We start from the raw sequence: 115343 nt of genomic DNA on the forward strand, positions 1-115343 counted from the left end.
CAAGCGGCCCGTTGACGGGGCGGCGGTCCGCCCGTGTCCGCGCACCCGTAGCGGAACGGGATCACCCGGGACGGCCCGGTCCCTCCGGCGCGCCGAGCCGGTTGATGTCACGGCTGTCCAGCACGGTGGGGCCCGTCCCGCCGAGGCCCACCACGGCGATCATGGCCCGGCCGAGTGCGTCGGTCGTCGTCGTATGGCCGGGCGCCAGCCTGTGCAGCACCGGATAGAGCCAGGAGCTCGCGCGGTACATCCACCGGTACCATGCCGTCCTCGACACGGCGCCGTGCATGGGACGGATGTAGCCCGGCCGGAACATGTAGGCGTGGAAGTCCATCGCCAGCAGCTCGTTCTCCGTGCGGCCCTTGACGCGGGCCCAGAACGACCGTCCCGCCTCCGTACTGTCGGTGCCCTCGCCCGACACGTAGGTGAACGTCACGGACGGTCCTGCCGCCGCCACCACGCGGGCCGCGGCCAGGGTGACATCGTGCGTGACACTGACGTACTCCTCCTCGGACAGCCCGGCCGCGCTGACGCCCAGGCAGAAGAAGCAGGCGTCGAGCCCGGTGAACTCGCCCTGGAGCGAGGCGAAGTCGGTGAAGTCCTGGTGCACGATCTGGCGCACCTCGGGGTCACTCAGGCCGAGCGGGGCACGCACGACGAGGACCACCTCCGTGACCCGCTCGTCCCGCAGGCACGCGTGCACGACGCCCTGCCCCACCATGCCGGACGCTCCGAAGACGACGACCTTCACGTGCTGTTCCCTCTTCCGTGGGCGCGGACGCGCCGTGAACCGGTGCGGAGCGCCACGCTACCCGCCGCACCCGGCGACCACGCTCACCCGCGGTGCGGTGCGGCGTTCCCGCTCGGTGGCGTCGGTGGCGTCGGTGGCGTCGGTGGCTGCGGTGGCTGCGGGGCGTTCGCGGCCGGTGACGACGAGCGGGCCCGTGCCGCCCGCGAGCGTCCCGCGGCCGGGGCGGGCCCGCCCGCGGTCAGCCCTTCAGCGGACCGCCGTTGATGGCGATGCGCTGCCCGTAGCGGGTGAACGGGTAGTAGTCGTACGTCGCGTGGTGCTGGACGCAGCGGTTGTCCCAGAACACCAGGGTGTTCGGCGCCCAGCGGACCCGGCAGCTCAGCACGGGACGGCGCGCCGTCACCGCGAACAGCAGGTCGAGCACGGCGCGGCTCTCCTCCTGGGACAGCTGCGGAATCCGGGTCGTGTAGGCGGGGTTGACGTACAGCAGCTTGCGGTCGGTCTCCGGATGGCGCACCACCAGGGGGTGTTCACTCTTCGGTGCCACATACCCCTCGGGCGGGGTCTGGCCCTGGAAAGCGGCGAGTCCGTCGTGGACGGCCGTCATCCCGTCCAGCATCGCGCGCAGCGCGGGCGACAGCATCTCGTACGCCAGATGCATATTGGCGAAGAGCGTGTCACCGCCGCTCCCGGGCTCCGGAACCCGGGTGAGGTAGAGCATCGAGCCGAGGGACGGCTCGGCGTCGGCGGAGCCGTCGGTGTGCCAGCCGTTGCCCGCGACGTTGGCGTCCTCCGGGTTGGTGCTGATCTCCAGGACATGCGGATCCCCCTCCGGCGGCGGGGGGTTGACGGGCCGCAGCTCGCCGAAGTGCCCCGCGAGGCGGCTGTGGTCGTCCTGGGTGATGTGCTGGTCGCGCAGTACCAGCACATGGTGGTCGAGGAACGCGGCCTTCAGTTCGCGCAGTTGCTCGTCGGTCAGCTCGCGTGAGAGGTCGAGGCCGGTGACTTCGGCGCCGATGATCGGGGTCAGCGGGTCGACACTCAGAGTGCGGTACTCCCGCGGGGGCCTGGTGGTGATGGCCTCGACCGCGTCGAGTTCGTAACTCTCCATGTGTTCCTCCGGTGCGTTCTGCGGGTGAGGGGGTGGGGGGGGTGAGGGGCGAGCTGGTCAGGGATGAGGGAGCGGGAGGGGCAGGGGCAGGGGACAGCGTGCCTGGGACCAGAGGCGGGGCCGCGCGCCGTGGTGACCACAGTCTCTCCTCGCTCCGGCCCGCTGGTGCGGCGGTGCGGCGGCGTTCACGTGGCGTCGCCTCCGGTTCGGGACAGGGACGCGTCGAGCGCCGCCGCGACGGTCCGGGCGTGTTCGCCGCGCACGATGCCGTAGTGCGTGGTGTCCAGCACCGTGCACGTCGCGGACTCGGGCAGGTAGGGGTGCCACAGCGCCTCCTGCCCCGAGGCGGGCGGCGGAGACGGAAGTCCCTCAACGGGCCGCCCCGCCAGCCACAGCCGGGTGGGCGTGGCCGCCAGCGGCCGTACCCGGTGCTGCGCCATGCTCCGGAGATTGGCGCGGCAGCAGTGCGCGAGGCGTTCCGCGTAGGCGCGTGCCCCCTCGCCGCCCCGCGACGGCCCTTCCGCCCCGTTCCCGCCGCCCTGGGACAGTTCGGCGGCGAAGACCGTCTCCAACTCGCCGTCGTCGTAGTGCAGGTGGAGCGGCCCCGACTCCGGTGGCGGCGGATCGAGGAGGTCCAGGCCCGCGAAGGAATCGTCCTCCGCCTCCGCTCGGCACGCCATCTCCAGGGCGACCCAGGCCCCGAACGACCAGCCCGCGAGGCGGAGGTGTGCCGCGTCGCCGGGGAACCGCGCCCGCAGCGCGGCCCGGTAGTGCGACGCGCGGTCGGCGAGGGTCCACTCCGGCGCCGCCGGGTCGCCCAGTGCCGGATCGGCGATCAGGCACACCGTGGCGTGGGGACCGAGAGCCGACACGAGCGAGCGGTAGGCCTGGATGTCGCCTCCGACGGGGTGCACGAGGCACAGCACGTCAGGGCCGGTTCCCCGCTGCCATGTCTCGATCGCGACGTGGGCGGTGCGGGCCCGGCCCGCCGGGGCGGCGGCCGCTCGGGGGTTCGGGGTCCTCCCGGCCCCGGCCGGTGCCACCACCGCGGGAGCCGTTCCGACCGCGGGCCCGGAACCCGTCGCCGCGAGGGGAGGCGTTCCCGAAGTGGTCGGGGTGCCGGGTGCCTCCACGGGTGCGGGGCCCGTTCCCGTCTCCGGCGCCGAACCTGGTGCCGTCCCTGTCCCTGTCCCGGGCGCCGCATGCGCTGCCGTCACCGATGCGGACCGTGTCCCGCTCTCCGGTGCCGCCGCGAGCGTGGCCGCGTGTGCGGTGCCCCCGTCCGGGCCGCCGCCCGCCGGTGCCCGCTCGCGCAGTTTGGCCAGGATCTCGGCGAGGGACACCTGATGACTGAGCCAGGACAGTTCCAGCTCGATGTCGAAGTGGCGTTTCACCTCACTGATGAGGTCGAGCATGGTGAGCGAGTCGGCCCCGAGGTCGTAGAGGGCCGCGTCGGGGTCGATCGCGTCCAGGCCGAGCAGGTCGCGCAGCCAGGCGTCCAGGAGCGCGGGGGCCGAGTCCCCCGAAGGGCCCTGTGCGGCGTCCGGCGGGCCGTCCGGCGGGGGAGCGGCCACCATCGGTGCCGGGAGCGGCGAGCCGTCCCCGTCGGCCGGGCGTACACGCCCTTCCTGCGGCGCGGCGCCCTCGTAGAACACCCGCGACGCCTCCAGGCCGGTCGTGGACACCAGCAGGTGCGGCAGTTGCAGGGCGTACGTCCGGTCCAGGACGCGCAGGCCCTCCGCCACGTCGAGCCCCCGGGCGAGATGAGCCCGGTGCCGCGCGTCCGCGCCCGGTACGCGCAGGGCCATGCCCGTCTCGCGCCAGACGTCCCAGTCGACGGTGAACCGGGCGGTGGTGTCGTCCGCGCCGCCCCGGTGGTGCGCGAAGGCGTCGAGCAGGCCGGCCGAGGCCGCGTAGTCGAACTGCCCGACACCGCCCAGCAGGGCCGACATCGACGAGCAGTAGAGCGCGGTGGCCGGCGCGAACCGGGCGATGATCCGCTCCACGAGGAGCGCCCCCGCCAGCCGGGCGGCCGTCCCGGCGCGGGCCGCGTCGGCGTCCCGCCGGGCGAGCAGCGCGCCGTCCGGTACGCCCGCGGCGTGCACGACCCCGGCGAGGGATTGCGTCCGGCGGGCGATGGCCGCCAGCACACTTTCGATGCCGCCGCTGTCGTCGGCGCCGCCCGGCGCGCCTGAGCCGCTGATCGCGCCCGCGCCCCCGCTCCCGCCGGGTTCTGCGGCGCGGAGGTCGGCCTCGACGAGGACGACCCGGTCGGCCCACCGCCGCAGGGCGTCGGGCAGGTGGGGCCGGCGCGCGAGCAGCAGGACCCGGCCCGTACCCCGCTCCAGCAGCCACTGGGCGACCGCCGTGCCGATCCCGCCCGTGCCGCCGAGGATCAGGTGGTCACCGCCGGCCGGGAGGGCCGGAGTCCCGGCCGGCCCCGCGTCGACCGGTACGGTGGCCGGGCGCCACCAGAAGCCCTGACGCAGTGCCAGCTGGGCGGGGATTCCCGTGTTCCGCGCGGTGCCGTGCGCGCCCGGTACGCGTCCGGCGTGCGCGACGAGTTCCGCGAGCCCGCCGGCGCAGGCCCCGAGGTCGTCCGTCGGCAGGTCCACCCAGTGGCCGCGCGGGAAGCCCTCTTGTTCCGCCACCGTGGCCGCGCCCGCGAGGAGCCCCAGTTCCGGCCGCGTGACGGTCCCGTCGACGGGACGGGCCCCGTACGACAGCCACCACGGGCGTACCGGCGGTGTCCCGGGCCGGCCGGTGACGGCCTGGAGGAGGGCGGCCGGCGCGTCCAGGCAGGCGCGCCGCGCGTGCTCCAGCGTGCCGGGACCCGGCACTCCGCTCACGGCGAGCGGCAGGGCGTGCAGCCAGTCGATGCCCGCGTGGCCGCTGTCCGCGACCGCGTCGATCAGCAGCCGCAGCGACGCCGGATCCACCGGGTCCACCTGGTACGCGCCGTCGCCGCGCCGCTCGAACCCCGGGCCGGCCGTGGCGTGCACGACGTGCGCGTGGCGGTCGGCGAAGGGCCGCAGCGCGCCGGGCGGCACCTCGCCGTCCGTCACGACGACGAGCGCGCGCGGGGACCGCGCCGCCTCGCCCGGGCCCGGGCGAGGCCGCGCACCTGTGGCCGCGCGGTGCGACCGTACCCACTGGGGCTGGTGCAGCCAGTCGGCCTCCGCGAGGCGCGGGGGGCCGTCCGTCGCCCCGGCCGGTGGGGCGAGGGGGGTTCCGGCAGGGGCGGGGAGCGCAGGACCGGCGGCGAGGCTGGTTCGCGGGTGCGTCGGCGGCTCGCTGCTCCCGGTCCGTGCGGCGGCCGGACCCAACGCCGGGCCCGTCCGGGCCCCGGACGCGGGAAGCCGGGCGAAGACGTGGTCGCGCGGATCGAACGCGGGCGGCGGGAAGTCCCAGGGCGCCGGGGCGGGTTCACCCGTCCCGGCGATCGGCCGCCCGGCCGTCCAGGCGTCCGCGAGGTCCCGGGCATCGAGCCCGGCGGGTGCCAGGGGCGGCAGGTCAGGGCCGGGTGTCGTCCGCACGGCACCCGTACCGCCGTCCTCGCCCACGGCCCTCAGCCAGGCGACGGCCGCCGCCGCGTCGGCGCAGGGCGCGGCGGCCCGCCAGCGCAGGGCCGGGCGGCCCTCGCGCAGATGCCGTACGGTCTGCGCGAACGTGTCGGGTCGGGCCGCCAGATGGTCGGCGATCCGCCGCGCGTCGCGGCGCAGGGCGGCCTCGCTGCTGCTCGACAGCACCAGGCACCGCTCGGGCGAGGCGGCCGCGTTCGGCGTTCTCGCGGCGGACTCCGCCTCCCGCGTCGTCGCACTGCCGTCCTCCAGCACCACATGGGCGTTGGTTCCGCCGATGCCGAAGCTGCTGACGGACGCCACCCGGTCGCGCCCGGCGGGCCACGGCTCCGCCCGCGTCGGGATGTGGAACGGCGCGAGATCGTCGCCGAAAGCCGGGTTGGGGGCGTGGAAGTCGACGGTCGGCGGGATCTCGCCGTGGTGCAGGGCGAGCGACGCCCGGACGAGGCCGACCACGCCGGCCGCCGCGCCCAGGTGGCCGATCTGGCTCTTGACCGACGAGAGCGCACACGTGCCCGGTTCGGTCGCGCCGAGCGCCTGCCGCAGCGCCGCCACCTCGATCGGGTCGCCGAGCCGGGTGCCGGTGCCGTGCGCCTCCACGTACCCGATGTCCGCGCCGGTCCTGCCGCTCCTGCGCAGCGCGTCCCGGATCACCGTGCGCTGGCCGGTGAGGGAGGGGGCGCTGTAACTCATCTTGTCCGAACCGTCGTTGTTGACTGCCGAGCCGGTGAGGACGGCGTAGACCGTGTCGCCGTCACGCCGTGCCGTGCTGAGCGGCTTCAGCACGACCACCCCGGCACCGCTGCCGCCGACCGTGCCGGCGGCGTCGTCGCTGAAGGGCCGGCAGTGCCCGTCGGGGGAGAAGATGTGCTGCGGCCGGTAGCGGTAGCCGTCGGTGAGTTCGGTGTCGACGAGGACGCCGCCCGCGAGCATCACCTCGGCGTCGCCCTGGCGCAGCATGCCCGCGGCCACGTGCACCGCCACGAGCGAACTGGAGCACGCGGACTGCGTGGTGAGCGCGGGGCCCGTCAGTCCGAGATGGAAGGCCGCCTTCGTCGCGAGGAAGTCCTTCTCGTGGTGGAGCGCCATCTGGAAGCCGTCCGGCAACTGCGACGGGTCGCCGTCGCGCAGCATCGCCTGGAAGTACGTGTTCTCCCCGGCCCCGGCGACGAGGCCGACCCGGACCCGGGACGTGTCACCGATACCCGCGTGCGCGAGGGCCTCGACGCAGCTCATCAGGAGCTGGCGCTGCTGGGGATCCATCAGCCTGGCCTCCTGCGGGCTGATGCCGAAATGGCCCGGGTCGAAGGCGAGCGGACCGTCCAACTGGCTCCGCGCGCCCACGAGTCCCGCCGCCGCCTCGAAGTGCGTGATCCCGCGCCCACCACCCGCGGTCATACGCCAGAAGGACGCCAGGTCCGGTGCGCCGGGCAGCCGTACCGCCATGCCGACGACGGCGACCGGCTCGCCGGACGGGGTACGCGAGCCCGTTACGTGCCCACGACCGGGGAGCGGGGCGGTGTCCGCTGCGGCGACCGGTTGCCCGGCGGCCCCACCGGGGGCCTCGTCCCCGGCTCCGGCTGTCCCCGTGTTCCCCTCGCCCGGGCTACCGCCCGCGGCCGCCCCGGCGTCGAGGAAGCGTGCGAGGGCCGCCACCGTGACGTGTTCGAACAGGTCCGTGACGCTGAAGCCGAATCCCAGCCGGGTCGTGCAGTGCAGATGGAACCGCATCAGGTCGAGGCTCGACGCGCCCGCCGCGAAGAACGTGCTGCCGGACTCCACGGTGCGCCCGGTCACCTCCCGGAACGCCTCCGCGAGCCGGGCTTCGAGGGGAGCCGATCCGACGGGCCCGGACGCGCGCGGCCTCGCGGATCGCGGGCCGACGGGCTCCGCGTCGAGGGGGCGCCCGGTGCCGCCGGACCGCACCGGCGGACCGGTCCGACCGCCCGGCCCGGCACCGGGGTCGTGCGGCAGATCCTCGCCGGGCGCCGTGAGCGCGGCTTTCCGGTCCAGTTTCCCGCTCGGCGTGCGGGGCAGCACGGTGAGGAGCCGGAACCGGTCCAGGCGGACGAACGGCGGGAGCAGCGAGGCCAGATGGGCGCTGAGGCCCTCATGGGTGACATCCCCCCGCCCGGCGTGGCACTGCACGCAGCCGACCAGCGCCCCGCCGTCGCGCACCACGACGGCCGAGACGACGTCCGGGTGGCGCAGGAGTGCCGCCTCGACCTGGCCCAGTTCCAGCCGGTGACCACTGAACTTGATCTGCTGGTCGTCGCGGCCCGCGAAGTGCAGCAGCCCCGCCGTGTCGAACCGCGCCCGGTCGCCGCTGCGGTAGAACAGCCCGAGACCCGGCAGCTCCACGAACCGTCGTTCGTTGAGTCCCTGATCCCCCAGGTAGCAGCGGGAGACCATGGACCCGCCGATGAGGAGGTCGCCGGTGCAGCCGGCGGGGACCGGCTCGTCGCCCTCGTCGACCACGCGCAGCAGCGCGCCCGACACCGCGCTGCCCACGGCGGGACGTTCGGGCCAGTGCGCCGGATCGCCGTCCAGCCGGAGCGCGCTGACGACATGGGTCTCGGTCGGCCCGTAGTGGTTGTGCAGGTGTGCCCCGGGCATGCCGGCGAACCACCGCCGGATCGCGTCGGTGCACACGAGTTGCTCGCCCGCCGTGACCACGTCGCGCAGCCGCGACGGGTACAGACCCAGGTGGACGGCGTGCTCCGCCAGCAACTGCAGTGCCACGTAGGGCAGATGCAGGCGCTGCGCCCCCGTCGACTCCAACCGGCGCAGCAGTGCGGGGGGATCGTGCCGCAGATCCTGGTCGACGAGGTGCAGCAGGCCGCCGCCGCAGAGCGTGCCGAAGATCTCCTGGAAGGACACGTCGAAGGACAGCATCGAGAACTGCTGTGTGACGGCGGGCCCCGGCAGAGCGCCCGGTCCCTCCTGCCAGTGCAGCAGGTCGCACAGGGTGCGGTCGGCGACCTGCACGCCCTTGGGCGCGCCGGTGGACCCCGAGGTGAAGAGTGTGTACAGCGGCCTGGCGCCGCCGTCGCCCGGTGCGGGCAGCCGCACGGAGTCCGGGTGCGGTGTGTTCCCGGCCGGCCGGACGACCGGATGGCGCGGGGGCCCGCCCGGCGGGGCGACGGCGTCGAAGGCCGCGCCGCCGTCCGCCGCCAGCAGCACGCACAGCGGCTCGGCCTGTTCGAGCACCTGCCGCAGCAGGGCCGTCGGATAGGCCGGATCGAGAGGTACGGCGGTGATCCCGAGGCGGGCCAGTGCCAGCAGGGCCACGACGTGTTCGACCGACGGCTCGAAGTACAGCGCGACGCGGCACGCACCGGGGTCGTCGGGGCCGGGCAGCGGGAACGCGCCGAGCAGTTCACCGGCCAGCGCCCGTGCGTGACGGTCGAGTTCGCCGTACGAGAGGACCCGGTCGCCCGACGCGAGAGCGGGCGCGTCGGGCCGCAGCGCCACCTGGCGCGCGAAGCCCTCGGCGACCGTACGGTAGGGCCCGGGACGTACCGGTGCGCCGGTGCCGTGGTCGGGCAGCGATCTGCGGTACGGCCCGACGAGCCGCGCGGGGGTGGTCGTGCCGTCCTGGGCGAGGAGGTCGATCCCGCTCACGAACAGGGTGGCCAGGGCCTGCGCCTCGGCCGGGGTGAAGTGGTCCTCCGCGTACTCCCACAGGCAGTCGAAGCCGTCCCCGTGCTCGACGAGCGACAGGGTCAGGGGGCACTTCACCCCGGCCGGGGGCCGCCACACGGGTCGGGCCGAACACTCCCGCAGGTCGAGCGCGCCGAAGTCGGTGTTCTCCAGCACGAAGAGGAAGTCGAACGGTGCCGTGCCGGCAGCCGTGCCGGCGAACCCGTCCGCGGCCAGGACATCGGCGAGGACGACGTCCTGCCGCTCCAGCACCGCCCTGGCTCCCTCGGCGAGCCGGGCGACCTGGGCACGCAGCCCCTCGCGCGGCGCCACCGCCAGCGGCAGGAGCACGGTGTTGGCGAACATGCCGACACTGTGCTCGCATGCGGATATCGGGCGCCCCGCCGTCGGGGACGCCACCCTCAGCCGGGTCCTCCCGGTCACTCCGTACGCACTCCACGCGAAGACACCGAGCAGCAACTCAAATCGCGTGAGGTTCAGTTCGGCGCAGAGGCGGTCCACGGTGGCGCGTCGCGCGACGTCGAGACCGCTCCGCAGCAGCCGCCCCCCGCCGGTGGAGGAGCGGGCGGACCGCAGGGGTTCCGCGACGCCGGCCCGGTCCCCGACGGCGTCGTCGGCCGCGTCGGCTTCGTAGTACCGCAGCAGTCCTTCGAGTTGTTCACGGTAGGCGGGCCCGCCACGCCAACGGGTCTGCCAGTCCGCGTGGTCGAGCGGTGTGTATCGCGGCCCGGCGGCGGATGGCCGGTCGCGGCCGCAGGGCCCGTCGAGCTCCGCCGCGTAGTCGGCCGACAGATGCTCGAACAGCACACCGAGGGACCAGCCGTCCACGGCGATGTGGTGGAGGTGGAGCAGCAGCACGCCGCCGTCGCCCGGGCTCGCGGAGCCGTCGGAGCCGTCGGAGCCGTCGGGGATGGCAGAGTCGTCGGAACCGCCGGAGCCGTGGGACGGCAGCCAGCACGCGCGCAGCATCCGGGGCACGGCCAGGTCGAAGGGTTCGGCGAAGAACCGGTCCGCGAACGCGAGGGCGTCCGCCTCCGCACGAGGCGGCCGGGAACCCGGGTCGTACCACGGGTCGTACGGCGCCCCGACGACCTGACGCAGCCCTTCCTGCCCGGCCTCGAAGCCGGTACGCAGCGCCACATGGCGCTCCACGAGCCGGGTGAGTGCCCGGCGCAAGGCGTCCGGGTCGAGGCGGCCGTCGATCCGGAACGCCTGCCCCGCGTGGTAGGCGGGGGAGCCGGGGTCGCGCCGGTGCAGCAGCCACAGCCGCTGCTGCTCACTGGTGGCGGGAGCCGAATCGGCCCCGGCCGGTCCGGCCGGCACGGGGTACGGCGAGTGGTCCGTGCCGTCCCCTTCCGCGCCGGCCGCGTCGAGAGCCGCGGCGATCCCGGCGAAGTCCGACCGCAGGACGAACGACGCCGACAGGTCCCTGTTCCATCGCCTGCGCGCCTCGAACCGCAGGCGCAGCGCCCCCAGCGAGTCCCCGCCGACGGCGGTCCAGCGGTCGCCCGGCCGCAGGTCCCGCGGACCGAGCAGACCGCCGGCCAGCTCCAGCACCTCGCGGCAGCGCTCCGTCACCGGGACCCCCTCGTCCACGGGGGCCCGCCACGGCGCACCGCCGAGGGACAGGAGGGCTTTCTCATCCACCTTGCCGTTCGCGGTGCGCGGCAGGTCCCCGACCCGGTGGATGTGGTGGGGCCGCATGTAGCCGGGCAGTCGCGCCGCCAGATGCCGGTCGAAGTCCTCGAACGACAGGCCGTCGTCGGCCACCACGTACGCGAGCAGTTCCCTGGGACCTCCCCGCCCCGGGACCCGGGTGCACACGTGCGCCTGCCGCACCCAGGGGTGGGCGCGTATCTGCCGTTCCACCTCGCCGGGCTCGATGCGAAATCCCCTGACCTTCACCTGCCGGTCGGCCCGCCCGACGTAGGTGACGAGCCCGGCGCTGTCCGCGCGCACCAGGTCGCCGGTGCGGTAATGCCGGACAGGCGCACCGTCGGACCCCGGCAGGGTCACGAAGCGACTGCGTGTCTCTTCCGGCAGGTTGCGGTACCCGGCGGCGAGTCCCGCACCCGACAGGAGGAGCTCCGCCACCTCGCCGGGCGGCGCGGCCCGGGTGCCCCCGGGGACCGCGAACGCCACCCCGGTGCCCGGCAGCGGCCGCCCGATGGGGACGGAATCCCCGGGGAAGCCGCGGGGGATCGTGTGGGAGAGCGCGAAAGTGGTCGACTCGGTGGGCCCGTACACGTTGTGCAGACGAGTGGCGGATGACGCGTTGTGCTTGTACCAGCGCTGTATGGCGGGCGAGTTGAGGGCTTCGCCGCCGACCAGCACGTCCCGGGCTCCGGCGAAGCAGCCGGGCACGGTGTCGGCGACGGCGTGGAAGAGGGCGGACGTGACGAACGCGATGTCCACTCCCTCCCGCAGCAACGCGGCGTCGAGCCGGTGCGGATCCTGGACCTCGTCGTCGCGGAGCACGACACAGGAGCCACCGGTGAGCAGCGGTGTCCACACCTCGAAACTGAGCGCGTCGAAAGCCGGGTTGGACATGCAGGCGAAGCGTGTGCCGGGCCGGAGGTCAAGGTAGCCGGGCGCGGCGAGGCGCAGGACACCCGCGTCGCGCACCTCGACACCCTTGGGCAGACCGGTCGTTCCCGAGGTGTAGAAGAGAAAGGACACGGGTTCCGCGACGGCGGACATCCCCTCGCGGCCCTCGCCGGCGACCTGCTCGTGATCCGTCCCCTCGCCTTCCCCACCCACCGCTTCGGCCAAGCGGACGCCGGTGGAAGCCAGGAGATCGTCCACCGCCAGCGGCAGCACCTCGCCGGGCAGGTCCGGGGGCGGTGTGCCGTCGTGGACGACGGCGACCGCACCCGAGTCCGCGAGGATGTGGCCGCGGCGGTGCGGTGGGCTCAGCCGGTCGAGGGGCACGACACACGCCCCCGCCCGCAGGACACCGAGCATGGCGCACACCAGGCGCCACGAACGGGGAAGCGCGAGGGCCACGGCCTGGCCGCGCCGCACACCCCGCGCGCGCAGGGCGGCGGCGACGGTGGCCGCCGCCGCGTCGAGCGCGGCGTGGTCGAGCCGGTGCTCACCGTCGATCACCGCGTCGGCGTGCGGGGTACGCAGGGACTGCGCGTGGACGGCGCCCGCGAGGAGCCCCATCGGCGCGACCGGCACGGGAAGGCCCCCGCCGAGGGGGCCGCCGCTGCCGCCTCCCCGTGCGGCGGCCTTTCCGGTGCCGTCCCCGGCACCGCCGTCCCTGTCCGTGCCTGTGGCACGCGTCCTGGATGTGTCGGGTCGCATCATGCCTCCGTGGTGTGCGGCCCGGTCACGGCGGGCGTGTTGCGCGGTGGGGCGGCCATGCGCGCCAGTTCGTCCTCGATCAGCCGTGCCACGTGCGGCACTTCGTCGCTCTCCAGCAGATCCCAGTGACCGCAAGACACCGGCTCGACCAGCAGGCCGCCCCCCGCGCGGCGGCGCCAGAAGTCGCGGGCTGCCGCGGCGTCGTCGTCCGCGCCGTCCGCGGCCTGGACGAACACGAGGCGCGCCGGGGACGGCGGCACCGCGTAGTCGCGTGCCGTCATCCGGTTGTGGTTGTAGATGCGGAAGTACCGGTCGACCTGGTCGTCCTCGATGCCGGGGTACATCCCGTTGAAGCGCACCAGTTTGTCGCGGAACTCGGCCGCGTCGACCGGGGTGATGGACCGCAGCACCTCGGTGTCGTCCGTCGCGAACGTGTCGAGGAGGACGACGGTGAGCCGCTCGTGTCCCGCGTCCGCGAGCAGGCGTCCCATCTCGTGGGCGACGAGGCCGCCGTACGACAACCCGCACAGCACCAGGGACTCGCCCGGCTCGGGTGCGACGAGCCGCAGATAGGCCTCGGCCATCGCCCGCACACTCGGCAGCGCCTCCTCGCCCGCCTCTATGCCGGGCGACTGGATGCCGCTGACGCCGATGTGTCCCGGCAGCGCGCTCGCCAGTGACAGGTAGCAGAAGGCCGTTCCGCCCGCCGGGTGCACACACACCACCCGCTGCCGTCCGTCACCCGCGCGGAACTCGACCAGACTCCCGGACCGCGCGCCGGCCGAGCCCCGGCGCACATGTGCCGCGAACGCCTCCAGAGTGGGATGGCGCAGCACGTCCTGGACGGGCAGCCGCACCCCGAACTCCTCCCGCACGGCGTGCGTCATCTTGATGGCGGAGAGGGACGTGCCGCCGATGTCGAAGAAGTTGTCGCACACGCCGATGGACGGGTGCAGCAGGACCCGGCTCCATATCCGGTGCAGCGCCATCTCGGTGTGGTCGCGCGGACTGGCGGTGTTGACCTGCCCGGACGGTGCGGCCGGCGCGAGGGCGAGGAGGGCCGCCCGGTCCAGCTTGCCGCTGCGGTTGACCGGCAGCCGCTCCAGCTCCACGAAGACGGCCGGGATCATGTGGTCCGGGAGCAGTGGGGCCAGCGCCGCCCGCCAGCCGCCTGGCGGCGCCGCGCGGTCGCGCAGCCCGAGCCCGGCGATCAGTCGTGCTTCACCGGTCGCGTCGCGGTCCGGCAGGACGGCCGCCTCGCGTACACCGGGGAGCCGCAGGAGCGCCGCCTCGATCTCGGCGGGTTCGATGCGGAAGCCGCGCAGCTTGACCTGGTCGTCGGCGCGGCCCGCGTACACCGCGTTGCCGTCCGGCAGCCAGCGGGCCAGGTCACCGGTGCGGTAGACCCGTTCGCCGGCCCGGAAGGGGTCGGGCAGGAAGCGCTCGGCGGTCAGGTCGGCGCGGTGCAGGTAGCCCCGGGCGAGGGACGCCCCGCCGAGGAATACCTCGCCCACCACGCCCGGTGGCACCGGCCGCAGCCGCTCGTCGAGGAGGTAGAGCCGGGTGCCGGGCAGCGGCCTGCCGATCGGGGCGGGTCGCTCCAGCGGTTTCGGGTCGGTGTGGGCGGTGGAGTACAGCGTCGCCTCGGTCGGACCGTAGCCGAAGCAGATCCGCAGTCCCGGCAGGTGCCGGCACATCCGGGCCAGAGCGGCTTCGGACAGCGGCTCAACGCCGGTCAGCAGGCGCCGCAGGGACAGACCCGCGAGCCTGGGCCCGGGTGCCTCGTCGATCCAGCGGACGTACGCGGGCGGCAGGAACGCCTGGACGACGCGGTGTTCCCGCAGCCAGGCCATCAGCTCCTCGGGGTCCGTGCGAACCGCGTCGGGTACGAGGTGCAGGGTGGCGCCGGTGGTCAGCGGCATCAGGATCTCGTGGACGGACGCGTCGAACCCGGTGCTGGACCACGCGGAGGCGGCCTGCCCGGGGAACGTGCCGAACCGCTCGCACCAGGTGAGCAGCAGGTTCATGACACTTCCGTGGGTGACCGCGACCCCCTTCGGCCGGCCCGTCGAGCCCGAGGTGTAGATGACGTACGCCAGATCCGCCGGCGTCACCACGGCGCCGGGCGCACCGTCCTCGGGGGCACCGGCCCCGGCGCCCCCCTCCGCCTCGGCGTCGGCGAACCGTGTCCACCCCGCCGGCGGCACCGGCGCGTCGCTGAGGACGAGCGCGGGCGCGGCGTCCTCGACCATCGCCCCCAGGCGCTCCAGCGGCTGCCCCGGATCCAGCGGCAAGTACGCCGCGCCCGCCTTCAGCACACCGAGCACGCCCACGACCAACTCGACGCTGCGGCCCGTGTGCAGGGCGACCACCTGGCCGCGCCGCACCCCGCGGCGGATCAGCGCGTGCGCCAGCCGGCCGGCCCGCCGATCCAGCGTCGCGTAGTCGAGGGACACCGAGCCGCACACCAGCGCGGGCGCGGCGGGCCGTTCCCGTACCTGCGCCTCGAAAGCCGTGACGGGGCCGCCCGCCCAGGCGGCGGGGACCTCCGGTGGCGGGCCGCCGTCGCTCCACCGGTCCAGCAGGCGGCGCTCCTCCTCGGGCTCCAGCAGGGACGACGCTGAGGGGTCCTGCTCGGGATCCTCCACCAGCCGTGAAAGGAGCCGCACGAGGAACGAGACGAACCGCTCCACCGTCGAGCGGTCGAACAAGGCGGTCGCGTAGTCCAGTTCACCGGTGATCCGGCCGTCCACCTCGGCGAGCCCGAGCGCCAGGTCGAACTTGGCGGGCGCGTAAGGCATCGGGAGCGGCGTCACCTCGACGCCCGGCAGCCGGAGCATCCCCTCCAGCGGGGGCATCCAGGCGAACAGCGTCTGGAACAGCGGAGTGTGTCCGGCGCTGCGCGGCGGGTTGACCGCCTCGACCACCCGCGAGAACGGCAGGGCGACATGCGCGAGCCCCTCCCGCAGCGTCCGGCGCACCTCGCGCAGCAGCTCGGCCCCGGTGCGGGAGGCGGACACATCGACGCGCAGGGCGAGGGTGTTGACGAAGAACCCCATGACGTTCTCGGCCGCAAGACCCCGGCGGTTCGCCGTCGGCAGGCCGACAACGATGTCGGTCTCGCCGCTCAGGCGCGCCAGCAGGACGTACCAACCCGTCATGAGCACCGTGTACAGGGAGACCTCGTACCGGGCGGCCAACTCCTTGAGAGCGAGGGTGAGATCCTCGCCGATCCCGACCGGTACCCGTCCGCCGTCGAAGACCTGGACGGGCGGCCTGGGCCGGTCGGACGGCAGCTCCAGCAACGGCGGAGCGCCGGTCAACCGCCGCTTCCAGTAGTCCTCGTGCGCGGCGGGCCCCGCCTCGCCGCTCCGGTCCAGCCAGGCGCGCTGCTCGCGCGCGTAGTCGGTGTACTTGCGCTCCGGCGCCGGGAGTTCGCTGTCCGCGCCGCGCAGCAGGGACTCATGCAGGACGCCGAGATCGGAGAGCATGACGTTCTGGGACCAGCCGTCGAAGACGATGTGATGGGCCGTCAGTATCAGTACGTGTTCCTCGGCCGCCTGCGTCAGCAGGCGTCCCCTGATGAGGGGGCCGGCCGCGAGGTCGAACGGCAGCCCGCACTCCTCGCGCAGTACCGCGTCGATCCGCGCCCGGGTGTCCGCGAGCCCGCCAAGATCCTCCCGGCTCAGCCGGAACCCCGCCCCCGGCGGATCCACCACCTGCTCCGCCGTCCCGTCCGGTGTCGCGACTAGCCGGGTGCGCAGGATCTCGTGCCGGTCCATCAGCGCGTCGAACGCCCCGGCCAGCACCGCAGGATCCAGCGGCCCGGACAGCCGGAACCCCATCTGCTCGTTGTACGCGACGCCTGCGCCGTCGGTCTGCGCCAGCGCCCACAGTCGCTCCTGCCCGGCGGACAGCGGTGCGCGGGTCCGGTCGTCAGCTGCCCGGGGGCCGGTGGCCGAGGCTTCGTGCGGCCTCGGGACGGTCGTGTCGTGGGGGGTGTGCGGTACGGACAAGATCAGCCCTTTCCCCTGCTCTGCGCAATTCCGGGAAGAATGATCAGAATCCACCGGCGCGTTCCGTTACGCGGTGGACAGCCGTGGGCTCGGCTGGAGCGCTGCCGCAACGGCAGATCCACGCGCACGTCTCGACGTGCTCGTTCGCGTCCAGGGGCCGTCGGAACGGCATCTGACAATGAATCGGGTGGTGGCCCCTACGGAGGGTGTCGTCGATTCCGTTTCTGCATAGGCAACTTGAGGAACAAGGATCACTTCCGTTCACTTCTGTGTCAATGGCAGGCCTTCCCGGGGGAAGGCGCCCGGGGGGCGGTGGGGGTGCGTTCGCGAAACGTCCGCGGAGGCGCCCGGCGAGCGGGCACGACCGGAAGGTGATCTCCGCGCCGACAGTCCCCGCCACGGCTCCCGCGGCGCGGCCCGGCGCGCCTGTCCGCCTGACGTCATCGCCGGGGCCCGGCGCCGCAGCACGGCGGGTCGAGGGACCGGCCGGGGGCGGGGCCCGACCACGTGCCCGGGCCACGACCACCGGCACCCGGGCGCCGGCGCCGGCGTCAATGTCAGTGCCGGCTGGCATGCTGCGAGACATGTACGAGCCGATGCCGAGACCGATACCGCGCCGCGTGTACGGGGCGGATCACGACGACCCCGACCCCGGTCCCCGCCGAGGTCGTTCCTACCGCGAACTGGTCGGCGGGCCGCTGGACGGCCTGCTGCTGGACGTGACGGACTGGAGCGGGGACGCGCTCGCCGAGGGAGCGGCACTGCCCACGGAGATCGGGGCGTACGGTGCCGGCGGACGGGCCCTGTACCGGCCGCGTCCGGGCGAGCCCGGGAAGTGGGACTGGACCGGCGACGCCCCCTGACCGCGGTGCCGGGAGCCGGACGAGGGCGATCGGGGACCTGCCGCAACGGGTCTGCGGACCGCTGGACGGGATCGCGTATGCGAACGGGGACCCGTCCCTGCCGTCGATCGCGCACCCGACCCGGGCGGGGCGCGGCGCGGCGCGGGACACCGGAGTGCGGCGACGGTGGGAGGCGGGTCGGCGTGCGTTCACCGACACGGGACGCCGCCGAGGCGTCGCCGGGTGGGCAAGCGGCTGCCTGAGCAGCGCCGGCGCCGGGGGCCGCGGATCCTGGTCCGCGGCCCCCGCGCCGAGCGGTGACGTCCTCTGGGTGTGGCGCGAGCGCACGCCGAAGGACGTTCCCGACCGGCGGCCCGGCGGCCCGGCGGCCCGGCGGCCCGGCGGCCCGGTGGCCCGGCGGCCCGGTGAGCTGGTGAGTCGGGGAGCCGTGACTCAGCGGTCCAGCCGCTCAGCCGCTCGCCGAGATCGGCAGCTCAGCCGTTCAAAGGCACCGTGCGGGCGACCGCCGTGGCGTCCAGGTCACCGTTGTCGACCCACTGGTCGAACTTCAGCGTCTTGTGTGTGGTCGACGCCGGCGGCGTGACCTCCAGGTATGTGGCGTGCGTGGCGCCGGAGGTGCCGGTGTTCGCGTGGGACCAGGCTATGACGGCCTGCGCGCTCTGGCCGGACTCCAGATCCACGACCTTCTTGCCGGGGTTCTTCGCGTACCACGTGCTTCCCCAGGTCACCTTGGAGGCGAGCACCTTGTGCTGCGCGTTCTCCAGGCCGAGGCCGGGGTAGCCCAGCAGTGCGCAGGTGCCGCTGCCGGTGTTCTTGAACTGGACCACGGAGCCCTCGTGCATCATGCCCCCGGCCAGGGAGGTGTGCAGGGACACCTGGAGGGCGGAGACCGAGCACGTCGGGACCTTCGCCGTGTGTGCCGTGGCGGGTGCTGCTTGTGCGACCCCCACCGCCGCCGTACCCGCCAGCGCAACGGCCGCCAGTGCCACGGTCACTGTCCTGCCCTTGCCCCACCGCTGGTTGTTCGTCATGTCGTTCACCTTTCCGTTGAAGCCGTACACGCAGTCCGATGCGGGGCTCGGCGGAAAAGTTCACACGTTCGGAGTCTTTCTTTTCGCGAACCTCGGGGCGTGACATGCCCGTACGTTCCGGATGCGCGTCACGCGGGGGCCGTGGCGTCAGGCGTAGCTGCGGTGGGCTTCCACCTGACGGTGTGAGGTGGTGGTGCGGGTGGGGCGGTACCTGGCGGGGAGAGCGGGTGGTCCCTCCGCGCCCCGCGCGTGGCGCGGAGGGACCTGGAGCGTGTCGATCAGCTGTGGTTCCAGGCGACGCTGAAGTTCTCGCTGCCCGAGAGGGACGACGTGGTCGCCTTGCGGGTACTGCCCGAAGCCATGTTCATCTGGTCGGGGCTGAACGAGCCGATCGGCTGGCCGTTGGCCGTCGCCCCGGTGAAGGAGGCGGTGCCGAAGTTGGACAGCGGCAGCACTCCGGTGGAGCTGGAGGGCGCCTCGGCGATGATCTCGGCGGACGCGAGTGACGCGGTGGTCGACTTCTTGGACGTGGTGTGCGTCCAGCCGCGCGTGGTGTCCGTCAGCTTCAGGGTGAAGGTGCCGCTCCCGTCGGTGCTCACGGTCGAGGTGAAGTGGTCGCCGGGACGTACCGTGTCCGCGTAGTTGACGGGGTACGCCGGGTACATCTCGTACCAGGAGGAGTAGACCGGGGAGCCGCCCGAGCAGTCCGCCTCGGTGCCGGTCTGCTCGACGGACTGGCTGCCGTCGCCGTCGATCCCGATCCAGAACGACGAGTACGTCGTCTTGCTTGTGCAGGACACGGTGGGCTGCACCCAGCTCGCGGAGACACTGGTGAATCTCGATCCGGTCGCGCTGTAGCCGGCCCAGTTCGTGCTGTCGCTGTGACGTATGCCGGACGCTGGGCCGACGACGCGGTGGTCCTGGACCGGCACGTTGCGCACGGAGGGAGCGGGCGCGGCGAACGCCTGCGGCAGCGAGAGGGCCGAGGCGGCGAGAACGGTTGCCGCGACTGCGGAGAGAGCGGCGACGGTGCGCTTGCTTGTCGACATGTTGCCCCTTCTTCGTGGGGTGTGAGGGCAACGCGCGTCGGACCCCCGGTGCCGGCCGCCGACTCTATGCGCGTTGACATGGTTGACGATGCGCAGTCAATCGCCCGAATGTCGTGCCCGGGTCAAACGAAGGGCAAAGCTCCGGCCAATCAAGGCGAAGGGTTCGCCATGAACGGCCGTCAAATGACCAGTAACAGAGGCAAATCACAGGAGAGAGTGCCGTCACCTCGCATAAACGCCCCAGGGGGAACACACCGTCACCCGCGGAGCGGTCAGGGGAGAGGTGACGGCCCGTCCGCGACCCCGTTGAGGTCACCGCGAAGCCGGGCGAAGCGGGCATGGCACGGCAGGGACCCCCAGCCGCGCCCCACGGCGACCGGAGCACCCGCGGGAGCGCGGTCCCGGAGCCCCGCGGGAGCGCGAATCGGCGTGTCCGCCCTCGCGGCCGGGGCGACCTGAGCGCCGGCAACCGTCGTCGCCGCGGATCAGGCGCTGGACGGACGCTGGGCTGGCAACCGTCGTCGCCCGCGGATCGGGCGCTGGACGGACGCTGGGCTGGCAACCGTCGTCGCCCGCGGATCAGGCGCTGGACGGACGCTGGGCTGGCAACCGTCGTCGCCCGCGGATCGGGCGCCGGACGGACGCTGGGCACCGACGGTGGGCACCGACGAACCGCAGGCGTCAAGACCCGTGAGATCTCTGGCCCGTGGGATCCGTGACGTGCGCGAGGCGTCCGGCCGTACGGGTTCGCTCAGGCATCCGCCCCCCGAGGCCGAGCCCTTCGAGGGATGTGGTGGAGGCGGCGCTCCTCGCTCGGGGCGCGCCCCTTTCCGCTCGCCGCTGTGCCGGTGAACCGCCCGTGGATCAGGCTCTGCCCGCCGTACGTACCCTGCCGGCGCTGCCCGGCGTCGTCGGCCCGGCTGCGGCGTCCGGGTCCCGCCCCTGGACCGTCCCGCCCTCTCCGGGCCGCGCGCTCGCCGCCTCGCGGCTCATCAGCAGCAGCCGGGCGCGCTTCTCGGGCAGGAAGACGTCCGGCAGGTCCACCTCGGGCAGGACCACCTCGGGGCCCGGCTCGAACCCGCTGCGCACGAGGCGCGCCACAGCCTTGTCGTTCTCGATGTCCGGTTCCGTGACGATCCGGTGGTGCGCCGGATCGGCCAGGACGAAGTCGACGAACACGGAGATCAGCGCCGCGCTGAAGCCGCGCTCGGCGCGGCCCTCGGGCGGCGGGCCGATCAGCAGATGGATGCCCACGTCGCCCGGTTCGGCCTCGTAGCACGCGGAGACCCGGTCCGCGGCGGGCTCGTAGGTCTGCAGGAGCGCCACCGGGATCCCGTCGCGATGGACGAGATGGGCGTGGTGGGTCGTCAGGGTCGCCATGTGGGCGTAGATGTCACGGACGCCGTCGCGGGTCGTGCCGCGCATGCCCCAGAACCGTGCGCGCTCCTGGTCGACCCAGGAGTGGAGGAGGCCCGCGTCCCGCTCGGGGTCGACGGGCGCGACGCGGACGGTGCCGAATCCGGCGACCTCGCGCTCGTAAGGGCCACGCGGTCCTGCCGCAAACGTGAGGGGCACGGGTGGAGCGGGCGGGGTCACGCTGCTCTCCTTCGTCAGCAGGGCCCAGTCGGTGGTGACGGGGACGAGGTCGCCGCGCAGCCACAACGGCAGCTGGTCGCGGTGGTGTGCGCTGCCCGGCACGCCAGAGGTGCCGAACGGCACGATCCAGCGGCTGTCGTCGCGCCGGTGCAGATCCCAGACGTAACGGGCGGCCGGGCCGCGTGCGCTGAGGTCGGTGAGGCCGGGGACGCTGGAGGTGGACAGGACGCAGTCGTGGTCGCCCCCGAGCCCCGGCAGGTCCTTGTCTGTCACGTCCGGCAGCGCCTGCCAGCAGACGAGCCGGTGGGTGTCGCCCCAGAGCGGCTCCGAGGGTGTCTCCGCACCGTCAGCCGCTGCCGCCGAGCCGCCGATGTCCGACGGCGTGCCGGTGTGTCCGCCCGTGCCGCCGCTTGCGGCCACGGCCTCCAGCGCCTCGGCGACCAGCGCGGAACGGTCCCGCGGCGGCAGGAGATCGCTGGTCAGCAGCGACTCCAGGGCGTACGCGACGCGCGGCACGAGCTCCAGCCAGGGGGCGAACGGCTCGGGATACGTGGGGATGCCGGCCAGCGGCGCGAGGCGGGGGTGCGCGGCGACCCGCCGTACGACGTCCGCTCGCACCCGGGCGTAGGCGGCCGCTTTGCTGCTCCCGGCGTCCATTCTGCCGCCCCAGTCGAGGAGTTGGCCGCGCAGCGCGCTCGCCCCCTCGGAGAGCGCACGCGTCCCCGGCTCTGCCGCGTCGGGGTCCCTCGCGGTGGAGAGCGCGGCGACGGCGGTCAGCAGGGGAGCGGCCGAGGCCAGGAGTGTGTCGGTGTGGATCGCCGCCATGTGCTCCACCGCCCAACCGCCGGCCGGTGTGTCCCGGAGCAGTTCACGGATCCGGCGGTCCCGGTGCGGTGCGGCGAACTCGATCCCCAACGGGGTCGCGATTCCCCGTGCGTTGGCCATGACGGCCGGACCGGTGACCGTTGCCCGTGGAGTCGGCTCCAGAGCGTCCCGCCACGCGTGGCGCGCGTCGTGGGCGACCACCACGCCGAGCCGCGCCGCCCGGTCGCGTACGGGGACGGCGCCCGCCACCCGGTGCAGGAGCCCGCCCGTCGTGTCCGCGGCCTGGACGACGTTGACGGGCTCGACCCAGTCGTCCAGCGCCCGGTCGACGTCGGCGACGCACCGGGCGCGCAGCAGGGCGGGCAGCGCGCGGAAACCGAGGTCCGCGCGGACGCGCGGCAGATGACGCAGGCTCACAGCTGTCGACTCCACCGGCCCGTCCGGGTGCGCGCGGGCGGGCCCGTCGGAGTGCGCGACGCCCGGTCCCTCCGGACGCGCGAAGGCGCGTCCATCCGGAGAGGCGAGGTCCGGTCCGTCCGGGCTGTCCGGTCCGCTCGGTCGGTTCGCTCCCTGAGGTCGGTCCGGTCCCTCGGGTCCGTCCGGCCCGCCGCGACGATTGTCCGCAGGCGCGTCCAGGATCACCGGACCGCGCTCCGTCTCCACCACGTCGACCTCCACCGGCGCGGCTCCGGCCACCTCGATCACCTCGGTGTGGCAGTGCGCCGGGGTCCAGCCGTCGGGTCCGAGGGCCTGGACACCCGTGGGGCCGCCGTGTCGCAGGCGCTCGCGGTACAGGTCCTGGTAGTCCGCCATCGAGTTGGTGATCGACCAGGCGACGGAGCCGGTGTGAGCGAAGTGCGCGATCCCCGGCACGCCCGGCACGGCGAGGCCCACCACGTCGTACTCGGGGCAGGCGAGCCGCACCTGCTGGTAGACACCGGGTGCCTCGATGAACCGGTGCGGGTCGCCGGCGAGCAGGGCGGAGCCCGTCGCCGTACGGTCGCCCGGCACCAGCCAGCCGTTGCTGCCGGCCGTTCCGGGCCCGTCCGTCGCGAACAGCGTGACGGCGTCCTCGCCCAGCCGCCCGGCGGCCTCGGTGCGCCAGAGCTTGGCGGGAAAGCCGGCGAACAGGATGTGGGCGGACAGCCAGATCCCGAGGGGCGTCCAGGGGTGCCAGCGCCCCGGCTCCAGTGCGACCGAGGCGAACTCCGGTGTGGCGCGGGCGCCTTCCGCCAGCCCGGCGTTGACGCCCGCCGCGTAGGCGCTGACCCACGCGGCCGTGTCCTGATCGAGTGCGGCGAAGCACCGGCGTGCGGTTTCGGCCAGCCGCGCACGCCGAACGAAACGGTCCCACGCGACGGCGGACGGTCCGAGGAACGAGGCGGACGTCCCCTCCACGCGATGCCGCTCGACCTCCAGTTGCCAGGCCCGGTCGCGAGCGGTCACCAGCCCCTGGCCGTGCGCGAGCGACTCGTGGCTCTCCGCCCGGACATGGGGCACACCCCAGGTGTCGCGCCAGAACTCGGTCTCCATGTCCCCCGCCTCGATAGTATTAGGTTAGCCTAACCTTAATCTTTCGGGCTTTCGGCGGGAGGGTGTTTGCCCGGGGACGCGGCCGGGAGGGAGCGCCGGCGACGCTCACGCGGGGCAGGGACTCCACCCGCCCCCGTGGGGGAGCGCGGCGCGGGAGCCCGTGCGCAGGGAGCCGCGGTGGCCCCGGCTCAGCACGCGGGGCGGTGGCGCAGGGCGACGAGCGCCTGGTCGTCGTGGACCCGGCCCCGGGTGTACTGCGTGACGTCCCGCAGCAGCAGGTCCAGGAGCGCGCCCGGTGAGGGAGCCCCGCCGGTGGAGTGATGCTGACGGCCCCACAGGTGTTCGAGCCGGGAGCCGGGATCGTAGAAGACGCCCTCCCGGTCGCGCGCCTCGGTACAGCCGTCCGTGAGGAGTACCAGCGTCGATCCGGGCGGGAAGTCGAAGACGTCGACGGGGGCGTCCCATCGTCCGAGGCTCATCATGCCCAGCGGGGGAGCCTCCTGCGAGGGGTCGAGGGCCGTTGCGCGGCCGTCCACGCTCAGCAGCACCGGGGCGGGGTGGCCACGGTTCAGGATCCGCACCTGGGCGAGGTCCTGGCTGAACTCGGCGATCAACGCGGTGGTGAAGCCCTCCGACTCCTCCTGCCCGTGGCGGCGCAGACCTTCCCGCAGCAGCGCCTCGTCCAGTGACTGCGCGAGAGAGGCCAGATCACCGGCCTGGTCCGCGGCGAAGCGGAAGGCGCCGATGTCGACGCTGACGGCCGAGACCGCGTCCAGGCCCTTGCCCCGTACGTCCCCGATCATCGCGCGCACGCCGTGCGGCGTCCGCTGGACGACGTAGAGGTCTCCGCCGATGAGCGCCTCCCGGTCGGCGGGTGTGTAGCGGGCGGCGATGTGCAGGGCCCCCAGGTGTTCGGGCGGTGTGGGCAGGACCGCCTTCTGGGCGACGGCCGCGGTGTGGCGCGCGGCGCGGGTGGTGCTGTTCTGGTCGCTCCGCGAGCGGTTCAGCATGACGGCCAGGGCGGTCACGGCGGCGAGCGAGAACTGGTTGGAGAGTCCACGCTGCCAGCCGAGCGTTCCCTCGATGTCGGCCAGCGCGGCATGCACGCCCATGGCCACCACCCCGACCGCGGTGATCGCCCACGGCCCCAGCGTGGTCACCGCGGCGACCGGTGCCACGGCGAGCAGTGACGCCGAGGCCACCGGCGTGAACATGTCCGCCAGGACCGCCACCACGATGACGATGCCCGGGATCGCCGCCCCTGCCCATTGACGTGCTCTGGTTCTCACCTGCCTCACTCTGCCTTCCCCGGTATGGCCCTCGCGGGTAGGCGGCGGGTGTTTCGCGCAGACGGCGAGGGCGCGCGGGTCGCGCATGTGGCGTCGGCGGACCTCGTTCCGGGGGGCGTACGGCACTGCGTCTGGCCGCCGCTCGAAGTCCGCTTCCCATGTGTGCCATCGTCCCGCGCCGTTGAAAGCGGCACGGCCCGTCCGGAGTGCCCCGCCGGCACGGTCGTGGCGGGCCGCCTTGGTGGACACCCTTCGGACCTTCTGACGGGCTCGGGAGGGCGTCGAACGCATGCGTGCCGCCCCGGGACCATGGGACACGGACACGGACACGGACACGGACACGGACACGGACGCGGATACGTGCACGGACACGGATACGGACACGTACACGGCCACGGACACGGATGCGGATGCGGATGGGGTGCGAGGGGCCTGCGTACGGAAAACAGGTGCGCGGCCGAACGCGCCTTCCCTCTCCTCGCAGACCGGGCGGCATTCTCGTGCTCGCCCTAGCTCACCGGCGCGGCGGTATCAGCTTGCGTGCCGTTCCTGGGACGCTGGGCGGTCGCGGCGAGGGCGTGCAGATCCTTGAAGGCCTGGAGGAGCTGCGCGTCCAAGCTCTGTGAGGGGTCGTCGATCCATGCCTGGGCCGCGTGGTGGAAGGCGGCCCAGCCGGTCTGCGCGGCCAGACCGGCCAGCCGGCCGGGGACGCCGCGCTGACGCAGCGCCTCCGCTACGGCTTCGGTGAGCGCCGCGGCCTTGGCCAGGTCGCGCTCCCGGAGCGCCGGCGTCGTGGCGATGATGGCCAGTCGCGGCTCGGAGAACGGGCGGTTGTCCTCAAGGATGTGGGCGGCCTTGCGGAAGGCGCGCAGCAGAACGGCGAGTGGCTGCAGGCCGTCGGGGGCGTGGGCGACCTCCCGCGTCAGCGCGGCGCGCAGGTCCGCTTCGCCGCCGAACAGCACCTCACGCTTGTCCGGGAAATGCCGGAAGAACGTGCGCTCGTTGACACCTGCCCGGGCGGCGATCTCCGCCGTGGTGGTCTGGTCGAACCCGCGCTCCCGGTACAGCTCCAGGGCCGCCTGCTGAAGGCGGCGGCGCGCTTCTGTTCCGCTTCGTGGCACCCCTCGAAGATATCGCACGGGCCAGTGACTGACCTTTCTTAGCGCCAGTTGCTGGCGCTTCTTGACGCCAGTGACTGGCGCTACGTACTGTCGATGGCAGGCCCCGCCCGCCTCTGCGGCCCTGTCAGGACGCACAGGTGACGCGTCGCCGGGCCGCGCCCGTCCCGTCGGGCCGTCCCGCCTCACCCGCACCGGACCCGCAGCGGCCCGGGTGTACCGACCGCAGAGAGAGTGCTTCATGCAGATCTTCGTCACTGGTGGTTCCGGCCAGACCGGGCCCGCCGTTGTCACCGAACTCGTCGCGGCGGGGCACCGGGTCACCGCTCTGGCGCGCTCGGATGCCGCCGCCGCGCGGCTGGAGTCGCTGGGCGCCATCCCGCACCACGGCACCCTGGACGACCACGACAGCCTGCGCCGGGGCGCCGAAGCCGCCGATGGGGTCCTGCACATGGCCTACGGCGGCGACTTCTCCGACCTCGACGACATGATGAGGCGGGACCGGACCGCGATCGAGGCCCTCGGCCGGCCGTTGGAGCACTCGGGCAAGCCCCTCGTCGTCACCTCGGGCACGCTGGTCATGCCCGAGGGCCGGGAGACCGACGAGGAGGACGAGCCCGACGCGGACGGTATCGCCGCCTTCCGTATCGCGGGCGAGCGAGCCTGCCTGGACCTCGCCGGCCGGGGAGTGCGCGCGAGTGTGGTCCGCCTCGCCCCTACCGTCCACGGCCCGAAGGACCACGGCTTCATCCCCATGCTCGTGGCCACCGCGCGAAGGACCGGCGTCTCGGCCTACGTCGGGGACGGTGCCAACCGGTGGCCCGCGGTGCACCGGCTCGACGCCGCGGGCCTCTTCCGCCTGGCATGGGAGAAGGCTCCTGCGGGCAGCGTGCTGCACGGAGTGGCCGAGAGCGGCGTCACCATGAAGAGCATCGCGCGGACGATCGCCCGGGGCCTTGACCTGCCGACGGTCTCACTGACCCCCGATCAGGCCGCGGGGCACTACGTCAGCCCGTTCATGGCCAGGGTCTACGCCTTCGACGCGCCCGTATCCAGCGCCCGCACACGGGAACTGCTCGGCTGGTCGCCCACCCGTCCGACCCTGCTCGATGACCTGGAGCACGGCGATTACCTGGCCACGCCCGCCTCCTGACCTCCCGCTCCGATGCGGACCCCGCGTCGTCGCTGTCCCGGGTGCGCAACGGTGGGGGCGCCGCGTGGGGCGCCGCCACCGGACGGCATCTCGCGCCGACGGCCACCCGCCGCGCGATCTCCGGACCACCCGGCCACCCCCTGCGAACCGCCCGCGTGGCCGCTCCGGGCAGGGTCCGAACGGCGAGCGCCGCGCGCTGCCGGGCCCCCGGCTCCGCGGGCACGGCCCCCTCTTGCTCCTGCCTTGCTCCTGGGTGTCGGGAAGGCGACGGGCCGGGACACGCGTTGTTCATGCGGCATTGACACCCTGTGCGGGCCGTCACCATCATGTGCGCGTCATCCTTGATCGGGCACGCGGCGAAAGGCGTTCAGCGCACACCATCGCGCGGGCCCGGTCGCTGCCTGGGCCGCCCCACCGGACCGTCAGGAGAACCACCCGTGCCGAACGTCGACCGCCGAAGGTTCCTTCAGCTCGCGGGCGGTACCGCCGCCGCGTCCATGCTCACCGGCGGTATCGCGAGGGCGGCCGGGATCCCGGCCGCCGCCGGAACCGGGACGCTGCAGGACGTCGAGCATGTCGTCGTCCTGATGCAGGAGAACCGTTCCTTCGACCACTACTTCGGCGCCCTGCGAGGAGTCCGCGGCTTCGGCGACCCCCGCCCGGCCACTCTCCCCAGCGGCAGCACCGTGTTCCACCAGGCGGACAACTCCGGGCGGGAAACGCTGCCCTTCCGGCCGAACGCCGACAACCTGGGCCTGCAGTTCATCCAGGACCTCGACCACAGCTGGTCCGGCACCCACCAGGCCTGGAACGGCGGCAACTACGACCGCTGGATTCCGGCCAAGACCACCACCACGATGGCGTACCTCACGCGCGAGGACATCCCCTTCCACTACGCCCTCGCCGACGCGTTCACCATCTGCGACGCGTACCACTGCTCGATGCTCAGCTCCACCGACCCCAACCGCTACTACATGTACACCGGCTACGCGGGCAACGACGGCAAGGGCCGCGGCCCGGTGCTGGGCAACGAGGAGGCGGGCTACGGCTGGACCACCTTCCCGGAGATCCTGGAGAAGGCGGGCGTCTCCTGGAAGGTCTACCAGGACACCGGCACCGGTCTGGACGCCGCCGGCGGCTGGGGCTGGACCAGCGACGCCTTCATCGGCAACTACGGCGACAACTCGCTCCTCTACTTCGACCAGTACCGCGACGCCCAGCCCGGCGACCCGCTGTACGACAAGGCCCGCACCGGCACCGACGCCGGCAGCGGCGACGGCTACTTCGACCGGCTCAAGGCCGACGTGGTGGCGGGGAAGCTGCCCCAGGTGTCCTGGATCGCCGCCCCCGAGGCATTCTGCGAGCACCCCAACTGGCCTGCCAACTACGGAGCCTGGTACGTCTCCCAGGTACTGGACGCGCTCACCGCCGACCCCGACGTGTGGAGCCGTACCGCCGTCTTCCTCACCTACGACGAGAACGACGGCTTCTTCGACCACGTGGTGCCGCCGTTCCCGCCGGCCTCCGCCGCCCGCGGCCTGTCCACCGCCGACGTCACCCAGGACCTCTACACCGGCGGCCTGTCCGGGTACGCCGCCGGGCCGTACGGACTCGGGCCGCGCGTGCCGATGCTGGTCCTCTCGCCCTGGAGCACCGGCGGCTGGGTCTGCTCCCAGACCTTCGACCACACCTCCATCGTGCAGTTCATCGAGAAGCGGTTCGGCGTGCACAACCCGAACGTCTCGCCCTGGCGCCGCGCGGTCTGCGGCGATCTCACCACGGCCTTCGACTTCACCCGCAGCGTCTCCGCCGCGCCCGCGCTCCCCGGCACCGGCGGCTACGCACCGCCGGACCACAACAACCCCGGTGACTACGTCCCGACCCCGCCGGCCACCGGCGCCGTGCCCCGGCAGGAGCGCGGCCTGCGCAACGCCCGCGCCCTGCCGTACGACCTGGCCGCCGACACCAAGCCGGTCAGCGGGCGGATGCAGTTCACCTTCGGCAACCCCGGCGCGGCGGGCGCGGCCTTCCTCGTCACCTCAGCGGTGCGCTCGGACGGCCCGTGGCCCTACACGGTCGAGGCGGGCAAAACCCTCACCGACACCTGGGCGCTGCCCGCCGCCTCCTCCCGCTACGACTTCTCGGTCCAGGGCCCGAACGGCTTCCTGCGGCGGATGGCCGGCACGGCGGGCTCGGTCGGCCCCGAGGTGAGCGCCCGGCATGCCGCGTCCACCGGGCAGGTCACCCTGGTGTTCAGTAATCCCGGCACCGGCTCGGTCACCTTCACCGCCACCGACGCCTACGCGCCCACCAAGCACTACACGTACACCGTCAAGGCGGGCGGTTCGCAGAGTGTCCCGGGCTGGGGCGTGGCGGCCGGGAACCACTGGTACGACGTCACGGTGACCTCCAGCGCCGACCCCGCGTACGTCCGGCGCTTCGCCGGGCACGTGGAGACCGGTGCGGCGAGCACCAGCGACCCGGCCACCGCGACCGCCTGACGGGCCGCCGTCCGCGCGCGCCCGCCGCTCCGGCCGGGTTCCCCGTCCGGCCCCCGCGTCCCGGCCTCCCAGCCACGCGCCGACGTCCGGCCTCCGCGTTCCCGGCAGGGAACGCGGAGGCCGCCGGGGTCGGCCGCGCGAGGCCGGCGAGGGAACGGATGGCAGGGGTCGTCTTCTCCGGGTGTGAATCGATTTCATCGGCCGGGGGCGGTTGCCGAGCGCGTCGGGGACGCGTCTTCTCAACAGCCCCCCGGAACAGTCTGGTTCAAAGCCTTGCCTCCGCGTGTTCCCGGGCGATAGAAAGCGGCTCGGTATTGAAACGTTTTATGTTTCGAGGAGGAGAGGTTCCGTGACGCTGCTCCACCATCGAAGAGGCCCCCGGCCCCGCCGGACGGGCCTCGTGGCCCTGATCGCCGCAGCCGTACTGACCGTTCCGGTCGCCGCCGTCGCGGCGCCCGCGTCGTCCCCCGCTCCGGCCGGCGCGAGCAGCGCGGGCGGTACGAGCGGTAAGGGCAAGGCACTCGCTCCGACGAACCCGCGCGTCGACGGGCAGGCGAGCGACGTGCTGGTCGGCGAGTCCCGTCCGACGTTCGCCTGGACTGTGAACGACTCGGGCCGGGCCGAGTCGCAGACCGGGTACGAGATACGGGTGGCCGACGATCACGCCCGCGGGGGCGGTGGGGGAACCACGCTCTGGGACTCCGGCCATGTGAGGTCGTCGAACTCGACCGCCGTCGCCTACCGGGGCCCCGCCCTGGACAGCGACCACACCTACACCTGGTCGGTGCGCACCTGGAACAGGCAGGGCAGCCGCTCCGGCTGGTCGGCTGGCGCGTCCTTCGATACGGGACTGCTCCGGTCGTCCGACTGGTCCGCCTGGTGGCTGCAGGTGGACGACGGCGCCCTCGTACGCGGCGACTTCGACGTGGCGAAGCCGGTGGCACGGGCCCGCCTGTACTTCGGCGCGCAGGGCCTGGCCGAACCCCACCTCAACGGGGCCCGCGTGGAGCCCACCGAGGTCCTCGACTCCAGCGTCACGGACTACGCGTCGCGGGTGCTCTACCGCGATCTCGACGTCACCCGTCAGCTGCGCCACGGCGCCAACACACTGGCCTTCATGGCCGGCAAGGGCCAGTACGGCGGCCGGCCGTCCCTCGTGGCGCAACTCGACGTGACGTACACGGACGGCTCCACCGCGACGTTCGGCACCGGGCCGTCCTGGAAGACCGCCGCCGGGCCGGTGACCGGCGACGACTTCTACAACGGCGAGACCTACGACGCGCGCAGGACCGTGCCCGGCTGGGACACGGCAGGACTCGACGACACCGCCTGGGCGGCCGCGCACGCGGTGGCCCCCGCCTCCCACGCGCTGAGCCTCGCCCAGGGCAAGCCGGTGACCGCACGGGACTCGACCACCAGCAACGGATGGTCGCCGGCCGCGCTGACGGACGGTGTCGACGGCTCCAGCGACGCGTCCGAGGGATACCACTCGGCGATCGAGTCGAGCGCTGACACCACCACGTGGGTCCAGACCGACCTCGGTTCCGATCAGGGCATCCGGCAGATCCGGCTGCTGCCCGCCAGGCCCACCAACGATCCCGCGGGCGATCTGGTCGCCGCGGGATTCCCGGTGCGCTACCGGGTCGAGGTCAGTGACGACCCCGCCTTCGCGTCGGCCACCACCGTCGCCGACCGCACCGACGCGGACCAGCCCGCCCCGGGGACGTCGGCGGTGGTCCTTCCCGCGCACGTCACCGGCAGGTACGTCCGGGTGACGGCCACCGAGCTGCGCTGTGTGGGCGCGAGTTGCACCTTCCGGCTGGCCGAGCTCGGCGTCTACGGGGCGCACCCGGCGACGGGCTACGACGCCATCACCCGGCTGGAGGCCGACACGGCCCCGCCGACCAGGGTCGTCAAGACGCTGGCACCGGTCAAGGAGAGCGCGCCGGCACCCGGCGCGCGCGTCTACGACTTCGGCCAGAACTACACCGGCTGGGTCACCGTGCGCGCCACCCAGCCCTCGGGCACGACCGTGGACATCAAGAAGGGCGAGATCCTCGACGCGGCCGGGCACGTCACGACCTCCAACATCAGCTTCTCCCCGGCCGACGCACCCCGGCAGAGCGACCACTACACGTTCCGCGGCGAGGGAAGCGAGACCTACGCCCCGCACTTCAACTACTCCGGGTTCCGCTACGCCGAGCTGACCGGCCTGCCCGCCGGCGCCGACATCACCGTCACCGCGCAGGTCGAACACACCGACGTGGCGACGGCGGGCAGCTTCAGCACCTCCGACCCGCTGCTCGACAAGATCCAGGGGGCCGTCGCGCAGACCCAGCTCAACGACCTGCAGTCCGTGCCGGTCGACTGCCCGACCCGGGAGAAGCACGGCTGGCTCGGTGACGCCGTCGACTCCGACCAGGAGGCGATGAGCAACTTCGACATGCAGTCCCTCTACAGCCAGTGGCTCGGCGACGTCGACACCAGCCTCAACGCGGACGGCAGCATCCCCTCCGTGGCCCCGGCCAACGGGGGCAACGGCTCCTGGGCCACCGACCCGGCGTGGGGCACGGCGTACCCGCAGATCATCTGGGACACGTACACCGAGTACGGCGACCCGGCGCCCATCACCGCCAACTACGCGCACGTGAAGGCCTGGGTGGACTACCTCGGCACCATCAGCGACGCCGACCACATCATCGTGAACTCGCCCACGTCATGGGGCGACGACTGGCAGGCCACGGTCAGCACACCGCACGACTTCTTCCAGACCGGGTTCTACTACCGCGACGCCCAACTCCTCGCGCGGATGGCCGCCGTGGTCGGCAACACGGCCGACGCGGCCCGCTACAGGACGCTTGCCGGGCAGATCGCGGCGGGCTTCACCTCGCGCTACTTCGACGCGGACACCGGCGTCTACGGGAACGGCTCGCAGCTCTCGTACGCCATGCCGCTCGTGCTCGGCATCGTCCCCGCGGGCCACGAACAGGCCGCCGTCGGGCGGCTGGTCGCGGACATCACCGCGCACGACGACCACCTCACCACCGGGTTCGTCGGCAACACCTTCGTCTTCCAGGCCCTCGGCGCGTACGACCGCGACGACGTCGCCCTCGCGGTCGCCCAGCAGAAGACCTACCCGAGCTTCGGTTACATGGTGGACCAGGGGCCCGGCACCATCTGGGAGAAGTGGACCAACTCATCGGCGGCGGACGGGACATCGTCGAAGGACCACATCGGGCTCGCCGGCTCGATCGGCCAGTGGTTCTACCAGCAGCTCGCCGGCATCCAGCCGGGCACCACGGGAGCCGGCTACCGCAACCTCACGCTCGCGCCCTCCGTCGTCGGCGACCTGACCTCCGCTTCGGGCCGGCAGCGGACCGTACGCGGCACCGTGGTCAGCTCCTGGCAGCGCGACGGGAGCACCCTCACCTACCACGCCGTCGTACCGGTCGGCGCGAGCGCCACGATCAGGCTTCCGCTGCTCGGCGGCAAGCAGTCCCAGGTGCGTGAGGGCGGCCGTACGATCTACGCGGCAGGTCGCGGCGCCCAGTCGGATCCGGGTCTGACCACGGGCCGGGCCACCGACTCCACGCTCACTCTGACGGCCGGCTCGGGCGACTACACCTTCACCGTGCTCGCGCCGCGGGCACCGTTCACCCGCCTCGCCCTCACGGCCACCAGCGCGGCCCCCATCACCCCGGGCACCAGCGGCGACGTCACGGCCGTGGTGCAGGAGCACTCCACGGGCAAGGGCTCGGCGGTCATCTCCGCCAAGGCACCGGCCGGCTGGAGTGTGACCGCCACGCCCGCCACCGTCGCGCTGACCCCGGCTGTCTCCGACACCCGCACGACCCTGCGGGTCGATGTGCCGGCCGGCACCGACAGTGGTGTGTACCCCGTGACGGTCGACGTACGCGCCCCCGACGGCACCACGGCGTCCACGACCGTCCAGGTCCCCGTGTTCGGCACCTGGGCCGCGGGGACGAAGGCGACCGCGTCGAGCGAACACGCGCCCAACGAGGTCGACGGTGCGACCCGCACCTACGTCGCGGCGAACGTGCTCGACCAGGACAACGGGACGTTCTGGAACGACGACGACCAGAACACCTTCCCGGACACCCTGACCGTCACCGCACCGTCGCCGGCCACCCTGCGGGGTGTCGGCTTCACCTCGTTCCCCGACGGGGTCCCGACGGACTTCACCGTCCAGGCGTGGGACGGTACGGGATGGGTGACCGAGGCCCGGGTGTCCGGCAACGCGGACGTCTCCCGATGGGTCCCGTTCGCCTCCCCGGTCACCACGGCGCAGGTGCGCGTCGTCGTGACGGCCACCCAGGACGGGTTCACCCGGATCGCCGAACTCACGCCCTGAGTCCGGCTCCCTCACCCGTGGGCGAGGGAGCGGAGCGGCGGGCGGCCCGGCAGGACCGCCCGCCGCCCAGGGACGTCCCGGGCCGGCGTCGTGCGCAGCGGTGCCGTGCCGGCCCATGGCCGAGGACGCGGGAAGGAGCACCTGCCGGCCCCGCGCTGCCCACGACGCGAGGGATGTTCGGAGATAGCATCGGAGCCAATGAGACGGGAATCCGCCAGTCCGGTACGCCGCCGGCCCTGCGGCGGCACGGCACCGGTACGCGCGCACGGCGGAGCCCCGAGGGCGGTGCGTCGGGGACGTCGCCGCCGCGCACCGGCCGCGCTTCGGTGCCCGTACGGCACACGACACCCGTGCCGTGCCGCGGGCGAGCGCCACGAGGGCCGCCGAGAGCGGCGTTGGAGCCGATCATGACCACACCGCGGGACCTGCTCATCGTCGCGATCGACTCGGGGCCGGTGGACCCGGAGGAGTCCGGTGCACTGTCCCTCGCCCTCGCCGGCGCCGAATTGATCGACCTGCTGGCCGAGGGCGCCGTGAGCCTGGAGGCCGGGGTACGTGTCGTTCCCGGGCCGGTGCGCCCCCTGCGGGACCACCTGCTCGACGACGCCGCCGCGTCACTCGCCCGGCAGAGCCCCTACGAAACGGTCGGCGACTGGCTGTGGCGCAGAGGCCGTGACCTGACCGCGCACTATGTGGCGGCTCTCGAAGCCGACGGGCTGATCGTCCGGCAGCGCCGGCGGTGGCCGTTCCTCTCGCCCGGCCCCAAGGTGGCGGCGGACACCCCGGGCCGCCGTTCGGCACTGGAGCGCTGGACGGCGGGCGAGCCCGTCCTCGCCGCCCTCGCACGGGACGCCGGGATCCGCGAGTTGCGGCCCGCCGGACCGCCGCCCGCTTTCGGTCAGGCGGAGGGGGCCGTGCTCGCCGCCCTGGACGACGCGTCCGCGGAGCTGGAAGCCGAACGGGAGCGGCGCGTACGCAGGCTGGAGGAGGCCGCCGAGGAGAACCGGCGGCGCGGCTACTGACGGGCCCGGGCCGTCCCCCGGACGGCTGCCCGCGCGGCACCGGGCCCTCACGGGATCAGGGCGGCGCGGCCCCGGGCCGCCGCCGGGCGGGATCAGAAATCGGCCTCGGCTCCGCGGACCGTGGCGGCACTGTCCCGCCGGGTCTCCAGCAGCCGCAGCCAGACCTCGCTGATCGTCGGGAAGGCCGGGACGGCGTGCCACAACCGTTCCACCGGTATCTCGCTCGTCACCGCCACCGTCGCCGAGTACAGCAGCTCGGCGACGCCGGGGCCGACGAAAGTGGCGCCCGCCACCGTCCCGCGGTCCTGGTCGATCAGCAGGCGGGCCCTGCCCCGGTAACCGTCGGCGTACTGCACGGCGCCCGCCACCCGGCCCAGGTCGTAGTCGACCACGTCGACCCGGCGCCCGAGACGTTCCGCCTCCCGCGCGGTCGGACCGACGCTCGCGACCTCCGGGTCGGTGACGACGACCTGCGGCACGGCCACGGAGTCCGCCGTCGGCGCGTGCGCGCCCCAGGGGCCGTCGTCCAGCGGACGGCCGTTGGCACGGGCACCGATGATGGCACCGGCGATCCTGGCCTGGTACTTGCTCTGGTGGGTCATCAGTGCCCGGTGGTTGACATCCCCGGCCGCGTAGAGCCAGCCCTCCGGGACGCTCCGGACACGGAACGTCTCGTCCACACTCAGCCAGTCCCCGGGCGCGGCACCCACGGTGTCCAAGCCGATGTCCCCCGTGCGCGGCGCGCGTCCCGTGGCGAACAGGATCTCGTCCGTGGCGAGTTCGGCACCGTCCGAGAGGGTCGTCCGCACCTGGGCCGGGGGGCCGCCCTCACGGGTCACGGACGCGACCGAGGTCGACAACCGCACGTCGACACCGGAGGCACGCAGCGCGTCGGCCACCATCTCGCCCGCGAACGGCTCCATCCTGGGCAGCAGGCCCTCGCCCCTGACCAGCATGGTCACCTCGGAACCGAGGGCCCGCCACGCCGTCGCCATCTCGGTGGCGACCACCCCGCCGCCGACCACGGCGAGCCGGCCGGGCACGGTGTCGGAGCTCGTCGCATCGCGATTGGTCCACGGCCGGACCCGGGCGAGACCGGGCAGCGCGGGCAGCGCGGAGTCGGTACCGGTGCAGACGGCGACGGCGTACCGGGCACTCAGCCGTACGGTGTCGCCGCCGGACGAGCGGACCGTCACCTGCCGGGGACCGTCGAGCCGGCCGTGCCCGCGCACCAGGTCGACCGGGACCGAGCCGAGCCAGGCGACCTGGTCGTCGTCGTGCCAGTACGCCGCGAGCTTGTCGCGGTGCGCGAAGACCGCTGCCGGGTCCATGGCCTCGGCGATAGCGCCGAAGCCCGGTACACGGTGTGCGTCCGCCCGTGCCAGGACCGGCCTGAGCAGCGCCTTGCTGGGTTCGCAGGCCCAGAACGAGCATTCCCCGCCGAGTAGTTCGCTCTCCACGATCACGGTGCTCAGCCCGGCGTCGCTGGTCCGTTCCGCCAGGTTCTCGCCGCACGGTCCGGCGCCGAGCACCACCACGTCGTAGGTGCCGGAGGTCTCACTCATGCCCACGCGTACTCCTGTGGTTGCCCGGGCCGGCCGCCCGGGTGCCGCTTCACCGGCCCGGGAGCCTCGTCCGGATCTCCTGCACCAGCCAGTGGTTCCCGTCCGGGTCGTCGAAGGCGAAGAAGGATCCGTAGCTCGCGTGCTCGGGAGCCGGTCCGGCCACCCGTCCCTTGTCGCCCGCGTGGTGGAAGACCCCGCCCGCGTCGTGGAAGATCTCCCCGACGTCCACACCGCGGTCCACGAGCTCGGCCCGGGCCTTGTCGATGTCCAGGACGACGAGATGCAGACCGTCCGCGGAACCCGGGGGCGCGGACGTGATCCCGCTGCCGACGGTGATCGAGCACCCCGAGCCGGGCGGTGTGAACTGCACGACCCGGAAGCCCTCTTCGTCGCCCACGTAGTCGATGTCCAGCCGGAACCCGAGCGACTGGTAGAAGTGCTTGGCGCGGTCGACATCGGAGACCGGCAGGACCACGACCTCAAGCTTCATGTCCATAGCCATGCAGCAATTATGGGACGGATCACCCGTTTGCGCAGATCGGCCGGTCCTCTTGGAGAACTCTTGTTCTCCGGGCGCGCGGCAGCGGCCCGGTGCGGTCGACCGTGCGCGGAACGGGTTCTGCGCCTGGCTCTTGGCGACAGCGCGAGCGAGCGGCGCGCCCCTCGCGAGAGCCGGCCGGGCAGCGAGAGGCCCGACCCGACCGGACTCACCGGACAGGACTCACCGGACAGGGCGGATCCATGGTCCGTCCGACAGGGCCGGACCCGCCGGTCCGGACCTGTCGGACAGGGCCGGACCGGCTCTCGACGTCGCCCTCGGTCAGGCCCTCATGGCGATGCCGCCTGTGATCACTCCACCTGAGCACCGGACGTGCTGTACAGACCCAGCGCGGACAGATGCGGGGTGTTCCGGGCCCCGGTGACGCGGACCCGGAGGGCGTCGGTCGCCACCGGGGCCCCGGTCGCCAGGATGCGCGCGTAACCGATGGTCGTGCCCGAGGCGATCTCGCTCCATGCTCCGTCCGTCCAGGCGTCCACGGCGAAGTCCTCGACGAGCTGGCCCCTGGTGATGTCCTCGCCGAGCCGTATCCGGTCGAACGTGACGGCCTTCCGCAGGTGTACCTCCAGGGCGCCGGTGGTGGCACCCTCGCCGGGCGACCAGGCCGATCCGAGCCGCGCGTCCGTGAGGGCCTCGACCGTACGGGAAGGCCGGGCCCCGGCCAGGAGGTTGTGGCCGTAGACCCTGGCGACGGTGCGGCCGAAAGCGGTCAGCGAGGCGACGTCCTCGTCGGCCACCCGCCCCGACGTGTCGGGCGGCACGTTGAGCAGGAGTACGGCGTTGCGACCGACCGACGTCTCGTACAGATCCATCAACTGGGCCGCCGACTTGGGCTGTTCGGACGCGTGCCAGAACCAGCCCGGCCTCAGGGAGACGTCCGCCTCGGCGGGGAACCACTGGAGGTAGCGCACCCCGGACGCGGTGATCGCCGCGTCGGAACCGATGTCCGCCGCCTGCGGGCCGCCCGGCAGCAACGTCTCGCCGTGTCCCGTCGCCGGGTCGGCCGTGGCGGGCGTGACACTCCACTCACTCTCTCGGGCCCGGCCCTCCTCGTTGCCGACCCATCGGGTGCCCTGCGGGCCGGCGAAGGTCACGGTGTCCGGGGACAGGGCGTGGATCAGCCGGAACCACGTCGTGAAGTCGTATGTCTCGCTGATCCCGCTGGACGTCCACGGGTTGGCGCCGTCGAGCCACAACTCGTCGATCGGACCGTACTGGGTGAAGAGTTCGTAGAGCTGGTTGAGGTAGTACGCGTTGTAGTCGTCGGCGAGGACGCGGAAGTGGGGCAACCGCCCCGAGCGCACCGCCTCGTCCCGGTCGTCGCCGGGCACCAGAGTGGGGATCGTCCGTTCGGTGACGTCGCTGTCGCTGCCGTAGCGGCCGAGGCCCGCCGGTGTGCGGTCGCGGTCGTCGTACGTCGACTGCTCCTCGATGCTGAGCGAGGCGCCCGCGTCGTGCCTGGCGACGATCTGGTCCACCCACGTGCGGTGCCATGCGTGCGGCAGTTCGGCCCCGTCGGCCGGCGAGAGGTAGACGCCCACCTTCAGTCCGGCGCGGCGTGCCGCGGCCAGATAGGTGCCGAGCAGGTCACCGTGCGGGTTGACGTCGCCGGTGGCCCGGATGCGCCAGTACGCCGACGGATCGGTGGCCCGCTCCCGAGCGGCCCGCTCCCGGGCGGTTCGCGCCGCATCGTCGGGCCTGCCGCCGCGATACCACCAGGGGGACGCGACGACGGAGTGGTTGGTGTAGCGGGTGGGGTACACCACGAAGCCGTCGTGGTGCTTGGCGGTGAGCATGACCTGCTTCATCCCGGCCGCCCGGTAGGCACGCATCCACTGGTCGACATCGGCGTCAGCCGGGGCGAAGGTGGCCTCGTCCTCGCAGCCGGAACCCCACTCGCGGTCGGTGAAGGTGTTCATCCCGAAGTGCGTGAACCCGGTCACCTCGCGCGACTGCCAGGCCACTTGGGGCGGCCTCGGGACCACCGCCGCCGCCTTGGCGACGATGTCGGCCGGTGTGTCGGCGGGATCCACCGTCACCACGGAGAGGGGACGCCCGGCGTCCCGCGCGCCGACCGCCGGGGCGGGCGTGCCGGATACGGGCGCCGCGGCGGCGTCCACGGTGGGAGTCAGGGCCGCCGCCCCGACGGCGGTACCCGCGATCAGGATTCCCCTGCGGCTGATCATGTCGTCACCTTCCCTGCTGTGCCGTGGCGGTTGTTCCGGGTGTGCGATCCGTTCCGGCGGCGCGGGTCGGCCCGCTCGTGGGAGTCGTGGCGCTCGTGGAGGAGGCGCCGGCCGTGCTCGCGGCGACGCGCCACACATCGTGCGTGGCGGTGTCCCGGGGTTCCTGCACGACGGCCGCGCCCGCACTCCGTGCCGAGAGCGTCTGCTGGGTGATCGCGTCGACCAGCCGGTATCCACCGGGAACCGGTTCGAGCTGCCACTTCTGGGAGGCGGCGGAGGAACAGGTCTCGACGGTGGCGGCGGCTCCGATCTCCTCGACCACCTTCATGCCGTTCGCCGCGCCGTGCGACACGTCGGCGCACAGTCCGCTCGCCGGGTCGACGAGCCGGTAGTAACCGTCGTCCGTCGAGCTCAGCCGCCATCGGGGCGCCGCGCCGTGCGAAGTGCGTGCGGCCGTCAGCGCGGATCCGGCCGTGGCGCCCGCCGTGAGCCCACCGCCGCCGACGGCGCCGATCGTGTACGTACCGTCGGCCACCGGCTGCGTCCAGGCGGGTCCCCAGCCCGGCGCGTGTCCGAGGCGGTCACCGAGTGCGGTGAATCCGGCGTAGTCGGCGGTCGGCTTCGGGCCGCCCCAGGACCCCTGCGCGAAGACCCGCAGGGAGTCGAACATGCCCGTCTGGGCCTGGTTCTCGGTCTCCGCCCCGTAGTTGTCGGGCCACACCATGTACTCGGCCCCGGTGATGCCGTCCTGGTGGGCCGTGACCGTCCCGTCCGTGAAGTCGGCCGGCGTCCAGTCGGTGTCGTAGAGCTTCTCCGCGTCGGGCCGGTAACTGCCGCGCACGTAGTACAGGGCGTCGCTCGCGTTCATCACGCGGTATCCCTGGTCGAGGAGTTGCTGCGAGGTGACGGGCTCGGGCAGCCAGTGCTCGATGACGATGTCCTTGTTGAGCGGGACGGTGTTCTCCCCGGTCAGGCCGTCGTTCCAGATGCGCAGTGTCCGGCCCTTGGAGCGGACGTACGCGTCGACGCGGTTGACGAAGTCGATGTACGCGTCCTGCGGGGTCGCGGCGGGACCGAACTTCTGCCGCGCGTAGGCGAGCAGTTGGGGGTAGTTGGAGTACGCGGAGCGGATCATGTACTCGTCCGCGCCCATGTGGAAGTACGGCCCGGGAAAGAGCGAGAGGTCGGTGTCGACCAGGTGGGTGTAGAAGGTGAAGGCGGCCGGGTCGGTGATGTCCAGGCGGGTGGGATCCGGTGTGCCCTTGCTGTCCGCGAGCTGCAGGTCCGGGTACGGCGTGAGGTAGGGGTCCATGTGACCGGGTGAGTTGATCTCCGGGATCACGGTGATGTGGTACCGCGCGGCGAGCGCGACGATCCCGCGGACCTCCTTGGGTGTGTAGTACGAGAAGGTGTTCACCTCGGGGTACTCCGTGCTCTTGACCTTGAGTTCGAGGTGGAGGGTGTTCAGCTTCAGGTACGCCATGTCCTTGATGAGCCGGGTCAGCCAGGCGTCCGTGTTGTACGTGTAGCAGGCGCACACACCGACGGCGCGTTCCCCGGTGGACGGCACGTCCGTCGTGCTTCCCCTGGGCAGGGAGGTGGTCCCCGTGAGCAGCTGCAGGAGCGTACGTGTGCCGTAGAAGGCGCCGGTGGGGCCACGGCCCATGACGGACACCCGGTCGGTGACGCGCAGCGTGTAGCCCTCGGAGCCGAGGTCGCCGCGCGCACGGTCGGAGCGCAGCACGATGTCGCCGGGGGCGGCGGGGCCCTCGGTGACGGCGACGCGGCGGCCCAGGGTCCCGCGCAGTTCGTCGGCGAGCATCCGGGCGGTGTCCGCGTCGGCCTTGTCGGTGTCGATCCGGGTACGGGGACCGAGGCGCAGGGATCCGTCGCCACCCGTCCAGTTGTGCAGGGAGGGCAGGGTCGCGGGCGCCGTGGCGGTGACCGCTGTGCCCTGCGCCGCGGCGGTGCCGGTGCCGGTGCCGGTGCCGGGGGAGGTTCCCGCAGCCGTCGCCGCACCCGCCCCGGCCAGGGCGGAGATGACGAGCGCGGCGCTCACGGCCAGCGCGGCGGCGGGTCTCGCGAGCAGGCGGCGGCGCAGCAGGCGCAGCGGATGCGGGGACGGGGGCCGGCGGCTGTCGCCGCCTGTTCGGTCTCGACCGTTCATGCGTGCTCCAGGGGAGGGGAAGCTGACGGTTCCACGGGTCGGACGGATGGCGCGAGCGGCGTACGCGGGGCCCCCGACGGGTCGTGGGCCGCGGGTCGCGTACGGGTGCCGGGGAGGGTCTGGGGGTCCAGAGGGTCGGGAGGGGGTGGCGGGCGCGAGGGCGTACCGGACGGCACGTCAGGATCGGCGTATCCGGCATCCGGGCAGGTGCGAGGCGGGCGCGCGGCGCGGGGCGGGGCGTGGGCCGCAGGGCGCTCGCGGGCAGAAAGCGGACATCACGGATCCCGGGGGAGGGGCCACCCGGCGCGGAGGGCGGGGCCTCCGTACCGGGGGGACGCGACCCCGGGTACGGAGGCCCCGCTGACGGACCGGACCGCGGGACACCGGGTGCGGGCGGACCTGACCGGGACCCTCGACCGTCGCTGCGGCACAGCCCCGGCGGCGGACCGGGCAGGGGCCGGGCGCGGCCGGCTCCGCGTCAGGCGCCCCGGCGGATACGCCCCGCGTAGCGGTCCTCCAGCTCCTGGTTGTGCTCGTCACCGCCCGGCACGTTGGCCGACAGGTAGACCGGCGGTTTGACGCCCGCCTCGATCAGCAGCCGCACCACCTCGGCGTTCACCATCTGGGCCAGGTACGCGGCGGTGATCGAGGAGACGGCGCAGGCGGATCCGCCTCCGGGCAACGGCAGCAGGGCGTCACCGTAGGGACCCCCGTTGTCGAGGACGACGTCGGCGAAGTCGCTCAGGCGCTTGCCCGACGGGTGGCGGGGGGTGACCCGCGCCGTGTGGGCCAGGCTCGTCACCGCGATCAGTCCGTGGCCGTGTTCCTTCACGAGCTTCGCCATCTCCACCACGCAGCCGTTGATGCCGGAGTGGGAAGCGATGACGAACACGTCGTCGGGCCGGGGCGCCGCGAGCTCGTAGAGCCGGTGGGCGATGGCGGGATCGCGTTCGAGCTTCGGATCGGTGAGGACCTCGCGAGGCGCGTCCCCGTGGAGTACGAGATCCCGCAACGCGATCTTGTTGGTGGGCACCAGCCCGCCGGCGCGTCCGGCGACCTCCGTGGCCAGGGACTCCGAGTGGCCGGTGCCGAAGGCCTGCACCACCCCGTCCGACCGCAGAGCGCCCGCGATGAGTTCCGCGGCGCGCAGTACCGCCGCGGCCTGCGTGGTGACGACGCGGTCGACCACGTCCTTCGCCGCTGTGAGGAACTCCTGACTGTCCGGCACCCGCACTCCTTGGGAGTCGTTGGAAAGCGTCATGGGAGAGAGCTGGGCATGGAGAAGTTTTCTTCTCCATGGACACGACTTTGCGCGCACCTCTGGGCCAAGTCAATGCCCCCGAGGCAGAATTGGCCGCCGGGGGCAGCGAAGGTTCCGGCCCGGACCGGGAGGTCCCGGACAGCGAGCAGGACGAGGGGGATCGGATGAAGAATAATTCTTCGTCACATCAGGTGGCGGCGCGAGAGACCCCGCAGGCGGGTCCCCTCTCCGCAGGGCCTGTCGGCGGGATCGTCGGCCGCATCCGGGAACTGCTGCCCGGCCTGCCCGAGGCCCAGCGCACCACGGCGGGTCTGATCCTGGACGACCCGGCCGCCGCCGCGCGGATGACCATCCTGGACCTCGCTGACGCGTGCGGGGTGTCCACCGGCTCCATCACACGCTTCTGCCGCACCCTCTCGCTGCCGGGGTACTCGGCCCTGCGCCTCGCGCTCGCCTCCGACACCGGCCGCAACGAACACGAGACCTGGCAGGCCAACATCGGCCGGGACATCTCGGAGAGCGAGGACATCCACGCCGTCGCCTCGGCGATCTCCGCCGGAGTGCGGCACACCGTGGGCGAGACGCTCGCGCGGGTGGACCTCGCCGCCGTGGAGCGGGCCGCCGCGACGATCGCCGCGGCCCGCCGGGTGGAGATCTGCGGGGCGGGCGGCAGCGGCAGCATCGCGGCCGAGTTCCAGCAGCGGGTGTACCGCATCGGCGTGCCCGCCTGGTGGTCCGCCGACACGCAGGTCGCGCTCACGGGCGCCGCTCTGCTGGGTCCGCGCGACGTCCTGCTGGCCGTGTCCCACAGCGGGCTCACACGGGAGATCACCGACCTTGCGGCGGAGGCCGCGTCCCGTGGCGCGACGACCGTCGCCGTGGTCGGCGACCCGGAGTCACCCCTCGCGCGCCGGGTGGACACGGTCCTCGCCACGACGGTGACGCACGAGGGGCCGGCGGGTCACACGATCCTCAGCAGGCACGCCCAGATGGCGGTGCTCGACCTGCTCTACATCGCCGTGGCCCAGCGCACGTACGACCAGAGCACCGAGGCGATGGCGGCCACCAGCGAGGCCGTACGCCCGTACAAGCACCCGCACGGACAGGGATAGCCGGCTTCCCCCGTCACTTCCGACTCCCCGAGGAGCGCATCGTGCCCGGCAGCAACGGCAGCAACGGCAGCAACGGCAGCAACGGCAGCACCAACGCCGGTAGCAACACCGGCAACGCCGGCAGCAGCGTCCGCGTGCCGACGTCGGCGCCGGACCTCGTCCTCGGCATCGACGCCGGCGGCACCCGTACCCGCGCGGCGCTCGCCCCCGGGGGACCGCGGGCCGGCGCGGGCGGCGACTGCGGTCTCCTCGCGACCGGTACATCGGGCCCCGGCAACGCGCTGTCCGAGTCGCCCGACGTACTCACGGCCCATCTGCGCGAGGCGATGGCCGCCGCGGTACCGCCCGAACTGCGCTCGCGCGTCCGGGCCGTCGCGGCGGGTCTCGCCGGGTGCTCCGCCCAGCCCGGTGACGCCGGATCGCGGGCGGCACGGTCCGCACTCACCCGTGCGCTCGCCGATCTCGCCATACGGCCCCGCCTCGTGAGTGTGCACAGCGACACGGAAGTGGCCTTCGCCGCCGCGCCCGGGCCGCCCGCCGACGGCCTGGTCCTCGTCGCGGGTACGGGCGCCGTGGCGGCCCGCATCACCGACGGTGTCACCGTCGCCACCTCGGACGGGAACGGCTGGCTCCTCGGCGACGGCGGCAGCGGCTTCTGGATCGGCCGCAGAGCGGTCCGGGCCGCCCTCGCCGAGTTGGACGGCCGCGGTGCTCCGACCCTGCTGGGGGCGGCGGTTCGCGCCTACTACCTCGGCGAGGCGGAGGGCGTCGACGAGGCCTGCGGCACGCGGCCCTCTCCGGCCGAGGTCCGGGACCGGCTCGTGCACGCCGTGCACGAGCGGCCCGTGATCGACCTGGCCGGACTCAGTCCCGCGGTCGCCGACGCGGCGCGCCGCGGGGACCGGGTGGCCCGCAGGATCCTGGCGGGCGCGGCGAAGCGACTGGCGGCGACGCTGGCTCCGCTGCGCCCGGGGCCGGACGATCTCCTCGTCACCACCGGGGGCCTGCTCGGCCCGGAGGGCGTACTGCTGCCCGCTCTGCGCCGCCGCCTCGCCCCGGGAGGTCCCGTCCCCCACCCGGTCAGCGACGGGCTGCCCGGCGCCACCGCCCTGGCTCGCGCGGCGCTGACCGCATCCCGCGAACGTGCGTGACGCGGGGACGAACGCCCGCCGCCACTGGACGGGTTCGACCAGGCCGATCGGGCCCGTCACGACCAGAAGGGGACACCGGGCGGCCGTCCCGCCCGGGGCGAACCGGACCCGCCCGCGCCCGCGTCGCGCGCTGCCCCGCCCGTGCTCGTGCGCGCCCCTGGCGGCGGCTTCGGCCGCAGGCGCCTAAGCTCGACGGATGGCCAGGTATTTCGACGTGCATCCGCAGAACCCGCAACAGCGCATCATCAGCGGCGTGGCCCAGAACATCCGTTCCGGGGCACTTGTCGCGTATCCGACCGACTCCTGCTACGCGTTGGGCTGCGCACTGGGTGATCGTGACGGCATCAACCGTATCCGGTCGATCCGCAATCTCGACGATCGTCACCACTTCACGCTGGTCTGCCAGAATTTCGCGCAGCTGGGTCAGTTCGTGCAGATCGACAACGACGTGTTCCGCGCGATCAAGGCGGCGACACCGGGCAGGTACACCTTCATCCTGCCCGCGACGAAGGAAGTCCCCCGCCAACTGCAGCACCCGAAGAAGAAGACGGTGGGGGTGCGCATCCCCGATCACGTGGTCGCCCAGGCCCTCGTCGCCGAACTCGGCGAACCCCTGCTGTCGAGCACGCTGCTGCTGCCCGACGAGCCCGAACCGATGACGCAAGGGTGGGAGATCAAGGACCGGCTCGACCATGTCGTGGACGTCGTCCTGGACTCGGGTGACTGCGGCACCGAACCGACGACCGTCATCGACTTCTCCGGCGGGGAGATGGAGATCGTCCGCCGGGGCGCCGGCGACACGGCACGCTTCGAGTAGGTCGCTCCCGAGCCGCCGGCCCCGCGCCCACCGCCGCGCACGTGCCGCCAAGGGGCGGCCGGGCCGGTCGGGTTACGGTGTGCGGGTGGAGAAACCGGAGGTGGCCGGGGTTACGGGTGTGGTGGTGCTGCTCGCGGCCGCCCCGGTCGGCAAGGGCCGTCTGATCGATGCGGCGGCGGTGCTGCCCGCGCTCGCGGCCGTCCCGCCGGACGCGTTCACCGGCACGCCCGTGTCGAGCGTGATCGAACTCGCCGATCCGCTCGACCCCCAGACCGTGCTCACCCGTATCCGTGCCGCGGCCGCGTCGCCCGGTCCGCTGTCCGTGTGCGTCGCGGGCCAGCTCCACGTGGACCGGCGGCAACGGCTGCTGCACGTGGCGCTCGCCCGGACGAGCGTGAACACGCTGCGCTACACGGCCCTTCCGTGGCACTGGCTCGCGGCCGAACTGGGGCGCCGCGCTCCCGGTACGACGACGGTACTGGTCGATCTGGTGGCCGACGCCGAGGCCTGGCGGGAGGCGAGCGACCCCCAGCGGCTGCTCCTCGGGGCCGGGGTGCGGTTGTACGGACGCGTCGCCGCGCACCCGGCACGCGGACCGCTCGCGGTTCCGGCCTACCTGGGGGCGTGCGCCGGCCTGTGGCGCAGTGGCGCCCGCCCGGGGCCGGTCCGACTCCACGAGCACGCTGCCGTCCGGGCGGCCCAGGACGGCCACGAGGACGCGGTGTTCCTGGCGTTCGAGCCGGTGCCGGGAGGCGGGGCACCGTCGCCCGACAGCCGGCCCCCGCGCCGGCCATCGACGCCCTCCGGCCCTGCCGGCCCCGTTCCTGCCGGCCCTGCCGTGTCCGTCCCGGCCGCCTCTGACGCCTCCTCCGTCGAGGCGGCGGATCCGCACCCCGCGATCCTGGCGGCCGCGCGGGCCGGGCGCCACGGTGAGGCGGCGGCGATGGCGGCCGCGTGGGAGAGCGAGGCCCTGCGCGCGCACGGGCCGCGTTCCCTGCAGGCGGTCCACTGGCTCGAGGTACGGGCCGACCTGGCACGCCTCGCGGAAGACCCGGCCCGTTCCTGCCAGTTGTGGACGACCGCCGCCCAGACGCGTCTCGCTCTCGGACAGGGTTCCGACGCTCCCGATCTCCAGGGCGCGGTCGACCGCGCGCACCATCAGTGGCAGCGCCTGACCGATCCCGAGCAGGCCCGTACCCTCGGCCGGTCCCTGCTCACGGTACGGTCCAGGGTCCCCGGGCGGGACGGCGCCGCGCTCGGCGCGCTGGAGCAGGCGCTGGCGGTCGAGGCCCCGCACCCCGCGACGTAGCCGAACGGCGCGGAGGAAGGGCCGATTTGGTCGGAGGGGGAGCGGTGAACCGCCCCACCCGGTGTGTCACAGCGGGCCGCCCTCCCCGGCCCCCGGGCCGTCGTCGGCTGCCGCGCGGGGCGCCGTGCCGGTGAGCGCGGTGGTGTCGGTGCAGCGGACCTCGTAGCGGCGCTCGGAGAACTTCCAGCCGTCCGGGGTGCGTCGGTAGTGGTCGTGGTATATGGCGTGGTTCTGGTGCGTACGGCCGTCGCGCAGGCGCCCGAACTCCGAGACGTACGCGCGGCCTTCCGCGCCGTCCCTGTCCCCGTCCAGCCGGATCGTGCCCGGGTGAGTGTGCTGCACGAAGAAGTCCCAGAGTCCCTGCAGGCGTTCGACCCCGGCGCGGATCTCTCCCCGGCCGACGAGGTCGACACCGATGCCGGGGATCCGCCACCTGCCGTCCTCGGTGAACAGCGCCGCGAAGCGGTCGTAGTCACCCATCGTGCCCGCGTCCGTGAACTCGCCGCGCAGCGACTCGATCTCGAAGCGGTCGGCGATGACGCGCATGTCGTTCATGGTTTCCTCCCTTGTCCGATTCGCCGGCATCGCACGGCAGCGCGCGGCCGGGGAATCCCCGTGAGTACGATCGGCCCGATCGGCGCAGGGACGCCCCCCATCACGCCGGACCGTCGCGGGCGGGTGCCCGCCGACCGGCCCTCGGCCGGGCGGCCCTGGACAGGCCGGCCGGCCGAACGGCACGCTCGTCGAGAACACCCGCGCCGAAGGGCCCTGGGGGTCGTCGGTGTTCGTCTCAGCGATACGACGACGCAGATCCTGAAAGTGTGAGTGACGTACGGCCTCACGCATCGGTGCGCTGTTTCGTCGAAGGAGTGAGGCAACCGCGATCGAGGGGGACGACGACACGATGAGTACTCAGGCAGAACCGGCGGACGCCCGGCCCGATCCGGGCCTGAACGCGGTCATGGACGAGCGGCGCAGGCTCGTCCATCTCGCCTACCGGCTCCTCGGCTCCCTCTCCGACGCCGAGGACGTCGTCCAGGAGACCTACGCCCGCTGGTACGCCATGTCCCCGCGGCAGCGGACGGACATCGTGTCGCCCGGCGGCTGGCTGACGACCGTCGCCAGTCGCATCTGTCTCGACCTGCTCGGTTCGGCCCGGGCCCGGCGGGAGAGGTACGTCGGCGCGTGGGTCCCGGAGCCGCTGCCCGGCCGCGGGGAGTGGATCAGCGGCTGGTCGGGCGGCGATCCCGCGGATCCGGCCGACAGGGTCACCCTCGACGAGTCGATCGGCATGGCCTTCCTCGTCGTGCTCGAATCGATGACCCCGGCGCAGCGGGTGGCGTTCATCCTCCACGACGTCTTCCGTTACCCCTTCGCCGACGTCGCCGGGATCGTCGGCCGTACGCCTGCGGCATGCCGTCAACTGGCCACGTCGGCCCGGCGGCGCCTGCAGGCGTCGCGGGGTGCGCAGACGTCCGCGATCCGGCGTTCGGCCCTCGTCAGGGACTTCAAGGCGGCGTGGGAGACCAGGGATCTCGACGCGCTCATCGGGCTCCTGGATCCCGGCGCCACGGCGACCGGCGACGGAGGCGGCATCGTCAGCGCGTCGCTCCACCCGATCGAGGGCGGCGAACAGGTGGCGCGCTACGTCGTCGACATCGCGGGCCGGGCACCCGACGCGACGGTCCTGGAGCGTCTGGTCAACGCCCAGCCGGGACTGCTGATCCGGCAGGACGGTGTCGCGGTGGCGGTGCTGGCGTTCGATGTCGCGGGCGACCGGATCACCCGCGTCTGGGCCGTGCGGAACCCGGAGAAGCTGCGCGCCTGGACGGCGGACCCCGAACCGCGCTGAGCCCGCGACGGCCTGTACGCGGGGACCGGTGCGGGCTCGGCCGGCAGAGTCGGCCGGGGCGCCCACCGGTTGCGGTCGCGCGCGGGGTCCGCCGCACCGGTTGCTGCGGCGTGCCCTCTTCCTCACGGGGTCCGGCTCTGTCACGGGGTCCGGCTGGACGGTTCCTGTTCGTCCTGGGGACCCCGCTGGGCGGACGGCCGTGAGGACGTCGGCGGGCGAAGTACGGCCGCCGTGCGTCGGGGCTCACCCGGACGCGGCCGGCCCGGCGGGCGCGCGGTCACTGCCCTCCGCGTCCGGGGCGGTCGGTGGGGAACGAGAGCGGGTCGCCCGGCCCGGTCATCCGGACGGAACGCCTCAGGGTTCGCCCACGCCGCGGGGGCGTGGCCTCAGGGGTTGGCCCACGCCGCGGGGGCGTCGGTCAGGGCCAGCACGTCGGCCGGGAGCCGGCCAGAAACGACGTCGTGAAGCGTGACGCCGTCGAGGATCTGGCGGACGCCGGCCCGCAGGGCGATCCACAGGGGCAGCAGCGAGTCGGCCGCTCCCGTGTACGACAGGTCGGGAGGCCGGACGCCCTGCACGGAGACGAGTGGCCCGTCCACCATGCGGATGACGTCCGCGATGCTGATCGTGTCCGGGGCGGCGGCCAGGCGGTAGCCCCCGTTCGCCCCGCGCTGGCTCAGCACGAGGCCGCCCCTGCGCATGTCGTTCAGGATGGCTTCGAGGAACTTGTGCGGGATCTGCTGGGCGTCCGCGATGGTCTCCGCCTTCAGCGAATCGCCGTCGGGGGCGGCCGCGAGCTGGAGGGCGGCCCGCACCGCGTAGTCCGCCTTGGCCGAGATCCGCATGACGCCATTATTCCGTACATGGGCCCCGGTACGTACGGCGCGGCCCTTCGACGGGTGTCTGATGGGCGGACAGGCCTTGCACGGTACGGTATCCGTGGCGCATATTCCCTACTATTCAGATAGGAATAGTGGGGAAGTGGTGGGACGGTGAGCAGCGCGATCGAGCGGCGCCCCGGGGACACGGCGGAGAGTGGCGAGACCATGGGCGGCGCCGACGACTTCTGGCTGCGCGTCGGCCGTGAGCTGGCGGACGACCTCGCTGTCGACGCCGTGGAGAGGGACCGCGCGGGCAAGCCCCCGTACGACGAGATGGTGCGCGTCCGCGAATCGGGTCTCCTGGCAGCGCTGGCGCCCCCGGACGCCCGGGGCTTCGGGATGGGTTGGCGGACGGCCTGCGCCGTCGTACGTCGCATCGCCGCCGCGGACGGGTCGATGGGCGAACTCCTGGGCCGTCACTACGTGCTCTCGTGGAGCGCCCGTTTCTTCGCGGGCCCGGAGCGCGCGGCCGAGTGGGAGGCCGACGCACGCAAGGAGCAGTGGCTGTGGGCGGGTGACACCGGAACGACGCGCCCGCATGCCTTCGCCCGGGACACCGGCACCGGACCCTCCCTCATACGGGCCGCCCGCCGGGGCGGCGGCGGCGTCCTGCGGGGCAGCCGCACCGTGGCCTCGGCGGTGACCCTGGCCGACCGGCTCGTCCTCAACGCCACCGCGGACGACACGGGCGAACCGCTCGTCGTGTGCGTGGCACCCGGGGACGCGGGCATCCTGCGCGAGGCGGCGCACGACCGGCTCGGCCAGCGCCTCACCGACGCGGGAACCGTCCACTTCGACGAGGTCGCGACGGACGCGGAGGCCGTACTCGGCCCGTTCTGGACCGACGAGGACGTGGCGCCGCCGTTCACGATGCTCGCCTCCGCGGCCCTGCGGCTCATGCTGACGCACGTGGCGCTCGGCATCGCCGAGGGGGCGTTGGCGGAGGCAGGGGACCTGAGCCGCGCGGAGGCACGCCGCCTGCGGGCCGTCGAGGATCCCGGCGGTCCGCTCGCCGCGACGGACGGGGACGTACTGCTCGCCTTCGGCTCGCTCGCGCTCGACCTGCACAGCGCCTCGGCCGTCGTGGACCGGGCCACCACCGCGCTTGCCGATTCCCTCCGTGAGGGGCGAAAGCTCGACGAGGAACGCCGTACGGGCACCGCCGTCCTCGTGGCGGCGGCGGAAGCCGTCACGGTCCCGGCGGCTCTGCGCACCGGCGAAGGGGTCCTGGGGCTGGGGGAGGCGGAAGGACTCGACCGGTTCTGGCGGGACCTGCGGACCCTGGTGGGACGCGTCCCCGCCGGTCACGCTCTCCGCGTCCTGGGGGAGTACTACCTGAGCGGAGACCTCGGCCCGGCGACGGCCGGCGGCTGAGAGGCGGATCCGTCCGCCACCCGGGCGCCGGCCGGCGGCAGGGCGCGGCCCGTCCGGGAGGCCGGCGGGCCGGGGTTCGCGCCCGTGCACGCCCGCGACCCGGCCCGGGGCCGGGGAGCCTCACTCGACCCCGAGGTCGGTGTCGGGCCGGCATCCGCTGCAGGCCTCCGCTCCCTGAGCCAGGGCTTCGAGCGCCTCGCGGCGTGTGCAGGCGCCTCCGGTGTCGTGGCGGGAGATGAAGAAACAGCCCGAGGCGTGCAGACGTACGGGCTTCCCGTCCTCGTGGTGGAGCCACCAGGGGCGCTCGGCCGCCCGCGTGGCGCGCAGGTGTGCGCCGCGCCTGCCTTCGTCACGGAGCGTCTCCTGCTGGATCCATCCGTCGACGCGCGCGAGTTCGTTGAGCAGGTAGCGGCGCAGGAACCGCAGGAGTTCCAGCCGCGACGGCATCGCCGGTTCGGACCCGCTCACGGGCACGGACCGGCAAGGGGGCGGCCCGGCCGGCGGGCCCGCGGGGCGTGGCGCACCGTACTCGCACGGACCGGTTCCCGGCGGGGAGAACCGGCGAGAGACGGCCGGGACGGGGATGCGAGGCGTGTGCCGTCCCCCGGGCGGGCCGCCGTGAGCGCCGAGGGCGCGACGAACACCCGCCTGTACGACGGCGCGTGCGACACGCCGCCGCGCGACAGCTCGTCGCGGCGTCCGAGCAGGTTTGCGGGGAAGTCGTCGGCCATAGGCGAATGATACGTGTGTTCGATTTATGAGAGCCACCGGCCGCCGGCCCCCGGCACCTCCGCCGGCCCCCGGCACCTCCGCCGGCCCCCGGCACCTCCGCCGGCCGTGGTCGCCCCGCTGCCGAGGTCGGCGCCGCGCCGGGCTCACAGACCCGGCGCGCCCCAGACCGGGAACCAGCGCGCGAGATCCGGCTCGATCCGGAGGTCGTCCCCGAGGATCGCCCTGACCTGGAGTTCCCGCTGGTTGTCCCGCTTGCCCGGAGCGCCGGGCAGGGGTGCGAACGGGTAGAAGCTGCCGCGCTTGTAGAGATAGACGAGCGCGAGGGGCCGGTCCTCGGTGTCCCGGAAACCGAGCAGCGAGCAGAGCAGATGAGGGCCGAACCCGCCGTCCTGCAGGAGGGTGTTGACAGCGTGCAGGTCGTTGACCAGGGCCGCCGTGTCGTCGGGCGGCTGCCGTGCGAGCAGCCAGGTGTAGCCGAACGAGTCCTCGGTGAACTCCACCGGGACGCTGCCAGGACCCGCGTCGGTGTCCAGCAGTTCCTGGACGTCCTGCCTGATCCGGGCGAAGCCACCGCCCTCGACCCCCGCGAAGCAGACCGAACCGAGACCGGTGGGCGTGTAGCCGGCGCCGGCCCGGAGGGTCAGCGAGGCGGAGGGGACGGCGAAGAGCTGATCGAGATCCGGGCGGACCGGCTTGCTCCGGCCGAGGATGCTGTCGAGGAGGCCCACCGGGCCACCTCCTCCCTGCGAGAGGCGGGCGGAACGCGTGGGACGGCGCGGCGGCCAGGACGGGGGTCCCCGGGCGAACGCGCCACGGTACGGCTCGCGCCGCCCGGGGCAGGGCCGCAGGTCCCCGGGCCCCGGACCGGGACCTGAGCCGGGACCCGGGGCGGGCGGCCGTCCGCGCTCACGGGCGGCCGAGTTCGGCCGAGATGCGCGCCAGCTGCTCCAGCCGCTGCTCCAGCGTCGGGTGCGAGGAGAACAGTCGGCCGAGGCTCTGCTTCGAGGCGAAGGCCGGCACGAAGTAGAAGGCGTTGTACGGTTCGGCCCGCCGCAGGTCCTGCGTCGGGATGCGCGCCATCTGCCCGCTCACCTTGGTCAGTGCGGAGGCGAGCGCCGAAGGCCGGCCGGTCAGCTGCGCGGCGGCGCGGTCCGCGGAGAGCTCGCGGTACCGGGAGAGCAGCCGTGTCAGCAGGAATCCGATCACGTACACCAGCGCGCTTGCCAGCGGGATCAGCAGGATCGCGATTCCCGCGGGCCCGGCGCTCCGCGCGCTCCTCGACAGTCCACTGAAGAGGGCGATCCGCGTGACCACGCCCGCGAGTACGCCCAGGAAGGAGGCGATGGTCATCACGGCGACGTCGCGGTGGGCGACGTGGGACATCTCGTGCGCGAGGACGCCTTCCAGTTCCTCCGGCTCCAGCCGGCGCAGCAGGCCGGTGGTGGCGCAGACCAGGGCGCTGCGTTCGCTGCGGCCGGTGGCGAAGGCGTTCGGTATGTCGCTCCGCGCGATGGCCACCTTGGGTTTGGGCATGTCGGCCAGCGCGCAGATCCGGTCGACGGCGCCGTGCAGCTCGGGGGCCTGTTCCGGGGTGACCTGGTGCGCCCCCATGCCGAAGGCCGCGATCTTGTCGCTGAACCAGAACTGGGCGACGAAGAGCCCCGCGGCGAGGATCAGGATGATCGGCCAGAACTTTCCGAGCACGACCAGCAGGACGCCGACGAGGACCACGTACAGCAGGCCGATCAGGAACATGGAGGTCACCATGCGGGCGGTCAGACCGCGGTCCTGCGTGTAACGGGTCTGTGTCATGGCACGCCTCCGTCGATTCCAGCTCCTGCCTACATCTTGCTCCTTCGCGGACCCGAAAGTGATAAATGGAATATATGGAAAATGATGCCCAAGATCGCCTGGCCGGACGGTCGTCGTCCGGTGCCGGTCCGGGACGGGACCCCCGGGGCAGCGGACCCCGGGACCCCGGACAGCGGACCCCCGGAAACCCCGGACATGGGACCCCCGGGACGTCGGGCTCCGGGCCCTGAGGCAGCCGTGCCCCGGCCGGAACGCACCGGCCGGGGCACAGCGGGCGTGATCAGCCCCGGTCGAGGGTGAAACCGGAGATGCGCTGCGCGCCCGAGGCCGTCCCGGGAGCCGCGCTGGTCAGGTCCAGGCGCACGCTCACGGTGCGGACGGGCGTGAAGGTGACGACGGTCGGGGCGTCGCTGCCGGTCGCCCAGGTGATCGCGGGGTGCTTCACGGGGGACCACCGGTCGCCGTCCCAGTAGGAGACCGCCAGGGTGGCCGGGAGCGCGTGCGTGCCGTCCACGGTGAAGTTGACGGAGAGCCCCCGCACGTTCCCGGCGGTCTCCCAGGTGACGGAGACCCAGTCCCCGGGGCGGGCGCCGTTGAAGGCGGGCAGCAGTGCCGTCGCGCTCTTGTTGAAGGCGTTCGACCACCCGGTGGCCGGGTTGCCGTCGACCATCGCCGCCGGGAGTGAGGTGTTCGCGCCGGAGTAGCTCGCGTCGGCGACCGGGTAGACCGGCGCGTCCGGGCCGGGACCGGGCGCGAACCGGACCGGGGCGGTGGCGGCCACCGCGCCGGACGCGCGGGTGGTGCGCACCGACGCGGAGGCGGTGTGCAGGCCGGGCGCGCTCGCGGTCACGGTGAGGCGGCCCGCGCTGGTGCCCGAGCGGACGATCGCGAGGGCCTTGCCGTGGAAGGCCGTCCGGGTGGTGGCCTGGTACCGCTCGGCGCTCTCCTGCTGTCCGTTGTCGAGGCCGGCCAGTGAGCCGCCCGATGCCGCGAAGGTGATCAGGTGGTCGGCGCCGGGTACCACGACGCCATGGGAGTCGATCACCTCGGCGGTGAAGTAGACGAGCGCGTCGCCGTCCGCGACCGCGGAGGTGCGGTCGGGCGTGAGCCGGATGGTGCTCGGTTCGCCGGCAGTGCGCAGGACGTCGGTCGCCACGGTCCTGCCGTTCTTGCGGGCCACCGCCTTCAGCTCCCCGCTGCGAAACGGCACGTCCCAGGTCAGGTGCAGCTTGCCCGCGCTGCCGTTGGGGCTCGTGTAACTGCCGGGGAAGCGGCCGGTGGTGACCGTCTTGTCGTCACCGCTCGCCTCGGTGGTCTCCAGGTACGTCCGCCCGTCCAGGGTCTTCTTGGTGTCGAAGCGGCGCACACCGAGCGAACGACCGTTGAGGTAGAGCTCGACCGTGTCCACGTTGGCGTACGCCCACACCTGGACCGTCTCGCCCGGCTTGTGGTCCGTCCAGTCCATGGGCAGCAGGTGCACCATCGGCTCGGAGGTCCACTGGCTCCGGAAGAGGTGGTACATGTCCTTCGGGAAGCCGGCCGTGTCGACCGCGCCGAAGAAGGACGCCTTCACCGGGAAGACGCCGTACGGGGTCGGTTCGCCGATGTAGTCCGTGCCCGACCAGAGGAACTCGCCCGCGAAGAAGGCCCGGTCACGGTCCTTCTTCAGACCGTACTCGCCACTCATGGTCCACGACGCGAGGTTGTTGTCGTAGGACGAGGCGGCGCGCTTGCCCGGGGTGTAGTTCTCCCCCGTGTTGAGGTGCTCGGGCTCCTGGTAGGCGCCGCGCGTCGAGGTCTCCGAGGACGACTCGGACTCGAAGAGGAACAGGTGCGGGTAGCGGGCGTGCAGAGCGTCCACCGAGGCCGCGGTGTTGTAGTTCAGTCCGAGGCCGTCGAGTTTGGCGAGCATCAGGTCGGCGGGTGAGCCGACGGCGGGCAGCGACCGGTACTTGTCGGAGCCGATGACGATCGGGCGGCTGGTGTCGAGGGCGCGGATCGCGGTGATCAGCCCGTCGGCCATGGCCAGACCCGCGGTGCTGGTGGAGTCGGGGATCTCGTTGCCGATCGACCACATCATCACCGCGGGCGAGTTGCGGGCGGCGTTCACCATCTCCGCGATGTCCAGGGCGCTGTTGGCGTCGAAGAAGCGGCCGTAGTCGTAGGTGTTCTTGCCGTTGTGCCAGCAGTCGAAGGCCTCGACCATCATGACGATGCCCAGTTCCTCGCAGACGCGGATCATCTCCGGCGAGGGCGGGTTGTGCGAGGTCCGGAAGGCGTTGACGCCCATGGACTTCATGATGGACATCTGGCGCAGCACCGCGTCGTAGTGGATCGCGGAACCGAGCGCGCCCTGGTCGTGGTGGAGGTCGACCCCCTGGATCTTGGCGTACTCCCCGTTGACGGTCAGTCCGTGTTCCGCGTCGAGGGTGATGTAGCGCAGGCCGAAGGTGGTGGTGACGGTGTCCACCGTCTCCCCGTGGACCCGGACGTCGCTCTGCAGCGTGTAGCGGTTCTGCGGGGTCGCGTGGGACCAGAGGTCGGGCCGGTCCACCCGTATCTCCACCGCGACCTGCTGGGCGCCGGCCGTGACCGCCAGCGCCAGCGGTGAACTGGCCTGCGCGACCTTGCGGTTGTCGCGGTCCCTGACGGTGTGGACCACGGTGGCGGCGACCGGGGCCGCGCTCTCGTTGACGACGCCGATCCGGGCGTGGACGGTGGCGTAGCCGTTGCCGTGGCCGGGCTTCACCGTGTCGGCGAGGTCCGGCGTGGTCACGTACGTGCCGTGGCGGGCCACATGCACCGGGTCGGTGATGACCAGCCGGGCTGCCCGGTAGATGCCGCTGCCCGAGTACCAGCGACTGCTGGGGAGCTGGTTGCGGACCTCCACCGCGATCACGTTCGGCGTGCGGCCGTCCGTGTGCAGCAGGTCGGTGATGTCGAAGGCGAAACCGGTGTAGCCGTAAGGGTGGTTGCCCACCAGCGTTCCGTTGCAGTAGACGTAGCTGTCCATGTAGACGCCGTCGAACTCGACGGAGACGCGGCGGCCACCGACGGCGGCCGGCAGGGTGAACGATCTGCGGTACCAGCCGAGGCCACCCGGCAGATAACCGGTGCCGCCCGACGTCCCGTTCGCGGTGCTCGGCGTCTGCTCGATGCTCCAGTCGTGCGGTACGTGGACCGTGCGCCAGCGCGAATCGTCGAAGCCGGGGGTGGCCGCGTCCGCGTAGGCGCCGGTGGGGTCGGTGATCCCGGCGGGGTTGACGAGGGCGAAACGCCACCCGTCCGCGAGGTCGACGGTTCTGGGGATCGCGGACCCCGCGGGGCGGGTGTGTTCCGGGTCCGACTGGGCGCTCGCTGTCCCGGTGAGGCCGGGGAGGGCGGGAACCGCGGCTCCGGCCGCTCCGGCGATCAGGAACGACCTGCGGTTGACGGGCATAGTGGGGCCCTTCTCGTCGATACGTGCACACGCCGGCGCCCCGGGACAGGGCGTCCTGGCTGACGGCCCGAGGGGCCTTGAGAACTGACCAGCAATGAACAAAGTCCACCAAGCACCGGGGATTCTGCCACCGTCGTACCGCGAGGGGTCAAGGGTCGCGCAGTGGCTGTCGGAGCCGCGACGGTCCCGTCGTGCGCGCGAGGCGGGCCCGCGCCGGTGTCCCCGCGCGGGCCGAGCGGCGCGTCGCGCCTGGTGGGCAGCCCGGTGTCCGGTGAGTGGCCCGCGCCCTCCGGGGCTCCACCGGAGATCGTTGCTCCAACAACAAGTGGTGCGTTCGCTCTTGCTGCCCCGGGCAGGCCGCCGACGGTCTCCGGTAGCCCTGATGGAAACCGTTGATATTTGTCGCATGCCGTGTCCCCGGGACCGGTGCCGGGGTCCAGGGGCACGGGCAGCGGCAGGGGTCCCTGGGCAGGGCAGGGCAGGTCAGGTCCTGGTCCGGCGGTTCCCCTGCCCGAAGGGGCCGAGGAGACGCGCGCCCCCGCGTCGCGCGAGGGGGGAACCGGGAGCCGGTGCCGGCCGCGGGGCGGGGAGCCGGCCCGCCCGTTGGATACGATGGCCGCACGTGTCGTGGAAGGGCTCGAAGATGGCCACCATCAGGGACGTCGCCCAGCGCGCGGGGGTCGCTCCGAGCACCGTCTCGTACGTGTTGAACGGCTCGCGTTCGATCTCCGAGGAGACGCGGCGCCGGGTGCGCGAGGCCATCGACGGCCTCGGCTATCACCCGCGCGCCAGCGCCAGGACGCTGCGCAGCAGCCGCACCAGCGTGATCGCGCTCGCGCTGCCGCGCGCCGCCGGCGGCCTGCACGCCGTGGACGGCAGGTTCGCCATCGAACTGAGCGACGCCGCCCACGTCCTCGGGTACGACCTGCTGCTGACCACCAGCCAGGACAAGGCCGAGGGGCTTCGCCGGGTGGCGCTGAGCGGCCTCGCGGACGCGGCGGTGCTGATGGCCGTGGACATGGAGGACGCCCGTATCGACGTCGTCCGCGAAGTGGCCTTCCCCGCCGCCCTGATCGGTAGGCCCGCCGACGAGGACGCACTGCCGTGGACGGACCTCGACTGGGCCGAGGCGGCGGCGATGACCGTACGCGCCCTGGCTGCGGCGGGGCACCGGCAGATGGTGTACCTGGCCCCCGCCCGGCGCGAGGTGGACTCCCGCCGCAGTTACGCGCTGCGCGGTATCGCGGGAGCGCGGCAGGGGGCGGCGGGGACGGGCTGCGCCGTCGAGGTGGCTCATGCCGTGGACGACCCGGCCCGGATGGCGGCGCTGCTGCGCGAGCTGTTCGCGCGTCACGCCACCGAGCGGCGGCCGACCGCTCTGGTGGTGCAGCACCCCTCGGCCCACCACCACATCCTGACGTCGATGTACGCGGCGACGGGGCTGCGGGTGCCCGAGGACCTGACGATGGTGGTCGTCGGCACGCTGCCGGGGGACCCGCCCAGCAGTGTGCTGCCCCGGGTCGAACTGCCGGTGGCGACGCTGGCCGCCGAGGTCACGCGGCTCGCGGTGGCGGCGGCCGAGGCGCTGCGGACACCGCACGCGGGCACCGGGGAGCCGGACGCACGGCTGCTCGCCGCGTCCGTGGGGCACCTGCTGATCCCACCGGTCCTGCTGCCAGGATCCGGGCCGGGCCTGCTGCCGCCCGGCTGATTCCCGGGGCGGCGCAGGCACCGCTGAGGCCGATCCGCCGCGCAGGTACCGGCGCGCGGCGCCGCGCGCGTGCCGTCGCGCGCCCGGCCCGTACCGCTGTGCCTGCGCCGCCGACCGGCCGCCCCGATGCGCCCGTTCGGCGGGTGGCTCTTTCCCTCTCGTGGCGCGTCATGCCCACCGCGTCCGCGTACCGCCCGGTGTACGGGCCCACGCGGCACGCGGCACTTCATGGCGTCCACGCCGTCCGGTGCCGGCGTGCCGGGAGTGGGACCCCGGGTTTCGTACCGGAGTCTTGTCGGGGTCCCCGCCAGCGCCTAGCATCACCGCGTCGCCCCAGTCGAATCGATTCGATGATGGTCCGCTTCCCCGGGTGACCTCCGCGTTCTCACCGAGTCGCAGACCGAACGGAGAGCCCCGACCATGCTTTTGATCCGCCGTCGCCGCCGGGCGGCGGTCGCGATGTCCGCCGCCGCGCTGGCGGCGTCCGCGCTCACGGGATGCGCGAGTGTCCCCGACCCGGGCACCATCACGGTGCTCAACTCCGCCACCGACAGCCTGGAACACCAGCAGGAACAGGCGTACTTCGACCGCTGCGCCAAACCCCTCGGCGTCCGGGTGCGCCAGACGAGCGTGCCGGCCGACCAGGTCAGCTCCAAGGCCCTGAGGATGGCCTCCTCCCACTCGCTGACGGACATCCTCGAACTGGACGGTTCCGAGGTGCCGCAGTTCGCGGGGACCGGCGGACTCGTCCCCGTACGGCAGGCGGGGGTCGATGTATCGGGCATGTCGGGCAGCGCGGTCACCATGGGCAGTTACCGGGGCACGCAGTACGGAGTGGCACGAGCGGTCAACTCCCTGGCCCTGATCTACAACACGGATCTGCTCCACAAAGCGGGCCTGCGACCGCCCAGGACCTGGGACGAGTTGAAGCAGACGGCCAAGAAACTCACCCATGGATCGACATTCGGCATGGCGTTCAGCGCGACGCCCGACGCCGACGGCGTCTACCAGTTCCTGCCGTTCTTCTGGTCGGCCGGCGGGGACGAGGCACACCTGGACGACGGCAAGGGTGCGCCCGCCCTCCAGCTGTGGAAGGACCTGGTGTCCGAGAAGGCCGCCTCCAGCGCGGTGGTCACCTGGAACCAGCAGGACGTCAACGACCAGTTCATCGCCGGCAGGGCGGCCATGATGGTGAACGGCCCGTGGCAGGTCCCGGTGCTCAGCGCCCACAAGGACCTGCACTGGGCCGTCGCGACGATCCCGGTGCCGCACGCCGGCGAACCCCCGGTGCCCCCCATCGGCGGCACGGTGATGACGATCCCGCAGACCAAGGACAAGGGCCGGCAGCGAACCGCCGCGAAGATCATCAACTGTCTCAACGAGCAGCACAACCAGGTGGCATGGGGCGAGTCCGTCAACAACGTACCCACGCTCACGGCGGCGTCCGCGCAGTACAAGAAGCAGAACCCGAAGCTGGCCGCGTTCGCGGACGAGGTCGCCACCGCCAGGTCGCGCACCGACCGGGTCGGTGCGAACTGGCCCGTCGTCTCGGACGCGCTGGCCGGCGCCTTCCAGTCCGTACTGACCGGCGGCGCGGGGCCGCAGGCGGCACTGCGGCAGGCCCAGACCCGGGCCGCGGCCGGCGAGTGAGGAGATCTTCGACATGACCGTCACCGCCACCACAGGCGCGCTCACCGCCGCCCCGTCCAGCCCGCGGGCCTCCGCCGCCCGCAGGCGAAGGGCAGGCCTCGCGCGCTGGTGCTTCGTCGCGCCCGCCGTCCTCTACATGCTGGCCTTCTTCGGCTACCCGCTCGTACGCAACATCGTGATGAGCTTCCAGCACTACACACCGAGCACCTACTTCACCGGGCGCTCGCCGTTCAACGGGCTGGACAACTGGCGCGCGGTGTTCTCGAACCCGCTGTTCGCCCACTCGCTGTGGCACACACTCCTGTTCACCGTCGGTTCCCTGCTCGGGCAGTTCGTGATCGGCCTCGCCCTCGCGGTGTTCTTCTCCCGCCGCTTCCGCCTGTCAGGCCTCGCGCGCGCCCTCCTGCTGCTGCCGTGGCTGGTGCCGATGGTGGTCACCTCCATCGTCTGGCGCAAGCTGCTCGACCAGGACAGCGGGGTCGTCAACAGCCTCCTCGCGGACCTGCACCTCACCTCCGCGCCGGTGCCCTGGCTCAGCAGCCCGGGAGTGGCACTGCTCTCCGCCGTCCTGGTGAACGTGTGGATCGGCATCCCGTTCAACATGGTGATCCTCTACGGCGGGCTGCAGGAGATACCCCGGGACGTGTACGAGGCGGTGGCCCTCGACGGCGCCGGCGCCTGGCGGACCTTCCGGAGTGTGACACTGCCGCTGCTGCGGCCGGTGGTCACGGTGGTGCTCGTCCTCGGCTTCATGTCCACGGTGAAGATCCTCGACCTGATCCTCGCCCTGACGGCGGGCGGCCCCGCGGACGCCACCCAGACACTGGGCACCGTCACCTATCAACTTTCTTTCCAGCAACTCGACTTCGGGCAGGGAGCGGTGGTGGGGAACGTACTCATCGCGGTGAGCGCGGTCTTCGCCGTGTTCTACCTGCGTGCCAACAGGGCCGACTTCGGCCGGGGAAGGTGAGCGCCGTGAGGTCCTCGTCGACGGCGCGACGCGCCACGAACACCGTGATCGCCGTCGCCATCCTGATCGTGCTGCTCTTCCCGCTGTACTGGATGGTCAACATCGCGCTGCAGCCCGGCGAGAGCCTGGCCTCGACCGACTGGTTCCCCGTCCAGGCGGGCCTCGCCAACTTCCGCCGCGCACTGGACAGCCAGGGCGGCTCCCTCGTCACCAGCCTCGTCGTCGCCCTGGGCGCCGTCGTGGTGTGCCTGGCCCTGGCCGCACCCGCGGCCTACGGACTCGCCCGGTTCTCCCTGCGCGGCGGCCGGTCCATCGTCTTCGGCACACTCATCACGCAGATGGTGCCGGGCATCGTCGTCGCCAACGCCCTCTACAGCGCCTACGTCGACCTGCACCTCACCAACTCGCTCCTGGGGCTGATCCTCGCGGACGCCTCGCTGGGCCTGCCCTTCTCGCTCGTCCTGCTGCGGGCCTTCATGGTCTCGATCCCGCGCGAGGTGGTGGAGGCGTCGCTCGTCGACGGCGCGAACACGTTCACCTCGTTCGTCCGGATCGTGCTCCCCATGAGCCGCAACGCCCTCCTCACGGCGGGGCTGTTCACCTTCCTCTTCGCCTGGTCGGACTTCATGTTCGCCCTGACCCTCAACACCACCGACGCCGTCAAGCCCATCACTTTGAGCATGTACGAGTACATCGGCGCACACGTCAGCGACTGGGGCGCCGTGATGGCGACGGCCGTCGTCTCCGCCGTACCCGCCGCGATCCTGCTGATCCTCGCCCAGAAGTACGTCGCGGCCGGGATCACCGGCGGATCCGTCAAGTAACACCGGACAGGAGCACCGATGAAGTTCACCGACGGCTACTGGATGATGCGCCCCGGGGTGAGCGCCCACCACGCGGCCTCCGTGGCGGACGCCGTCGTCGCCGACGACCGCTTCACCCTGTACGCCCCCGTCGGCCCGGTCGGACACCGGGGCGCCACCCTCAACGCCCCGCTGTTGAGCGTGGATTGCTGGTCGCCGGCGGAAGGCGTGATCGGCGTGCGCCTGACCCACCACGCCGGGGCGCCCTCCGCCGGCCCGGAGTTCGCCCTGTCCGTACAGGAGGAGGGCGATCACGCGAAGACCCGACGGGACGGTTCGCTGCTCCACCTGGACTCGGGGGAGCTGTCGTTGACCGTCGACACGCAAGGCCCGTGGCGGCTCGACTTCGCGGCCGGCGGACGCGTCCTGACCTCGCTCGGCGCGCGTGGCGCGGGATTCGTCACGGACGCCGAAGGACGCCACTTCATGGTGGCCCGGCACGCGCTCGCCGTGGGGGAGACGGTGTACGGGCTCGGTGAGCGCTTCACGCCGTTCGCCAAGAACGGCCAGAGCGTCGACATCTGGCAGGCCGACGGCGGGACGAGCAGTGAACAGGCGTACAAGAACATCCCGTTCCACCTCACCGACCGGGGCTACGGCGTCTTCGTCAACCACCCGGGCCTGGTCTCCTACGAGGTGGGTTCCGAGGCCGTGGGGCAGGTCCAGTTCAGCGTCGAGGACCAGACCCTGGAGTTCTTCGTCGTCCACGGCCCCACGCCCAAGGAGGTGCTGGCCCGCTACACGTCCCTGACCGGCCGGCCCGCGCTGCCGCCGGACTGGTCCTTCGGCCTGTGGCTGTCGACGTCCTTCACGACGGACTACGACGAGGCCACCGTCGGCCGTTTCGTGGACGGGATGACCGACGCCGGAATCCCGTTGAGTGTGTTCCACTTCGACTGCTTCTGGATGCGCGCCTACCACTGGAGCGACTTCGTCTGGAACCCCGAGGTGTTCCCCGATCCCGACGGCATGCTCGCCCGGCTGAAGGACCGGGGTCTGCGGGTCTGCGTGTGGATCAATCCGTACATTGCCCAGCGGTCCGCACTGTTCGAGGAGGGCATGGCACACGGCTACCTGCTGCGGCGCCCGGACGGCGGCGTCTGGCAGTGGGACAAGTGGCAGGCCGGCATGGCCCTGGTGGACTTCACCAATCCCGCGGCCCGGGCGTGGTACGCGGACAAGCTGAGGGTCCTGCTCGACCAGGGCGTGGACTGCTTCAAGACGGACTTCGGCGAGCGCGTCCCCCTCGACGTGTCCTGGCACGACGGCTCCGACCCCGAGCGCATGCACAACCACTACACGCAGCTGTACAACGAGACCGTCTTCGACCTGCTGCGCGAGGTACGTGGCGAGGGTGAGGCGGTGGTGTTCGCGCGCTCGACCACCGTGGGCGGACAGCGTCTTCCCGTGCACTGGGGCGGTGACTGCGAGTCGACGTTCGAGGCGATGGCGGAGTCCCTCCGCGGCGGCCTCTCACTCGGACTGTCCGGGTTCGGCTTCTGGAGCCACGACATCGGCGGCTTCGAGGGCACACCGACGCCGGCGGTGTTCAAACGGTGGGTCCAGTTCGGGCTGCTCTCCTCCCACAGCAGGCTGCACGGCTCCACGTCGTACCGGGTGCCCTGGGAGTACGGCGAGGAGGCCGTCGCGGTCACCCGCGCCTTCACACGGCTCAAGCACCGTCTCATGCCGTACCTGTACGGGGCGGCCGTGCAGGCGCGGGAGAGCGGCACACCGACGATGCGCGCGATGCTGCTGGAGTTCCCCGAGGACCCCGCCTGCCGGACGCTGGACCGCCAGTACATGCTCGGTGACGACCTGCTGGTGGCGCCCGTGTTCGACGAGAGCGGCACGGTGGAGTACTACGTACCGGCCGGCACCTGGACCGACATCCTGACCGGGCGGGAGGTCACCGGTCCCGGCTGGCAGCGCGAGACCCACGGCTTCGACACACTGCCGCTGCTCGCCCGGCCGGGCTCCGTCATCCCCTTCGGCGCCCGGGACGAGCACCCGGCGTACGACTGGTGCGACGGGGTGACACTGCGCGTGCACCGGCCGGCCGACGGCTCCGGGACCGTCACCTCGGTCCCGGCCCGCGACGGCTCTCCAGCCGCGGTCTTCACGGTGCGGCGCACCGGCGGCACAGTCACCGTCGAGACGGACAGCGCGCTGCCGTGGCGGCTCCTGCTCGTCGGTGCCGCGGCCGGGGGCGACGCCACGGCGGACCCGCTCGGCGCGCTGCACACCTGCCCGGCCGGCACCCGGCGCCTCGCCGTCGAGTGGAGCTGAACGGCCCGGCCGGGCAGGCCCGCCACCCCGCGCCGTACCGGTGCGTACAGCTCGGAACCCTCATTTCTCCCCCGTGAAGGACAACGAAATGAACCGGAATCCGCACGCCGAACCGGATCGCTCCGACCACCCGGTCAGCCGCAGGACGCTGCTCGGCGTCCTCGCGGCGGGCACCGGCGTCATCGCCTTCGGGCTGCCCGCACCCACCGCGGGCGCGGCGCAGAGGGCCGCGGCCGAACAGGCCGTCGCCGACTACCTCGACACCTCACTGCCGCTCGATCGCAGGGTGGACGCGCTGCTCGCGGAACTCACCGACGAGCAGAAGCTCCTGTGCCTGACGGGACTGCCCGCCCTGACCCTGGCCGACGGCTACCACCTGCCCGCGCGTTCCAGCGCGGGGGTCGAGGGGCTGCACGGGTCCGGACAGGTCGCAGAGGCGACGATGTTCCCGCAGGCCATCGGCTTCGGCTCGACCTGGGACACCGAACTCGTCGAGGCCATGGGGCAGGTGGTGGGCTTCGAGGTCCGGTCGAGGAACCCGGCGAACCTGCGCGCCTGGGCACCGGTGGCCGACGTGCGCTCGAACCCCCTCGCCGGCCGCTACGAGGAGGGCTACGGCGAGGATCCGTTCCTCGCCGGGACGCTCGGCACCGCGTACGGCTTCGGCATCAAGGGCCGCCACCCGCTCTACGTCCTGGCCAAGCCCGAGATGAAGCACTTCTTCGCCTACAACCACGAATGGAACAGAGCCCGTTCGAGCAGCAGCATGAGCGCGCGGGCCCTGCACGAGTTCAACCTCGTCAGCTACCGCATGCCGATCACCGCCGGCGCGGTGCTCGGCGCGATGGTCTCCTACAACCTCGTCAACGGCGTCCCCGGCAACATGAACCCGCTCCTGCGCACCGTGCGGGACGATTGGGCACCGGGCAGCTTCATGTTCGTCTCGGACGCCTGGGACGAGTTCAACGTCCACACCACCAAGGGCGCCCCGTACGTCTTCCCGCTCACCGTGCCGGACGGCGCCGACGTCTCGTACACCGCGGCACTCAGCCCCGATCCCTCGGACGAGGCCACCCACCGCGCCACCACCGGGGCGCTGCTCCTGCACGCCGGGATGTCGAACTTCTCGGACGGCAACGGCGCGGACTTCCACCCGGACGACGCCGCCCGCGACGCGGTCGCGCGCGGGGTGCTGGGCGCGTCGATGGACGAGGTGGACCGGGTCGTACGGGACTGGCTCGCCTACCAGATACGCAGCGGCGCGCTGGACGGCGACGCCTGCCCGTACACCGTGCGGACGGTGCCGCCCGACGACCAGCCGCAGGAGCGTGCGAGCAGCAGGGAACTGGCGCTGCGGGCGGCCCGCGAGCAGATGGTCCTGCTCAAGAACCCGCACGGCCTGCTGCCCCTCGACCCCGCGAAGGCGCGTCGCGTCGCGCTGGTGGGGCCCCTGGCCGACGTCAACCTGCGCGACTACTACAGCCCCGCGCCGCCCGATGACCGCAGGGTCACCCCGCTCCAGGGCCTCACCGCCGAACTGGGTTCCCACGCAGTCGTGTTCACGCCGGGTACCGACGTCGTCGCCTGGCGGTCCCGCGCATACGGCACCTACGTCACCGCGGCGAGCGGCGACGCCCAGATGACGGCGGGTTTCGCACCCTCGGAACAGGAGATCGAGGGCGGCTACGAACTGCCGGACGGCGCCGGGCAGATCGGCCCCGAGCAGGCCTTCCGGATCTACGACTGGGGCTACGACCAGCACTTCTTCCGCAGCGTCGCGACCGGTGCCTACGTCGACACCGACCAGGACGTGGTGAACGACGCCACCCGGCTGCGCACCTCCACCGCGACCATGCCGGACAGCGACACGCAGTGGAACACCAACACGAATTTCCACTACCGGAGCAATGCCAACGGCACCCGGTCCCTCTACGGAGTGGACTACATCGAGAACGACCAGTTCTACCGGCAGTTCCCCACCGGCCGTTACGTCCAGGCGGCTCCCGACGCGCCCCACCCGCTGGCGCCGGTGCTCGGCCACGACGACTACCGCGACGGTACCGCCGGCCTGCGTGCGACCGCCGAGTTCACCGAAGCCGTCCTCGAAAGCGGGCCCGGACGGGCGGCGGAACTCGCCAGGTCGGCCGACTACGCCGTCGTGGTCGTCGGCAACAACGTCCGGGTCAACGCGCGCGAGAGCCAGGACCGGCCGGGCCTCGCGCTGGCGCCCCGGCAGAAGGCGCTGGTGCACGCCACCGCCGCGGCGCGCCCCGGCCGCACGGTGGTGGTGATCGTCAGCAGCTACCCCTACGCGGTCCAGGACATCGAGGACGACCCGAACGTCGGGGCGGTCCTGTACACCTCGCATGCCGGACAGGCGGCGGGGACCGCCCTGGCCGACGTGCTGTTCGGCCGGTACGCGCCGGCGGGCAGGCTCAGCTCCACCTGGCTGCGCGACGAGTCCTCGCTCCCGCGGATGCTCGCCGACGCGGACAGTCACGAGCCGCAGTACACCGTCGACATGCTGCAGTACGACCAGCTCGCGGCGGGGCTGACATACCGCTACTCGAAGGCTCCGCACACCTACGCCTTCGGCCACGGCCTGACCTACACGGCCTTCCGCTACGGGGACCTGTCCGTTCCCCGCTCCTCCTCCGCCGACCGGCTCCTGAGCGTCGCCCTGCGGCTGACGAACACCGGCCGCGTCACGAGCGACGAGGTGGTGCAGGTGTACGCCCGCTCCCTGGACTCGGCCTACGGGACGAACGTGCCTCGCGGGCAACTGGTCGGCTTCGAGCGGGTCAAGACCCTGCGGCCCGGTGAGACACGGCGGGTGGCCATCGAGGTGGATCCCCGGGACCTGGCGGTGTGGGACCCCGCCGGCGGGGCCACCGTCGTCGAGAGCGGACACTACGAGGTGATGGTCGGGGCGTCCTTCGACGACATCCGGCTGCGCGCGACGGTGCGGCTCACGGGACACACCATCGGCACGCTCGACCTGACCGGCCCCGCGCACAACGCGTGGGAGTACTACACGGTCAGCAGCCCCGGTGTCACACACTGGGAGGTGTCCAAGGAGAACACCTTCCGGCGGCGCGGCGGATACCACTCGGTGGGCTCGCGGCAGGCCGGCGACCACATCGGATTCACCCGGGTGGATCTGAGCGCGGCACGCGGCATCGAGCTGCGGGTCGCCACCACGACCGCCGCGTGGGCGGAGGTCCGCGAGCCCGCCGTGCGCGTGCACGCCGACGCACCGGACGGCCCGCTCCTCGCCACCGTGGCCTTCGGCCCGACCGGTGGGCTCCAGGACTTCCGTACGGTGTCGGCCCGGCTGGCGGCGGCACCTGGCGCGGCCCGGCAGCGGTCCCTGTACCTGGTGTTCACCGAACCCGGCGTGTACCTGGACACACTGCGTCTGACGGGAGAAGGGGACTGACCTCCGGCCTCCCGTCCGCCGTGCCGGCTGTTCCCCCCGGCCGCGTGCGCCCAGCACTGTGCGGGCACGCGGGGCCGGGGGAGCGGCGGGTCGGCAATCGGGGACCGGCGTCGCGCCAGGCTGACGCTCTTTCACCTGGGCGGCGTCTCACGGGGGTGGGCCTGGCGATGGCGGTGCGCGCGTGGGAACCGCGCGTCCGCACGGAGTGGGGGGCGGAGTTCCGGGCGCGGACGGAAGCCTCCCGGCGCGATCCGGCATCGCCGGCTCCGGACGCCCCGCCCGCATCGGATGCCTGCTCCGCCTCGCCCGCCGACAGCGGACCGCGGGACACGGGGCAACGGGAACCGCGTACGGCGGGGGCCGTCGCGCTGGGCGAGGCGGAGCGATGGTCGAAGGCGGCGGACGACTCGGCACGGACGCCCGCGTCGACGCGTCCCCGGCGGCGAGGCCGCGACCTCGGTGTGTCCGGGCCGGAGCCCGCCCTCGCCCTGATCGTCACGGCCTCACTCACCTCCACCACCTGCACCACGAGCGGCGGTTCCGGATCGTCGGGTGGCGGGAGCTCCGACTCCGGTGGGGGAGTCGGCGGCGAGGGCGGCGGCTCCTGGTGACCGCGCTCCGTGACGAACCGGTCCGTACGGTCCGGTCCCGCCGCCCGTCCGCTTCCGCTCCTACATGTTGATCATGTGTCCGGCCAGGCCGTGGATCGCCTCCTTGACCGCCTCGCCGAGCGTGGGATGCGCGTGGACGTTGCGGGCGACCTCGTGGACGGTCAGGTCCCACTGCTGCGCCAGCGTCAGTTCCGGCAGGAGCTCGGTGACCTCGGGCCCGATCAGGTGGCCACCGAGCAGTTCTCCGTGGGTGCCGTCGCTGATGATCTTCACGAAGCCGAACGCCTGCCCGAGGCCGTTGGCCTTCCCGTTGGCACTGAAGGGGAACGTGGCCACCCGTACGTCGAACCCGCGCTCGCGTGCCTGGGCCTCCGTCCATCCGAAGCTGGCGATCTGCGGCTGGCAGTAGGTGGCGCGCGGGATCATGGTGTAGTCCAGTTCCATGGTCTCCGCGCCGGCGATGGTCTCGGCCGCGACGACGCCCATGGACTCCGCGGCGTGCGCCAGCATCAGTTTCGCGGTGACATCCCCGATCGCGAAGAGGTGCGGCACGTTGGTGCGGCAGCGTCCGTCGACGTCGATGGCACCGCGCTGGGTGAGGCGGACCCCGGCGTTCTCCAGGCCGAAGCCCTGGACGTTCGGCGCGAAGCCGATGGCCTGGAGCACCTTGTCGGTCTCCAGCGTCCGGCGTTCGCCGTTCTTGCTGACGGTGACACGGACACGGGGGCCCGAGTCGTCGATGCTCTCGACCGCGGTACCCGTGAGGACCTCGATGCCGAGGCGCCGGTAGTGCTTGGCGAGCTCCTTGGAGATCTCCTCGTCCTCCAGGGGGACCACGCGGTCGAGGAACTCCACGATGGTCACGGCCACACCGTAACTGCGCAGCACGTAGGCGAACTCCACACCGATCGCACCCGCACCCGCGATGACGATGCTCTCCGGCAGGGTCTCGCTGAGGATCTGGCTCTCGTACGTGACCACGCGCTGCGAGAGGCTGGTGCCCGGGAGCAGCCGGGGCGTCGCGCCGGACGCGATGATGCAGTGGTCGAAGGTCACCGTCTCGGTGCGCTGGTCGGCGTAGGTCACCGTCAGGCTGTGGTCGTCGGTGAAGGTGCCGCGCCCGTCGAACTGGGTGATGGAGTTCTTCTTCATCAGGTAGTGGACGCCCCTGACCCGGCCGTCCGCCACTTTGCGGCTGCGCCGGTAGGCGGGCCCGTAGTCCACGGAGACCTCACCGCCCGTGGAGATCCCGTACGCCTCGGCTTCGTTGGTGACGAACTGCACCATCTCGGCGTTGCGCAGGAGGGCCTTGGAGGGGATGCAGCCCACGTTGAGGCAGACGCCTCCCCAGTACCGTTCCTCGACCACCGCGGTGGAGAGGCCGAGTTGCGCGCTGCGCACCGCGGCGGTGTAACCGCCGGGGCCCGCTCCCAGAACGAGGACATCGAAGTGTTGGCTCACAAGGCAAGAATCCTTGCCCGACCATGTCGCACCGCGCAACCTGGCCGAACCGGCCGAGGGAGTCGCGTAGTCGAAGGAACAGGTCATCAGTGCCCGCTGCTACGTTCGAGGTGAGGTTTGCCACACGCCGCGCGTGAGACGACGGGTGCGTGTGGCCGGGGCCGGGGACAGCGAGGGTCCTTGACGGCTTGGGCCGGTGCGGTGGTGGTGTCCGGCGGCCGAGGGGGCGTCCCGGCAGGGACGCGCGATCGCCCGTACGGGCCGGTCAGCGCGCCCGGCGGATCCGCGGGGCGCTCGCGCGCCGGTCGCCTCCGGACGGCGCAGCCCCCGTCCTGGCACCGCGATCAGGGGCGCGGCCGGCGGTACGTAGGCTTGCGGACGTGACGGGCGAGAGCGATCTGCGAAAACTGCTGAACGGCATGAGCCCCCGGCTGGACCCGGGCCGCTACGTGTTCACCACCGTGGCCCACGGCGACGTACCGCCCGGCGTCGTGCCGGCCGTCACGGTCGCCGAGGAGGAGGGCCTCACCCTGGTGCTGCGGCAGGCCGACGCCGACGCCGCCGGCCTGCCGTACGACTACGTGGCCGGCTGGATCACCCTGCGCGTCCACTCCGACCTGGCGGCCGTCGGCCTGACCGCCGCGGTCGCGGGCGAACTCGCCGCCGCCGGCCTGAGCTGCAACGTGGTCGCGGGTTTCCACCACGACCACCTCTTCGTGCCGCGGGAGAGTGCGTCCCGGGCCATGGCGATCCTGGTGGCACTCGCGGGGAAGGGCGCCTGAGCCTGAGCCACCGCGTCTCCCCGCCGCGTGTCCCCGCCACGTCTCCCCGGCGCGTCCCGAACCGCGGGCTGTCGTCCCGCGATGCCGTCAGGCCACGGGTCCGTGCGATGCGGGGTGTCCTGGGACGGCGACGCGCCGTCGCCGTCCCAGCGCCGAGGCGTCGGAAAGCGCGGTCGGCGCTCACGGATCACTGGTGCGGGATCGCGCGCACCGGATGGCGGCTCATGATCGAGACGCGGTTGAAGGCGTTGATGGTGAGGGCCACCCAGATCGCGGCGGAGATCTCGTCGTCGGTGAGCGCCTGGCGCGCGGCGGCGTAGGCGGCCTCCTGGGCGGCGACGTCCGCGGGTTCGGTGGTCGACTCCGCGAGGGCGAGAGCCGCTCGCTCCCGTGGGGTGAAGAGTTCCGTGCTCCGCCAGGCCGCCAGCACCCCCAGGCGCTGTGTGCTCTCGCCGGCGCGCAAGGCCGCGTCGGTGTGCACGTTGAGGCAGTAGGCACAGCCGTTGATCTGCGACACGCGCAGGTTGATCAGTTCCACGGCCAGCCGGTCCAGGCCGGCGTCGGCGGCGACCGCGCGGACCGCTTCGGCGGTCTTGACCAGGGCGTGGTAGGCGGCGGGGCTCTGCTTGTCGATGAAGACGCGCCTGTCGGTGAGGCCCTGTGCCGTGCCGCTCATCCCGCACTCCTTCGGGCCCTTGCAGGCCCTGCTCGTTCCGTCTGCCGGCGTCCTATCATCAGGACATGGTCATTGAATATAGAACCATCTTCGGAACGGGAGGCGGTGCGCGGTGAGCACCACCGAGGCGGATCACGCCGCGTCCGATCCCGCCGGGTCCGGTCCGGCCGCGCCCGAGGCCGCCCGACCCCGGCACGAGGCAGCGGCCGACGGCGTACGCAAGGGACCGGGGGCGCCCCACGTCGAGATTCTCTCCGCACGTGAGGTCCCCCTGGGCGGGCCCCGGGCGATGACCGTACGGCGGACGCTGCCGCAGCGGTCCAGGACGCTGATCGGGGCCTGGTGCTTCGCCGACCACTACGGGCCCGACGCCGTCTCCGGGGCGGGCGCCATGGACGTGGCTCCGCATCCGCACACCGGCCTGCAGACGGTGAGCTGGCTGTTCAGCGGGGAGATCGAGCACCGGGACAGCCTGGGCACGCACGCCCTCGTGCGTCCGGGCGAACTCAACCTCATGACCGGCGGATACGGCATCAGCCACTCCGAGGTGTCGACCGCCGCGACCACCGTCCTGCACGGCGTGCAGCTGTGGGTCGCCCTGCCGGAGGCGCACCGTGACGCCGCCCGCGACTTCCAGAGCCACGCCCCCGACGCCGTCCGGCTCGGCGGGGCCGAACTCCGCGTCTTCCTGGGCTCCCTGGCGGGGTCGGTCTCCCCGGTGCGGACCTTCACTCCTCTGCTCGGCGCCGAAGTCGTCCTTGCGCCGGGCGCCACCGTCACGCTCCCCGTGGACCCCGGGTTCGAGCACGGGGTGCTCGTCGACCAGGGCAGGATCCGGATGGGCGAAGCGCTGCTCAACCCGGCGGAGTTGGGCTTCGCCGCCACGGGCCTCGATACGCTGGCGCTGACGAACGACTCGGAAACGCCCGCCCGGCTGATCCTGCTCGGCGGCACACCGTTCGAGGAGCGGATCGTCATGTGGTGGAATTTCGTCGGCCGCGGCCACGAGGACATCGTCCGGGCCCGGGAGGCGTGGCAGAACGCGTCCGACCGGTTCGGCGCCGTCACGGGGTACGACGGGGACCGCCTTCCGGCACCCGCCCTGCCGAACGCCACCCTCACACCGCGCGGTAATCCGCGGCACAGCTGAAAGGTGCACACCATGCCCGAGCCCTCCACCGCTGCGACCGTCGAGCGGGTCGACGCCAGGCACCGGTACGAGATCCTCGTCGACGGCGCGGCCGCGGGCTTCACCGCGTACCGTGACCGCGGCGAACAGCGGGTCTTCTACCACACGAAGATCGACGACGCCTTCGCGGGACAGGGCCTGGCCTCCCATCTCGTGCGGGAGGCCCTGACCGACGTACGCGGCGCGGGCAAGCGGATCGTGCCGGTCTGTCCGTACGTGGCGAAATTCCTGAAGAGGCACGACGAGTTCGCCGACATCGTCGATCCGGTGACGCCCGAAGTCCTGCAGTGGCTCGAAGCCGGGCGGGGCTGACGGCGCGTCATGGGAGTGCGGCCGGCGCGGGCCCGGGCGGATGCGGCGCGCCGGCGGCCGGTCCACTGACGGCCGGTCCGACGGTGCCGCGCGATGCGACGGCGCCGCGCCGCCCGGTCTTGGCTGAGGCCGATCGTACGGTCCGGCCCTGACGGCGGGCGCGCTCGCCGCCACCGGCCCCGCGCCGTGGCTCGCGCCGTCGCGCCGTCGTCTCGTCCCCTTGGCTGAGGCCCCGGCCGGTCCGGTGCCGGTGACGGTCCGGTGCCACGCGAGGGCGATCACGTCATGCGAGAGCGGCATAGCATATTGCTCATGACGCAAAACGACGTCGAGCTGGACAGCCTGGTGCGCAAACGGATCCGCGCGCTGCGCGTGGCGCAGGGCTGGTCCCTGGAGGAACTGGCCACCCGCGCCAAGCTCAGCCAGTCCACACTCAGCCGCATCGAGAACGGACAGCGCCGCCTCGCCCTGGACAGCCTCGTCACCCTTGCCCGTGCCCTGGACACGACCCTCGACCAGCTCGTCGAGACCGCCACCGACGATGTCGTCTCCAGTCCGACGATCGACGGGCCGCACGGCACGATGCGCTGGCCCGTCAAAGCGGACCCCGGTATGAGCGTCGTGCGACGGCGCATGACCGAGCCGCCCCCCGACAGTCCCGCACGCCTGCGCGCCCACCCCGGCCGCGAATGGTTCGTCGTCCTGTCCGGGGCGGCGGTCCTCCTTCTGGGCAACCGCCGCATCCGCGTCGAGACCAACCAGGCCGCGGAGTTCCCCACCATGCTGCCGCACGCGATCGGCGCGGAGGGCGGACCCTGCGAGATCCTGGGCATCTTCGACCGCGACGCCCGCCGCGGCCACCAACGCGGCGAAGGGGGCGGGGACCCGAAGGGCACGTGAGCGGTTGATCGAGGTCACGCGAGACCGGCGCCGGACCGCGATCGGGCAGGATGCCGGGGCAGGTGGGCACCCTGCGCATCGGGAGGGCATCGGGGGTCACTTGCGTCTTCGGCCGCTCGTCCGGCCATCGTCTTGCGTAAACGGAAAGCAGTCGTGCCGCACAGGCATGACCGTCCTAGCGTGTCCGTATGAGTCACACACCCCAGCGGGCCGGCCATCAAGGCGGGCACGGCGCCCGCTCGCACCCCATCGGCCCTCACGTCGGCGCCCCCCGCACCGACCGCGCCGACCCTCGCACCGGCACCCACACCGGCCCTCACTCCGGCGGCGACAGCCAGGCGGAGATTCTCGATCTGGACGCGGAAGTACTGGCGGAGCACATCGCGTCCATCATTACCTGGCTCCCCCTCACGAGCGCCCCCCGCCACATCGTGGACCTGGGGTGTGGCACCGGGGCCGGTACCTTCGCTCTGCTGCGTCGCTTCCCGCAGGGCGAGGTGACCGCCGTCGACAGTTCGGCCGACCACCTGAGCCGCTTGCGGGAGAAAGCCCGGGCCAGCGGTGCGGTCGATCGGGTACGTACCGTGCGGGCGGACCTCGACGCGCACTGGCCGCAGCTCGGGACGCCCGAACTGGTGTGGGCCTCGGCCTCGATGCACCACATGGCCGATCCCGACCGGGCACTGCGCACGGTCCTCGATCTGCTGGCGCCCGGCGGGCTGTTCGCCGTCGTGGAGCTGGCGGCCTTCCCCCGCTTCCTGCCCCCCGACGCCCCGGGGGAGCGGCCCGGCCTGGAGGAGCGCTGCCACGCGGCGCGCGACGGCTACCGCGCCGAGCACGTGCCTCACCTCGGCGCCGACTGGGGGCCGAAACTGACCGCTGCCGGTTTCACCGTCGAGGGTGAACGCACGATCACCGTGAACCTCGACCGCTCCCAGGGCGACGCGATCGGCCGTTACGCCCTGGAGAGCCTGCGGCGCCTGCGCGGCGCTGTCGCGCCAACTCTCCCGGCCGAGGACCTCGCCGCGCTCGACCGGTTGCTCGACACCGCCGGCCCTCACAGCATCGTGCGCCGCGACGACCTCGCGATACGCACCGAACGCACCGTCTGGGCCGCGCGCCGACCGCGTCAGTGAGCCGCGCGCCACGGCGACGAAGACCGGAAGGTGCCGACGCGGGCCTTGTGACGGGATGACGGGAGTCTGCCGCGGGGCTCCGGGTCGCGCCCGTACGCGTCAACGGTGGCGTCCGCGGCGGTGCTGCCGCCGCGGACGCCACCGTTGACGGAGGGCTCAGGCTCCGCGCTGGACCGGGCCGACCAGGGTGCCGGCGGCCACCTTGAGCCTGCCTTCGGCGAAGGACGTGCCGGGGATCTCCCCGCCCGGCGCCCGGAGCGTGAACGACGCCTCGTCCGCGGGGGTGCTGTGGCCGCGGCTGGGGACCTGGATGTCGAAGTGGACCGGGTGGCCGGGGCCGAAGGTCACCGTTGCGTGCTGGTCGCCGTGGTGGCCGGTGCTGATCCTGATCTTCGAGCCGTGGTTCGAGAACCGCACGCCGGTGGGCGAGCCCGCCAGCGTGCATGACGCGTACCCGCGAGGTGCGCTCAGAGTGACGCGGTAGTGGTGGTTCCCCCGGGTGCCGGGCGCCGTGGTGATCCTCGCGATGTGGTTGGCCGGACGGCAGGCGGAGGGAGCCGCGGTGTGGGCCGTCCCCGGCGAAGCCTGGGCCAGTCCCGCACCGGCGGTGCCGGCCAGCGCGGTGGCGGCGAGGATGACGGCGATCTTGCGGTTGGTACGCATCATGAACATTCCTTGCCTTGCTCAATGGCCCTGCGGGTGTTCCCCGTCAGGATCATGGTCATCACGATTACTGCCCTCTTCTCTGCGAGGGAAATGTCCCGGAATGGCCACGACCGTATGGCCGGTGTGCGCGGTCGGCTCCCGCCGCTGGAGATCGAGCGCGCACCCGGACGGTCCGGCCTGCTGGGCGCGGCTGGCCGCGTCGCTGGTCAGCCGCGCCTGCGAGGCGTGCCGACCACGATGAGGCCCAGGATCCCCGTTCGGTCCCCGGACGCCGTCGGGGTGATGCTCGCTCACCTGGACGAATGGAGTGACCGGTCAGGTCCGGTGCCACGCGGGGACGCTCCTCGGGGACGCGGCCCGGGGCCGTGCCGGGCGGCGGCCTGGCGCCACGACGCCCGCCTCCGCTGCCGTCCCGGCACTCGGCTCGGACGCCGTGCCGCCCGGCCCGTCCGCGGCGGACGGCCGTCAGCCGCGCGACGGCATCCCGGTGCCGCTCCCGGTAAGTCCTCGATACCGCCCTGCTGTTCGGGCCACCGACGCCGCGCAGGGACGAAGGCCACCTCTGTCCTCAAGCGCATGCTGAGTGACGCGGTGTCCTCCTTCCATGGCCGTGACGGTGTGCGCCGCGCCTACCGGGAGGTGGGGGAGGGCCGCCCTCTGGTCCTGCTGCACGGCATCACCGAGGACGCGACGCTCTGGCTGCGCCAGGGGTCAGGCCGAGGCGTTCGCGGCACGCGGTCACCGCGTGGGCATGCCGGATTTCCGGGGGCACGGCAGGAGCGCGAAACTCCATGACGTCAGCGCCTGTCCCGCAGACGTGCCGGCCGATGACGGCTTCGCCCTCCTCGACCACTTGGGGCTGGACGCCCATGACCTCGGCGGGTATTCGCTCGGTGCGCGCGTCGTGGTCAGGATGCTGGTGCGTGGCGTGGCGCCCGGGCGGGCGGTGGCCGCGGGCCAGGGCCTGGCCCAGGTGCTCGGCGTCGGCGGCGGCGCGGGCTCCTTCATAGGGCGGCCCTTCGCCGGGGCGGCATCGTCTCTGCCGGATTCGCCTGAGGGGCGCTTCGCCCACGGGCTGCGGTCGAGGGGCGAGGACCCTGTGGCGCTGCTTCATGTGCTGGATTCGGTCGTCGCCACACCGGTGGAGTCGCTCCGCCGTGTCCAGGTGCCCACCCTCGTGCTGGTGGGCACCGACGACCAGCGTTCCGACTCGGCCGGCCAGCTCACCGCGGCGCTGCCGTACGGGACTCGGGCCCCGGTGCCGGGAAGCACGCGATGGCGATCGCCGCACCGGAGTTCGTCGCGTCCATGGTGGACTTCCTGGCCGCCCACTCGTCATCACCGCCCACGCGTGGTCACCGGCGCTGAGACATCACCGGCCCTCAGCCATCACGGCGTCCGGGCCCGGCCGCGCCGTTCCCCGGTCGGCGATCGTCCGGGGCGCCTGATGCGAAGGCGCCGGTGGGACCCGCCGCCGCAACGCGCGGCGGGTCCGCACGGCCGCGAACGGCCCGGCGCCGCATGCGCGCCGACGGGACCTGGGTCTCTTCAAAAGCGCGGGTCGCCTCGGTCCGGCGGAGCGGAACGGAGCGCCGCGGCCACGAACGACGCGACCAGCGGCCGGCGGTCCCGCTCGTTCCACGCGAGTAGGAGGCGGCTGGGCGGCGCGTCGGACACCGGTACGCAGATCAGGCCGGCGGCGGCCGGCGCGACCAGCGAGCGGGGCAGCATCCCGATCATCCGGCTGACCGTGATCATGTGGAGCATCTGCACCACGTCCTTGACCTCGGGACCGGTGTCGTCGCCCGGGGGGACCCCCATCCAGCGCGGTAGTGTCTCGCCCTCCAGGTCGGCCAGGCACACCGAGGTGTGCCCGGCGAGCCGGTGTCCGGGCGGGAGGACGACGACACGGTCCTCGGTGTGCAGCGTCTCGTGGGCGAGGCCGTCGAGAGGGTCGAACGGAACGTAGAGCAGGCCGACGTCGGCCCGTCCGTCCCGCAGGTGGTCGGCCCGGTCGGTGGGGCCACTGAACAGGATGTCTACCCGGCGTGCGTCCGGCTGGTGGGCGTACTCGGCGAGCATCCCGGAGAGCAGACCGGCGTCGCCACCGGGCTTGAGGACGAGCCTGAGGTGGGCCTGGGTGTCGCCGGCGCGCCGGGCGTTGCGGACGGCGGCGCTGACCGCGTTGAGCGCATGCCGGCCGTGTTCCCTCAAAGCCTCCCCGGCCGGGGTGAGTTCCACGTGCCGGCTGGAGCGGAGGAACAGGGGGACGCCGAGCCGGGTCTCGATCCGCCGGATCGCCTTGGACAGCGCCGGCTGGGCGATCGAGAGCCGGACGGCCGCCCGGCCGAAGTGCAGCTCGTCGGCGACCGCCATGAAGTACTCCAGCTCGCGGGTCTCCAGTTCAACCATGCCTCCAGGTTATCGCCGCGTACCGAAGAGGTCTTGGACGGCAGCAGCGTGCTCGGGCAAGGATGGACACATGATCCAGCACACGATGATGGTTTCCTTTGATCAGCCCCTGCCTGCCACCGAGCTCGACCGATATCTCTCGGATATCGAACGGGTCATGCTCGACTCCGGTTTCGTCCAGTCGTTCGCGGCCAGGCGACACATCCCCATGCCCGGTGAGGAGACGATTCCGGCGCTGATCGCGTCGGTGATCGTGCTGCTCGGCGTGGCCGACGCCGACGCGCTGGCGCAGTCGTTCACCGCACCCGGTCTGCACGAGGTCATCGGCCGCTGGCAGTCGCGGTACCCGTACAAGGTCGCCTTCGCCAACCACGCACCGTTGGCATGAGCGCAGCCCGGCGCGGGGTGGGACTGGTCACCGGCGCCGGAAGTGGCATCGGCCGCGCGCCGGCACGGGTGTTCGCCCGGAGCGGCGCCGCGGTCGCCGGACTCGACATCGAGGAGAGCCCGGCGGCCGGGACGACCCGGGTGATCACGGACGAGGGCGGCGAAGCGACACCGTCACCGTGGACATCGCCGACGAACCCTCCGTGCGGGCGGCCGTCGAGCGCACGGTGGCGCCTAGGATGGCCTCGACTTCGCCGTGAACAGCCTGGCTGCTCTCCCAGGGGGACGGCATCGCCCCGATCCCCGGCACCGAGCGTGTCGCGCGCGTTGTGACGAACACCGGCGCGGACGCGGTGGAACCGGTACCCGGGCAAATGGAGCATCCGGCCACCCTCACCGCCGCCGCGGGCGACACGCACGACGAGGCCGGGATGCGCCTTCTCGAACGCTGAGCGGCACCCGGCCGCACACCCACGGGCCGCGAAGCCCGTGAGCCCGGGACGGAGCCACAGGGCCACAGAGCCACAGGGCTACACGGTCACACGGGCCGCGCGGCGCTCACCCCTCGACGCGTTCGCGCGCGCGAGGGGTGAGCGACGACCACTGCGGGGAGGGAGCGGGCGTGGCTCAAAAGCGCGGCCGGAACTCCGGCCCGTAGTTGCCCGGGGCGTTCGGGAGGGTGAGGTTCATGAGTTCCACCGCCGGGCCCTCCATCCCCCGCATGGCGTGGACCGCCGCGTTCAGGCTGCTCGCCCCGCCGCCCGCCCAGGCCTTGTCGAGGCCGGCCAGCACACTGTTGTACGAGCCGTTGCACTGGTCGAGGAGCTTCTGCACCTGCCGAGACGGGTGGGGCCAGCCGCCGGCGGGGACACGCGCCATGGGCCGCACCCGCGGGAAGGGGACCTGCGCGCCGGTGAACTGCCAGCTGCCGCCCGTCCGGCGCAGCCGCCGGCCGTGGTAGATCTCGCCGAAGGCGTAGTAGTGCGCCGGGTTGTCGTCCTTGAAGGCGGTGGCCGGGGAGCTGCTGGTGCCCTCGCCCTGCTCCTTGATGGTCTCGATGCAGCGCTCGACGTCGTCGAGGCTGCGCACGGGCGTCAGCGAGTCGGAGCCGATGCGCTCGGAGAGCTGGCCCTTGGCCGACAGTTCCGGGTCCACGCTCCGGAAGGCGTCCAGCAGGTCGGCGTAGAAGTCGCCGACACCGGGGGCCTCGTCCAGGCTCCGGGCGAGCGGGTCGTCCGGGGCTTCGATCGCCATCATCACGTCCCGGACGAAGGCCTTCGTCAGACCCGAGAGGTACACGTGCACTCCGGGACGTACGCCGCCCGGCAGCGGGCTGGGGTAGGTGGTCGCCGCTTCCTTGATACGCGGCCGCTCGCCCACGGCCGTCAGGAGGTTGCACACGACGCCCATGTGGTACATCTCGTCGCCCACGACGCGGCGGATCAGCCGTGCCGCCTCGCTGCCGCGGTCGATGACGGACCACCAGCCGCACAGGTACGGCGGGATGGTGGCGAGTTCGAGTTGCAGGGCGACCTGCAGGCCCTCTCGGAGCCAGTCGATCCCGCGGTCACTCGCGGGCACCGCGAGCAGCCGCGCCACGCTCCCGTCCGCCGCCCGGACCTCGGGGGTATCCGCCGCTGCCGTGGCACCGTGCGCCGCCCCCTGCTCGGCCGCGGCGGCGGGGCCGGCGGCCGCCACGGCCGCCGCGGGCGCCGCCGCCAGGACGGCTGACGCCAGGAAGTTCCTGCGTGCGAACGGAGAGACCTCCGATCCCTCCCGACCTGCTCTCTTACCAGTCACCGTCGTCCTCCGCTCTGACAGGCGGCCCTGCCTCGGCCGAGGCGCCGTGGACCCACCGACGGCTCGCGAAGCTAGCAGTGATCTTGGCTACGGTCGGGGTGCGCGAGCCGCCCGGCGCATCCATCACCCGGTCGGCGCAGTTGCCGCCGAGTATCCGTTTGGTCACTCTGTGTGGCAGTTTGGCGCTTTGTCTCTTACCGTCAGAACATGAAGAAACTGCAGGTCACAGCCATTGCATGCGCGACTGCCGCGCTCGCTTGCGGCGTCGGCGCGGCCGCCCCGGCCCACTTGGTCCGGCACGAGGTCCATCCGGGTCAGTCGATCCAGAAGGCGGTGGACGCGGCACGGGCGGGCGACGTCGTCGCGCTCGCGCCGGGCACCTACCGGGAGAGCGTGCTGATCACCAAGCCCGGCATCACTCTCGAAGGAGCGGGGCCCCGCACGGTGATCACCCCGGCCGCCGGTGACGCGCAGGGCGCCTGCGCGCGCCTGGGCGACGGCGTGTGCGTCCTCGGCACGGGCGACACCGCCGTCGACGGCGTGCGGGTGCGCTCGCTGACCGTCTCCGGGTTCAAGAAGAACGGTCTGTGGGCCTCGGGCACCGACCACCTCGTGGTCGACCATCTCGTCGCGGAGAAGAACGGCGTCCGGGGTGTCGCGGAGGAGAAGTCGGTGCGTTCCGTGATCAAGAGGGTCACCGCGCGCGACAACGGCGACGCCGGCCTCTTCGTCACGAACTTCGCCGACAGCGAGGGCGGGGCCACCGACACCCACGGCACCGTGGTCGAGAACAACACCCTGACGGGCAACGCGACGGGCATGACGCTCAGGCGGGTCAGGAACCTGTCCGTGTACGGCAATGACATCGCCGCGAACTGCGCCGGTGTGTTCGTGGTCGGCGACGAGTCCAAGCCGGCGGCCGGCGCCATGACGATCAGCCACAACAAGGTCCACGAGAACAACAAGTACTGCCCCGCCACCGCACGGCTGTCCGAGGTCCAGGGCGCCGGCATCGTACTGACCGGAACCGAGGACGCCCTCGTACGCGACAACGCGATCAGCGCGAACGTCGGCACCGCGCCGATGTCCGGCGGCATCGTGCTGTTCAAGAGCTTCGTGGGTGTGCACAACAGTCACAACACCATCAGGGACAACGTGCTGGAGGGCAACAAGCCCGCCGACCTCGCCGACCGGGAGACCGGGACCACGAACGCGTTCGCCGACAACCGCTGCACGGCCTCCCTGCCCAAGGGCATGTGCTGACCGCCCATCGCCTCACGAGGAGAGACACACGGCATGACCACCCTCAGCACCACCACTGCCGCACCCGTCCCGAATCCGGACCGGAGTGCGGCCTGCACCTGCTCGGCCACGTCCCAGCCGTCCATGCGGCTGCGTGAACTCGCCTTCGGCGCCGCGTGTTCGGCCGCCCTGCGCGCGGCGGCACGGCTGCGGGTCGCTGACGCGCTGGACGACCCCGTCCCGGTCGCCGACCTGGCGGCCGCGGTGGGCATCGAGCCGGGGCCCCTTCGCCGGCTGCTGCACTGCCTCGCCTGCTATGGCGTGTTCACGGAGGCGGAGGACGGCACCTTCGGCCACACGGAACTCTCGCGGCGGCTGCGCGAGGACGACCCGAACAGTCTGCGCGACATCGTGCTGTGGTGCACCGAGCCGTGGACGTGGGACGTCTGGCCGCGCCTCGACGAGGCCGTACGGTCGGGTTCCAGTGTGTTCCAGGACGTCTTCGGCAAGGAGTTCTTCGACTACCTGCACGAGGACGCGACCGAGTCGGCCCGCGTGTTCAACCGGGCCATGACGACATCGAGCGTGCAGTCCGCCCTGGACGTCGCCGACCTGCTCGACCTCACCGGCGTGCGGACCGTCGCCGACATCGGCGGGGGCCAGGGCCATGTGCTCGCCAGCCTGCTGGAGAGGCACCCGGACGTCACCGGCACGCTCATGGACCTGCCGGGTGTGGTCGCGCGGGCCGACGCCCGGCTGCGGGACGAGGGACCGCTCGCCGCCAGGACGAGGATCGTCGCGGGGGACTGCCGGGAGGCGGTGCCGTTCGAGGCGGACCTCTACGTCATCAAGAACATCCTGGAATGGGACGACGAGAGCACCCGCAGGTGTCTGGCGAACATCACCGCCGCGGCGCGCCCCGGCGCGCGGGTCGTGGTCATCGAGAACCTCGTCGACGACTCCGCCTCGATGCGCTTCACCACCGCCATGGACCTGCTCCTGCTGCTCAACGTGGGAGGCGCCAAGCACACGCGGCAGAGCCTCGTCGACCGCATCACCGCGGCCGGGCTCACGGTCGGTGACGTACAACCCGTCAACGCTTACCTGCACGCGTTCGAGTGCGCCGTCCCGGTCTGAGGCCGGCCCCGTACACATCGGCATCACATGACAAGGACGCCCCGGGCGCCGGCTCACCGAGCCGCCCGGGGCGTCCTTGGCACGCGCCACTTCGTGTCAGGCGCGCTGCCACCGGTAGAACTGGTGGGCCATCGCGTCCTTCGGGCCGCGCCAGGTGTCGGGGTCGTAGGGGCTGATGTAGGCGTCGAGCCGGTCGCTGAGCTCGCGGAACTGCGGCGTCTTCGACACCTTCGCGATCTCGGGGCCCGGCAGCCGGTCCGTCTCGACGAGGTGCATGTAGACGTCGCCGAACTGGAAGAGGCTGCGGCGCACGACACCGACCATGTGCGGCAGGTCGCCTGCGTCCGACTCCTCGAACAGCTTGGCCACGTCCGGGGCGGCGCCTGGCGCGATCCGGGCGACGATCAGGGCTTGGTGCATGGGATCCACCTCTTGGGCCACCGGCCCGGGGAAGGGGGCGTGCCGCCCCCCGGGGCGGGGGCGGCACGTACCGAGCGGGACCTCAGCGGTTGGCGGTCTCGGGGCTGCGCCCGTCGCGGGCGCGCTGTTCGACCTTGTCCCGGATGAGTTTCATCTGGATCGCGGAGTTGCGGTTGATGTTGCCGGTCATCCACTCGTCGTCGACCGGGGCCTCGGGCTTCATCGCGAAGTCCTGCGCCCAGCGCATCAGCGTGCCGTCCGGCACCTCCTCGTACTCCCAGCGGATGTCCATGTGCTGGAAGGGACCCGTCTCGACGCGGCGGGCGCGGACGGTGCGAGCGGCGCGGTCGGTGGTGCGCTCGGAGACCCAGCTCCAGACCTTGCCGTCCTTGTCCGGGTGCATGGTGAGCCGGAACGTCGTGGTCTCCCCCTCGCGCGAGAGGATCTCCACGGCCGCGTACTCGCTGAACAGGTCGGTCCACTTCGCCACGTCGTTGGTCATGTCCCAGACCAGGTCGAACGGGGCCGCGACGACGATCGTGTTCTCGGTGTGCCCGGCCATGTCAGACCCCCGCCGCGAGATGAGCGTTGACGAGGTCGAGGAACTCCTTGGGCGTCCTGCACTTGTCGGCCTCGGACGGCATCGCGAGCTCATGCCGGTTCTCGAGCTCGCCGACGATGCCGAGGAGGCCGAGCGAGTCGAGGCCGAACGCGGCGAACTCGTTTCCTGGACGGCGTTCCAGCTCGTCGGGGTCGACGGTGAGGCCGGCGCCCTTCTTCATGAGCGCCGCCAGATCTCGATAGGTCAGCTGATCGGTCATGCTCTTCTCCTTGGTCCAGTCGGTCGGGGGACCGCCGCGGCGGGCGGCCCCCCAGGGGGTGCCGTCCTCAGGAGGTGCCGTCCGCGATGTGCCGGACCACCAGCGCCGAGTTCGAGCCCATCAGCCCGCGGCTGAGCACCAGCGCGGTCCGAAGTTCCGCGGCGCGCGCGCGACCCGTGACGACGTCCAGGTCGTGGCAGACGTCGAAGACGTTCGGGGTCGGCGGGACCGCCCCGTACTCCATCGCCAGGACAGCCGCGGCCACATCGAGCACCGGGCCGCCGCAGTAGGCGCGTCCCGTGCCCGTCTTGGGGGCGGTCACCGGCACCCGGGTGCCGTGGGCACCCAGCGCGTCGGCGAGCGCCAGTGCCTCCGCACGGTCCGCCTCCGGGATCCCGAGCGCGTCCGCGAAGACGACGTCGATCTCCTCGGGAGCGCAGTGCGCCTCGGCGAGTGCTCCGCGCACGGCGTGCGCGAGGCCCTCGCGGGACGCGGCCCACCGGGCCTCGCCGGTGAAGGTGGTGGCGTGGCCCGCCACCTCCGCCCTGACGGGCGCGCCCCGGCGGCGGGCCGCCCGCTCGTCCTCGACGAGCAGGAAGGCGCCGCCCTCCGCCGGCACGAACCCGCAGGCGCTGGAGGTGAAGGGCCGGTAGGCGCGGTCCGGCTCCTCACGAAGGCTCAGGCCCTCGTAACCGAGCTGGCAGACCACGGAGTACGGCGCCAGGGGTGCTTCCGCGGCCCCGACGACCATGGTGTCCGTGCCCCGCATGACGGTCGCGGCCGCGTGCCGCAGCGCGTCGAGACCGCCCGCCTCGTCGCTGGCGACGACGCCGCAGGGGCCCTTGAACCCGCCGCGGATGGAGATCTGCCCGGTGCTCGCCGCGTAGAACCACGCGATGGACTGGTACGGACCCACGGAGCGCGGCCCGGGGCCCCACAGCCGCTGCAGTTCGCGCTGGCCGAACTCGCCGCCGCCCGAACCCGCGGCCGTCACCACACCGATGTTGAACGGTGAGTTCTCGTAGTCGGTGCGGCTGAGCCTGGCGTCCGCCAGCGCGGCCTGAGCCGCCGCCAGCGCGAAGTGCGTGAACCGGTCGGTCTGCGCGAGGAAACGCTCCTCGATCAGGGACGCCGGGTCGAAGTCGCGTACCTGGCCCGCGACGCGCAGCGGCATCGCCTCGCAGCCCTCCCGGGTGATGCGGTCGAGCACACTGATGCCTTCCACCGTGCTCTTCCAGAACGTCTCCGTGGTGATGCCGTTGGGCGCCACGACGCCGATGCCGGTGATCACCGGGCGCCTGCCCGTCGATGCGCTCATCAGGACCTCCCGTCACCGCGGCTCATGACGACCGCGGACTGGAAACCGCCGAACCCACTGCCGACCGACAGGACACTGCGCAGGTCCGCGTTCCGCGCGGTGCGCGGCACGTAGTCGAGATCGCACTCCGGATCAGGGGTCTCGTAGTTGGCCGTCGGCGGCACCACCTGGTGGGCGAGTGCGAGGACGCACGCGGCGACCTCGATCGCCCCGATGGCGCCGAGCGAGTGGCCGATCATCGACTTGATCGAACTCATCGGGGTGCGGCGGGCGTGTTCGCCGAGCGACTTCTTCACCGCGGCCGTCTCGTGCCGGTCGTTCTGCTTGGTGCCCGAGCCGTGCGCGTTGACGTAGTCGATCCGGGTCGCGTCGAGTCGCGCCTGGTCGAGGGCCGTCGTGATGGCCCGCGCCATCTCGTCGCCCTCGGTGGTCAGGCCCGTCATGTGGTACGCGTTGCCGAAGGTGGCGTAACCCTGGACCTCGCAGTACACCGACGCGCCTCTGGCGCGCGCGTGTTCCAGCTCCTCCAGCACGAGCACCGCGCCGCCTTCGCCGAGGACGAACCCGTTGCGGTCGGCGTCGAACGGCCGTGAGGCGTGAGCGGGGTCGTCGTTGCTGGGCGAGGTGGCCTTGATGGCGTCGAAGCAGGCCACCGTGATCGGCGAGATCGGTGAGTCGGACGCGCCCGCGACCACCACGTCGGCGCGGCCGTCCTCGATGGCGTGGAAGGCGTAGCCGACCGCGTCGAGGCCCGATGTGCACCCGGTGGACACCGTCTGCACGGGACCTCGGGCGCCGATCCGCTCCGCCACGGTGGAGGAGAGGGAGCTCGGCGAGAACGCGCGCTGCAGATGCGGGCGGGCGTGCTGGTGGTCGACGTCCCAGCGTGCGCCCTTCCCGCTGACGGCGACGTAGTCGTCCTCCAGCCGGGAGGTGCCGCCGACGGCCGTACCGAGCGAGACGCCCACGCGCCACGCGTCGACCCGTTCGAGGTCGAACTCCGCGTCACGCAGGGCCTCGTCTGCGGCGGCCATGGCGAACTGGATGTACCGGTCGCAGCGGGCGACCTCGTCGCCGAGGCCGTGCGCCGCCGGTTCGAAGTCGCACTCGCCGGCGATCCGGGAGCGGAAGCCCGTGGGATCGAAGAGCGTGATGCCGCGCGTCGCGGTCCTGCCGTTCGCCAGCAGATCCCAGAACGCGGGTACGCCTATGCCACCGGGCGCGACGACTCCTATGCCGGTGACCGCCACCCGCCGGGTCATGAGAGGGCACCCGTTCGCTCCGGGGGCGGGCCCTGGTCCGCCGTGCCGGTCTCCTCCGTGTCCACGTGGCCCTCCTGGGGCGTGGGGGCCAGCGGGCCCAGGTGGAAGACCATGCGCGCCTCGGTGTCCCCGACGTTGCGGAACCGGTGGCGCACGTGCGGAGGGATCAGGAGGCCCTGGTCCACCTGCATGCTGTGGGTCTCGCCGTCCAGGTCGACTTCGAGGCGCCCGCTCACCACGTACACGAACTCCTCGGAGTGCGGGTGGTAGTGCTCGCCGATGCGGTCGCCCGGGTCGATCGTCGCGAGGCCCATGAAGCCGCTGGTCGCGCCCACGGCCGTGGGGGTGAGCAGGGCCCGCAGGTCCCCACCGCGCTTGGTGTTGTGGGGTGCCTCCGCGAGGTCCACGATGCGTGGCCTGTGCAGGTTCATGACAGTTCCTTCTCGTCCGTGTGTGTTCGAGTGGAGGATGCCGAGGCCGGCGGCCGGCCGCGTACCTCAGGATTCCGGAGCGCTGCGGTCGGTGATCGGGGACATCAGGCACCGGTCGAGGAGCAGGGCGACGTCCTCGTCGCTGGTCGGCACGTCCCCCTCGTGCAGCAGCCGGCCGAGGACGGCGGCCCTGCGCGGGCCGTAGCCGAGACCGAGTGCCACATCGGGCCGCTTGTGCAGATCGTCGTTCACGTCGACGACCCGGACCACCAGATCGTCCCGCTGGAAGATCGTGCTGCGCACGACATGGTGCGACGGGTCGTCGGCCGCCGCCTCGTCCTGCCCCGCGAGGAACTGCGCCAGCGCCATGCCCCGGCCCTCCTTCGCCCGGTAGTACAGCCCGTGCCTGCGCACATCGGACAGATCGTGGCCCGGAGAGGTCAGGTGGTGCACCATGGGCAGGGCCGCACGGGTGAAGAACGTCCTGGCGGACAGGGGGTCGTCAAGGTCCCGGTCCAGCTCCAGGTACGGGTTGACGGCCTCCTCGACCGCGCGCACCTCGGGCTGCTGCGCGACATGGCGCAGCGCCGTGAGCAGGTCGCCCTCGACCTCCACCGAGCGCACCACCCGGTTGCCGTGCATGAACAGCGACGTCCGGCGCAGCCGGGTGACGGCGTCGACGCGCGCGGTCGGCGAGGCGTAGTCGGAGAGGATCTTCGCGACGATCTCCTCGGTGCCCGGCTTCACGGTGAACGTGAGCGCGTGGCGCACCACACCGTCCCCGAGCCTGGGCGGGGCCTGCTGCCCGACATCCTGCGACGTCGTACGGTTCTTGACGGTCGTTCCCGTCTCGCGCAGCACGGCGTACCGCAGCGAGCGCGTGTTGAGCACGCAGTCGTGCAGCGGCTGGACCATGCGCACGTGCTCCTCGCTGTTGATCCAGGCGAGGAAGGGCGGCGCGCTCTCCCACTCGCTCGTGATCAGCCACTGCGAGGGGTTCTCGATGGACTGGCACAGCTGGTCGACGACGTGGCCGGGGACCGCGGCGACCTGGCGGTGCATCTCCTCGTACGCCTGCAGGAACCGCGTCTGGGCGCCCTCGTGCAGGTCGAGCAGGAGAACGACGCGCAGCCGCGACCCGTCGAACACGGATTGCGTGACCCGCTCCGACAAAACTGTCATGCGAACGCTCCTTCACTGTCACGTGGCGGGCGGACAGGCCGCCGCGTTGGCCGGTGCTCAGCGCGATCGGGAGCGGTGCCGTTGCCGCTGCGGGCGCAGGCGGAGGGGGAGCCGCGGATGCGTGAGCCTCACCCCCTGTCACGATCGTGTGGTGCGTCGGGCGCAGGCGCGAGACGTGGGAACCATGCGGGTGAATCCGGTCCGGCCCGACTCGTCAAAGGGAAGGGCTAGTTCGTCCCTTCTTCTGCGCGATATCCCTGCTGGGAGTCTCATGAACGAGAACGTCGAACACCATGTGCCTGTCCTGATCGTGGGCGGCTCGCTGGTGGGCCTGTCCGCGGCCCTCTTCCTCGGCCGTCTCGGCGTCGGGTACACGGTGGTCGAGAAACACGCCACCACCTCGACCCACCCGAGAGGGCGCGGCAACAACGTCAGAACGATGGAACTGTTCCGCACCGCGGGCGCGGAGACGGCGATCAAGGACGCGGCCTCCGTCCTCGCGGGCAACCACGGCATCCTCCAGGCCGGCTCCCTCGTGGGTGAGGACCAGGAATGGCTGTTCAAGGAGATCGATCCGGGCGGCGGCCTCGCCCGGTTCAGCCCGGAGCAGTGGTGTCTGTGCAGCCAGAACGACCTGGAGCCCGTCCTCGTCGACAGCATCCGCGCACAGGGCGGCGACCTGCGGTTCTCCACCGAACTGATGTCCTTCGAGCAGGACGGCTCGGGCGTCACCGCGGTGACGAAGAACCGCGAGACCGGTGAGCACACCACCGTGCGCGCCCAGTACCTGATCGCCGCGGACGGTCCGCGCAGCCCCGTCAGGGAACGGCTCGGCATCGGTATGACGGGCGCGGGCGAGCTGTTCCACAACGTGAGCGTCACCTTCCGCTCGCGGGCGCTGGCCGATGTGGTCGGCGACCGGCGTTTCATCGTCTGCTACCTGACGAACCCCGAGGCGGACGGCGCGCTGCTGCCCGTGGACAACGTGGAGAAGTGGGTCTTCCACCTGCCGTGGCACCCCGACCGGGGCGAGACCCTGGAGGACTTCACCGACGAGCGCTGCGTACGCCACATCCGCGCGGCCGTGGGCGTGCAGGACCTGGACGTGGAGATCACCGGCCGGGCCCCCTGGCACGCGGCCGAGCGGGTGGCGGAGCGGTACGCCGAGGGCAGGGTCTTCCTGGCGGGCGACGCCGTCCACGAGATGTCACCCACGGGCGCGTTCGGCTCGAACACCGGCATCCAGGACGCCCACAACCTGGCCTGGAAGCTCGCAGCGGTCCTCGAAGGCCACGCGGACCCCGGCCTGCTGAGCACCTACGAGGCGGAGCGGCTGCCGGTCGCCGAGGCCACGTCACAGCGCGCGTCGGCCCGCTCCGCCGAGCACAGCCACCCCGGATACGTGCCGGTGCCCGGAACGGGCGGCCCCAAGGGCGGCGGCATGCTCCCCGTCGTGCTGGCCTACCGCTACCCCAGGGGCGCGGTGCTGGGCGCCGACCAGGAGGAGCCCGTCGTACCGAAGGGCATGCGGCTCGCGGGCGACCCCGGTAGCCGCGCCCCCCACCTGTGGCTGCGGCGCGCCGGCAGCAGGCTCTCCACCCTCGACCTGTACGAGCGCTCCTTCGTGCTGCTCACGGGAGCCGGCGGCGGGGCGTGGCGGACAGCGGCGGAACGGGTGGCGCGGCGGATGTCCCTGCCGCTCGACGTGTACGCCGTGGGGGACGGGCAGGAAGCGGATCTGGTGACCGAGGAGGGCACCGACTGGGCACAGGCCCACGGGACGACGGAGGAGGGCGCGGTCCTCGTACGCCCTGACGGATTCGTCGCCTGGCGGGAGACAGCCGGCGTCAGCGACCCGGAGGAGACGCTGAGCAAGGCCCTCACGGCGCTGCTGGGAGCGAACTGAGGAACCGCCGGGGACGGCTGAGGGGCCCGCCGTCCCCGGCGGGCCCCTCACCCTCACGCTCCGGCCGTTCGCGGATCAGGAGTCGGTCGCCGAGTCCAGGTGGGCGAAGACCACGACGTTGTCGGTGTAGTCCTTGGCCTGACGGTCGTAGCTGCCCCCGCAGGTGATCAGCCGCAGTTGGGGCGTCGACGTCCTGCCGTACACCCGCTCGTCGGGGAACTCGGCCTTGCTGAAGGTCTCGACCGAGTCGACCTTGAAGGTCGCGACGATCCCGTCCTGCCGCGTGATGTTGATGAGGGCACCCTGCCTGACATCGTCGAGCAGCAGGAACACGGCAGGACCCGTCTTCGTGTCGACGTGCCCGGCCACGATCGCGTTGCCGTTCTCCCCGGGCGTCACACCGCCCTTGTACCAGCCGACGAGGTTCTTGTTGTCCCCGGGCGGAGGGTTCAGCGCTCCGCTCGCGGCCAGAGTGAGCGTGGTGAAGGGCGCGTCGACGGCGATGGAGGGAATCACCAGGCGAGTCGGCGCCGAACGGGGCAGCGCGAGATCGGTGGTGGGTGAGACGGACGGCGCGGCCGCCGGCGCGGGGGCGCTCGCCGTAGACACGGCGGCCGGCCGGGAGCCCGGAGTGCCCGTGGGCGTGCCGTCGATGGCGTTGTGCATCAGGAGCGCTCCGGCGAGTACTGCGGCCGCCGGCCACACCAGAGCGCGGACCGAGGAGCGAGGAGCGACGGGAGGCGGGTCGGATGGGGCTGCCATGGGGCTACGGCCTTACTCGGTCGGGGAACGGACAGCCCGGAGACGGGAACCGGCGGCCGGTGGCCGGGGTGTCCGGCGGGCTGGCGGACGAGGGGAGGCGGGGCGCGGGCCGCCGCCGGCGATTCGGCCGGCGGCGGTGTGTTCCGCTCCCCACGCACTGCGCGCGGTCACCGCCCCGACGTACGAGGAAGGCGGTGACTGCGCGTCGGAGGGGCAGTGCGTCAGCCGAGGGCGGGGGCGCCCACGGCGGCGCGGCGGCGGCGCAGAACGAACGCGCCGGCACCGAGGCCACCGAGCACCAGCACGGAACCAGCGGCCAGGCTGCTGCCGTTCAGCGCCAGACCGCCACCGCCGGTGTGAACGCCGCCGTGGGGCATACCGCCCTCGTGCATGCCGTTCTGGCCACCGTCGTCGTTGCCGTTCCAGCCACCGTCCTCGGAGGACGACGAGTCGCCGCGTCCGTTCTCGGAAGGACGGCCGCCGTCGTGCTGGCTGGACGACGAGTCGCCGCGTCCGTTCTCGGCGGGGCGGCCGCCGTCGTGCTGGCCGGAGCTGCTGGAGGACGAGTTGCCGTCCGGGCTCCACTCGGCGGGTGAGGCGGCCATCGCGGCCGGGGCGGAGAGGGCGATGACCGCGGTCGCGGCGGCGGCCGCGGCGAGGGTACGGGCAGTACGCATGGAGATGTGTTCCTTCCAGGGGAGGTCCGCGCTTTCCGTCCAACGTCCGAAAAGCGCAGTGGCTATGACCTCACCGTCAACGGCACACGCCGTACGCACCACCGGAGCGGTGGCATATGGGGCGTTCGCTGCACCCTCCGTGTGGTATCCGACGTCCTGTCACCCGCCCGCCACACTTCGATGTGTAAATCCCGGCGTACATGTCACGCCGCGTCCGGAGTGGACCCGAACGGCGGTGATGTGACCTCCCCGCAGGGCCCGCGAACGCGGCCACCGCGAAGGGAGAAGTGGTGATGCCGGGCACGGCACCAGTGTGCACCGTGGCGGCTCGTCACACTCCTTTCTCCGTGCGGGCGAGCGCTTCCGCCCTTCGTGACGGGGCGTGGGGCGGGTACGTGCCGCACCGCTCGCGTTCCGGGATCACCGGCGACGGGCGGGGAGCCCAGGCGGGTCACCTGCCCCGGACCTCCCGGGCCCTTTGGACCCCTGCCCCGGCACCACACGCATGCCCAGACCGCGTACGCGGTAGATGCAGGTGTCGTCGCCCCACAGGGTCGCCTCGGCCGTGGCGTACGCACCCCGCGCGTCCCGGCCGGCCTCCAGGATCTCCATGTCCACCCTGATCAGCCGGCTGGCCGGGGTGATCTGGCCGCGGTAGGTCCACGTCACCTCCCGGCCGGGCAGCACCGGTTCGAACCGCGGGTGCGGGACACCGGCGGTCATGCCGCGTTCGAGCAGGTAGTACTGGAGCAGCTGGCACATCGCCTCGACGCCCAACGAGCCGGGCTGCACCGGGTCCTGGAAGAAATGCGCCCGGAAGAACCACGCGCCCGCGTCGACGTCCTTCTCCGACCGCAGGCGGCCGAGCCCCGCCCTGCCGCCGGCCGGCCAGTAACCGGTGACGCGGTCCAGCATCAGCAGCATGGGGCCGGGCAGCCGGACAGGACCGGCACAGTGGCGTGCGGGCCGCGCGGTGAGGTCGACGGTGTACGCGCACGGTTCGTCGAGACGGACCCGGTCCTGTGCCGACACCGTCAGACCGGCCTGCTGGTCGAAGGCCGAGGGTGGGAAGTAGCCGAACACGGTGGAGAGTTCGAAGAGCGGGGCGCCGTCCGCTGTGCACCGGACCTCGAAGGCCTCGATGATCATGCCACCGCTGCGCGAGATACGGATCACCTCGGCGTGGGTGCGTACCGTCCTCGTCTCGGGAGTGACCTCGCCGGTGACGGTTCCCGATCCGTCGAGGTTGCGGAACAGCAGGTCCGCGTCGGTGCTCAGCGCGCTGCCGACGTAGGAGGCCAGCCACCCGCACGGTTGCAGCGCGACCTCCAGGAGGACGGCGAAGGGCATCGTCGTGCCGCCGCTCTGCTCGAAGTACCAGGCCGCGTCCGGCACGTCGTACTCGGCCACGACACCGCTGCCCTCCCGCATGCCGCCCTGCGGACCGTCCGTCCCCACGACGCGGGTCATGAAGTGGTACGGGGGGCCGGGCAGGCGTGCCACCCTGCGGGCACTGTCGAACGGGGCGTACGCGGCGCCGAACGCCTCACTCGGCCTGCCCCAGGCACAGGCCAGCAAGGAGGCGTATCCGAAGGAGAACCCGTCCACGGTGGCCACCTGCCCGCTCTCCCGGTGGCCGGCCAGCCCGCCGAGCGCCGGGAGCGGCACCTCGGCCCCGCTGGTCTGCGGGGCGGGTGGGCCCGAGTGACGCCAGTGCGAGAGCGGCCAGTCGGGCACCAGCCGCAGCGCCACGTCCCGGCCGTGGAACGCCTTGATCCCGTCCACGGTGCCCAGGACATCGGCGTACAGCGTCGGCGAAGGACCGGACGAGACTCCGCGCACGAACACCTCGTAGACGACCCGGCGGCTGTCCACGGTGGCCTGGCCGCGGCAACTGGCCGAGAAGGGGACCTCGTCGACGGGCTCGAAACGCCATCCGTCCCGGTCCACGGTGTAGCCCAGGGCCGCCAGGTAGAACGCCATCGCCTGGAGGCCGCCCTGCAGCATCAGGGTGCCGGGCATGCACGGATCGTTCTTGAAGTGCCCGGCGAAGAACCAGTCGTCCGGCCTCACCGGTGTCTCGGCGCGCAGATAGCCCCGGCCCCACGGCCCCCCGGCCGGGTCGAAGGCCGTGACCTCGTGGAGCAGGCGCAGCCGGCCGTCGTCGATCCGAGGCGGGCGGACGTGGGACGCGGTCGCCTCCCAGCCGGGACCGAAACAGTCCGCCGGCCGCCCCTGAGCCAGGGCCCGCACCTGTCGCGCGGTAAAAGCGCTCACAGCGCAGCGCACGGAGGGAGGGTCGAGGGGCAGCCCGTCGCCGGGCCGGTCGTCGGCGGGGTCCCACCGCACACCGGCGCTGCCCAGCAGTTCGGCCGGGGTGAAGAAGCCGGCCCGGCCGTCGCGGACGCTGAGCCGGAGTTCGCCGTCGACCCGGCAGTCGTAGTGGAAGAAGAACAGCCGGACACCGTCGTGTTCGGCGTGGCCGTCGATATGGATCTCGTAGCACAGTGTGTCACCCGCTTCGGGCGGCCCGCCGTGGAAGGTCAGCTCGCAGCCGAGCAACCGGTAGGCGCGCTCGCCCCGGTTGAGGAGGTCCACACCGAGCCAACTGGCCAGCAGCAGGTCGGCCTGGCCGGCTTCGATCATCAAGCCGGCCGGCATCCGGCCCGTGGCGTCGAGATACCAGCTGTCGCTCCTCACGTCGGTCTCGGTCCATACCGTTCCGCTCGTACGCACCGGTCCTGGCGCGGCGAGCGCCGCCGGTACCGCGTCGATGCCGGTCACGCGGTCGGCGAGCAGCATGGGCGGTTCGGGCATACGGGTCTGCACCGCGTACCCGTCCTGCGCGGCGAACCGGGCTCCGAAGAGGGCGGAGACCGGCCGGGAGGCGAGGTGTTCGAGCTGGGCCCGGTCGAACTTCGGTCCTGGCAGGGGCGGTTGTGGCGGCGCCTTCGGCTCGGGACACCGGCCGGGCGCGGGGGACCGGCCGGGAAGGGTCTCGGGAACGGTCCGGGAAACGGAGACGGGAGGGGACGCGGGCGACGGTGACGGCGACTGGTCGGTGGCTGCGGTGGCAGCCGGGCTCGGCGTGGGGGCGCCGGCCACTCGTACGGGGACCGCGGGCGTCCCGACACCGCTGCCGGCGCGCGCCAGCATGGTGACGGCCCGGGCGGACACCCGCAGGAACTGCTGATGGGCCTCGGCGTGCCGGGCGGTGATCTCCTGGTGGAGCGCGATCGCCCGGCGGGTCTGGCGGGCGACCAGGTCCTGAACGCTCCCTGGTGCTGGTGCTGGTGCTGGTGCTGGTGCTGGTGCTGGTGCGGGGGAGCGGCCGGCCGGCTCCTGCTCCTGACGGGGCACGGGCACGGCGTCGGGGGAGACAGCGGGCACGGGCACGGCGTCGGGGGAGACACCGGGCACGGGCACGGCGTCGGGGGAGACACCGGGAGAGGACGTGATGTCGGCAGAGGTGTCAGGGGCGGGCACGGTTTCGAAGGAGGCGGCGGGGGCCGCCGCCGGGTGGGCGGGCCGGTCCGGTACCGGCGCCAGTTCGGGAGCCCTCGGCATGATCACCACAGGTGCCTGCGAGGAGACGGGGTCCGGCGCCGGCAGCCGCGGTGGCCCGGGCACGGCCACCGTGAGGGTGGGACCGGGCCCGGCGGGGTCCACCGCGGCTGCCTGGAGCCGCCCGAAGAGTTCGTCGGCCCGTAGGGGCACTCCGGCGACCACGAGTTCGGCCACCGCGAGGCTCAGCTGCCGCAGCCCCTGATCGTCCGGGGCGTCGAGCGCGACGGCCACATGGTCCCGTTCGCCCAGCACGCGCCTGATCCAGCCCGTGCACAGCGCGCGTGGCCCGTGCTCGACGAAGACCCGGACCCCGTCGGCCCACGCCTGTTCGACCGTACCCGCGAAGTCGATCGTGCCGAGGCCCTGTGCGGTCAGCGCGTCGGCGGCCCGCTCGGACGTCGGGGCGTACGACTGCCGACTCGCCCCGCTGTAGAACCGCACCCCGGGTACCTCGACGGTGGGCCGGTGGTGCACCGCGCGCCACTCCTCCCGCACCTCGGCGACCTCCGGCACGTGGGCGGCGATGTCGTAGTCGATCGCGAGGGCGCGGTCGGCACCGAGCCGGGCCACGACGGCCGCACAGGCCCGTGACTCGCCGCCGATGACGCACACGCCCGGCGCGTTCACCGCCATCAGGTGTACCGCGGCCTCGGCCGCGAGTTCCGCACGGACCGAGTCGAGGGGCGCGCTGACCAGGTGGCTCGACCAGCGGGAGCCCCGGACACCCGCACGTTCCCAGGCGTGCCGTACCGCCCGCAGCTCACCGGTGAGTTCGTGGGTGAACAGGCCGCTTCGCCTGATGTCCTCGTACAGGCCGGCGGCGTCCGGCCAGGCCCCGAGGGCGATCAGCGCCGCCGATTCGCCGGAGGAGTATCCAAGGGCGGCGTCCGGCCGCAGGCCGAGCACCTCGCGGGTCAGGACGGTGTGGACGGTGGCGAGTTCGGCGGCGCCCCAGATCTTCTCGAGCACCCCCGTCACCGGTGCGGACCGCATCCGGCGGCCGACGGCCCCGTGGGACGACCTGATGCTCTCGCCCAGCGAGGGCAGCGCGAGCATCAGCGCGTGCCCCATCCCCCGGTAGGAGGCCGAGCCGTTGGTGTACACGAAAGCGGTGCGTCCCGTCACCGGCTCGTCCCGGTAGCGCACGTCGGCAGGCCGGGGACCGCCCTCGGTCAGCCAGCGTCGGGCGGCCTCCTGTCGACCCGGCAGTTCCGCGTCGTCCCGCACCACGATCGCCAGCCGGGCCGGGCCGTCGCCGGAGCGGGTACCTGATTCCAGTGCGGCCAGCACCTCCCGGCGGTCGCCCCCGGAGAAGACGTGCAGACGCGGGGCGGGCCCCCGCAGCCACGGCCGGGCGTCGCCCGCGCGCAGCCTGACCCGGACGGCCGGGCCCTGCAGCGGTGAGACGACCGCCGCCGCCGTACGGGGCGAGGCACCAGTGTCCGCGGGCTCACCCGGACGGGGCACCGCACGGTGCTGCAGGGCCGTCGCCGCGACCGCGACGGAGACGAGCCCCTGGGCCGCGTGAGCGCGGCCGAACGCCGCGGCCGGGTCGAACCCGGCGTCCTCACCGTCTCCGATGACCATGTCGGGCGGCTCGGTTCCGGGCGCGTCGCCGGGCTCCTCGTCGAGCAGCGCCATGACGGTGTCGCCGTCCCTGCGGGCGGCGTCCAGCGACTTGAGGACCAGGACCACGGCGGCGTCACCCGGTTCGGCGTCCCGGCCGAGTTCGCGCAGGGCGGCCCGGTGGACCGGCTCGCAGGACAGGTCGACGGCACCGACGAGCGCCGCGTCCGCCTCGCCCGCCCGGATGGCCCGGGCCGCGAGGTTCAGCGCCACCAGACCGGACGCCTCCTCCGCCGACACCGCGAAGCCCGGCCCCGCCAGGTCGAGCTGGGTGTTGATCCGGTTCGCCACGAGATTGGGCAGGCTGCCGACCACCCGCTCCGCGCTCATGGGCGGTGCGAAGGCGTCCCCGGCGCCGGGCGCCGCCGGGGACGGGGGAGCGTCCGGCCCTGCCTGCTCCAGCCAGTACGGCAGCCGCCAGCGGGCACCGGCGCGCGCCACCCCGGGGTCGACGCCGGCCCCGATGACCACCATGGTCCGCTCACGGGGCAGCGCCACCCCCCGTACGGCCTCACGGGCGGCTTCGAGCACCAGGAGCTGCTGGGGCAGGGTCTGCTCCAGCGCGAGCGGCGGGAAGGCCAGGCCCGCCAGATCCACCGTGATCGCGGTGGCCCGGCCGCGCCGTTCACCGCCGAGCACCGCGCGCCGGAAGTCCTCGGTGCCGGTCCCGTCGCCGACCCGGGCGCCGAGGGCGACGACGGCCACTCGGGGGGAATACCCGTGCGTTCCCGGCGCCGGACGCGCGGGGGGCCGCCCGGCCGTGAGGACGGGCGACCCGGGGAGCGCCGGGGCCGTGGAGCCCGCGCCCGCGCGTCCCGGCGCGGGCACGGCGAAGACCGGCGCGTCGTCCGGGAGGTCCAGGATCAGGTGGGCGTTGGTGCCGCCGAAACCGAAGGCGCTGACCGCCGCCCGGCGCGGACCCGGCCACGGCTCCGGCGCGGTCAGCACCCGCAGCGGCGCCCCGCGCAGCGCGGCGATCGGACGCTCGGCGCCGAGCGAGGCCGGGCGGATTCCCGTACGCAGGGCACCGAGCACCTTCAGCAGTCCGGTCACGCCCGCCGAGGCCAGCAGGTGTCCGACATTGGATTTCGCCGAGCCGACGGGCATGTCGTCCGCCGCGCCGTAGATCCGGGCCATGCTCCGCGCTTCCACCGCGTCCCCGACGGGAGTCCCCGTCGCGTGGCACTCGACGAGGGACACCGACTCCGGCGCGACGCCCGCCCCGGCGTACGCCAGGCGCATCGCCCGCACCTGACCCTCTTCCGCCGGGCTGAGCAGCCCGCCCCCGCGCCCGTCGTTGGACAGCCCGATGCCGCGGATCACCCCGAGAACGGGCAGGCCCGCGGAGCGCGCCTGCGACAGCCGCGCCAGTGCGACGAATCCGGCGCCCTCGCCGTGCATCAGCCCGTCCGCGTCCTCGTGGAAGGGCCGGCTGCGGCCGGTCCTGCTCACCGCGGACAGGCCGCAGAACCCGACGTGCAGGAAGAGGTTGTCGACCCGGTTGACCGCGCCGGCCACCATCAGATCGGCCGTGCCGTCGTGCAGGCGGTCGCATGCCAACTTGATCGCGTACAGCGACGAGGCGCAGGCGGCGTCGAGCGCCCAGGCCCCCGCGCCGAGACCCAGCGCACGGGCCGCGAGAGCGGCCGGGAGCCCGGAGGAGAACCGGTTGCGCGCGTCGGGCCGCACCCGGCGCTCCCCCGTCAGCAGGGCGTCGCGGACGGAGGGTTGCTGGGCGGACAGCCACACGTGCTCGGCGAAGGTCGATCCCGCGGCCGTGGGATACGACAGGGTGCCGAGCACCAGGCCCGCGCGCGGCAGCGGCCCCTCACGTCCGGCCTCCGTGAGCGCCTGCCTGACGCCGTACATGACCCACTGGAAGAGCGGGTCCAGAGCCGTGATCCGGTCGGGGGCGATCCGGAAGCCCCCCGGGTCGAAGACGGACTCGAACCCCCGCACGTACCCGCCGACATCGGTCCAGGTGCGGTCCAGATGCTCCTCCACCGAGCCCATGGCCCAGCGGTGCGGCAGCCGCCACCGCCCCTCCGGAACGGCCGACAGGCTGCTGCGGCCCGCCGCGATGTTGTCCCAGAACGTGTCCGGGTCGAGCGCGTCGGGCAGCACACAGCCCCGGCCGACGACGGCGATCGGTTCGAATCCCATACGAATCTCACTTCATGACGCGGACACGGTCCGGGCGCGTGCGGGGCCGGCGTGGGCTCAGGACGGACGGCGCACGAGTTCCACGCCCAGCAGTTCGGCACGCACGGACCCGTCGGGATCGAGCAGCGCGACATCGCACCGCGCCCCCGTCTCATGCGTCTTCCGCGCCCGCACCACGCACCGCACGGTCTCGCGCACCGCGCCGCGCCGGTACACACCGCACTCCGCGACCGCCATGGGCAGCGTCGCCTCACCGAGTACGTGCTCCCCCCAGAGCAGGGCGAGTTGGAGCGCGCCGTCCACGGCGGCCGGGTCGAGCGGCCAGGGGCCGCCCGGCCAGCCCAGCGCCTGCGTGCCCAGCACGGTGGCCTCGGCCCCGTGAGGTGAGACCCCGTGCACACTGCGGAGCGCGCGGAAGCGGGGCCCGTGGAAGAGGACCCGTCCGTCGTAGACCTCCGGGCCGGCCGGTGGCTCCAGAGCGTCCGGGGTGCCCCACGCGCTCGGATCGGGTTCCGCCGCATCGAACTCCAGCACGGCGCCGACGTGCGGTACGCCGTCCTCGTCCCGCAGTTCGGCCTCCAGGTGGGAGGGCTCGCCGACGGTGGCACGGCGGCCGGACACCGTGAGCCGGTGGCCCTCGCCGGCGAGGTGCGGCAGGACGAGCTTCCTGTACACGCGGACATCGCGCAGGACCAGCCGGTCGGTGTCCGGCCGCCAGGCGCCGGCCGCGCCGGTGAGCCAGTTCAGAGCCATCGCGACGGGCAGTACGGGTACGCCGGCCGGCTGGTGGTCGGCCAGCTGCGGATGGGCGCCCTCCCGGATCAGTACCCGCGCCGGGCGGGGTCCCGCCGCGGAGGACGTGGCCGACGCGTCGTCGCCGGCCGCGATGACGACGCGGGGCTCCCCGGCCGTGGCGTCCAGCTCGGCCGAGAAGGCGGCGGCGCCCCGTTCCAGGGGGATGAGCCCGACGCCCGAGCGGCCGAAGTGCCCCGCCAGGGCGGGGGTGACCATGCCACCGTGCCACGGGCCCCAGGCCACGGAGCGCACCAGGCAGCGGGGGCGGCGCGCGGCCTGCGCGGACGCCACGTGGTTGAGCACTTCGTTGGCCATGGCGTAGTCGCACTGGCCCTCGTTGCCGAACACGGCGGCAACCGAGGAGAACAGGCAGATCATGTCCAGCGGATCGTCGGCCGTCGCCGTCAGCAGCGCGCGCAGGGCGTCCACCTTGGTCGACATCACCTGGTCGAACTGCTCGTCGGTCTTGTCGGCGATCCGCTTGTCGGCCAGCACCCCGGCCCCGTGCACGACACCGGTGATCGGGCCCCACGACGCGCGGATCTCGCTCAGGGCGGCGGCGAGTGCGTCGCCGTCCCGCGCGTCGACCGCGACGTAGCGTACGGCGGAACCCGCGGCCTCCAGCGCCGCGAGCGTCGCGCGGACCTCGCGACCCGCCAGGATCTCCCGGGCCCTCACGGCGATCTCGCCGGGAGGGCAGGTGTCCGCGCCCTCGGCGGCCCGCTCCGCCAGCAGCCGGGTGAGGGCCGGTTCGTCGGCCGCCGCATCCAGCCCTGCCGGTTCCGGGGACGGCCGGGTCCTGCCGAGCAGGACGAGCCGGGGCCGGTGTTTCCTGGCCAGGTCCAGCAGTGCGGCGGCGGTCACACCCCGCGCCCCTCCGGTGGCCACGATCACCGACTCGGAGGTGATCCGCGCCGCGCCGCCGGGCGCCGGCGCCGAAGGGAGCGCCCGCAGCGTGTGGCGGGTGCCGTCCGCCCGCAGACCGACCTCCAACTCGGGTCCGCCTTCGAGGAGTTCCCGCACGATGGCCTCAGCGAGTTCCTCGGGGTCACGCCCGCCGCTCTCGCAGTCGATCGCCTTGACCGAAGCGTCCGGCCACTCCTTCGCCGCCGTCCTGGCCAGAGCGGCGATCCCGCCCAGCCACGCCCGGTCGGGACGGCGACCGCCGAGCCCGAAGTCACCCCCGGTGTCCTGCACGGTCACGAACAGCCCGCCCGTCGCGGCCATGCGCGCGCCGACTCGGCGAGCGGCACGAAACGCCGATCGGTGTGCTTCCCGCGCTTCGTCCGCGGCGCCGGTCCCGGTCAGAGCGCCGAGGTGGATCACACCGTGCGCGTCCTGGGGAACATCCGTCACGGCGGTGGCCTCGATCCCGTATCCGGTCAGCTTCCGCGCGACCAGAGCGGCGACGTCGCCTTCGTCGGTGCCCCCTCCGGTGACCACCAGCGGGCCGTCCCCGAGGGACGCCATCGCCAGCCCGGACGGGGGTGATTCCACCGCACGCGGCACCAGCCTGGTCAGGGCGACCGGCCGTACGGGCTCCCCGCGCATGGCGGGGATCGCCGGCGCGCCGGCCGGCACCGCGGTCTCCGGCTCCGCGGTCTCCGGCGCTCCGGTCTCCGGCTCCCCGGCCTTCGGCTCCGTGATGTCCTGCTCCTGGGCGGCGCTCTCGCGGTCCGGTGACGCGGCGGCGGGGTAGTCCGGACCGGTGAGGGCGTCCGCGATCTCGCGCAGGGTGCGGAGCTTGCCGAGCTCGGCGATGCTCTCGGCCGGTACGTCACCCGCCTGTTGGCGCACGGCTGACAGGATCTCGACGCGTTTGATCGAGTCGACGCCCAGATCCGCTTCCAGCTCCATGTCCGCGTTGAGCATGGTCTCCGGATAGCCGGTGAGCCGGGCCACCACCGAGATCAGCAGTTCTTCGAGCCCGCGCGCCGTCAGGGGCTCGGCGACCCGGACGGGCCCCGCCGCTGTCGCCGTGACGCCCTGGCGGGCCGCCGGGACCTTCTGCGGGGCGGGCGGTGTCGCGTCCCGAGGCGGCCCGGCGAGAACCGGGGGCGCCGGGGCCTCGAACCGCGTCGCCTCCGGTGGCTGCGGCTGCGGTACGGGTGAAGGGTGCCGTACCGCCGGTACCGCCTCGGGACGCGGCGACGGAGACGGTGGGGGAGAAGGGGCGGGAGAGGGTGACGGCAGGTGGAGCGGTACGGACGACGCGGTGCCGGGCACCCCGTCGATGCCCTGCGCCCCGAGCATCGCGCCGAGGGTGGTCTCCGTCATCCTCAGGAAGGCCATATGGCTGTCGATCAGCATGCGCTGACACGCCGTATGGGCTTCCGCCGTCTGCCGCTGGACGCTCTCGACGAGGGCGTACCAGTCGGAGCCCGCGTGGGGCACGGGCACCGGTTGGTACGCAGGGGTCGGTGTGTACGGCGCCACCGATGCGCATTCCGGCGGCATCTGCTCGTACTCCGGCTTCCGCTCGTACGGCGACACCTGCTCGTACTCCGGCTTCCGCTCGTGCTCCGACGCCGGCGCGTACGACGGCACCTGCTCGTACGGGGGCATCGGCTCCCGCGGGGACGTCTGCGCCGCCACCGGCTCGGCGACGGGCACGGGTTCCGGGCGCTGCCGGGCCGGCGGGGTGGGCGCGTCGGGCCGGGGCGTCCGATGCGCGGGAAGGACCGGGTTCCCACCGGTGGGCGGGAAGGGCTGCCCGTAGTTGGCTCCGCCGATCTTCACGGTCATGCGCGGCTCGCGCTCCTTCGCTGGTGCGCCGGGCGGCCCGTACGGCGCCCAGAGGTGTTCGTAGTCGAGCGGCGTCCCGCCGACGGCGAGTCGGCCGAGCGCGGCGTGCAGACTGCCGGCCCCGCACCGGCCCGGCCGGTCCAGGGGGACGGCCGCGTGCTCGCGGTCGCCGAGGATCTGACCGACCAGGCCGGTCAGCGCCGTGCCCGCGCCGACCTCGATGAAGGTCCGCACCCCCGCCGCGTACATCGCCTCGATCTGGTCGTGGAAGAGCACCGGCGAGGCAAGGTGGCGCGCGAGCCTCACGCGCACCTCGTCCGGGGAGGCGGGGTACGGGGTCGCGTCCGCGTTGCCGTAGACCTCGATGCGGGGCTCCCTGAGGGGGATGCCGTCCAGCAACGCGGAGAGCCGTTCACCCGCCGGAGCGACCAGGGGACTGTGGAAGGCGATCGATGTGTTCAGCCGGCGGGTGGCGAGCCCCTTGGCCGCGCACGCCCGCTCGACCTCCGTGATCGCCGCGGTCGTGCCCGAGAGCACCACTTGCCGGGGGGAGTTGTGGTTGGCGGGCCACACGTCCCCGAACCCGCCCCCGGCGAGGACGGCCGCCACCTCTTCGCGGCCCGCGGCCACCGCCAGCATCGCGCCGGGGGCGACGGCCGCGTCCCGCATCAGTGTGCCGCGTCCGCGGGCCAGCGCGACCAGGGACCCGGCGTCCAGGACACCGGCGCAGTGCAGGGCGACCAGTTCGCCGAAGCTGTGGCCCGCCACGCAATCCGGCCGCAGACCGAGCCCCCGCACCACGTCGAGCAGGGCCAGGCTGTTGACCGCGAGGGCGGGCTGCGCCCACTCGGTGGCGGCCAGCCGGGCAGCCGCGTCCGCACGCTCCTCGTCCGAGAAGGACGGCGGGGGGAACACCACCCGGTGCAGCGGACAGCCGTCGAACTCCACGCTGCCCAGCCGGTCCCAGACCGCCTGCGCGTCGGGTGACAGCATGGCCAGGTCCGCGCCCATGCCCACGTACTGGGCGCCCTGCCCGGGAAAGAGGAAACCGGTCCGTCCGGGCGCGGGAGCCCCGGCGGCGTAATGGATGTCGTTCGGCGTGGAGAACGCGGTGTCCGGGTGCTGCCGGATCAGCTCGGTCGCGGCGGCGAACTTCTCCGCCAGGTCCTCGGCTCCGCTGGCGACGACGGCCAGACGCACCGGCGCCGTGGGTGAGAACGTGCTCTGGCTCTCCCGGGCGAGTTCGGCCAGCGGCCGGCCGCCGTCGGGGACCGAGGCCCGCAGAGCAGATGGCGACGCGGCACTGAACAGGACGAGTTCGCTCCGGGCGCAGCGCTGGCGCCACGCAGCACGGCCCGAGACTGCCGATGCCACGTACTCCTCCAGCGTGACATGGAAGTTGCTGCCGCCGAACCCGAAACTCGACACCGACGCCCGGCGTGGGTGATCGGGTGCGCGGACCCACGGGCGGGCGCGGGTGTTGACGTAGAAGGGGCTGTCCGGGGCGGTGGTCGCGGGATTGGGCCGGTCGACCTTGATGGTGGGCGGCAGCACCTTGTGGTGCAGGGACATGACCGCCTTGAGCAGCCCCGCCGCGCCGGCCGCGCACTTGGTGTGGCCGATCTGCGATTTGACCGAGCCGAGGGCGCACCACTGCCGGTCAGCGCGGCCCGACTCACCGAACACCGCCCGCAGTGCGGACAGTTCGGCGGTGTCCCCGGACCTGGTCCCGGTGCCGTGCGCCTCGACCAGTTCCACGGTCTCCGGTCCGTAGCCCGCCTCCTCGTAGGCGCGCCGCAGGGCTCTCGACTGCCCGTCGGGCAGGGGCGCGTAGATCGCGGTGCTCCTGCCGTCGGACGAGGTGCCGATGCCGCGGATCACCGCGTGGATGCGGTCGCCGTCCCGTTCCGCGTCCGACAGCCGCTTGAGGGCGTACATGACGACGGCCTCGCCGAGCATCGTGCCGTCGGCCGCGTCGGAGAACGGCCTGCAGTCACCCGTGGGGGACAGCGCGGGTGTCTTGGAGAAGCACACGAACATGCCGACGTCGTTCCCGGTGTCGACGCCTCCGCTGATCACCAGGTCCGACCGGCCGAGCTCCAGTTCACCGATCGCGGTGGACAGGGCGGCCAGCGAGCTGGCGCAGGCCGCGTCGGTGGTGTGATTGGTGCCGTGCAGGTCGAACCGGTTGGCGATCCGGCCCGCGACGACGTTGCCGAGCAGTCCGGGAAAGGTCGATTCCCGCCACGGCGCGAAGTGTTCCGCGATGCGGTCGCACACGGCCTGCGCCTCGGCCTCCGGGACACCGCTCTCCCGCAGGGCTTTGAGCCAGACCGGCCGGTGGGTGCGGCCGTACATGTGCGGAAGCAGTTCCAGGGACGCCGCCCCGAGGACGACGCCGACCCGGTCCCTGTCCATGCCTGCCACGCCGCCGGCGTCGGCGAGCACCTGGTCGGCGACCATCAGGGCGAGCAGTTGGGCGCTGTCCGTCGCGGACAGGTTGGCGGGCGGCACACCGTAGGCCAGCGGATCGAAGTCGACCTGGGGCAGGAAGGCGCCCCTGCGCGCGTAGGTCTTGTCGGGGGCGGCCGGATCGGGATCGTAGTGGTCCGCCACGAGCCAGCGGGAGGCGGGGACGTCGGTGATCAGGTCCCGGCCGCCGATCACGGTCCGCCAGTAGCCTCCTGCGTCCGTCGCGCCCGGAACCAGCGCTCCGACGCCGACCACGGCGACGGGTACCTGACGGCGGGGGCCGGTGCCGGACTCTCCCGGGTGCCGGACGACCGCTGTCGAGGGCCGTGGGCCGAGGGGGCCGCTCATGCGAGCCTGACCGGTGTGTAGGTGAACGCCGAATCCGGCAACGGAACCCCGTAGGTGCGCAGTTGGTGGGCGCGGGTGAGCACGGCCGCGCCTTCGAGGAGGTTGAGAGCGATCTGCACCACGGACCGGTTCGCCGGGTGCGCGAGGAAGGTGCCCGCGGCCCACTGGTTGAACGCGCCCATCGCGGGGCCGCACCAGATCTGGTAGTCGGAGCGGCGGGCGCTCTCCCCGGTGATCGCCCACCTGCTGGAGTTCCCGAGGTACCAGCGGAAGACCAGTGCCATACGGTGTTTGGCGTCCGTCTCCGCCCGCGTGAGCTCTGACCGGTCCCGCTGGTGCCAGAACGCGCGGGTGCGCTGCCAGACCTCGTCGACGGAGGCGCCGAGCACATCCCTTTCGATGGCGGTGCGCAGCGGCTGCGGAAGCTCCTCCAGCGAGTCGTGCTCCTGGTACGCGGCGAGGAGGCGCGCGGCACGCCGGGCGAACAGGGTTCCACGGGAGAGCACTTGGAGTTTGACTCCCCACTCGAACATGTCGGCGGCCGGTGCCATGCTCACGTCGGCGATGTCCGCCTCGCACAACATGGCCTTGGCCTCGTCGGACAGTCCCGCCTCGGTGGCGGTCTGGTTCACCGATCCGACGACCACGTAGGACGCGCCGAGCGCGAACGCGGCGGCCACCGCGCCCGGTGTGCCCAGTCCGCCGGCCGCGCCGATCCTGACCGCTTGGCGGTAGCCGAAACGCCGGCCCAGTTCGTCGCGCAGCAGGACGATGCGCGGCAGCAGGGCCGCCAGAGGACGGTTGTCGGTGTGCCCGCCGCTGTCCGCCTCCACCGTGATGTCCTGGGCCACCGGCACCTGGGCGGCCAAGTCGGCTTCCTCGGAGGTGAGTTCCCCCTCGGTGACGAGCCGGCGCAGCAGCTCGGGCGGTGCGGGCGTCAGGAACTTCCGGGCCACCTCGGGACGGGAGACCTTGGCCAGTATCCGGCAGCGCCGCAGGATCCGCCCGTCGCCGGCCCGGTGCAGCCCCCGGGCCGAGCACAGCACGACGGCGGGTGTCAGCTCCATGAACGCCGAGGCCGAGATACGCGGTACGCCGCGCTGCAGCAGCAGCTTGGCGACGCGGAACTCCAGTGCGGGCTCGGCCGGTGAATGAATCAGGTTCACGCCCCAGTTCGCACGGCCCCGCAGTTCGTCGGCCAGCGCGCGCACGGCCCGCTCCACCTCGGCGAATCCGAGTCCGCCCGCGCCGAAGAACCCGAGCATCTCCGCCCGGGCCATCGCGCTCACCATCCGGGTGGTGGCGATACCATTCGCCATCTCGCCCGCCACATAGGGGAAACGGACGCCGTGCGCCTCGCAGAAGGCACGCCCGCCGAGCCACTCGGGATACAGCGGAGGCAGGGTGCCGAGCACCGGACCGCTGGGCGCAGGGCCGGTGGCAAGCCCCACCTCACGGCCGCTCGGGTCGGTGACGATGTGCACGGGTTCCCGGATACGCCGGGCACGGTCGGCGATCTCGTCGGGGGAGTGGACGGTCCGGGAGGGGAGAGCGGGGGCGTGACCGGCGAGGACGGACAAGGGCGGGCTCCAGGGCGAGGGGCGGCTGCGGGTCGGGTGCGCGGCGGTGCGAGAAGGCGGGTGCGGTGGCCGTCGTGGGTGAGGGGCACCTCGTGGGGGAGGGGCGTACTGGGCCGCGGGCGGGGTCAGGCCGTCGTCACCCGTCTCGGGCCCAGCCCGGACCACAGGTAGTCCAGGTCCACCCGGACCGCGGACGCCGGCGGCCCGAACAGGGTCCGTACGCGGGTGTCGTCGAAGCGGCGACGGTGACTGAGGTAGGCCGTGAAGCCCGGATAGAAGTCCATCAGCGCTTCGAGCGCGGACGCGTCGCCGGGCTTCTCGGCGACCAGGCCCAGGTCCAGATGCGTGAGGCGTGCCAGGAGGGAGACGATGGCCGAAGCGGGGACGTCGTGGCCGTGGACGACGTGGTACGTGTCGACCCCGGCCGAGGCAGGCCGGCTGGCCAGCCGCAGCATGATCTCGGCCGCGTCCTCGACCGGCATCAGGTTCAGATGACCGTGCGGGTGTCCCACCAGCCGCATCCGGGGGCGGTGGCCCCCGGGGGCGCCGTCGCCGTCGAGACCGGCGGTGCGCATCGAGTCGCGCAGGATCCGCTCGATGACCTGAAGGGGGTGCGCGGGCAGGTCCGGGTGCGCGGGCAGGTCCGTGACCAGGATGCTCGGCCGCACCACCACGACCGGGCGGCCGTGTTCCCGTGACCACGCGCGCACCAGCCGCTCCGCCTCGTACTTGGATCGCTCGTAGGCGTTCTCGAAGCCGTACGTGTCGTCCAGCTCGTCCTCGTACGCGACACCCTCACGCCGTGCCCCGGCCACGAAGGAGGTGCTGACGTGGCGGATCAGGGGGCGTCGGCGCCCAGCGGCGGCCAACTCCAGTACGTGCCGGGTCCCTTCGACGTTGATGCGGCGCAGCTGTGCCAGATCCCCTTCGAGGTTGATGCTTCCCGCGCTGTGCCAGATCGCGTCGATCCCGTCGGCCAGTTCCTGGAAGTCGTCCCCGGACAGCCCCAGTCGCGGCTGCTCCAGTTCGATCTCCACCACGCGGAGCCGGCCGGGGAGCGATGCGATCAGGGCGTCCTCTGTGCCGGACAGTTCGAGGAACCGCGTGATGCGGTGCCGGGCATCGCCGGAGCCCGCGTGGGTCAGGACCGTCAACGACGCTTGTGTCGCGAGTAGCCGGCGCAGGAGGCGGAGCCCGAGGAACCCGGTGGCGCCGGTGAGGGCGACGTGCACGACCATGACTCCAAGGGCCTGGAAGAGGACAGGGACGCACACGGTGGTGCGGACGGCCGGCGGCCGACAGGGTCCGTCCCGCTCACGCGGGGCGAGCCGGTTGCCCCTCGTCCCCGGGCGTGCCCGGGCCCGGGGTTCACCGACTCAAGAGGAACAGTGGCAGTCGATGAGGGGAGACGGGGAGCCCCTGCCCCCGCAGCTCACCCGAACGGTGTACTCCGGGCGGGTGCCCGGCTGACGTCCTGTGGCGCGTGTGACAGCAACGGCCGGTGCGTACAGGCTCGATGACACGGGCGCCGGCTGCAGCGAGGTCCAGAGCTCCGTCATCATTTCGGGTGAGCCGGCGGACGCTGCCCCGGGAGGTGGTTCTGGCGGCTCGGGGGCGGGCTGACGAGCGGCGCACGCCGGACGGCTTCGCCGTGGCGCCACTGGCGGGCCGGCGGACCGCGTGCGGGAGCGGCTGCGGGGCGGGCGGGTGCCCCGATATAACCCTGCGGGTACGAGACGACCGCGGGTGGACGGCGTGGTACGAGCCGGGCCGGCCCCTCGGTGCCGCGCGCCCCGACCGGCTGCCCCCGTCCGTTCGCGTGCACGCCGACGAGAACTGGAGCCTTCATGACCGTGCCTGCTCAGCCCGTTCCGTCCGTCCGTCACCGCACACACTCCGTGGACCGCGCGTTCCTCAACCTGGAACGGACACATCCGCACGTCCGCTGGGACGCCGGCGGGGTGGCGTATCTGAGCGGCCCCCCGCCGAGCCTGGCGGATCTGCGCGCGTACGTGGACCTGTGCCTGCCCGGACTCCCCATGTTCACCACCCGTGTGGAGGGCGCCCCCCGGCGCTCCTGGTGGCTGCCGGACGCCGACTTCACCGTGGAACGGCATGTCCACGAAGCGGTCGCGGACGGACCGGCCCAGTGGGAGTCCGCCATGGACACGGCGCTCAACGCGCCCTTCTCGCCCGGCGCCCGGTGGGGGATCTGGCTCGTCCACGGCCACTCGCCCGACACGTACGCGGTCTGCTACCGGTTCCAGCACGCCTGCCAGGACGGATCGGCCGCGGCGCTCGCTTTCCGGACCCTGCTGGGCGAAGGCGAACCGTCCTTGCGCCCCGCGCTGCGGTCCGGCCGCCGCGCCGACCTGCCGCGGCGCGCGGGGCTCGCCATCGGCCTGGCCGCGAAGTTCGGGCTCGCCGCCCTCACCACACGCCGTCGCGGACCGGCCGAGCCGTACACGCCGACGGGCGTCAGGCGAGTGCTGCGGGGCCGTGTACCGCTGGAGAGTCTGCGGCGGATCGGCGGGGCGGGGGGCGGATCGGCTCACGACGCCCATCTCGCGGCGCTCGCCGGGGCGTTGTCCTGCTGGTCGGCGCGGTCCGGGGTGCCGCTGCCGCGGATCTCGGCGCTGATGCCCGTCGACGCCCGGCGGCCGGACGACGAACAGACCTGGGGCAACCGCTGTTTCGCCCTGCCGGTGGAACTGCCGGTGGACCCCGCTCCCGGCCGTCCCGGGGGGCCCTCGCAGGCCGACCTGCCGCTGTGGCGGCTGGAGCGTGTGATGGCGGCGACCGCGAGGCTGAGACGCGAGCCGTGGCGACAGGCCATCCAGGACCTGGTCAGGTTCATGCCCGATCGTCCGACCGAGTGGTACATGCGGGGGGTCTTCTCGTCACGGGTGACCGACATCCTGGCGACATCGATGCCGCTGGCCGACGAGGCGGGTCTGGGCGCGACCCGGGTGACCGGGACGGTCCTGCTCCCCCTTCTCCTGCCCGGACACCTCTTCGGAGTGGGCCTGTCGTTCTTCGGCAGCTGGGCCGAGGTGTCCTTCATGACCGACAGCGGCCTCCCCCTGGCGCAGCGGCTGCCGGGCCTGTGGGAACAGGCCGTGGCGGAACTGGATGAGGCCTCGGCGCGCGCCGCGTGAGCGCGGCGGGCGGTGCGGCGTACGCCCGGGAGCCCCTTCCTGAGTCGTTTCGGGCAGTCACCCCGTGCCCCGCCACCTGGTCCGGCTGCGATCGGCACACGCGGGTGGGGAAGCCCCCGGCCGGGGTGGGCGGGCCCGGGCGGGCCGTCGCCCGGGTGGAAGCGGGTGGTGCGGGCGAAGGGGCTTGAGGCCCCTCGTCCGCACCACCGTGAGATCTTCTCGCCGGCGCCGGCCATCGAAGACGGGCGCAACCCCCGGGGCGGGACGGCCCTGGACGGCACTGGCGGGGCGGCACCGGCGGGGCGGCACCGGCAGGGCGGCACCGGCGGGGCGGCACCGGCAGGGCGGCACCGGCGGGGCGGCACCGGCAGGGCGGCACCGGCGAGGTGGCACCACCTCGCCGCCGCGCGCCGGGACCTCCAACAGGCGGAGATTCCCGGCAAGTCGGCCGCCGAGGCGCTGTCCTCGCCCGTCGCGGGCGCAGTCCGGCCCTGCTTGTTCAAAGCCGTTCCCATGTCGCCGCACACTCATTGACGCTGCGCACCCACGGTGATTCACTTCGTGTCTGAGAGCGCTCTCTCGCGGTTGGGGACCAGCCGCGGTCCCCTCCATCCACCATGTTCAGGGAGAGCCGTGTCCGTGATTCCCACTCGCCGTTCCATGCTCCGCGGGGCTGCAGTCGCCGCCGCGGCGCCGCTGGTCGGCGGCGTCCTCGCCGGGTCAGCCTCCGCGTCGCCCGTGTCCACCGGTTCCGGGCACGGCAGCGCCGCCGGCCTCGGTCCGAACGTCCTGGTCTTCGACCCGTCGATGGGCGACGCGGCGATCCAGGCCCGGGTGGACGCCGTGTTCGCCACCCAGCAGTCCAACCAGTTCGGCAGCGAACGGTACGCCCTGGCCTTCCTGCCGGGTACGTACAAGGTCGATGTCAACGTCGGCTTCTACACCCACGTCCTCGGCCTCGGTCAGAACCCCGGCGACGTCGTGATCAACGGCCATGTCACGGTCGACGCCCAGTGGCTTGAGGGGAACGGGACACAGAACTTCTGGCGCACCGCCGAGAACCTGACCATCGTGCCGCCCGACGGGCTGGAGCGCTGGGCGGTCGCCCAGGCGGGGCCGATGCGCCGCGTCCACATCAAGGGGAACATGACCCTGTGGCCGAGTCCGCCCGGCAACCAGTGGTCCAGCGGGGGATTCCTGGCCGACAGCGTGGTGGACGGGCAGGTGGAATCGGGTTCGCAGCAGCAGTGGCTGTCGCGCAACGACACCTTCGGCAGCTGGACCGGCTCCAACTGGAACATGGTGTTCGTCGGTGTGCAGGGCGCCCCCGCCCAGTCGTTCCCCACCCCTCCGTACACCACGGTCGACCGCACCCCGGTGGTGCGGGAGAAGCCGTTCCTCACCGCTGACCGCCACGGCGACTACCAGGTGTTCGTGCCCGCGCTGCGCCGGGAGAGCACCGGCACGAGCTGGGCCCGCGGAAGGGCGGAGGGGCGCAGCGTCCCGCTGTCCCAGTTCCACGTGGCCAGACCGGGCGACTCGGTCGCCGCCATCAACCTGGCCCTCGCCCTGGGCAAGCACCTTCTCATCACGCCGGGTGTCTACTCGCTCGCATCGCCCCTGCGGGTCGTCCGTCCCGGCACCGTGGTCCTGGGCCTGGGCCTTGCCACATTGCGCTCCACGCACGGCAACACCGTCATGGAGGTCGCCGACGTCCCCGGTGTCAGCGTCGCCGGTGTGCTCTTCGAGGCGGGCTCGGCCCACACCCCCGTGCTGCTGCGCGTCGGCCACGGGCCCAGCCTGTTCCGTCACACCACCGACCCCACCGCGCTGTTCGATGTGTACGCGCGGATCGGCGGCGCCGTGCCCGGCGGCGCGGACATCAGCGTCCAGATCGACAGCAACGACGTGATCTGCGACAACCTCTGGCTCTGGCGTGCCGACCACGGCCTCGACGACACCGTGGGCTGGGCGGTCAACCCGGCCGGCACCGGCATCGTCGTGAACGGGGACCACGTCACCGCGTACGCGCTTGCCGTCGAGCACTACCAGAACTACGAGGTGCTCTGGCAGGGCGAGCACGGCAACACGTACTTCTTCCAGAACGAGCACCCCTACGATGTCCCGACCCAGTCGGCCTGGCGCCACGGCTCCACCCTGGGCTACGCCGCCTACAAGGTCGCCGACCGCGTCAGGAACCACCACGCCTGGGGTCTTGGCAGCTACTGCTTCTTCAACCTCAACGCGGACATCTACACCGACCGGGCCTACGAGCTCCCCGACACGCCCGGCGTCGTCTTCACGGACCTGATGACCGTCTGCCTCAACGGCGCGGGCGGGGGAGGCATCCTGCACTGCGTCAACAACACCGGTGACCCGGTCCAGAACGGTTTCGGCACGTACAACATGACGTCGTACTCCGACGGCACCGGGAGCGTGTGAGCGAACTCGTCGGCTGTGAGCCGGAGTCAGGGGAGGGCGGTCGCCGGGGGGCGACCGCCCTCCCCGCTCTGTGCGCGGGGTGCCTCAGGCATCGAACTTGCGGTAGGTGGGGTCGAGGTCGCGGATCTCGACGGAGGCGTGCAGGGCCGTGCCGCCGTCGGTCTTCACGTGCCGGCGCACCTGCTCCAGCAACGTGTCGGCCAGGCGGGTCCGCGTCTCCTCGGTGCGACCGGCGAGCAGTCCGACCGTGACGTGGACGACCGCGTGGCCGTCGGTGTCGTGGCCGACGACCGTGATGGGGCAGGGACGGAACAGCGTCTTGCACGCCTCGGGCTTGGCGGCCGCGATCTCGATGGCGGCGGTGTGCAGCTCGTGCGCGAGGGCGGCGGGGTCGAAAGCGCCCGTCAGGTCGGCGGAATGGTCAACGGTGATCTGCGGCATGGGCGTTCCCTGGGGCTTCCTCGTGCGGGCGAGGGCTGGTCGGGTGGCGGAGCCGTGTGAGCGCCGCCACGATGGGGCGACGAGTCTATCCGGGGACGTTCGGCGCACCGACCCGCAGGGTTGACCCTGGGGCCGGCGGGTGCCCGCCCTTCGCGTGCGGAACGCCGCCACCGCTGGTGGATGTGGTGGCAGTTGCGGAACAAGTCCCCCGGTGGGTCGCCGCGTTCAGCGACCAGGGCGGCTGCCTGCGCAGGGGCGCCGGCCGTGCTCCGCCAGGGCGGGCCACCGCAAGCGGGTGTTCCGGGGGCTCCGGTGGCCGAGGGCGCGAGGCTGCCCGGACGCATGCGCCCGGAGAGCTCCTGGGCCCTGTCGGCCTGCCGACAGCGGATCGCCTCGCCCGCCGGCTGGCGCGTGCCGCACACTCAAGCCCTTCGAGAATCCGTGATCATTCGCAGGCCAGCCGGAACGTGACCTCCTGGGCGGGAAGGTCCGGATCCGCCTCAAGGGTGACCCGCATGCCCGGTTGGGGCTGCGACAGGTAGGGCCACGTCTCACTGCGGGACCGGTTCACCAGGGGCGCGGTCACACAGAAGTCCTCCGCCATCCGCACCACGACCACGTACTTCTTGTCCGCCGGCGGCCCCGACGCCCGCACCTTCAGCAGGGTGCCACCACCGCTGCTCGCCGTGCGCACCAGGCGGTTCGAGGAGCACACAGGACACAGCATCCGCTGGTAGGACGGGGTTTCGCACCATTCACACCGCCGGAAGTGCAGGACGCCGTGGCGGACGGGCTGCCAGATCGCGGGCTTGCCTGTCCCGGCGCCGAGGACGAGCGGGACGTCGTACTGACGAAGCATGGAATCAGCTCCTCGTGAGGGGTGCCGGAGGTCGTCGACGGTCGGCGTCGAGGGCGGAGGGCGCGGGACGGGGGCGGGAGGTGCGAGTCGCCGAGCGCAACCGCGTCGTCCGGGGCCCGCCGAGTGAGGCTTTGGTACTCGATACCGAAAATACGGTACTCAGTCCTATCGCCCATGGCAACCGTTCCGGTCGCACGTTTCGCGGTGCGCGGCCATCCGCCCACCCGGGCGCGGGGTGCTGACTGGCTCCGCGCTCTTGTTCCGGGCGATGATGGCCGTCATGAGTAAGCCAGCGGCAAAGGACCGTCTAGCGGACGCGGCTTTCGCGCTGTTCGACGAGCGTGGTTACGAACAGACCACCATCGACGACATCGCCGAGCGGGCCGGGCTGGGGCGTACGACGTTCTTCCGTCACTACCGCACCAAGGAAGACGTGATCTTCCCCGATCACGACAGGATGCTCGACCTCGTCAGGCAGCGGCTCGACGCCTCGTCCGAGGGTGCGGCGCTGCTGGCGATCTCCGAAGCGGTCCGGCAGGTGCTGGCCCATTACGTCGAGGAAGGGGATCTCGCGCGCCGACGCTACCGGCTGACGAGCCGGGTCCCGGCCCTGCGCGAGCGTGAGATCGTCAGCGTCGCGCGCTACCAGCGGCTGTTCCGGAGCTTCATCTCCTCCGGCTTCAGCAAGGAGTCCCCTTCCGCTGAGCTCCGGGCGGAGTTGATGTCGGCCGCCGTGGTCGCGGCGCACAACCATGTGCTGCGCCGATGGCTGCGTGAGGAGACGGCCGACCCGCTCGCCGAGATGGAGGAGGCCATGCGGGAGGTGCTCACCCTGTTCCCGGCCGAGCGACTGAGAGGTGCCGGGGAGACGGGCGCGACGGTCGTGGCCTTTCGCACCTCGCGTGACGTCGAGTCCCTCATCCCTTTGTTGCGCCGGGCCATCGAGGGAGCCGACGACGTCTGAGTACCCGATGTCGCGGAGGGGACCCCACGACCACGACGTTGCGGGAGGCGCCCGTTCCCGATCGGCTTCGCCCGCAGACGTCGTACGGGACGGTGACGGCCGGCGCGTCACGGCGTAGGGCGCCCGAGGGCCGCCCGTGTCGTCGTCGCGGGGGCGTCCTCAATCCTCCCGGCACCGCCGCGCGAGGTGCACGGTGATGTCGGCGACCATCCCGACCCTCTCCGGCAGGACCCTGGTGATCCGGCTGAACGCGAGTTCGCGCTCCGGGGCCGGCAGGATCAGATAGGCGGAGACGGTCGACAGGTGGTTGACGTAGTCGCGCGCGCTCATCGTCAAGCGGCGCTCGATCAGGGACTGTTGAACATCGGTGAACCAGGCGGACCGCTGCAGCTCCGTACCCGGCCACTGCATGGCGTGGTCCGCGGGCGTCCCGTCCGGAGAGCGGATCTCATCGCTCTCCAAGAACGGCGCCCGTGCCGTGCGGACGGCTTCCTCCACGGCCGGGTCGGCCAGCCGGACCGGTCCGCCGAACGAGGCGAAGACACCGCCCGGCTCCAGCAGCGCGGCCGTGCGTGACCACCGACCCTCCGGCTTCGTCCAGTGCAGTGCCGCCGCCGCGTAGACCAGCTCGTACGTCTCGCCCGGCCGTACGTCCTCGAACGTGGCCTGCACCGTCCTGACGCCTGCCGGTACGTGCTTGCGCAGTTCCGCGAGCATGGCCCCGTCCGGCTCGGTCGCGGTGACCGTCACGCCCTGTTGAGCGAACAAGCC

The 115343-nt window shown here is 72.8% G+C and carries 73 protein-coding genes; 31 read left to right on the forward strand and 42 right to left on the reverse strand.

The genetic code is table 11. From position 1 onward, the window contains the following. Positions 1-61: 61 nt before the first annotated feature. From OG310_RS32895 to OG310_RS32910, 4 genes are all read right to left on the reverse strand, one after another. A complete protein-coding gene (locus OG310_RS32895; RefSeq protein WP_329459491.1) occupies positions 62-751 on the reverse strand; it encodes an NAD(P)H-binding protein in 690 nt (229 codons plus the stop codon). A gap of 238 nt (positions 752-989) precedes the next feature. Then, positions 990-1862, reverse strand: coding sequence for a TauD/TfdA dioxygenase family protein (locus tag OG310_RS32900; protein ID WP_329459492.1), 873 nt, complete (start codon positions 1860-1862; stop codon positions 990-992). 185 nt (positions 1863-2047) lie between these two features. After that, positions 2048-12274, reverse strand: coding sequence for a non-ribosomal peptide synthetase (locus OG310_RS32905; protein ID WP_329460495.1), 10227 nt, complete (start codon positions 12272-12274; stop codon positions 2048-2050). Positions 12275-12414: 140 nt separating this feature from the next. Continuing rightward, positions 12415-16434, reverse strand: a complete 4020-nt coding sequence (locus tag OG310_RS32910) for a non-ribosomal peptide synthetase (protein ID WP_443078916.1) — start codon at positions 16432-16434, stop codon at positions 12415-12417. 581 nt (positions 16435-17015) lie between these two features. On the opposite strand from OG310_RS32910, the gene OG310_RS32915 reads away from it, so the two are divergent. After that, positions 17016-17294 carry a hypothetical protein gene (locus OG310_RS32915; RefSeq protein ID WP_329459494.1) on the forward strand — a complete coding sequence of 93 codons (279 nt, stop codon included), beginning with the start codon at positions 17016-17018 and terminating at the stop codon, positions 17292-17294. Between the two features lie 473 nt (positions 17295-17767). Here OG310_RS32915 and OG310_RS32920 read toward each other — a convergent pair whose 3' ends face one another. From OG310_RS32920 to OG310_RS32940, 5 genes are all read right to left on the reverse strand, one after another. Continuing rightward, positions 17768-18325, reverse strand: coding sequence for a DUF4232 domain-containing protein (locus OG310_RS32920; protein WP_329459495.1), 558 nt, complete (start codon positions 18323-18325; stop codon positions 17768-17770). A 278-nt stretch (positions 18326-18603) separates the two neighbouring features. After that, on the reverse strand, positions 18604-19374 hold the full coding sequence (locus OG310_RS32925; RefSeq protein WP_329459496.1) for a G1 family glutamic endopeptidase: 771 nt from the start codon (positions 19372-19374) through the stop codon (positions 18604-18606). Between the two features lie 864 nt (positions 19375-20238). Further along, on the reverse strand, positions 20239-23328 hold the full coding sequence (locus OG310_RS32930) for a GNAT family N-acetyltransferase (protein WP_329459497.1): 3090 nt from the start codon (positions 23326-23328) through the stop codon (positions 20239-20241). Between the two features lie 188 nt (positions 23329-23516). Beyond that, positions 23517-24617, reverse strand: a complete 1101-nt coding sequence (locus OG310_RS32935; RefSeq protein ID WP_329459498.1) for a PP2C family protein-serine/threonine phosphatase — start codon at positions 24615-24617, stop codon at positions 23517-23519. A gap of 509 nt (positions 24618-25126) precedes the next feature. Further along, a complete protein-coding gene (locus OG310_RS32940; protein WP_329459499.1) occupies positions 25127-25738 on the reverse strand; it encodes a TetR family transcriptional regulator in 612 nt (203 codons plus the stop codon). Between the two features lie 238 nt (positions 25739-25976). On the opposite strand from OG310_RS32940, the gene OG310_RS32945 reads away from it, so the two are divergent. From OG310_RS32945 to OG310_RS32960, 4 genes are all read left to right on the forward strand, one after another. Continuing rightward, the gene (locus tag OG310_RS32945; protein WP_329459500.1) at positions 25977-26888 is read left to right on the forward strand and encodes an SDR family oxidoreductase; all 912 of its coding nucleotides are present in this window, start codon (positions 25977-25979) and stop codon (positions 26886-26888) included. Between the two features lie 437 nt (positions 26889-27325). Beyond that, positions 27326-29389 (forward strand): phosphocholine-specific phospholipase C, encoded by a 2064-nt coding sequence (locus OG310_RS32950; protein WP_329459501.1) that lies wholly within the window; start codon positions 27326-27328, stop codon positions 29387-29389. 349 nt (positions 29390-29738) lie between these two features. Further along, a complete protein-coding gene (locus tag OG310_RS32955) occupies positions 29739-33761 on the forward strand; it encodes a family 78 glycoside hydrolase catalytic domain (RefSeq protein WP_329459502.1) in 4023 nt (1340 codons plus the stop codon). A 407-nt stretch (positions 33762-34168) separates the two neighbouring features. Then, positions 34169-34783, forward strand: a complete 615-nt coding sequence (locus OG310_RS32960; RefSeq protein WP_329459503.1) for a GOLPH3/VPS74 family protein — start codon at positions 34169-34171, stop codon at positions 34781-34783. A 92-nt stretch (positions 34784-34875) separates the two neighbouring features. Here OG310_RS32960 and OG310_RS32965 read toward each other — a convergent pair whose 3' ends face one another. The 5 genes from OG310_RS32965 to OG310_RS32985 all read right to left on the reverse strand — a co-directional run bounded on the left by OG310_RS32965 (position 34876) and on the right by OG310_RS32985 (position 42521). After that, positions 34876-36348 (reverse strand): dihydrolipoyl dehydrogenase family protein, encoded by a 1473-nt coding sequence (locus OG310_RS32965; RefSeq protein ID WP_329459504.1) that lies wholly within the window; start codon positions 36346-36348, stop codon positions 34876-34878. A 49-nt stretch (positions 36349-36397) separates the two neighbouring features. Next, positions 36398-36844: a VOC family protein gene (locus tag OG310_RS32970; protein WP_329460496.1), complete on the reverse strand. Its 447-nt coding sequence runs from the start codon at positions 36842-36844 to the stop codon at positions 36398-36400. Between the two features lie 353 nt (positions 36845-37197). Beyond that, the gene (locus OG310_RS32975; protein WP_329459505.1) at positions 37198-39093 is read right to left on the reverse strand and encodes an alpha-L-fucosidase; all 1896 of its coding nucleotides are present in this window, start codon (positions 39091-39093) and stop codon (positions 37198-37200) included. A gap of 4 nt (positions 39094-39097) precedes the next feature. Continuing rightward, positions 39098-41260 (reverse strand): family 20 glycosylhydrolase, encoded by a 2163-nt coding sequence (locus OG310_RS32980; RefSeq protein WP_329459506.1) that lies wholly within the window; start codon positions 41258-41260, stop codon positions 39098-39100. Between the two features lie 478 nt (positions 41261-41738). Continuing rightward, positions 41739-42521 carry a sugar isomerase domain-containing protein gene (locus tag OG310_RS32985; RefSeq protein ID WP_443078786.1) on the reverse strand — a complete coding sequence of 261 codons (783 nt, stop codon included), beginning with the start codon at positions 42519-42521 and terminating at the stop codon, positions 41739-41741. A 164-nt stretch (positions 42522-42685) separates the two neighbouring features. On the opposite strand from OG310_RS32985, the gene OG310_RS32990 reads away from it, so the two are divergent. The 4 genes from OG310_RS32990 to OG310_RS33005 all read left to right on the forward strand — a co-directional run bounded on the left by OG310_RS32990 (position 42686) and on the right by OG310_RS33005 (position 46910). Continuing rightward, positions 42686-43633 (forward strand): MurR/RpiR family transcriptional regulator, encoded by a 948-nt coding sequence (locus OG310_RS32990; protein WP_329459508.1) that lies wholly within the window; start codon positions 42686-42688, stop codon positions 43631-43633. Between the two features lie 41 nt (positions 43634-43674). Then, complete coding sequence (locus OG310_RS32995; RefSeq protein ID WP_329459509.1) at positions 43675-44784, forward strand: N-acetylglucosamine kinase; 1110 nt, start codon at positions 43675-43677, stop codon at positions 44782-44784. Positions 44785-44980: 196 nt separating this feature from the next. Then, positions 44981-45601: an L-threonylcarbamoyladenylate synthase gene (locus OG310_RS33000; RefSeq protein ID WP_329459510.1), complete on the forward strand. Its 621-nt coding sequence runs from the start codon at positions 44981-44983 to the stop codon at positions 45599-45601. 85 nt (positions 45602-45686) lie between these two features. Further along, positions 45687-46910, forward strand: a complete 1224-nt coding sequence (locus tag OG310_RS33005; RefSeq protein ID WP_329459511.1) for a hypothetical protein — start codon at positions 45687-45689, stop codon at positions 46908-46910. A gap of 66 nt (positions 46911-46976) precedes the next feature. Here the strand turns inward: OG310_RS33005 and OG310_RS33010 are convergent, their stop codons facing one another. Beyond that, positions 46977-47465 (reverse strand): nuclear transport factor 2 family protein, encoded by a 489-nt coding sequence (locus tag OG310_RS33010; protein ID WP_329459512.1) that lies wholly within the window; start codon positions 47463-47465, stop codon positions 46977-46979. Positions 47466-47814: 349 nt separating this feature from the next. On the opposite strand from OG310_RS33010, the gene sigJ reads away from it, so the two are divergent. Next, positions 47815-48762 carry an RNA polymerase sigma factor SigJ gene (gene sigJ, locus OG310_RS33015; RefSeq protein ID WP_329459513.1) on the forward strand — a complete coding sequence of 316 codons (948 nt, stop codon included), beginning with the start codon at positions 47815-47817 and terminating at the stop codon, positions 48760-48762. A 386-nt stretch (positions 48763-49148) separates the two neighbouring features. Here sigJ and OG310_RS33020 read toward each other — a convergent pair whose 3' ends face one another. Then, a complete protein-coding gene (locus OG310_RS33020; protein ID WP_329459514.1) occupies positions 49149-49607 on the reverse strand; it encodes an RrF2 family transcriptional regulator in 459 nt (152 codons plus the stop codon). A gap of 147 nt (positions 49608-49754) precedes the next feature. Here OG310_RS33020 and OG310_RS33025 point away from each other — a divergent pair, with 147 nt between their 5' ends. After that, positions 49755-51017 (forward strand): acyl-CoA dehydrogenase family protein, encoded by a 1263-nt coding sequence (locus tag OG310_RS33025; protein WP_329459515.1) that lies wholly within the window; start codon positions 49755-49757, stop codon positions 51015-51017. A 120-nt stretch (positions 51018-51137) separates the two neighbouring features. Here the strand turns inward: OG310_RS33025 and OG310_RS33030 are convergent, their stop codons facing one another. The 4 genes from OG310_RS33030 to OG310_RS33045 form a co-directional block, all read right to left on the reverse strand. Further along, on the reverse strand, positions 51138-51485 hold the full coding sequence (locus OG310_RS33030) for a DUF6233 domain-containing protein (protein WP_329459516.1): 348 nt from the start codon (positions 51483-51485) through the stop codon (positions 51138-51140). A gap of 407 nt (positions 51486-51892) precedes the next feature. Then, positions 51893-52477: a PspA-associated protein PspAB gene (pspAB, locus tag OG310_RS33035; RefSeq protein ID WP_329459517.1), complete on the reverse strand. Its 585-nt coding sequence runs from the start codon at positions 52475-52477 to the stop codon at positions 51893-51895. 178 nt (positions 52478-52655) lie between these two features. After that, complete coding sequence (gene htpX, locus OG310_RS33040) at positions 52656-53561, reverse strand: zinc metalloprotease HtpX (RefSeq protein ID WP_329459518.1); 906 nt, start codon at positions 53559-53561, stop codon at positions 52656-52658. A gap of 280 nt (positions 53562-53841) precedes the next feature. After that, complete coding sequence (locus OG310_RS33045; RefSeq protein WP_329459519.1) at positions 53842-57000, reverse strand: glycoside hydrolase family 2 TIM barrel-domain containing protein; 3159 nt, start codon at positions 56998-57000, stop codon at positions 53842-53844. Positions 57001-57622: 622 nt separating this feature from the next. Between OG310_RS33045 and OG310_RS33050 the strand changes: the two genes are divergently transcribed. The 7 genes from OG310_RS33050 to OG310_RS33080 all read left to right on the forward strand — a co-directional run bounded on the left by OG310_RS33050 (position 57623) and on the right by OG310_RS33080 (position 68533). Then, entirely contained in the window at positions 57623-58711 is a 1089-nt protein-coding gene (locus tag OG310_RS33050; RefSeq protein ID WP_329459520.1) for a LacI family DNA-binding transcriptional regulator, read from the forward strand. A 420-nt stretch (positions 58712-59131) separates the two neighbouring features. Further along, positions 59132-60361, forward strand: coding sequence for an extracellular solute-binding protein (locus tag OG310_RS33055; RefSeq protein WP_329459521.1), 1230 nt, complete (start codon positions 59132-59134; stop codon positions 60359-60361). 13 nt (positions 60362-60374) lie between these two features. After that, positions 60375-61331 (forward strand): carbohydrate ABC transporter permease, encoded by a 957-nt coding sequence (locus tag OG310_RS33060; protein ID WP_329459522.1) that lies wholly within the window; start codon positions 60375-60377, stop codon positions 61329-61331. A 92-nt stretch (positions 61332-61423) separates the two neighbouring features. After that, on the forward strand, positions 61424-62155 hold the full coding sequence (locus OG310_RS33065) for a carbohydrate ABC transporter permease (protein ID WP_443078917.1): 732 nt from the start codon (positions 61424-61426) through the stop codon (positions 62153-62155). An 18-nt stretch (positions 62156-62173) separates the two neighbouring features. Beyond that, entirely contained in the window at positions 62174-64483 is a 2310-nt protein-coding gene (gene yicI / locus OG310_RS33070; RefSeq protein ID WP_329459524.1) for an alpha-xylosidase, read from the forward strand. An 88-nt stretch (positions 64484-64571) separates the two neighbouring features. Further along, positions 64572-67922 carry a glycoside hydrolase family 3 C-terminal domain-containing protein gene (locus OG310_RS33075; RefSeq protein WP_329459525.1) on the forward strand — a complete coding sequence of 1117 codons (3351 nt, stop codon included), beginning with the start codon at positions 64572-64574 and terminating at the stop codon, positions 67920-67922. 167 nt (positions 67923-68089) lie between these two features. Then, the gene (locus OG310_RS33080; protein WP_329459526.1) at positions 68090-68533 is read left to right on the forward strand and encodes a hypothetical protein; all 444 of its coding nucleotides are present in this window, start codon (positions 68090-68092) and stop codon (positions 68531-68533) included. A 60-nt stretch (positions 68534-68593) separates the two neighbouring features. On the opposite strand, the gene lpdA is transcribed toward OG310_RS33080, so the two are convergent. Further along, complete coding sequence (lpdA, locus tag OG310_RS33085) at positions 68594-69994, reverse strand: dihydrolipoyl dehydrogenase (RefSeq protein ID WP_329459527.1); 1401 nt, start codon at positions 69992-69994, stop codon at positions 68594-68596. A gap of 380 nt (positions 69995-70374) precedes the next feature. Between lpdA and OG310_RS33090 the strand changes: the two genes are divergently transcribed. After that, positions 70375-70776 carry an ACT domain-containing protein gene (locus tag OG310_RS33090; protein ID WP_329459528.1) on the forward strand — a complete coding sequence of 134 codons (402 nt, stop codon included), beginning with the start codon at positions 70375-70377 and terminating at the stop codon, positions 70774-70776. 187 nt (positions 70777-70963) lie between these two features. Here the strand turns inward: OG310_RS33090 and OG310_RS33095 are convergent, their stop codons facing one another. Next, positions 70964-71452 (reverse strand): carboxymuconolactone decarboxylase family protein, encoded by a 489-nt coding sequence (locus OG310_RS33095; protein ID WP_329459529.1) that lies wholly within the window; start codon positions 71450-71452, stop codon positions 70964-70966. 247 nt (positions 71453-71699) lie between these two features. On the opposite strand from OG310_RS33095, the gene OG310_RS33100 reads away from it, so the two are divergent. From OG310_RS33100 to OG310_RS33115, 4 genes are all read left to right on the forward strand, one after another. Further along, complete coding sequence (locus OG310_RS33100) at positions 71700-72602, forward strand: pirin family protein (RefSeq protein WP_329460497.1); 903 nt, start codon at positions 71700-71702, stop codon at positions 72600-72602. A gap of 12 nt (positions 72603-72614) precedes the next feature. Further along, the gene (locus tag OG310_RS33105) at positions 72615-72953 is read left to right on the forward strand and encodes a GNAT family N-acetyltransferase (RefSeq protein ID WP_329459530.1); all 339 of its coding nucleotides are present in this window, start codon (positions 72615-72617) and stop codon (positions 72951-72953) included. Between the two features lie 312 nt (positions 72954-73265). Then, entirely contained in the window at positions 73266-73853 is a 588-nt protein-coding gene (locus OG310_RS33110; protein WP_329459531.1) for a helix-turn-helix transcriptional regulator, read from the forward strand. Positions 73854-74041: 188 nt separating this feature from the next. Continuing rightward, the gene (locus OG310_RS33115; RefSeq protein ID WP_329459532.1) at positions 74042-74989 is read left to right on the forward strand and encodes a class I SAM-dependent methyltransferase; all 948 of its coding nucleotides are present in this window, start codon (positions 74042-74044) and stop codon (positions 74987-74989) included. A 156-nt stretch (positions 74990-75145) separates the two neighbouring features. On the opposite strand, the gene OG310_RS33120 is transcribed toward OG310_RS33115, so the two are convergent. The 3 genes from OG310_RS33120 to OG310_RS33130 form a co-directional block, all read right to left on the reverse strand. Further along, positions 75146-75655 carry a DUF4232 domain-containing protein gene (locus tag OG310_RS33120; RefSeq protein WP_329459533.1) on the reverse strand — a complete coding sequence of 170 codons (510 nt, stop codon included), beginning with the start codon at positions 75653-75655 and terminating at the stop codon, positions 75146-75148. Positions 75656-76878: 1223 nt separating this feature from the next. Beyond that, on the reverse strand, positions 76879-77004 hold the full coding sequence (locus tag OG310_RS33125) for a hypothetical protein (RefSeq protein WP_329459534.1): 126 nt from the start codon (positions 77002-77004) through the stop codon (positions 76879-76881). A gap of 199 nt (positions 77005-77203) precedes the next feature. Next, positions 77204-78067, reverse strand: coding sequence for a LysR family transcriptional regulator (locus OG310_RS33130; protein WP_329459535.1), 864 nt, complete (start codon positions 78065-78067; stop codon positions 77204-77206). Positions 78068-78137: 70 nt separating this feature from the next. Here OG310_RS33130 and OG310_RS33135 point away from each other — a divergent pair, with 70 nt between their 5' ends. After that, positions 78138-78455 carry a hypothetical protein gene (locus OG310_RS33135; protein ID WP_329459536.1) on the forward strand — a complete coding sequence of 106 codons (318 nt, stop codon included), beginning with the start codon at positions 78138-78140 and terminating at the stop codon, positions 78453-78455. Further along, positions 78452-78787, forward strand: coding sequence for an SDR family NAD(P)-dependent oxidoreductase (locus OG310_RS33140; protein ID WP_329459537.1), 336 nt, complete (start codon positions 78452-78454; stop codon positions 78785-78787). The genes OG310_RS33135 and OG310_RS33140 overlap by 4 nt, the downstream gene beginning before the upstream one ends. A 294-nt stretch (positions 78788-79081) precedes the next feature. Here OG310_RS33140 and OG310_RS33145 read toward each other — a convergent pair whose 3' ends face one another. Next, positions 79082-80254: a ferritin-like domain-containing protein gene (locus OG310_RS33145; protein ID WP_329459538.1), complete on the reverse strand. Its 1173-nt coding sequence runs from the start codon at positions 80252-80254 to the stop codon at positions 79082-79084. 207 nt (positions 80255-80461) lie between these two features. Between OG310_RS33145 and OG310_RS33150 the strand changes: the two genes are divergently transcribed. Continuing rightward, positions 80462-81517, forward strand: coding sequence for a right-handed parallel beta-helix repeat-containing protein (locus OG310_RS33150; RefSeq protein ID WP_329459539.1), 1056 nt, complete (start codon positions 80462-80464; stop codon positions 81515-81517). 33 nt (positions 81518-81550) lie between these two features. Next, on the forward strand, positions 81551-82633 hold the full coding sequence (locus OG310_RS33155; RefSeq protein ID WP_443078787.1) for a methyltransferase: 1083 nt from the start codon (positions 81551-81553) through the stop codon (positions 82631-82633). A gap of 96 nt (positions 82634-82729) precedes the next feature. On the opposite strand, the gene OG310_RS33160 is transcribed toward OG310_RS33155, so the two are convergent. From OG310_RS33160 to OG310_RS33190, 7 genes are all read right to left on the reverse strand, one after another. Beyond that, entirely contained in the window at positions 82730-83053 is a 324-nt protein-coding gene (locus OG310_RS33160; RefSeq protein ID WP_329459540.1) for a TcmI family type II polyketide cyclase, read from the reverse strand. A gap of 82 nt (positions 83054-83135) precedes the next feature. After that, positions 83136-83615, reverse strand: coding sequence for an SRPBCC family protein (locus tag OG310_RS33165; RefSeq protein ID WP_329459541.1), 480 nt, complete (start codon positions 83613-83615; stop codon positions 83136-83138). 1 nt (position 83616) lies between these two features. Next, positions 83617-83874: an acyl carrier protein gene (locus tag OG310_RS33170; RefSeq protein ID WP_329459542.1), complete on the reverse strand. Its 258-nt coding sequence runs from the start codon at positions 83872-83874 to the stop codon at positions 83617-83619. A gap of 67 nt (positions 83875-83941) precedes the next feature. Further along, on the reverse strand, positions 83942-85192 hold the full coding sequence (locus OG310_RS33175; protein WP_329459543.1) for a beta-ketoacyl synthase N-terminal-like domain-containing protein: 1251 nt from the start codon (positions 85190-85192) through the stop codon (positions 83942-83944). Beyond that, entirely contained in the window at positions 85192-86454 is a 1263-nt protein-coding gene (locus tag OG310_RS33180; protein ID WP_329459544.1) for a beta-ketoacyl-[acyl-carrier-protein] synthase family protein, read from the reverse strand. Before OG310_RS33180 ends, OG310_RS33175 begins: the two co-directional genes overlap by 1 nt. Further along, on the reverse strand, positions 86451-86885 hold the full coding sequence (locus OG310_RS33185; RefSeq protein WP_329459545.1) for a cupin domain-containing protein: 435 nt from the start codon (positions 86883-86885) through the stop codon (positions 86451-86453). The genes OG310_RS33180 and OG310_RS33185 overlap by 4 nt, the downstream gene beginning before the upstream one ends. Before the next feature lie 66 nt (positions 86886-86951). Further along, on the reverse strand, positions 86952-88067 hold the full coding sequence (locus tag OG310_RS33190) for a SchA/CurD-like domain-containing protein (protein ID WP_329459546.1): 1116 nt from the start codon (positions 88065-88067) through the stop codon (positions 86952-86954). Positions 88068-88338: 271 nt separating this feature from the next. On the opposite strand from OG310_RS33190, the gene OG310_RS33195 reads away from it, so the two are divergent. Next, entirely contained in the window at positions 88339-89973 is a 1635-nt protein-coding gene (locus tag OG310_RS33195; RefSeq protein WP_329459547.1) for an FAD-dependent oxidoreductase, read from the forward strand. A 75-nt stretch (positions 89974-90048) separates the two neighbouring features. Here the strand turns inward: OG310_RS33195 and OG310_RS33200 are convergent, their stop codons facing one another. The 6 genes from OG310_RS33200 to OG310_RS33225 form a co-directional block, all read right to left on the reverse strand. Further along, positions 90049-90735 (reverse strand): class F sortase, encoded by a 687-nt coding sequence (locus tag OG310_RS33200; RefSeq protein ID WP_329459548.1) that lies wholly within the window; start codon positions 90733-90735, stop codon positions 90049-90051. 221 nt (positions 90736-90956) lie between these two features. Beyond that, positions 90957-91412: a hypothetical protein gene (locus OG310_RS33205; RefSeq protein ID WP_329459549.1), complete on the reverse strand. Its 456-nt coding sequence runs from the start codon at positions 91410-91412 to the stop codon at positions 90957-90959. A gap of 420 nt (positions 91413-91832) precedes the next feature. Continuing rightward, positions 91833-98768 carry a polyketide synthase gene (locus OG310_RS33210; protein WP_329459550.1) on the reverse strand — a complete coding sequence of 2312 codons (6936 nt, stop codon included), beginning with the start codon at positions 98766-98768 and terminating at the stop codon, positions 91833-91835. 57 nt (positions 98769-98825) lie between these two features. After that, complete coding sequence (locus tag OG310_RS33215) at positions 98826-105128, reverse strand: SDR family oxidoreductase (RefSeq protein WP_329459551.1); 6303 nt, start codon at positions 105126-105128, stop codon at positions 98826-98828. Then, positions 105125-106708 carry a PfaD family polyunsaturated fatty acid/polyketide biosynthesis protein gene (locus tag OG310_RS33220; protein ID WP_329459552.1) on the reverse strand — a complete coding sequence of 528 codons (1584 nt, stop codon included), beginning with the start codon at positions 106706-106708 and terminating at the stop codon, positions 105125-105127. Before OG310_RS33220 ends, OG310_RS33215 begins: the two co-directional genes overlap by 4 nt. A 125-nt stretch (positions 106709-106833) precedes the next feature. Further along, a complete protein-coding gene (locus tag OG310_RS33225) occupies positions 106834-107940 on the reverse strand; it encodes an SDR family oxidoreductase (RefSeq protein ID WP_443078918.1) in 1107 nt (368 codons plus the stop codon). A gap of 615 nt (positions 107941-108555) precedes the next feature. Here OG310_RS33225 and OG310_RS33230 point away from each other — a divergent pair. Next, positions 108556-109866 carry a hypothetical protein gene (locus tag OG310_RS33230; protein WP_329459554.1) on the forward strand — a complete coding sequence of 437 codons (1311 nt, stop codon included), beginning with the start codon at positions 108556-108558 and terminating at the stop codon, positions 109864-109866. Between the two features lie 660 nt (positions 109867-110526). Continuing rightward, positions 110527-112308 carry an adenylyl cyclase gene (locus OG310_RS33235; RefSeq protein ID WP_443078919.1) on the forward strand — a complete coding sequence of 594 codons (1782 nt, stop codon included), beginning with the start codon at positions 110527-110529 and terminating at the stop codon, positions 112306-112308. 84 nt (positions 112309-112392) lie between these two features. Here the strand turns inward: OG310_RS33235 and OG310_RS33240 are convergent, their stop codons facing one another. After that, positions 112393-112749, reverse strand: coding sequence for a 5-carboxymethyl-2-hydroxymuconate Delta-isomerase (locus tag OG310_RS33240; RefSeq protein ID WP_329459556.1), 357 nt, complete (start codon positions 112747-112749; stop codon positions 112393-112395). Between the two features lie 445 nt (positions 112750-113194). Continuing rightward, positions 113195-113608 carry a hypothetical protein gene (locus OG310_RS33245; protein WP_329459557.1) on the reverse strand — a complete coding sequence of 138 codons (414 nt, stop codon included), beginning with the start codon at positions 113606-113608 and terminating at the stop codon, positions 113195-113197. Positions 113609-113888: 280 nt separating this feature from the next. Here OG310_RS33245 and OG310_RS33250 point away from each other — a divergent pair, with 280 nt between their 5' ends. After that, positions 113889-114572 (forward strand): TetR/AcrR family transcriptional regulator, encoded by a 684-nt coding sequence (locus OG310_RS33250; RefSeq protein WP_329459558.1) that lies wholly within the window; start codon positions 113889-113891, stop codon positions 114570-114572. A 159-nt stretch (positions 114573-114731) separates the two neighbouring features. Here OG310_RS33250 and OG310_RS33255 read toward each other — a convergent pair whose 3' ends face one another. Next, positions 114732-115322, reverse strand: coding sequence for a class I SAM-dependent methyltransferase (locus tag OG310_RS33255; protein WP_329459559.1), 591 nt, complete (start codon positions 115320-115322; stop codon positions 114732-114734). Positions 115323-115343 lie beyond the last annotated feature (21 nt).

This window comes from Streptomyces sp. NBC_01497 (genome assembly GCF_036250695.1).
Lineage (GTDB): Bacteria > Actinomycetota > Actinomycetes > Streptomycetales > Streptomycetaceae > Streptomyces.

Bases quoted from the DNA above. Each gene is read 5' to 3' on its own strand.
- OG310_RS32900 (WP_329459492.1), bottom strand. From the start codon at position 1,862: ATGGAGAGTTACGAACTCGACGCGGTCGAGGCCATCACCACCAGGCCC.
- OG310_RS32905 (WP_329460495.1), bottom strand. From the start codon at position 12,274: ATGGGGCTCCTCGCGGGCGCCGTCCACGCGCAGTCCCTGCGTACCCCG.
- OG310_RS32915 (WP_329459494.1), top strand. From the start codon at position 17,016: ATGTACGAGCCGATGCCGAGACCGATACCGCGCCGCGTGTACGGGGCG.
- OG310_RS32920 (WP_329459495.1), bottom strand. From the start codon at position 18,325: ATGACGAACAACCAGCGGTGGGGCAAGGGCAGGACAGTGACCGTGGCA.
- OG310_RS32925 (WP_329459496.1), bottom strand. From the start codon at position 19,374: ATGTCGACAAGCAAGCGCACCGTCGCCGCTCTCTCCGCAGTCGCGGCA.
- OG310_RS32930 (WP_329459497.1), bottom strand. From the start codon at position 23,328: ATGGAGACCGAGTTCTGGCGCGACACCTGGGGTGTGCCCCATGTCCGG.
- OG310_RS32945 (WP_329459500.1), top strand. From the start codon at position 25,977: ATGCAGATCTTCGTCACTGGTGGTTCCGGCCAGACCGGGCCCGCCGTT.
- OG310_RS32960 (WP_329459503.1), top strand. From the start codon at position 34,169: ATGACCACACCGCGGGACCTGCTCATCGTCGCGATCGACTCGGGGCCG.
- OG310_RS32965 (WP_329459504.1), bottom strand. From the start codon at position 36,348: ATGAGTGAGACCTCCGGCACCTACGACGTGGTGGTGCTCGGCGCCGGA.
- OG310_RS32970 (WP_329460496.1), bottom strand. From the start codon at position 36,844: ATGGACATGAAGCTTGAGGTCGTGGTCCTGCCGGTCTCCGATGTCGAC.
- OG310_RS32975 (WP_329459505.1), bottom strand. From the start codon at position 39,093: ATGATCAGCCGCAGGGGAATCCTGATCGCGGGTACCGCCGTCGGGGCG.
- OG310_RS32980 (WP_329459506.1), bottom strand. From the start codon at position 41,260: ATGAACGGTCGAGACCGAACAGGCGGCGACAGCCGCCGGCCCCCGTCC.
- OG310_RS32985 (WP_443078786.1), bottom strand. From the start codon at position 42,521: ATGACGCTTTCCAACGACTCCCAAGGAGTGCGGGTGCCGGACAGTCAG.
- OG310_RS32990 (WP_329459508.1), top strand. From the start codon at position 42,686: ATGAAGAATAATTCTTCGTCACATCAGGTGGCGGCGCGAGAGACCCCG.
- OG310_RS33000 (WP_329459510.1), top strand. From the start codon at position 44,981: ATGGCCAGGTATTTCGACGTGCATCCGCAGAACCCGCAACAGCGCATC.
- OG310_RS33010 (WP_329459512.1), bottom strand. From the start codon at position 47,465: ATGAACGACATGCGCGTCATCGCCGACCGCTTCGAGATCGAGTCGCTG.
- sigJ (WP_329459513.1), top strand. From the start codon at position 47,815: ATGAGTACTCAGGCAGAACCGGCGGACGCCCGGCCCGATCCGGGCCTG.
- OG310_RS33020 (WP_329459514.1), bottom strand. From the start codon at position 49,607: ATGCGGATCTCGGCCAAGGCGGACTACGCGGTGCGGGCCGCCCTCCAG.
- htpX (WP_329459518.1), bottom strand. From the start codon at position 53,561: ATGACACAGACCCGTTACACGCAGGACCGCGGTCTGACCGCCCGCATG.
- OG310_RS33045 (WP_329459519.1), bottom strand. From the start codon at position 57,000: ATGCCCGTCAACCGCAGGTCGTTCCTGATCGCCGGAGCGGCCGGAGCC.
- OG310_RS33055 (WP_329459521.1), top strand. From the start codon at position 59,132: ATGCTTTTGATCCGCCGTCGCCGCCGGGCGGCGGTCGCGATGTCCGCC.
- OG310_RS33060 (WP_329459522.1), top strand. From the start codon at position 60,375: ATGACCGTCACCGCCACCACAGGCGCGCTCACCGCCGCCCCGTCCAGC.
- OG310_RS33065 (WP_443078917.1), top strand. From the start codon at position 61,424: ATGGTCAACATCGCGCTGCAGCCCGGCGAGAGCCTGGCCTCGACCGAC.
- yicI (WP_329459524.1), top strand. From the start codon at position 62,174: ATGAAGTTCACCGACGGCTACTGGATGATGCGCCCCGGGGTGAGCGCC.
- OG310_RS33075 (WP_329459525.1), top strand. From the start codon at position 64,572: ATGAACCGGAATCCGCACGCCGAACCGGATCGCTCCGACCACCCGGTC.
- OG310_RS33080 (WP_329459526.1), top strand. From the start codon at position 68,090: ATGGCGGTGCGCGCGTGGGAACCGCGCGTCCGCACGGAGTGGGGGGCG.
- OG310_RS33095 (WP_329459529.1), bottom strand. From the start codon at position 71,452: ATGAGCGGCACGGCACAGGGCCTCACCGACAGGCGCGTCTTCATCGAC.
- OG310_RS33105 (WP_329459530.1), top strand. From the start codon at position 72,615: ATGCCCGAGCCCTCCACCGCTGCGACCGTCGAGCGGGTCGACGCCAGG.
- OG310_RS33110 (WP_329459531.1), top strand. From the start codon at position 73,266: ATGACGCAAAACGACGTCGAGCTGGACAGCCTGGTGCGCAAACGGATC.
- OG310_RS33115 (WP_329459532.1), top strand. From the start codon at position 74,042: ATGAGTCACACACCCCAGCGGGCCGGCCATCAAGGCGGGCACGGCGCC.
- OG310_RS33120 (WP_329459533.1), bottom strand. From the start codon at position 75,655: ATGATGCGTACCAACCGCAAGATCGCCGTCATCCTCGCCGCCACCGCG.
- OG310_RS33130 (WP_329459535.1), bottom strand. From the start codon at position 78,067: ATGGTTGAACTGGAGACCCGCGAGCTGGAGTACTTCATGGCGGTCGCC.
- OG310_RS33135 (WP_329459536.1), top strand. From the start codon at position 78,138: ATGATCCAGCACACGATGATGGTTTCCTTTGATCAGCCCCTGCCTGCC.
- OG310_RS33140 (WP_329459537.1), top strand. From the start codon at position 78,452: ATGAGCGCAGCCCGGCGCGGGGTGGGACTGGTCACCGGCGCCGGAAGT.
- OG310_RS33150 (WP_329459539.1), top strand. From the start codon at position 80,462: ATGAAGAAACTGCAGGTCACAGCCATTGCATGCGCGACTGCCGCGCTC.
- OG310_RS33155 (WP_443078787.1), top strand. From the start codon at position 81,551: ATGACCACCCTCAGCACCACCACTGCCGCACCCGTCCCGAATCCGGAC.
- OG310_RS33160 (WP_329459540.1), bottom strand. From the start codon at position 83,053: ATGCACCAAGCCCTGATCGTCGCCCGGATCGCGCCAGGCGCCGCCCCG.
- OG310_RS33165 (WP_329459541.1), bottom strand. From the start codon at position 83,615: ATGGCCGGGCACACCGAGAACACGATCGTCGTCGCGGCCCCGTTCGAC.
- OG310_RS33170 (WP_329459542.1), bottom strand. From the start codon at position 83,874: ATGACCGATCAGCTGACCTATCGAGATCTGGCGGCGCTCATGAAGAAG.
- OG310_RS33175 (WP_329459543.1), bottom strand. From the start codon at position 85,192: ATGAGCGCATCGACGGGCAGGCGCCCGGTGATCACCGGCATCGGCGTC.
- OG310_RS33180 (WP_329459544.1), bottom strand. From the start codon at position 86,454: ATGACCCGGCGGGTGGCGGTCACCGGCATAGGAGTCGTCGCGCCCGGT.
- OG310_RS33185 (WP_329459545.1), bottom strand. From the start codon at position 86,885: ATGAACCTGCACAGGCCACGCATCGTGGACCTCGCGGAGGCACCCCAC.
- OG310_RS33190 (WP_329459546.1), bottom strand. From the start codon at position 88,067: ATGACAGTTTTGTCGGAGCGGGTCACGCAATCCGTGTTCGACGGGTCG.
- OG310_RS33195 (WP_329459547.1), top strand. From the start codon at position 88,339: ATGAACGAGAACGTCGAACACCATGTGCCTGTCCTGATCGTGGGCGGC.
- OG310_RS33200 (WP_329459548.1), bottom strand. From the start codon at position 90,735: ATGGCAGCCCCATCCGACCCGCCTCCCGTCGCTCCTCGCTCCTCGGTC.
- OG310_RS33205 (WP_329459549.1), bottom strand. From the start codon at position 91,412: ATGCGTACTGCCCGTACCCTCGCCGCGGCCGCCGCCGCGACCGCGGTC.
- OG310_RS33210 (WP_329459550.1), bottom strand. From the start codon at position 98,768: ATGGGATTCGAACCGATCGCCGTCGTCGGCCGGGGCTGTGTGCTGCCC.
- OG310_RS33215 (WP_329459551.1), bottom strand. From the start codon at position 105,128: ATGAGCGGCCCCCTCGGCCCACGGCCCTCGACAGCGGTCGTCCGGCAC.
- OG310_RS33230 (WP_329459554.1), top strand. From the start codon at position 108,556: ATGACCGTGCCTGCTCAGCCCGTTCCGTCCGTCCGTCACCGCACACAC.
- OG310_RS33235 (WP_443078919.1), top strand. From the start codon at position 110,527: ATGCTCCGCGGGGCTGCAGTCGCCGCCGCGGCGCCGCTGGTCGGCGGC.
- OG310_RS33240 (WP_329459556.1), bottom strand. From the start codon at position 112,749: ATGCCGCAGATCACCGTTGACCATTCCGCCGACCTGACGGGCGCTTTC.
- OG310_RS33245 (WP_329459557.1), bottom strand. From the start codon at position 113,608: ATGCTTCGTCAGTACGACGTCCCGCTCGTCCTCGGCGCCGGGACAGGC.
- OG310_RS33250 (WP_329459558.1), top strand. From the start codon at position 113,889: ATGAGTAAGCCAGCGGCAAAGGACCGTCTAGCGGACGCGGCTTTCGCG.